The organism is Streptomyces sp. NPDC051909 (assembly GCF_040681095.1).
Taxonomy (GTDB): domain Bacteria; phylum Actinomycetota; class Actinomycetes; order Streptomycetales; family Streptomycetaceae; genus Streptomyces.
The window spans coordinates 1-111,847 of sequence record NZ_JBFAYA010000013.1 but is presented as its reverse complement, the minus strand read 5'-3'; the positions used below and the strand labels follow the sequence as shown (position 1 = coordinate 111,847).

102 protein-coding genes, 1 tRNA gene and 2 riboswitches (1 of these 105 cut by a window edge) are annotated in these 111,847 nt (G+C 71.6%); of the genes, 46 read left to right on the top strand and 57 right to left on the bottom strand.

Going from position 1 to position 111,847, the window contains the following annotated elements:
* A protein-coding gene (locus tag AB0M18_RS21725) for a recombinase family protein (RefSeq protein WP_365760391.1) crosses the window boundary here: on the top strand, window positions 1-891 show its 3' portion. It extends 675 nt beyond the left edge of the window; 891 of the gene's 1,566 nt are visible here — the last part of the coding sequence; its start codon lies off the left edge, out of view; its stop codon occupies window positions 889-891.
* Between the two features lie 163 nt (window positions 892-1,054).
* A complete protein-coding gene (locus AB0M18_RS21720; RefSeq protein WP_365760389.1) occupies window positions 1,055-2,863 on the top strand; it encodes an NHL domain-containing thioredoxin family protein in 1,809 nt (602 codons plus the stop codon).
* 74 nt (window positions 2,864-2,937) lie between these two features.
* Here AB0M18_RS21720 and AB0M18_RS21715 read toward each other — a convergent pair whose 3' ends face one another.
* Window positions 2,938-4,230 carry a M18 family aminopeptidase gene (locus tag AB0M18_RS21715; protein WP_365760387.1) on the bottom strand — a complete coding sequence of 431 codons (1,293 nt, stop codon included), beginning with the start codon at window positions 4,228-4,230 and terminating at the stop codon, window positions 2,938-2,940.
* A gap of 189 nt (window positions 4,231-4,419) precedes the next feature.
* Window positions 4,420-6,249, bottom strand: a complete 1,830-nt coding sequence (locus AB0M18_RS21710) for an acyl-CoA dehydrogenase (protein ID WP_365760385.1) — start codon at window positions 6,247-6,249, stop codon at window positions 4,420-4,422.
* Between the two features lie 175 nt (window positions 6,250-6,424).
* Between AB0M18_RS21710 and AB0M18_RS21705 the strand changes: the two genes are divergently transcribed.
* The 3 genes from AB0M18_RS21705 to AB0M18_RS21695 all read left to right on the top strand — a co-directional run bounded on the left by AB0M18_RS21705 (window position 6,425) and on the right by AB0M18_RS21695 (window position 9,252).
* Complete coding sequence (locus AB0M18_RS21705; RefSeq protein WP_365760383.1) at window positions 6,425-6,931, top strand: SseB family protein; 507 nt, start codon at window positions 6,425-6,427, stop codon at window positions 6,929-6,931.
* Window positions 6,932-7,093: 162 nt separating this feature from the next.
* Window positions 7,094-8,056 (top strand): pirin family protein, encoded by a 963-nt coding sequence (locus tag AB0M18_RS21700; RefSeq protein WP_365760381.1) that lies wholly within the window; start codon window positions 7,094-7,096, stop codon window positions 8,054-8,056.
* A gap of 137 nt (window positions 8,057-8,193) precedes the next feature.
* Window positions 8,194-9,252: an AI-2E family transporter gene (locus AB0M18_RS21695; RefSeq protein ID WP_365760379.1), complete on the top strand. Its 1,059-nt coding sequence runs from the start codon at window positions 8,194-8,196 to the stop codon at window positions 9,250-9,252.
* A 28-nt stretch (window positions 9,253-9,280) separates the two neighbouring features.
* Here the strand turns inward: AB0M18_RS21695 and AB0M18_RS21690 are convergent, their stop codons facing one another.
* Together AB0M18_RS21690 and AB0M18_RS21685 are read right to left on the bottom strand one after the other, a co-directional pair.
* Window positions 9,281-10,102, bottom strand: a complete 822-nt coding sequence (locus AB0M18_RS21690) for an MBL fold metallo-hydrolase (protein ID WP_365760377.1) — start codon at window positions 10,100-10,102, stop codon at window positions 9,281-9,283.
* Window positions 10,103-10,245: 143 nt separating this feature from the next.
* A complete protein-coding gene (locus tag AB0M18_RS21685; RefSeq protein WP_365760375.1) occupies window positions 10,246-12,417 on the bottom strand; it encodes a SpoIIE family protein phosphatase in 2,172 nt (723 codons plus the stop codon).
* A 155-nt stretch (window positions 12,418-12,572) separates the two neighbouring features.
* Here AB0M18_RS21685 and aspS point away from each other — a divergent pair, with 155 nt between their 5' ends.
* The gene (gene aspS, locus AB0M18_RS21680; RefSeq protein WP_365760373.1) at window positions 12,573-14,396 is read left to right on the top strand and encodes an aspartate--tRNA ligase; all 1,824 of its coding nucleotides are present in this window, start codon (window positions 12,573-12,575) and stop codon (window positions 14,394-14,396) included.
* Window positions 14,397-14,471: 75 nt separating this feature from the next.
* Here the strand turns inward: aspS and AB0M18_RS21675 are convergent, their stop codons facing one another.
* The 4 genes from AB0M18_RS21675 to AB0M18_RS21660 all read right to left on the bottom strand — a co-directional run bounded on the left by AB0M18_RS21675 (window position 14,472) and on the right by AB0M18_RS21660 (window position 17,313).
* On the bottom strand, window positions 14,472-15,380 hold the full coding sequence (locus AB0M18_RS21675) for a hypothetical protein (RefSeq protein WP_365760372.1): 909 nt from the start codon (window positions 15,378-15,380) through the stop codon (window positions 14,472-14,474).
* 51 nt (window positions 15,381-15,431) lie between these two features.
* Window positions 15,432-15,701 carry a hypothetical protein gene (locus AB0M18_RS21670; protein WP_365760370.1) on the bottom strand — a complete coding sequence of 90 codons (270 nt, stop codon included), beginning with the start codon at window positions 15,699-15,701 and terminating at the stop codon, window positions 15,432-15,434.
* A 90-nt stretch (window positions 15,702-15,791) separates the two neighbouring features.
* Window positions 15,792-16,646, bottom strand: a complete 855-nt coding sequence (locus AB0M18_RS21665; protein WP_365760368.1) for a helix-turn-helix domain-containing protein — start codon at window positions 16,644-16,646, stop codon at window positions 15,792-15,794.
* 199 nt (window positions 16,647-16,845) lie between these two features.
* Entirely contained in the window at window positions 16,846-17,313 is a 468-nt protein-coding gene (locus tag AB0M18_RS21660; RefSeq protein WP_365760366.1) for an ATP-binding protein, read from the bottom strand.
* A gap of 156 nt (window positions 17,314-17,469) precedes the next feature.
* On the opposite strand from AB0M18_RS21660, the gene AB0M18_RS21655 reads away from it, so the two are divergent.
* The 3 genes from AB0M18_RS21655 to AB0M18_RS21645 are packed head-to-tail and all read left to right on the top strand — an operon-like array spanning window position 17,470 to window position 19,088.
* Entirely contained in the window at window positions 17,470-18,345 is an 876-nt protein-coding gene (locus AB0M18_RS21655) for a helix-turn-helix transcriptional regulator (protein WP_365760364.1), read from the top strand.
* Window positions 18,342-18,557 (top strand): DUF397 domain-containing protein, encoded by a 216-nt coding sequence (locus AB0M18_RS21650; protein ID WP_365760362.1) that lies wholly within the window; start codon window positions 18,342-18,344, stop codon window positions 18,555-18,557. Before AB0M18_RS21655 ends, AB0M18_RS21650 begins: the two co-directional genes overlap by 4 nt.
* A 36-nt stretch (window positions 18,558-18,593) precedes the next feature.
* Window positions 18,594-19,088, top strand: a complete 495-nt coding sequence (locus tag AB0M18_RS21645; protein WP_365760360.1) for a hypothetical protein — start codon at window positions 18,594-18,596, stop codon at window positions 19,086-19,088.
* Here AB0M18_RS21645 and AB0M18_RS21640 read toward each other — a convergent pair.
* The 8 genes from AB0M18_RS21640 to AB0M18_RS21605 form a co-directional block, all read right to left on the bottom strand.
* Window positions 19,072-19,812, bottom strand: coding sequence for a hypothetical protein (locus tag AB0M18_RS21640; RefSeq protein ID WP_365760358.1), 741 nt, complete (start codon window positions 19,810-19,812; stop codon window positions 19,072-19,074). The genes AB0M18_RS21645 and AB0M18_RS21640 overlap by 17 nt on opposite strands.
* 38 nt (window positions 19,813-19,850) lie before the next feature.
* Window positions 19,851-24,398, bottom strand: coding sequence for a putative T7SS-secreted protein (locus AB0M18_RS21635; RefSeq protein ID WP_365760356.1), 4,548 nt, complete (start codon window positions 24,396-24,398; stop codon window positions 19,851-19,853).
* A gap of 13 nt (window positions 24,399-24,411) precedes the next feature.
* Complete coding sequence (locus tag AB0M18_RS21630; protein ID WP_365760353.1) at window positions 24,412-25,044, bottom strand: hypothetical protein; 633 nt, start codon at window positions 25,042-25,044, stop codon at window positions 24,412-24,414.
* Complete coding sequence (locus AB0M18_RS21625; protein WP_365760351.1) at window positions 25,041-25,553, bottom strand: SseB family protein; 513 nt, start codon at window positions 25,551-25,553, stop codon at window positions 25,041-25,043. The genes AB0M18_RS21630 and AB0M18_RS21625 overlap by 4 nt, the downstream gene beginning before the upstream one ends.
* An 87-nt stretch (window positions 25,554-25,640) precedes the next feature.
* A complete protein-coding gene (locus AB0M18_RS21620) occupies window positions 25,641-26,198 on the bottom strand; it encodes a Uma2 family endonuclease (RefSeq protein WP_365760602.1) in 558 nt (185 codons plus the stop codon).
* A 168-nt stretch (window positions 26,199-26,366) separates the two neighbouring features.
* Window positions 26,367-26,816, bottom strand: coding sequence for a hypothetical protein (locus tag AB0M18_RS21615; RefSeq protein WP_365760349.1), 450 nt, complete (start codon window positions 26,814-26,816; stop codon window positions 26,367-26,369).
* 260 nt (window positions 26,817-27,076) lie between these two features.
* Window positions 27,077-28,684, bottom strand: coding sequence for a methionine--tRNA ligase (gene metG / locus AB0M18_RS21610; RefSeq protein WP_365760347.1), 1,608 nt, complete (start codon window positions 28,682-28,684; stop codon window positions 27,077-27,079).
* A gap of 115 nt (window positions 28,685-28,799) precedes the next feature.
* Window positions 28,800-30,119: a VWA domain-containing protein gene (locus AB0M18_RS21605; RefSeq protein ID WP_365760345.1), complete on the bottom strand. Its 1,320-nt coding sequence runs from the start codon at window positions 30,117-30,119 to the stop codon at window positions 28,800-28,802.
* A gap of 229 nt (window positions 30,120-30,348) precedes the next feature.
* On the opposite strand from AB0M18_RS21605, the gene AB0M18_RS21600 reads away from it, so the two are divergent.
* Complete coding sequence (locus AB0M18_RS21600; protein WP_365760343.1) at window positions 30,349-32,415, top strand: PhoX family protein; 2,067 nt, start codon at window positions 30,349-30,351, stop codon at window positions 32,413-32,415.
* A 34-nt stretch (window positions 32,416-32,449) separates the two neighbouring features.
* Here the strand turns inward: AB0M18_RS21600 and AB0M18_RS21595 are convergent, their stop codons facing one another.
* From AB0M18_RS21595 to AB0M18_RS21570, 6 genes are all read right to left on the bottom strand, one after another.
* Window positions 32,450-33,508 carry a hypothetical protein gene (locus AB0M18_RS21595; RefSeq protein ID WP_365760341.1) on the bottom strand — a complete coding sequence of 353 codons (1,059 nt, stop codon included), beginning with the start codon at window positions 33,506-33,508 and terminating at the stop codon, window positions 32,450-32,452.
* Window positions 33,509-33,684: 176 nt separating this feature from the next.
* Window positions 33,685-35,220 carry an APC family permease gene (locus AB0M18_RS21590; protein ID WP_365760340.1) on the bottom strand — a complete coding sequence of 512 codons (1,536 nt, stop codon included), beginning with the start codon at window positions 35,218-35,220 and terminating at the stop codon, window positions 33,685-33,687.
* Window positions 35,221-35,488: 268 nt separating this feature from the next.
* On the bottom strand, window positions 35,489-37,510 hold the full coding sequence (locus AB0M18_RS21585; RefSeq protein ID WP_365760338.1) for an FUSC family protein: 2,022 nt from the start codon (window positions 37,508-37,510) through the stop codon (window positions 35,489-35,491).
* Window positions 37,511-37,592: 82 nt separating this feature from the next.
* On the bottom strand, window positions 37,593-37,829 hold the full coding sequence (locus tag AB0M18_RS21580; RefSeq protein ID WP_365760336.1) for a DUF2630 family protein: 237 nt from the start codon (window positions 37,827-37,829) through the stop codon (window positions 37,593-37,595).
* 120 nt (window positions 37,830-37,949) lie between these two features.
* Window positions 37,950-38,399, bottom strand: a complete 450-nt coding sequence (locus tag AB0M18_RS21575; RefSeq protein ID WP_365760334.1) for a hypothetical protein — start codon at window positions 38,397-38,399, stop codon at window positions 37,950-37,952.
* Window positions 38,396-38,818, bottom strand: a complete 423-nt coding sequence (locus tag AB0M18_RS21570; protein WP_365760332.1) for a hypothetical protein — start codon at window positions 38,816-38,818, stop codon at window positions 38,396-38,398. Before AB0M18_RS21570 ends, AB0M18_RS21575 begins: the two co-directional genes overlap by 4 nt.
* Window positions 38,819-38,943: 125 nt before the next feature.
* On the opposite strand from AB0M18_RS21570, the gene AB0M18_RS21565 reads away from it, so the two are divergent.
* From AB0M18_RS21565 to AB0M18_RS21555, 3 genes are all read left to right on the top strand, one after another.
* On the top strand, window positions 38,944-39,414 hold the full coding sequence (locus AB0M18_RS21565; RefSeq protein WP_365760600.1) for an Rrf2 family transcriptional regulator: 471 nt from the start codon (window positions 38,944-38,946) through the stop codon (window positions 39,412-39,414).
* Window positions 39,415-39,510: 96 nt separating this feature from the next.
* Complete coding sequence (locus AB0M18_RS21560) at window positions 39,511-39,924, top strand: RidA family protein (protein ID WP_365760330.1); 414 nt, start codon at window positions 39,511-39,513, stop codon at window positions 39,922-39,924.
* Between the two features lie 97 nt (window positions 39,925-40,021).
* Window positions 40,022-40,426 carry a hypothetical protein gene (locus AB0M18_RS21555; RefSeq protein WP_365760328.1) on the top strand — a complete coding sequence of 135 codons (405 nt, stop codon included), beginning with the start codon at window positions 40,022-40,024 and terminating at the stop codon, window positions 40,424-40,426.
* Here the strand turns inward: AB0M18_RS21555 and AB0M18_RS21550 are convergent.
* Together AB0M18_RS21550 and AB0M18_RS21545 are read right to left on the bottom strand one after the other, a co-directional pair.
* Window positions 40,420-40,920 carry a hypothetical protein gene (locus AB0M18_RS21550; RefSeq protein WP_365760326.1) on the bottom strand — a complete coding sequence of 167 codons (501 nt, stop codon included), beginning with the start codon at window positions 40,918-40,920 and terminating at the stop codon, window positions 40,420-40,422. The two genes, AB0M18_RS21555 and AB0M18_RS21550, sit on opposite strands and share 7 nt — an antisense overlap.
* A gap of 82 nt (window positions 40,921-41,002) precedes the next feature.
* A complete protein-coding gene (locus tag AB0M18_RS21545) occupies window positions 41,003-41,374 on the bottom strand; it encodes a VOC family protein (protein WP_365760324.1) in 372 nt (123 codons plus the stop codon).
* Window positions 41,375-41,485: 111 nt separating this feature from the next.
* On the opposite strand from AB0M18_RS21545, the gene AB0M18_RS21540 reads away from it, so the two are divergent.
* Complete coding sequence (locus AB0M18_RS21540) at window positions 41,486-42,565, top strand: MerR family transcriptional regulator (protein WP_365760322.1); 1,080 nt, start codon at window positions 41,486-41,488, stop codon at window positions 42,563-42,565.
* Between the two features lie 32 nt (window positions 42,566-42,597).
* Here AB0M18_RS21540 and AB0M18_RS21535 read toward each other — a convergent pair whose 3' ends face one another.
* From AB0M18_RS21535 to AB0M18_RS21520, 4 genes are all read right to left on the bottom strand, one after another.
* Window positions 42,598-42,843: a type II toxin-antitoxin system RelE/ParE family toxin gene (locus AB0M18_RS21535; protein ID WP_365760320.1), complete on the bottom strand. Its 246-nt coding sequence runs from the start codon at window positions 42,841-42,843 to the stop codon at window positions 42,598-42,600.
* Window positions 42,840-43,100 (bottom strand): type II toxin-antitoxin system Phd/YefM family antitoxin, encoded by a 261-nt coding sequence (locus AB0M18_RS21530; protein ID WP_365760318.1) that lies wholly within the window; start codon window positions 43,098-43,100, stop codon window positions 42,840-42,842. The genes AB0M18_RS21535 and AB0M18_RS21530 overlap by 4 nt, the downstream gene beginning before the upstream one ends.
* A 106-nt stretch (window positions 43,101-43,206) precedes the next feature.
* Window positions 43,207-43,839, bottom strand: coding sequence for an FMN reductase (locus tag AB0M18_RS21525; protein WP_365760316.1), 633 nt, complete (start codon window positions 43,837-43,839; stop codon window positions 43,207-43,209).
* Window positions 43,840-43,844: 5 nt separating this feature from the next.
* Window positions 43,845-44,924 carry an LLM class flavin-dependent oxidoreductase gene (locus AB0M18_RS21520; RefSeq protein ID WP_365760314.1) on the bottom strand — a complete coding sequence of 360 codons (1,080 nt, stop codon included), beginning with the start codon at window positions 44,922-44,924 and terminating at the stop codon, window positions 43,845-43,847.
* A 110-nt stretch (window positions 44,925-45,034) separates the two neighbouring features.
* Here AB0M18_RS21520 and AB0M18_RS21515 point away from each other — a divergent pair, with 110 nt between their 5' ends.
* The 4 genes from AB0M18_RS21515 (at window position 45,035) to AB0M18_RS21500 (ending at window position 48,280) form a co-directional block, all read left to right on the top strand.
* Complete coding sequence (locus AB0M18_RS21515; protein ID WP_365760312.1) at window positions 45,035-45,169, top strand: DUF6126 family protein; 135 nt, start codon at window positions 45,035-45,037, stop codon at window positions 45,167-45,169.
* A gap of 119 nt (window positions 45,170-45,288) precedes the next feature.
* Window positions 45,289-46,545 (top strand): precorrin-6y C5,15-methyltransferase (decarboxylating) subunit CbiE, encoded by a 1,257-nt coding sequence (cbiE, locus tag AB0M18_RS21510; protein WP_365760310.1) that lies wholly within the window; start codon window positions 45,289-45,291, stop codon window positions 46,543-46,545.
* Window positions 46,542-47,291, top strand: a complete 750-nt coding sequence (gene cobM / locus AB0M18_RS21505; RefSeq protein ID WP_365760308.1) for a precorrin-4 C(11)-methyltransferase — start codon at window positions 46,542-46,544, stop codon at window positions 47,289-47,291. The genes cbiE and cobM overlap by 4 nt, the downstream gene beginning before the upstream one ends.
* Before the next feature lie 212 nt (window positions 47,292-47,503).
* A complete protein-coding gene (locus tag AB0M18_RS21500) occupies window positions 47,504-48,280 on the top strand; it encodes a hypothetical protein (RefSeq protein ID WP_365760306.1) in 777 nt (258 codons plus the stop codon).
* Here the strand turns inward: AB0M18_RS21500 and AB0M18_RS21495 are convergent.
* Window positions 48,267-48,824, bottom strand: coding sequence for a GNAT family protein (locus AB0M18_RS21495; protein WP_365760304.1), 558 nt, complete (start codon window positions 48,822-48,824; stop codon window positions 48,267-48,269). The two genes, AB0M18_RS21500 and AB0M18_RS21495, sit on opposite strands and share 14 nt — an antisense overlap.
* Window positions 48,825-48,885: 61 nt before the next feature.
* Window positions 48,886-50,019 (bottom strand): cobalt-precorrin-5B (C(1))-methyltransferase, encoded by a 1,134-nt coding sequence (locus tag AB0M18_RS21490; RefSeq protein WP_365760302.1) that lies wholly within the window; start codon window positions 50,017-50,019, stop codon window positions 48,886-48,888.
* Window positions 50,020-50,052: 33 nt separating this feature from the next.
* Here AB0M18_RS21490 and AB0M18_RS21485 point away from each other — a divergent pair, with 33 nt between their 5' ends.
* Window positions 50,053-50,796 (top strand): cobalt-precorrin-6A reductase, encoded by a 744-nt coding sequence (locus AB0M18_RS21485; protein WP_365760598.1) that lies wholly within the window; start codon window positions 50,053-50,055, stop codon window positions 50,794-50,796.
* Window positions 50,797-50,833: 37 nt separating this feature from the next.
* Window positions 50,834-52,405, top strand: a complete 1,572-nt coding sequence (locus AB0M18_RS21480) for a serine hydrolase (RefSeq protein ID WP_365760300.1) — start codon at window positions 50,834-50,836, stop codon at window positions 52,403-52,405.
* A gap of 55 nt (window positions 52,406-52,460) precedes the next feature.
* Here the strand turns inward: AB0M18_RS21480 and AB0M18_RS21475 are convergent, their stop codons facing one another.
* The 5 genes from AB0M18_RS21475 to AB0M18_RS21455 form a co-directional block, all read right to left on the bottom strand.
* The gene (locus AB0M18_RS21475) at window positions 52,461-54,506 is read right to left on the bottom strand and encodes a PA14 domain-containing protein (RefSeq protein WP_365760298.1); all 2,046 of its coding nucleotides are present in this window, start codon (window positions 54,504-54,506) and stop codon (window positions 52,461-52,463) included.
* Window positions 54,507-54,814: 308 nt separating this feature from the next.
* Window positions 54,815-56,314 carry a precorrin-2 C(20)-methyltransferase gene (locus AB0M18_RS21470; RefSeq protein WP_365760296.1) on the bottom strand — a complete coding sequence of 500 codons (1,500 nt, stop codon included), beginning with the start codon at window positions 56,312-56,314 and terminating at the stop codon, window positions 54,815-54,817.
* On the bottom strand, window positions 56,311-56,964 hold the full coding sequence (locus tag AB0M18_RS21465) for a precorrin-8X methylmutase (RefSeq protein ID WP_365760294.1): 654 nt from the start codon (window positions 56,962-56,964) through the stop codon (window positions 56,311-56,313). Before AB0M18_RS21465 ends, AB0M18_RS21470 begins: the two co-directional genes overlap by 4 nt.
* Window positions 56,961-58,259 carry a cobalamin biosynthesis protein CobG gene (locus tag AB0M18_RS21460; RefSeq protein WP_365760292.1) on the bottom strand — a complete coding sequence of 433 codons (1,299 nt, stop codon included), beginning with the start codon at window positions 58,257-58,259 and terminating at the stop codon, window positions 56,961-56,963. The genes AB0M18_RS21465 and AB0M18_RS21460 overlap by 4 nt, the downstream gene beginning before the upstream one ends.
* A complete protein-coding gene (locus tag AB0M18_RS21455; protein ID WP_365760290.1) occupies window positions 58,186-59,856 on the bottom strand; it encodes a hypothetical protein in 1,671 nt (556 codons plus the stop codon). The genes AB0M18_RS21460 and AB0M18_RS21455 overlap by 74 nt, the downstream gene beginning before the upstream one ends.
* Window positions 59,857-60,157: 301 nt before the next feature.
* Window positions 60,158-60,297: riboswitch (cobalamin riboswitch) on the top strand.
* Window positions 60,298-60,336: 39 nt separating this feature from the next.
* Here AB0M18_RS21455 and cobN point away from each other — a divergent pair.
* From cobN to AB0M18_RS21435, 4 genes are all read left to right on the top strand, one after another.
* Window positions 60,337-63,999, top strand: coding sequence for a cobaltochelatase subunit CobN (gene cobN / locus AB0M18_RS21450; RefSeq protein WP_365760288.1), 3,663 nt, complete (start codon window positions 60,337-60,339; stop codon window positions 63,997-63,999).
* 71 nt (window positions 64,000-64,070) lie between these two features.
* Complete coding sequence (locus AB0M18_RS21445; RefSeq protein ID WP_365760286.1) at window positions 64,071-64,526, top strand: hypothetical protein; 456 nt, start codon at window positions 64,071-64,073, stop codon at window positions 64,524-64,526.
* 100 nt (window positions 64,527-64,626) lie between these two features.
* Entirely contained in the window at window positions 64,627-65,622 is a 996-nt protein-coding gene (locus AB0M18_RS21440; protein WP_365760284.1) for a hypothetical protein, read from the top strand.
* Window positions 65,623-65,624: 2 nt separating this feature from the next.
* Window positions 65,625-65,981 (top strand): GntR family transcriptional regulator, encoded by a 357-nt coding sequence (locus tag AB0M18_RS21435; protein ID WP_365760282.1) that lies wholly within the window; start codon window positions 65,625-65,627, stop codon window positions 65,979-65,981.
* Here AB0M18_RS21435 and AB0M18_RS21430 read toward each other — a convergent pair.
* Entirely contained in the window at window positions 65,974-66,528 is a 555-nt protein-coding gene (locus AB0M18_RS21430; protein ID WP_365760280.1) for a histidine phosphatase family protein, read from the bottom strand. The genes AB0M18_RS21435 and AB0M18_RS21430 overlap by 8 nt on opposite strands.
* Window positions 66,529-66,636: 108 nt before the next feature.
* Window positions 66,637-66,731, top strand: a riboswitch (cobalamin riboswitch).
* A 58-nt stretch (window positions 66,732-66,789) separates the two neighbouring features.
* Here AB0M18_RS21430 and AB0M18_RS21425 point away from each other — a divergent pair.
* Together AB0M18_RS21425 and AB0M18_RS21420 are read left to right on the top strand one after the other, a co-directional pair.
* The gene (locus AB0M18_RS21425; RefSeq protein WP_356063526.1) at window positions 66,790-67,017 is read left to right on the top strand and encodes a CbtB-domain containing protein; all 228 of its coding nucleotides are present in this window, start codon (window positions 66,790-66,792) and stop codon (window positions 67,015-67,017) included.
* A 20-nt stretch (window positions 67,018-67,037) separates the two neighbouring features.
* Window positions 67,038-67,898 (top strand): CbtA family protein, encoded by an 861-nt coding sequence (locus tag AB0M18_RS21420; protein ID WP_365760277.1) that lies wholly within the window; start codon window positions 67,038-67,040, stop codon window positions 67,896-67,898.
* A gap of 73 nt (window positions 67,899-67,971) precedes the next feature.
* Here AB0M18_RS21420 and AB0M18_RS21415 read toward each other — a convergent pair whose 3' ends face one another.
* Entirely contained in the window at window positions 67,972-68,958 is a 987-nt protein-coding gene (locus AB0M18_RS21415) for a D-2-hydroxyacid dehydrogenase family protein (protein ID WP_365760275.1), read from the bottom strand.
* Between the two features lie 293 nt (window positions 68,959-69,251).
* Between AB0M18_RS21415 and AB0M18_RS21410 the strand changes: the two genes are divergently transcribed.
* Entirely contained in the window at window positions 69,252-70,616 is a 1,365-nt protein-coding gene (locus AB0M18_RS21410) for a hypothetical protein (RefSeq protein WP_365760273.1), read from the top strand.
* Between the two features lie 12 nt (window positions 70,617-70,628).
* Here the strand turns inward: AB0M18_RS21410 and AB0M18_RS21405 are convergent, their stop codons facing one another.
* Together AB0M18_RS21405 and sigJ are read right to left on the bottom strand one after the other, a co-directional pair.
* The gene (locus AB0M18_RS21405) at window positions 70,629-71,840 is read right to left on the bottom strand and encodes an FAD-dependent oxidoreductase (RefSeq protein ID WP_365760271.1); all 1,212 of its coding nucleotides are present in this window, start codon (window positions 71,838-71,840) and stop codon (window positions 70,629-70,631) included.
* 122 nt (window positions 71,841-71,962) lie between these two features.
* Complete coding sequence (gene sigJ, locus AB0M18_RS21400) at window positions 71,963-72,907, bottom strand: RNA polymerase sigma factor SigJ (protein ID WP_365760269.1); 945 nt, start codon at window positions 72,905-72,907, stop codon at window positions 71,963-71,965.
* A gap of 509 nt (window positions 72,908-73,416) precedes the next feature.
* Between sigJ and AB0M18_RS21395 the strand changes: the two genes are divergently transcribed.
* From AB0M18_RS21395 to AB0M18_RS21370, 6 genes are all read left to right on the top strand, one after another.
* Entirely contained in the window at window positions 73,417-73,869 is a 453-nt protein-coding gene (locus AB0M18_RS21395; protein WP_365760267.1) for a hypothetical protein, read from the top strand.
* Window positions 73,870-74,040: 171 nt separating this feature from the next.
* Window positions 74,041-74,628, top strand: coding sequence for a toxin (locus tag AB0M18_RS21390; protein WP_365760596.1), 588 nt, complete (start codon window positions 74,041-74,043; stop codon window positions 74,626-74,628).
* 61 nt (window positions 74,629-74,689) lie between these two features.
* Window positions 74,690-75,940, top strand: coding sequence for an MAB_1171c family putative transporter (locus AB0M18_RS21385; protein ID WP_365760265.1), 1,251 nt, complete (start codon window positions 74,690-74,692; stop codon window positions 75,938-75,940).
* 59 nt (window positions 75,941-75,999) lie between these two features.
* Entirely contained in the window at window positions 76,000-76,506 is a 507-nt protein-coding gene (locus AB0M18_RS21380; RefSeq protein ID WP_365760594.1) for a hypothetical protein, read from the top strand.
* A gap of 237 nt (window positions 76,507-76,743) precedes the next feature.
* Window positions 76,744-79,137, top strand: a complete 2,394-nt coding sequence (locus AB0M18_RS21375) for an endonuclease/exonuclease/phosphatase family protein (RefSeq protein WP_365760592.1) — start codon at window positions 76,744-76,746, stop codon at window positions 79,135-79,137.
* A 138-nt stretch (window positions 79,138-79,275) separates the two neighbouring features.
* On the top strand, window positions 79,276-80,031 hold the full coding sequence (locus AB0M18_RS21370) for a GNAT family N-acetyltransferase (protein WP_365760263.1): 756 nt from the start codon (window positions 79,276-79,278) through the stop codon (window positions 80,029-80,031).
* A gap of 30 nt (window positions 80,032-80,061) precedes the next feature.
* Here AB0M18_RS21370 and AB0M18_RS21365 read toward each other — a convergent pair whose 3' ends face one another.
* Window positions 80,062-80,694, bottom strand: a complete 633-nt coding sequence (locus tag AB0M18_RS21365; RefSeq protein ID WP_365760261.1) for a TetR family transcriptional regulator — start codon at window positions 80,692-80,694, stop codon at window positions 80,062-80,064.
* Between the two features lie 291 nt (window positions 80,695-80,985).
* On the opposite strand from AB0M18_RS21365, the gene AB0M18_RS21360 reads away from it, so the two are divergent.
* The gene (locus tag AB0M18_RS21360) at window positions 80,986-82,461 is read left to right on the top strand and encodes a hypothetical protein (protein ID WP_365760259.1); all 1,476 of its coding nucleotides are present in this window, start codon (window positions 80,986-80,988) and stop codon (window positions 82,459-82,461) included.
* 41 nt (window positions 82,462-82,502) lie between these two features.
* Here the strand turns inward: AB0M18_RS21360 and AB0M18_RS21355 are convergent, their stop codons facing one another.
* Both AB0M18_RS21355 and AB0M18_RS21350 read right to left on the bottom strand, forming a co-directional pair.
* Window positions 82,503-83,522 carry a BBE domain-containing protein gene (locus AB0M18_RS21355; RefSeq protein WP_365760257.1) on the bottom strand — a complete coding sequence of 340 codons (1,020 nt, stop codon included), beginning with the start codon at window positions 83,520-83,522 and terminating at the stop codon, window positions 82,503-82,505.
* A gap of 253 nt (window positions 83,523-83,775) precedes the next feature.
* The gene (locus AB0M18_RS21350; RefSeq protein WP_365760255.1) at window positions 83,776-84,219 is read right to left on the bottom strand and encodes an arsenate reductase ArsC; all 444 of its coding nucleotides are present in this window, start codon (window positions 84,217-84,219) and stop codon (window positions 83,776-83,778) included.
* 221 nt (window positions 84,220-84,440) lie between these two features.
* Between AB0M18_RS21350 and AB0M18_RS21345 the strand changes: the two genes are divergently transcribed.
* Together AB0M18_RS21345 and arsB are read left to right on the top strand one after the other, a co-directional pair.
* Window positions 84,441-84,749, top strand: a complete 309-nt coding sequence (locus tag AB0M18_RS21345) for a metalloregulator ArsR/SmtB family transcription factor (protein WP_365760253.1) — start codon at window positions 84,441-84,443, stop codon at window positions 84,747-84,749.
* On the top strand, window positions 84,746-85,852 hold the full coding sequence (arsB, locus tag AB0M18_RS21340; RefSeq protein WP_365760251.1) for an ACR3 family arsenite efflux transporter: 1,107 nt from the start codon (window positions 84,746-84,748) through the stop codon (window positions 85,850-85,852). The genes AB0M18_RS21345 and arsB overlap by 4 nt, the downstream gene beginning before the upstream one ends.
* Window positions 85,853-85,864: 12 nt before the next feature.
* On the opposite strand, the gene AB0M18_RS21335 is transcribed toward arsB, so the two are convergent.
* Window positions 85,865-86,344, bottom strand: coding sequence for an N-acetyltransferase family protein (locus AB0M18_RS21335; RefSeq protein WP_365760590.1), 480 nt, complete (start codon window positions 86,342-86,344; stop codon window positions 85,865-85,867).
* Between the two features lie 65 nt (window positions 86,345-86,409).
* Window positions 86,410-86,772: a metalloregulator ArsR/SmtB family transcription factor gene (locus AB0M18_RS21330; RefSeq protein ID WP_365760249.1), complete on the bottom strand. Its 363-nt coding sequence runs from the start codon at window positions 86,770-86,772 to the stop codon at window positions 86,410-86,412.
* Between the two features lie 154 nt (window positions 86,773-86,926).
* Here AB0M18_RS21330 and AB0M18_RS21325 point away from each other — a divergent pair, with 154 nt between their 5' ends.
* Window positions 86,927-88,300, top strand: a complete 1,374-nt coding sequence (locus AB0M18_RS21325) for an NAD(P)-binding domain-containing protein (protein ID WP_365760246.1) — start codon at window positions 86,927-86,929, stop codon at window positions 88,298-88,300.
* A 386-nt stretch (window positions 88,301-88,686) separates the two neighbouring features.
* On the opposite strand, the gene AB0M18_RS21320 is transcribed toward AB0M18_RS21325, so the two are convergent.
* Window positions 88,687-89,367, bottom strand: a complete 681-nt coding sequence (locus AB0M18_RS21320; RefSeq protein WP_365760244.1) for a triacylglycerol lipase — start codon at window positions 89,365-89,367, stop codon at window positions 88,687-88,689.
* Window positions 89,368-89,560: 193 nt separating this feature from the next.
* Here AB0M18_RS21320 and AB0M18_RS21315 point away from each other — a divergent pair, with 193 nt between their 5' ends.
* Window positions 89,561-91,816, top strand: coding sequence for a LuxR C-terminal-related transcriptional regulator (locus AB0M18_RS21315; protein ID WP_365760242.1), 2,256 nt, complete (start codon window positions 89,561-89,563; stop codon window positions 91,814-91,816).
* A 99-nt stretch (window positions 91,817-91,915) separates the two neighbouring features.
* Here AB0M18_RS21315 and AB0M18_RS21310 read toward each other — a convergent pair whose 3' ends face one another.
* From AB0M18_RS21310 to AB0M18_RS21285, 6 genes are all read right to left on the bottom strand, one after another.
* A complete protein-coding gene (locus AB0M18_RS21310; RefSeq protein WP_219664784.1) occupies window positions 91,916-92,254 on the bottom strand; it encodes a MerR family transcriptional regulator in 339 nt (112 codons plus the stop codon).
* Window positions 92,255-92,670: 416 nt separating this feature from the next.
* Complete coding sequence (locus AB0M18_RS21305; protein ID WP_365760240.1) at window positions 92,671-92,967, bottom strand: SCO5918 family protein; 297 nt, start codon at window positions 92,965-92,967, stop codon at window positions 92,671-92,673.
* An 88-nt stretch (window positions 92,968-93,055) separates the two neighbouring features.
* On the bottom strand, window positions 93,056-93,247 hold the full coding sequence (locus AB0M18_RS21300) for a CBS domain-containing protein (RefSeq protein ID WP_365760589.1): 192 nt from the start codon (window positions 93,245-93,247) through the stop codon (window positions 93,056-93,058).
* 446 nt (window positions 93,248-93,693) lie between these two features.
* Window positions 93,694-93,897: a cold-shock protein gene (locus AB0M18_RS21295; protein ID WP_362526763.1), complete on the bottom strand. Its 204-nt coding sequence runs from the start codon at window positions 93,895-93,897 to the stop codon at window positions 93,694-93,696.
* A 323-nt stretch (window positions 93,898-94,220) separates the two neighbouring features.
* Window positions 94,221-94,754, bottom strand: coding sequence for a DUF5994 family protein (locus tag AB0M18_RS21290; protein WP_365760587.1), 534 nt, complete (start codon window positions 94,752-94,754; stop codon window positions 94,221-94,223).
* A gap of 165 nt (window positions 94,755-94,919) precedes the next feature.
* Window positions 94,920-95,192 carry a hypothetical protein gene (locus tag AB0M18_RS21285; protein WP_365760238.1) on the bottom strand — a complete coding sequence of 91 codons (273 nt, stop codon included), beginning with the start codon at window positions 95,190-95,192 and terminating at the stop codon, window positions 94,920-94,922.
* Between the two features lie 243 nt (window positions 95,193-95,435).
* Here AB0M18_RS21285 and AB0M18_RS21280 point away from each other — a divergent pair, with 243 nt between their 5' ends.
* Window positions 95,436-95,972 (top strand): DUF5994 family protein, encoded by a 537-nt coding sequence (locus AB0M18_RS21280; RefSeq protein WP_365760236.1) that lies wholly within the window; start codon window positions 95,436-95,438, stop codon window positions 95,970-95,972.
* A gap of 318 nt (window positions 95,973-96,290) precedes the next feature.
* Here the strand turns inward: AB0M18_RS21280 and AB0M18_RS21275 are convergent, their stop codons facing one another.
* Together AB0M18_RS21275 and AB0M18_RS21270 are read right to left on the bottom strand one after the other, a co-directional pair.
* A complete protein-coding gene (locus tag AB0M18_RS21275) occupies window positions 96,291-96,950 on the bottom strand; it encodes an excalibur calcium-binding domain-containing protein (protein ID WP_365760233.1) in 660 nt (219 codons plus the stop codon).
* 278 nt (window positions 96,951-97,228) lie between these two features.
* A complete protein-coding gene (locus AB0M18_RS21270; protein ID WP_365760231.1) occupies window positions 97,229-98,515 on the bottom strand; it encodes an SMI1/KNR4 family protein in 1,287 nt (428 codons plus the stop codon).
* A gap of 505 nt (window positions 98,516-99,020) precedes the next feature.
* Between AB0M18_RS21270 and AB0M18_RS21265 the strand changes: the two genes are divergently transcribed.
* Genes AB0M18_RS21265 through AB0M18_RS21250 form a run of 4 tightly spaced genes read left to right on the top strand, consistent with a single transcriptional unit; the run spans window position 99,021 to window position 104,866 of the window.
* Window positions 99,021-99,398 (top strand): SseB family protein, encoded by a 378-nt coding sequence (locus AB0M18_RS21265; RefSeq protein WP_365760229.1) that lies wholly within the window; start codon window positions 99,021-99,023, stop codon window positions 99,396-99,398.
* Window positions 99,358-99,906, top strand: a complete 549-nt coding sequence (locus AB0M18_RS21260; RefSeq protein ID WP_365760227.1) for a hypothetical protein — start codon at window positions 99,358-99,360, stop codon at window positions 99,904-99,906. Before AB0M18_RS21265 ends, AB0M18_RS21260 begins: the two co-directional genes overlap by 41 nt.
* Window positions 99,903-104,435: a DUF6531 domain-containing protein gene (locus AB0M18_RS21255; protein ID WP_365760224.1), complete on the top strand. Its 4,533-nt coding sequence runs from the start codon at window positions 99,903-99,905 to the stop codon at window positions 104,433-104,435. The genes AB0M18_RS21260 and AB0M18_RS21255 overlap by 4 nt, the downstream gene beginning before the upstream one ends.
* Window positions 104,432-104,866 (top strand): hypothetical protein, encoded by a 435-nt coding sequence (locus tag AB0M18_RS21250; protein ID WP_365760222.1) that lies wholly within the window; start codon window positions 104,432-104,434, stop codon window positions 104,864-104,866. The genes AB0M18_RS21255 and AB0M18_RS21250 overlap by 4 nt, the downstream gene beginning before the upstream one ends.
* Before the next feature lie 40 nt (window positions 104,867-104,906).
* Here AB0M18_RS21250 and AB0M18_RS21245 read toward each other — a convergent pair.
* A tRNA-Gly gene (locus tag AB0M18_RS21245) sits at window positions 104,907-104,977 on the bottom strand.
* Between the two features lie 389 nt (window positions 104,978-105,366).
* Between AB0M18_RS21245 and dcd the strand changes: the two genes are divergently transcribed.
* On the top strand, window positions 105,367-105,942 hold the full coding sequence (gene dcd / locus AB0M18_RS21240; RefSeq protein WP_365760220.1) for a dCTP deaminase: 576 nt from the start codon (window positions 105,367-105,369) through the stop codon (window positions 105,940-105,942).
* A gap of 13 nt (window positions 105,943-105,955) precedes the next feature.
* Complete coding sequence (locus tag AB0M18_RS21235) at window positions 105,956-106,453, top strand: phosphoribosyltransferase (RefSeq protein ID WP_365760218.1); 498 nt, start codon at window positions 105,956-105,958, stop codon at window positions 106,451-106,453.
* A 60-nt stretch (window positions 106,454-106,513) separates the two neighbouring features.
* Here AB0M18_RS21235 and AB0M18_RS21230 read toward each other — a convergent pair whose 3' ends face one another.
* The 3 genes from AB0M18_RS21230 to AB0M18_RS21220 all read right to left on the bottom strand — a co-directional run bounded on the left by AB0M18_RS21230 (window position 106,514) and on the right by AB0M18_RS21220 (window position 110,480).
* Window positions 106,514-107,404, bottom strand: a complete 891-nt coding sequence (locus AB0M18_RS21230) for a Yip1 family protein (protein ID WP_365760216.1) — start codon at window positions 107,402-107,404, stop codon at window positions 106,514-106,516.
* 181 nt (window positions 107,405-107,585) lie between these two features.
* Window positions 107,586-109,841 (bottom strand): (Fe-S)-binding protein, encoded by a 2,256-nt coding sequence (locus AB0M18_RS21225; protein ID WP_365760213.1) that lies wholly within the window; start codon window positions 109,839-109,841, stop codon window positions 107,586-107,588.
* A 120-nt stretch (window positions 109,842-109,961) separates the two neighbouring features.
* Window positions 109,962-110,480: a sugar transferase gene (locus AB0M18_RS21220; RefSeq protein WP_365760211.1), complete on the bottom strand. Its 519-nt coding sequence runs from the start codon at window positions 110,478-110,480 to the stop codon at window positions 109,962-109,964.
* Window positions 110,481-110,708: 228 nt separating this feature from the next.
* Here AB0M18_RS21220 and dnaK point away from each other — a divergent pair.
* On the top strand, window positions 110,709-111,847 hold a 1,139-nt coding region (gene dnaK, locus AB0M18_RS21215; RefSeq protein ID WP_365760209.1), incomplete at its 3' end, for a molecular chaperone DnaK.

Genomic DNA, 111,847 nt, shown 5'->3' with positions numbered 1-111,847 from the left:
CGCTCCCCGGCCTTCGCCGGTCTCATGCCGCAGACCGAGTACGAGGAGCAGCCGGACGGGACGCGTAAGTACAAGAACCGGGTATCTCTCTACCGGGATCCGGAGACGCTCGAAACCGTGAGCGTCGGCGAGGGGATCATTACGATCACGGAGCGGGAGCTGATCCTTCGTCTGCTTGAGGCACGCGTGTTCCCTCTGGCCGGCAAACGGCAGAGCCACGAGCAGGGAAGATCCCTGCTCACCGGCATGGCGCGGTGCGGGCTCTGCGGGGCCCGGATGAGCAAGGCCGGTACGTCGTACCAGTGTTCCGGCCACCGGATGGGGCGTGGATGCTCCGGTGTCTCAGCTCGGGTGGAGAGCCTCGACAGTTACGTGACCTGCGCGTTCCTGTCACGCGTACCGTCCTTGAACTCTCGTGATCCGTTGCTTGCTGTGATCACGGAGCGCCGCATGCGCAAGGAGAACGCGGACGTGTTTGCGAAGCGCGACGCCATCGAGGCGGAGCTCGCGGATGAGGAGGTCCGTTTGGCGGATCTGGAGGAGGCGAGGTATCTCCGTGGTGAGTTCGACGGCGTGGATGCAGTCGACCGGTACGACCGGATCGCCGGACGGCTGCGCAACCGGATCGCGGGCTTGCGCGCGGATCTGCTGCTGATGCCGACTCCTTCCACCGATCTCTCCTCGCTCCGGGACACCGGACTCCTGTGGGAAGCCTGGGAAGCCGACGATGTGGCCGGCAGGCGCGAGCGTCTTGGTCTCGCCATCGATCGGGTGGAAGTCCGGCGAGGAAGGGTGGGTGTCAGGTTCGACGGCGACGAGCGCTGCCGGATCGTCTGGGCTATGAGTGCCGCTGGCGAGGCGGGATCAGCATGTGACGAAGCGACGGAGTGAGGTCGCCACCGATGACGTTCCAAGGCCGCGTTGTGGTGGAACCTGGCCAGGCCTCCGGTGCCGTCGCACCGGCGGTCGTCTCGTCCCCGTCCGCAGCCATCCGTCGCGCCCGCTGCCGTACGTGTGTGATCCGACATTCCTACCAGGATGGCAAGCTTGAACCATGAACGATGCCGCCCCGGCGCCCACCCCCGCGCCTGCGCCCCGCCGTCCCCGTGTCCGTGCCCCCGAGCTGATCGGCAAGGGCGGCTGGCTGAACACCGGCGGAAAGGACCTGAAGCTCGCCGACCTCCGAGGTCGCGTATTGATCTTGGATTTTTGGACCTTCTGCTGCATCAACTGCCTGCACGTCCTCGACGAGCTGCGCGAGCTGGAGGAGAAGCACCGCGACACGCTCGTGATCGTCGGCGTGCACTCGCCGAAGTTCGTGCACGAGGCCGAGCACCAGGCGGTCGTCGACGCCGTCGAGCGGTACGAGGTGCATCACCCGGTGCTGGACGACCCGGAGCTGGCGACCTGGAAGCAGTACGCGGTACGGGCCTGGCCGACGCTCGTCGTCATCGACCCCGAGGGGTATGTCGTCGCCCAGCACGCGGGCGAGGGGCACGCCAACGCGCTTCGGACGCTCGTCGAGGAGCTGGAGGCGGAGCACGAGGCGAAGGGGACGCTGCGGCGCGGGGACGGGCCGTACGTGCCGCCGGAGCCGGTCGCGACCGATCTGCGCTTCCCCGGCAAGGCGGTGCTCCTGGAGTCGGGGAACTTCCTGGTCTCCGACACCACCCGGCACCAGCTCGTCGAGCTCGCCGAGGACGGCGAGACCGTCGTGCGGCGGATCGGCGGTGAGGGGGAGTTCCGGGAGCCGCAGGGGCTCGCGCTGCTGCCGGACGGGAAGGTCGTCGTCGCCGACACCGTGAACCACGCCCTCAAGACCTTCGACCCCGAGAGCGGGGTGATCGAGCGGATCGCGGGCACCGGCCGTCAGTGGTGGCAGGGCTCCCCCACCTCGGGCCCGGCCCTCGACGTCGACCTGTCCTCGCCGTGGGACGTCGCCTGGTGGCAGGGCAAGGTGTGGATCGCCATGGCCGGCGTGCACCAGATCTGGACGTACGACCCCGAGACGGGGACCGTCGAGGTCGCGGCCGGGACGACGAACGAGGGCCTGGTCGACGGGCCCGCCGCCGAGGCCTGGTTCGCGCAGCCCTCCGGGCTCGCCGCCACCGCCGACCGGCTGTGGATCGCCGACTCCGAGACCAGCGCCCTGCGCTACATCGACACCGACCATGTCGTTCACACCGCCGTCGGCACCGGCCTCTTCGACTTCGGGCACCGCGACGGCGCCGCCGACCAGGCGCTCTTCCAGCACCCGCTGGGCGTGACGGCGCTCCCCGACGGCTCGGTCGCCGTCTCCGACACGTACAACCACGCCCTGCGCCGCTTCGACCCGGCGAGCGGCGAGGTCACCACCCTCGCCACCGATCTGCGCGAGCCGAGCGACGCGGTCGTGGTCGGCGAGGACGTCGTGGTCGTCGAGTCCGCCCGGCACCGGCTGACCCGCCTCCGGCTGCCGGAGGAGGCCGTCCAGGTCGAGTCGGTCGCCCACCGCACCCAGCGCGAGGCCACCGACGTCGCCCCGGGCCGGCTCCGCCTCGACGTGGTCTTCCAGGCCCCGAAGGGCCAGAAGCTCGACACCCGCTACGGCCCCTCGACCCGCCTCCTGGTCTCCTCGACCCCGCCGGAGCTGCTGCTCGGCGGCGAGGGCACGGGAACGGACCTCTTCCGCGAGCTGGAGCTGAACCCGGAGGTGACGGAGGGCGTGCTGCACGTGTCCGCCATGGCCGCGTCCTGCGACGACGACCCGGAGAACGAGTACCCGGCCTGCCACGTGCACCAGCAGGACTGGGGCGTGCCGGTGAAGGTCACGGAGGACGGCGCGGCCCGGCTCCCGCTGATCCTCGCGGGCATGGACGCCTGAGGCCTGGACGTCTGACGAGCGGTGGCCCCGGCCGAACCGGCCGGGGCCACCTCACGTCTGGGGCCGGACAGGCCCTAGCCCTCCAGGAACGCCACCAGCGCGTTCGCCAGGTGGTGCGGGTCCTCCGCGCCGCAGAGCTCGCGGGCGCTGTGCATCGACAGGCAGGCCACGCCGATGTCGACGGTCGTGATGCCGTGGCGGGCGGCGGTGATCGGGCCGATCGTGGTGCCGCACGGCATGTCGTTGTTGGAGACGAAGGACTGCCAGGGCACGCCCGCCTTCTCGCAGGCGGCGGCGAACACGGCCCGGCCGCTGCCGTCGGTCGCGTAGCGCTGGTTGACGTTCACCTTGAGGATCGGGCCGCCGTTGGGGCGCGGGTGGTGCGTCGGGTCGTGGCGCTCGCTGTAGTTGGGGTGCACGGCGTGGCCGACGTCGGAGGAGAGGCAGACCGAGCCGGCGAGGGCCCGCGCCTTGTCCTCGTAACCGCCGCCCCGCGCGTACACCGAACGCTCCAGGACGTTCCCGAGGAGCGGGCCGTGGGCGCCGGTGTCGGCCTCCGAGCCGTTCTCCTCGTGGTCGAAGGCGGCGAGGACCGGGATGTACGGAAGGTCGGGGCGGCTCGCGGCGGCGGTGAGCGCGGCGACGCAGGCGTGCACCGAGATGAGGTTGTCCATGCGCGGGCCGGCGAGCAGCTCGCGGTCGCGGCCCAGGTAGGCGGGGGCCTCCAGGGCGTGCACCATCAGGTCCCAGCCCGCCACGTCCTCGGCGTCGACGCCCGCCTCCCCGGCGACGAACTCGATCAGGTCTCCCTCGTGGACCTCGCCCAGGCCCCAGATGGGCTGCATGTGGCGCTGGCGCTCCAGCTTCATGCCCTCGTTGACCTGGCGGTCCAGGTGGATGGCGAGCTGCGGCACGCGCAGCAGCGGCCGGTCCACGTTCACCAGGTGCTGGGATCCGTCCCGGAGCGTGAGCCGGCCGGCCACGCCCAGGTCGCGGTCGAGCCAGCTGTTGAGCAGCGGTCCGCCGTAGATCTCGACGGCGATCTGGCGCCAGCCCTCGCGGCCGAAGTCGGGCTGCGGCTTGACCCGCAGGTTCGGCGAGTCGGTGTGGGCGCCGACGATCCGGAAGGGGGTGTGCGGGGCGGCGCCCTCCGGCACGTACCACGCGATGATCGCCCCGCCGCGGAGCACGTACTTCCCGCCGGTCGTCCCCTCCCAGGCGGCGGTCTCCTCGACCTTGCGGAAGCCGGCCTCCTCCAGGCGCTCGGCCGCGTTGGCCACCACGTGGTACGGCGACGGCGAGGCCGCCAGGAAGGTCATGAGGTCATCTGTGTGGCCGCGGTCGAAGCGGGAAGGCGCGCTACTCATGACGTTCACCTTACGCATGTCTCGGAATGCGGACTGGGGGTACCGGACCGCTCCACGGCGCGAAGTACGTACACGGCGCGAATACGTACACGGCGCGAAGGCGTATACGGCGAAAGGCGGAACGGCCCGCCCCCCTCCCCGGGAGCGAGCCGTTCCTGTACGGAGCGAGGTCGCGTACCTGTGCGGTACTTAGAACGCGGCCTCGTCCAGGTCCATCAGGCCGCGGTCCACGGCCTCGGCGAGCGCGCGCTCGGCGGAGACGCCGGGCAGGACGTTGGCGGCGAAGAACTTCGCGGCCGCGATCTTGCCCTGGTAGAACGCGACGTCCTTGCCGGAGGCGCCGGCGGCCAGCTTCTCGGCGGCCACGGCCGCGCCCTTGAGCAGCAGGTAGCCGACGACCACGTCGCCGGAGGCGAGCAGCAGGCGGGTGGTGTTGAGGCCGACCTTGTAGATGTTCTTGAGGTCCTCGCCGGTGGCGGTGAGGTCGGTCAGCATGACGCCGACGATGCCCTCCAGGTCCACGGCCGCCTTGGCGAGCGCGTCGCGGGCGCCGGCCAGCTCCTCGCCGCCGGTGCCGACCGCGAGGAACTTCTTGATCTCCTCGGCCAGCGCGTTCAGGGAGGCACCCTGGTCGCGGACGATCTTCCGGAAGAAGAAGTCCTGGCCCTGGATGGCGGTGGTGCCCTCGTAGAGGGTGTCGATCTTGGAGTCCCGGATGTACTGCTCGATCGGGTACTCCTGCAGGAAGCCGGAGCCGCCGAAGGTCTGCAGCGACTGCGCCAGCTGCTCGTAGCCCTTCTCGGAGCCGTAGCCCTTGACGATCGGGAGCAGCAGGTCGTTCAGGCCGATCAGGGCCTTCGCGTCCTCGCCGGCCGCCTCCTTGAGCTGGATCTCGTCCTGCACGGTGGCCGTGTAGAGGACGAGGGAGCGCATGCCCTCGGCGTACGCCTTCTGCGTCATCAGCGAGCGGCGCACGTCCGGGTGGTGCGTGATGGTGACCTTGGGGGCGCTCTTGTCCATGAACTGCGCCAGGTCGGTGCCCTGGACGCGCTCCTTGGCGTACTCCAGGGCGTTGAGGTAGCCCGTGGAGAGGGTGGAGATCGCCTTCGTACCGACCATCATGCGGGCGAACTCGATGATGAGGAACATCTGGCGGATGCCGTCGTGCTTGTCGCCGATCAGCCAGCCCTTGGCGGGGTGCTTGTCGCCGAAGGTCATCTCGCACGTGTTGGAGGCCTTGAGGCCCATCTTGTGCTCGACGTTGGTGGCGTAGACGCCGTTGCGGGCGCCGAGCTCGCCGGTCTCCCAGTCGAACTCGTACTTCGGGACGAGGAAGAGCGACAGGCCCTTGGTGCCGGGGCCGGCACCCTCGGGGCGGGCGAGGACGTAGTGGAGGATGTTCTCCTCCATGTCGTGCTCACCGGAGGTGATGAAGCGCTTCACGCCCTCGATGTGCCAGGAGCCGTCCTCCTGCTGGATCGCCTTGGTGCGGCCGGCGCCGACGTCCGAGCCCGCGTCGGGCTCGGTGAGCACCATGGTGGAGCCCCAGCGCTTCTCGACCGCGATCTTCGCGACCTTCTTCTGCGCCTCGTTGCCCTCGTTGTAGAGGATGCCGGCGAACGCCGGGCCGGAGGAGTACATCCAGATGGCCGGGTTCGAGCCGAGCAGCAGCTCCGCGTAGGCCCAGATCAGCGAGCGCGGGGAGACGGTGCCGCCGATCTCCTCCGGGATGCCCAGACGCCAGTACTCGGACTCCATGAAGGCGTTGTACGAGTTCTTGAAGGAGGCCGGGACCGGGGCCGTGTTGGTCTCCGGGTCGAAGACCGGCGGGTTGCGGTCGGCGTCGGCGAAGGACTCGGCCAGCTCGTTCTCGGCGAGGCGGCGGATCTCGTCGAGGATGCTCTTCGCGGTCTCGACGTCCATCTCCTCGAACGGACCGGTGCCGTACACCTTGTCGCGGCCGAGCACCTCGAAGAGGTTGAACTCGATGTCGCGGAGATTCGACTTGTAGTGCCCCATGGCGACGGCTCCGTAAAGGCTCGGGGAGGGAAGGACCTCGTGCACGCACTGCTACTACTCATGAGTAGCTCACGCTCTTCTCCATGATGCTACCCACCAGTAATAAGGGCAACCCCTTTCCGGACATCTGTGACGCGGGCCGCACCCCGCCCCGCGGGCTCGATACCCTCTGACCATGTACGGCTACGAGCAGAACCCGGGTGCCCAGCAGCAGTACGCGCCGCCTCCGCAGGGGCAGTACGCCCAGCCCGGCATGCAGCAGGGGATGCAGCCCGGCATGCAGGGTGGTTACGCCCAGCAGCCCCCGCTCTACCCGGAGCCGTCGCCGCCGTCGCTCGCGGACGCGGTGCGCGCCTTCACGACCGGGCAACTGGCGGCCGAGGACTTCCAGCAGATCTTCGCGACCTCCAAGGTCTACTGCCCGCGCGGCGACAACCCCGGCTTCCTGGCGCTGCACAACACCCAGCAGCCGGTGATCCCGATGTTCACCACGCTGAAGGAGCTGCGGCGCTACGCGGGCAAGGAGTCGAAGTACTTCGTGATCACCGGCGCCGAGGTGATCGACCTGCTGCCGACCGGCTACGGCTTCGTCCTCGACATGGAGGGCGACCACCGGATGGTCTTCGACGCCAAGGCCGTGGAGCAGATGGTCGACTACGCGATGCGCCGGATGTATGGCTGAAGCCATGGCTGCGCAGACGGCTGACCGACGCTGGACGTGCGAGCGGCGCCCGGGAGGAATTCCTCCCGGGCGTTTCGCGTTCCGGGTGGCAGGAAGTTCAGCATTCAACTAAAGTGGGCGTACAACGTACCCACGAAGGTGCGTGCCCAAGGAGGTCCCGCCATGCCCGCCGTGACTGTCGAGAACCCGCTCACCCTGCCCCGCGTCAGCGCCGCCGCCGACGCCGTCGCCCGCCCGGTGCTCGCCGTGACCACGGCCCCGCAGGGCTTCGAGGGCGAGGGCTTCCCCGTGCGCCGCGCCTTCGCCGGCATCAACTACCAGTACCTCGACCCGTTCATCATGATGGACCAGATGGGCGAGGTGGAGTACGCGCCCGGCGAGCCCAAGGGCACGCCCTGGCACCCGCACCGCGGCTTCGAGACCGTCACCTACATCATCGACGGGATCTTCGACCACAAGGACTCGCAGGGCGGTGGCGGCACCATCACCAACGGCGACACCCAGTGGATGACCGCCGGCTCGGGCCTGCTGCACATCGAGGCCCCGCCGGAGCACCTCGTGGTCAGCGGCGGCCTCTTCCACGGCCTCCAGCTGTGGGTGAACCTGCCGGCGAGCGACAAGATGATGACCCCCCGCTACCAGGACATCCGCGGCGGCCAGGTCCAGCTGCTCACCTCTCCCGACGGCGGCGCGCTGCTCCGCGTCATCGCCGGCGAGCTCGACGGGCACCAGGGCCCGGGCATCACCCACACCCCGATCTCGATGATCCACGCCACCCTCCGCCCCGGCGCCGAGATCAACCTGCCGTGGCGCGAGGACTTCAACGGCCTCGCGTACGTCCTCGCCGGCCGCGGCACCGTCGGCGCCGAGCGGCGCCCGGTCCACATGGGCCAGACCGCCGTCTTCGGCAAGGGGGGCGCCCTGACCGTGCGCGCCGACGAGAAGCAGGACGGGAACACCCCGGACCTGGAGGTCGTGCTCCTCGGCGGGCAGCCGATCCGCGAGCCGATGGCGCACTACGGCCCGTTCGTCATGAACACCCAGGCCGAACTCCGCCAGGCCTTCGAGGACTTCCAGGCGGGCCGGCTCGGCACGATCCCGGCGGTGCACGGGATGGGCGAGTAAGGGCCTTCACGGAGGCAGCGGTACGGGGACGAGGGCGCCGCCCCCGTCCCCGTACCGTCTCCGCTCCCTGACACGGCGTCACTCGTACGGCCCGGCAGCGCGCGACGACACGCCGACGCACGTGCTCTGGTGGGTCCATGCCCGCCGAAGCCCGCCCGCTGCTGCCCGAAGGCGCCCGCCGCACCGGCGCCTGGTGCGCCGTCGCGCTGCTCGTGGCCGGAGTCGCGGCCGTCTTCGTCTGGCTGTGCGTGGTCTTCAAGACGGCCGTGACCCCCGCGCTGCTCGCCCTGCTCGGCACCGCGCTCCTCGGCCCGCTCCACCGGCGGCTGCTGCGCATGAAGGTGCGGAAGTCGCCGGCCGCCGGGCTGACCGTGCTCGCCGTGCTCGCGGTGGTCGGCGGCGCCACGTACGTCGTCGTCGCCGCCCTCGTCGACACCGGCGCCCAGATCGTCGACTCGCTGCGGCAGGCCGCCCAGGACATCGCGAAGCACTTCGGCGCGGCCGGCACCTCGCTCGACGACATCGCCGAGAACGCCAGGCAGCTCCTCGCGAAGTTCGGCGGGACGGCCGCCTCGGGGGTGATCTCCGGGCTCAGCGTGGTCGGCGAGATGCTCGCCACCGCCGCCCTCGCCCTCGTCCTCATCTTCTTCTTCCTGCGCGACTCCGACCGGGCGGTGGACGTGCTCCGGTCGGTCGCCCCCCGCTCCACCGGCGACCTCGTGGAGGCGATGGGGCGGCGCGCCTTCGAGGCCGTCGAGGGCTTCATGCGCGGGACGACCTTCGTGGCGCTCGTCGACGCGATCCTGATCGGGATCGGCCTGATCGTGCTGCGGGTGCCGGGCGCGGTCGGGCTCGCCGCGCTCGTCTTCATCACCGCCTACATCCCCTACCTCGGCGCCTTCCTCTCCGGTGCCATCGCCGTCCTCGTCGCGCTCGCCGACCGGGGCTTCGTCATCGCGCTGTGGGTGCTCGGCGTCGTCCTCGCCGTCCAGATGATCGAGGGCTATCTGCTCCAGCCCCTGGTCCAGTCCCGCACCGTGCAGATGCACCCGGCGGTCGTCATGCTGGCGATCACCGCCGGGGCCTCCGTCGCCGGCATCCTCGGCATGCTCCTCGCCGTACCCCTGACCGCCGCCTTCTTCGGCATCGTCGGGGAGCTGCGCAGCCGGTACGGGGCGCCGGCGGGCCCGTCCTAGGCGGCCGCGGACCCAGGCGGCCGCCGGTCTAGGTGGCCGCGGCCGGGGTGCTCCCGGGCTCGAAGGCCTTCAGCATCTCCTCCAGGGCCGCCTGGTCCGGGCCGACGAACGGGTCGGCGTCCGGGGCCATCATGATCGTGTCGATCATCTGCGAGGTCATCCGGACGGCCGGCGGCAGATGCGTGCACAGCACGATCTCCGGGTTCATCGACCGCAGCGGCTGGAGCGTCGCCCGGTACTTCGCCGGGTCGACGACGTGCACCCAGGGGCTGTCCAGCGTCGCCCACATCAGCTGTGCGCCCCGCAGCTCCTCCGGCTTGAGGTCGTTGGCGTGGCCGCTCTCGGCCAGTTCGGCGGTCGGCATGGGGCCGCCGAAGCAGTCGGAGCTGAAGCAGATGCGGGTGCGGTCGTCGTAGAAGCCGACCGTCGCCGGACTGTCGAACAGCGGCGGACGGAAGGCGCGCAGCATCCGGTCGCCGACGTCCAGGGACTGCCCCGGGTTGAGGAAGTACACCCGGTCCATCGGCAGCGGCCGCTCGGTGGTCATGATCCCGGCGCCGAGGAACGTCGTCACCACCCGGGCCTCGGGGGCCGCCACCAGCAGGTCGAAGATCCCGCCGGTGTGGTCGCGGTCGGGGTGGGTGAGCCAGATCCAGCGGACGTCGGCCGGGTCGATCACCTCGCGGAGCGCGGCCACGAAGTCCCGGTCCGAGACCGACAGACCCGTGTCGACGACGACCGGCTCACGGGCCGTGAGCACGTACGCGTTGACGGGGATGTGCCCGATCCCCGGGATCTCCAGGCTGTCCGCGATGACGGTGGTGTCGCTGCCGACCTTGTGTGTGTCCATGACGGTGCTCCGTGGGGGTCCCCCCGGCGGCCGTACGACACCAGTCTCCGCCGCCCGGCAGGTACGCGCCCGTCAGCCGGGGGTTCCGGTCACGCGGGTCGCGCGGGTCACGCGGGTCACGAAGGTCACGAAGGTCACGCGGGTCACGTGCAGCAGCCGTCCCCCGACGCCGGCTCGTCCAGCTCGAACCAGATCGCCTTGCCCTCGCCGCGCGGGTCCACGCCCCACGCCTGGGCAAGGATCTCCATGAGGATCAGACCGCGTCCGCTGGAGGCCATCTCGCCCGGGTGGCGCTTGTGCGGCAGCTCGTCACTGGCGTCGGCGACCTCGACGCGCAGCCGGCGGGCCTTCTCGCGGCAGGCCACCTCGGCGACCAGCAGCGCGTCGCCGTCGGTGTGCACGAGGACGTTGGTGAGCATCTCGGAGACCATCAGGACGGCCGAGTCGACCTGGTCCTCGTCGTTCCAGTCGTGCAGCAGCTGCCGCATCTGCTCGCGGGCGGCGGCGACGCGTTCCGGCTCGGCCTGGGCGACGGTCATCATCGTGCGGCGCGGGGCCTCCCGCAGCGCCGCGGCGCCCCGGCCGCCGGCCTGGCGGGAGAGGAGCAGCACGGCGATGTCGTCCTCGCGGCGGTCGGCGAGCGGGCCGGTGGTGTGGTGCGAGCCGGGCCCGTGGACGGCCTCGACGAGCCGGTCGGCGAGGGCTTCCAGGTCCTCGCCGCCGTCGGCCTCCAGGAGCCGGCGGATGCGGTCCCAGCCGGTGTCGAGGTCGTGGCCGCCGGTCTCCAGGAGCCCGTCGGTGCAGATCATCAGGGTCTCGCCGGGCTCCAGCGTGAGCCGGGTGGTGGGGTAGTCGGAGTCCGGGTCGATGCCGAGCGGCAGACCGCCGGCGGTGGGGCGCAGAAGAACCGTTCCGTCGGTCATCCGCACCGCCGGGTCGGGGTGCCCGGCCCGCGCGATGTCGACCGTGCCCGTCTCCAGGTCCACCTCCAGGTAGAGGCAGGTCGCGAAGCGGGCCCCGCCGCTCGGCCGGGTCGCGAAGCGGGCCCCGCCGCTCGGCCGCTCGTCCTCCGCGGCTCCGTCGGCCCCGTCGGTGCCGTCGTTGATCCCGGAGAGGAAGCGCGAGGCGCGCGAGAGCACGGCGTCGGGGCGGTGCCCCTCGGAGGCGTAGGCGCGCAGGGCGATCCGCAGCTGGCCCATGAGGCCCGCGGCCCGCACGTCGTGGCCCTGCACATCGCCGATGACCAGCGCGATCCGCCCGGCGCCGGAGCCGCCGGGCAGCCGGATCACGTCGTACCAGTCGCCGCCGACCTGGAGCCCGCCTCCGGTGGGCACGTACCGCGCGGCCACCTGGACGCCGGGAATGCCGGGTCCGAGGACCGGCATCATCGCCCGCTGGAGGCCGAGGGACAGCTCGCGCTCGGACTCGGCGACCCCGGCCCTGGCCAGCGCCTGCGCGAGCATCCGGGCGACGGTGGTGAGGACGGAGCGCTCGTCGGGGGTGAAGGCCACCGGGTGCTTGAACGCCGCCATCCACGCGCCCATGGTGCGCCCGGCGACGATCAGCGGCACGAAGGCCCAGGAGCGCCGCCCGAAGCGCTGGGCGAGCGGCCAGGTCATGGGGTAGCGGCGGGCGTACTCCGCCGGGGTCGGCAGATAGATCGCCCGCCCCGTCCGTACCACCTCGGCCGCCGGGTAGTCGGTGTCGAGGGTCATCGAGGTGAAGGGGCCCTCGTCGCCGTCGCCGTGCCCGTGGTGGCCGATGACCGTGAGCCACTCGCCCGCCATCCCGAAGACGGCGAGCCCGTCCGGCGAGAAGCCGGGCATGGAGAGCGAGGCCGCCACCCGCAGCACCTCGGCCGTGGACCGGGCCTCCGCGAGCGCCCGGCCCGCGTCGAGCAGGAAGGCCTCGCGGGAGCGGCGCCAGTCGCCGGTGATGGGGGTATGCGGGCCGGAGGCGCCCGGCTGCGGGTCGGCGACCTCCTGGAGCGTGCCGACCAGCCGGTAGTCGTTGCCCTCGACCAGCGGCTTCGACCTGCTCCGTACCGTACGGATCACCCGGCCGTGCTCGTCCATGATCCGCAGCCGGGACTCGGCGAGGGTGCCCTCGGCGACGGCGAGGTTCACCACCCCGTCGATCTCGTTCCAGTCGACCGGGTGGAAGCGGGCGCGCACCTGGGCCTCGGTGAGCCGGGCGGGTGCGGAGGGCAGCCCGAGCAGCCGGGCCGCCTCGGCGTCGAGTGTGACGAACCCGGAGGCGTTGTCCCAGCTCCACAGGCCGGTCGCGATGGCGGCCAGCACGTCCTCGGTGCGCATTGACCCACTTTATGAATATCGGACAGCAGGTCGCCACAGGTCGCCACAGGCCACCACCGACCGTATTCGAATCGCGATCTCGGGTGTCCCGGTACCCTGGGTGGGCTTGACATATCAAGCGGACCCACGGATCCCGAAGAACTGGATGAACGACGATGCATCGGTACAGGTCCCACACCTGCGGCGAGCTCCGCGCCTCTGACGTCGGCACCGACGTCCGGCTGAGCGGCTGGCTGCACAATCGGCGCGACCTGGGCGGCATCCTCTTCATCGATCTGCGCGACCACTACGGCATCACGCAGCTGGTCGCCCGTCCCGGCACCGCCGCGGCCGAGGCCCTCGACAAGCTGACCAAGGAGACCGTCGTCCGCGTCGACGGCAAGGTCGTCTCCCGTGGCGCCGAGAACGTCAACCCGGAGCTCGCGACCGGTGAGATCGAGATCGAGGCCGCCGAGGTCGAGGTGCTCGGCGCCGCCCAGCAGGTCCCCTTCACCATCAACACCGACGACGGTGTGAACGAGGAGCGGCGCCTGGAGTACCGCTTCCTCGACCTGCGCCGCGAGCGCATGCACAAGAACATCATGCTGCGCTCGGCCGTCATCGCCGCGATCCGCTCCAAGATGGTGGCGCTCGGCTTCAACGAGATGGCGACCCCGATCCTCACCGCGACCTCCCCCGAGGGCGCCCGTGACTTCGTCGTCCCGTCCCGCCTGAACCCCGGCAAGTTCTACGCGCTGCCGCAGGCGCCGCAGCAGTTCAAGCAGCTGCTGATGATCTCCGGCTTCGACCGCTACTTCCAGATCGCGCCCTGCTTCCGCGACGAGGACGCCCGCGCCGACCGTTCGCCGGGCGAGTTCTACCAGCTCGACGTCGAGATGAGCTTCGTCGAGCAGGAGGACGTCTTCCAGCCGATCGAGAAGCTGATGACCGAGCTCTTCGAGGAGTTCGGCAACGGCCGCCACGTCACCTCCCCGTTCCCGCGGATCCCGTTCCGCGAGTCGATGCTGAAGTACGGCAACGACAAGCCGGACCTGCGGACCTCGCTGGAGCTCGTCGACATCACCGACGTCTTCGAGAACTCGGAGTTCAAGGCCTTCGCCGGCAGGCACGTCCGCGCGCTCGCCGTCCCGGACACCGGCGACCAGCCGCGCAAGTTCTTCGACGGCCTCGGCGACTACGCCGTCTCGCTCGGCGCCAAGGGCCTGGCCTGGGTGCGCGTCGGCGAGGAGGGCGCCCTCACCGGCCCCATCGCCAAGTTCCTCACCGAGGAGAACGTCAAGGTCCTCACCGAGCGCCTGGGCCTGGCCGCCGGCCACGCCGTGTTCTTCGGCGCGGGCGAGTTCGACGAGGTCTCCAAGATCATGGGCCCGGTCCGGGTCGAGGCCGCGAAGCGCGCCGGCCAGTTCGAGGAGGACGTCTTCCGCTTCGCCTGGATCGTCGACTTCCCGATGTACGAGAAGGACGAGGAGACCGGCAAGATCGACTTCTCGCACAACCCCTTCTCGATGCCGCAGGGCGGCCTGGAGGCCCTGGAGACCCAGGACCCGCTGGACGTCCTCGGCTGGCAGTACGACATCGTCTGCAACGGCATCGAGCTGTCCTCCGGCGCGATCCGGAACCACGAGCCCGCCATCATGTTCAAGGCCTTCGAGATCGCCGGCTACCCGCGCGAGGTCGTCGAGACGGAGTTCGCGGGCATGCTCCGCGCCTTCCAGTTCGGCGCCCCGCCGCACGGCGGCATCGCCCCGGGCGTCGACCGCATCGTGATGCTCCTCGCGGACGAGCCGAACATCCGCGAGACCATCGCCTTCCCGCTCAACGGCAACGCCCAGGACCTGATGATGGGCGCCCCGACGGAGCTCGACGAGTCCCGCCTGCGCGAACTGAACATCCAGCTCCGCAAGCCGGCCGAGCCGAAGGTCGTCGACGGCGGCCGCCCGATCACGGAGTCGGTCCACCCGGACGCGGCGCGCGGCTGACGCGCTTGAGCCTTCGGCTGTGAAGGGAGCCCGCACCGTCGTGGACGGTGCGGGCCCTTTTCGTACGCGCTGGTACTACGCGTCCTCGTCGCCGTCCGCGAAGATCTCCTCGGCGGAGGGGGCGGTGACGGCGCGCCGGAGCCAGCGGCTCAGGGTCTCGGGGTCGCCGCAGCCGGTGATCCGCGCACGGGCCTCCTCGGGGACGTCGATGCCCCGTTCCGAGAGGACGGTGAGGATGTCCTGGGCGCGGCTTTCGGCGCGGCCCTCTGCCCGGACTTCGGCGCCGACTTCGTCTCGGATCTCTTCGGCGAGGTACGACTTGTAGAAAGACAGGTCCACGGCCACCAGTTTCCTCCAGAGTGCTGCGACCGGGTGCTTGCCCAGGCCCTGCGAGATGAGTTCGATGATCGGGTTGGCGACTTCTGCCGGCGTGTCCGGCAGCACATGTGTCATTGCTTTGAGTATGGCCCCGATGTCCGGACTCGTGGCGTGGGTGATCGCGGACAGGGCGGCGAGCGCGAGGTCCTTCCGGACTTCGGCGGGATCGGTGACCACCGGCATGTTGTGCGGCCCCGCGACCAGCGGGCACAGGGTGAGCAGCGGCCACTGGGGCGGGCCGAAGCGGACCGGGCGGGCAGCCCATTGGGCGGTCGCGCGGTCCTGGCAGACGACCAGCAGCATCGGCTGTAACCGGTACTTCGTGAGCAGGTACGAGGCGTAGTACGCCCAACTGGCGGGCTTGTCCGGGTCCTTCTTGCCCTGGGCCTCGACAGCGAGGAGGAAGCACCCGCCGTCCTCCGTCTCAAGTCGCAGCAGAGTGTCGACGCGGCGTTCGAGGGGTCGGGTCTCGGTGAGGTCGTTGGGCAGGACGGTGACCGAGACAGGCGGGGCGAAGTCGACGCCGAGCACCTCCGAGACCCGGGAGAAGAGCCCCGGGTGTTCCTGGAAGATGCGGTGCATCGCCTCATGGGGCGAACTGACCATGGGGTTCCTTGTGGTGCGGGTCGTGACGGGACGGTGGCCGGGGCCGGGTGCTCAGAGCGGCAGGACGCCACGCGCCTTCAGCTCGTCCAGGGCGGCGGCGATCGTGGCGACGCCACCGTCCTCGGGGAATCGCTCGGCAAGACTCTCGGCGTCACAAGGCGTGCCGGCGGGCAGCGACAGGATGTGCGCCGCAAGGCCGAGAGCGAGCGAGGACAGCGTCCGGTCGTGGATGAGCTCGTTGTCGAGCAGGATGAAGCCGCCGGTCAGGTCGTCGTTCTGGTGGGTGAGGACGGAGTCGACGTCGAGGTCGTCGTCGTGCACGGGAAGGTCCTTCTTCCGGCTTCCGATGGTCTTCGGTCGCGACGAGCGTAGGGAGGACAACCCACCGCGTGGCCCATGCGTTTGGCATATTCACTCGGGTGGGTGATCGGTACCCGGCCCGGTGCGGCGGCAGGCTCCGCAGCGGCCCGGCGCGGGGCCCCGGAAGGCGTGGTCGCAGGCGTCGCAGTTCTGGAGCGGGTGCTGTCGGGGCGCCCGGAACGGGGGCGGGGCCGGGAGCCGGTCGGCGAGGCGGTGGGCCAGGAGGGCGGCGGGGCGGTACAGCGGCTCGCGGGGGAGATCGGAGGTCAGGGCGTGGTGGACGGCCTCGGAGGACACGTCCCGTTCCAGCCAGGCCACGACGCCCGGCACGAGGTGTTCGGTCTCGGCGGCGGAGAGCAGGAGTCGGCGGTCTTCGAGGCGGAGGCAGGCGAGTACGGCGTGCGCGGTCTCCACCAGGTCGGGCGCGGGCCACGCCGGCTGCGGCACGGCGGGCAGGGCGCGTCGACGCGGCTCGGGCCGGGCGGGCTTCGGCTTCGGCTGCGCGGTAGGGGGTTCGGCCCCACTGCGGCCCGGCTGGTTGCAGAACACCGTCCGCGTCACGATCCGCCCGTTCGGCAGGCGTTCGCGCGTCCGCCGCAGATAGCCGTGCTTCTCCAACTCGCGCATGGCGGCGGCGGTCCGAGTGGTGCCCTCGCGCATCTTCGCGGCGATGGTCTTGATATCGACGGGCGAACCGGTGGGCAGCGACTGGATGTGCGCGCCGATTCCGATGGCCAGCCCCGACAACTCGGGGTGCTGGACAAGGTGGTTGCCGATGACGGTGAAGCGCTCGGTGTGGCGCGTGTGCTCGTGAATGACCCCGCCACGCGTACGCCGGTGAGGGTGGTTCTTCCCGCCGTTACGGGACGGGGCGTACGGGCGCACGCTAGTGTTCTGGGTACCCATCGGGAAGCTCCTACTTCCTGGATGGTCAGGCCCTCGCACTGGGATTGCAGTCCCGGCGGGGGCCGACGCATGTCTGCGGTTGTTGTCGGTCGCGCTGAGCGTAGATCAAGCAACCAGTCCCGGCGCCAGCCCGGTTGGCATATTTCACCTGCAAGGGTGACGGAACCGCTCCGGGAGGGAAAGGGTGGGCTTGGTGGGGTCATTTCCTCTCTCGTACTTGGCACTTGGGGCCACCCGAGCCACCGGAGATCGGTTCCCCGGACTCCGGTGAACCGACGAGATCCAGCTCCGCCCACACCGTCTTCCGGGGCACGGGCCCGAGCTCGACGCCCCACCGGTCGGCCAGCGCCTCGACGAGCAGCAGCCCGAGCCCCGGTCCCCGCCCCCGGCCCGCGTCGGGGAGGCGGTCGCCCCGGGTGTCCGTGACCTCGATACGGAGCGTGCCCCCGTCCACCGCCAGCGCGGCCAGGAAGTCCCGGCCGGTCACCCGCCCGTGGGTGACGGCGTTGGTGGCGAGCTCGGCGACGATCTGCGTGGCCGCCTCGCCGATGCCGTACGGCACCTCACGGGTCCGCAGCCACTCGACGGCGAGCAGCCGGGCGAGCCGGGCTCCGCGCGGAGTTGGCGACAACTGGACACGGAAGTCGATGGAGTTCTTCTGATTCACGTCACCGAGCGTCGCCGCCCCCGGCTAGCGTGAACAGTGACTCCACCACTACGTAGGGTCACTGTCCGGGGCTTGTCCACTGCTGTCCGGGCTGTCGGAAGCCCTGCGGCGGGTAGTGCCGTTTGCGGCACGCAGGACCGAGGGGAAGGGCGCGGCATGTCGGTGGACGAGAGCGCGGGGCGGCTCAAGAGTGAGGCGGACGAGCCGGGTTGGGAGGTGGACCCGGACGACGACTGGGGAGTGGCCGTCGTCGCCACCGTGGGACGGCAGTTGAGGCTGCGGCGGGAGGCGGTGGGGATGCGGGCCGCCGACTTCGGGGTGGCGGTCGGCTACGGCGAGGACATGGTCTACAAGATCGAGGGCGGGAAACGGATCCCGAGGCCCGAGTACCTGGACAAGGCGGACATGGTGCTGGGGGCGGGCGGTCAGGTCTCGGCCATGAAGGAGGACGTGGCGAAGGTCCGGTACCCGAAGAAGGTCCGGGAGCTGGGGAAGCTGGAGGCCAGGGCGGTCGAGATCGGGGTGTACGAGTGCAACAGCGTCAATGGGCTGTTGCAGACGCCGGAACATGCCCGCGCCTTGATCGGGGCCGCGCAGCCTCCGTACGCGCCGGACGATGTGGAGCGTATGGTTGCCGCTCGCCTCGCCCGCCAGTCGGTCTTCGAACGGGATCCGGCCCCGTCGATCCACTTCGTGCTGGAAGAGGCATCGCTGCGCCGACAGGTTGGGGGCACAATGGTGTGGCGACGGCAGCTCGAACATCTGCTGGAGGTGGGGCAATTGCGCAACGTCACACTCCAGGTCATGCCGACGAACACCGATGCCCACCCGGGGCTGGACGGCAGGATCGAGTTGCTGAAGTTCCCGGACGGCACGGCGGTGGGGCGCTCCGACGGCGCGTTCAGCGGCCGCCCAGTCTCCGATCTGAGGCAGCTCCGCATCCTTGAGCTGCGGTATGGCACCATCCGGGCGCAGGCTCTCCCTCCACGGGAGTCGTTGGCCCTTATCGAGCAACTGCTGGGAGAAACATGATCCGCAAGGCCTCCGCCGGGGACGCCTCCGAACTGGCGTGGTTCAAGAGCAGCTACAGCAGTGGCACCGACGGTGAGTCCTGCGTCGAGGTCGCCACCACCCCCGGCACGGTCCACGTCCGCGACTCCAAGTGCTTCGACGGCCCCCAACTCGCCCTCGCCCCGTTCGCCTGGACGAACTTCGTCTCGTACGCCTCGGGCTCGGGCCGCTGAATCACGACGCAGCCCGGCATTCGTACGATCGTGCGCATGGACGCTTCAGTGAGCTACGGCTGGCAGGCGCCCAGCGCTGTCGAGCGCGGGCTGTACGAGGCGCGGCAGCGTGGTGACTGGCCCGCGTACTACGACCTGGTCGCGCAGGCGGACCTCTTCATGGCTCAGTCGCGTGTCCAGGCCGACACGCAACCAGACAAGATCCGCTTCCACCCCTACTGGAATCCGCAGACCCGCTCCATGTGCGTGGCCGCCTACACCGCCGGCATGCTGTCCGCGCCCGTCCCCGACCCGGTCTTCTTCGGCTGCAGCCTCGGCTGGTTCGCCGACGTGTGGGAGCCGCATGACACCACTTTGCCGTTGGGACGGTGGCCGAGGGTTGAACCTCTCAATGAGCAACACTCCGCAGCGCCTCGGGGACTGAAGGTGCGTTCTTGGGTGCGGAGTCGTGTGAGACCGCCAGACTGGTGGTGGCGATGTGCCAGCTTCTTCCCGCGCTCTTTGCCAACCCATGTCAATCCCCCTTCATGATCTCACGTACCACTGCTTGGAGTTCCGCATCAGAGAGGTCGCCGGGTTCCCTCAGATCGGGCTCGATCGCAAAGTCTTCCAAGCTCATGAAGACCCGGTTGAACAGATCAGCGAGTGGGCCCCGAATGCGTTCCCCGATTGCCTGGGATTCTCGACGGGCTTCCCACCATCCGCGTGCGAACTCCTGCGCGCTACAAGCGCCGATGATGAACTCGTGCAGCAGCGTCAGCTGTCGCGCCGCCGCGCTACCAGGTTCGACGTCGGTCGGTCGGGACCATGCCCGGTGCGCGGAGGGGTAGGCGTCCGCTACCGCGGTCAGGTCGGGGTGGCGATGCGCGAGATTGTGGGCATAGCGGGCGAAGCGGGTGCGCGCTTCGTCGATGCCTTCGCCGACAGCGGCCGCCATGAAGTGGGCTGTTCCACCGACGAGTGCGTAGCCCTCCTCGGGAAGCAGGACGGCACCTTGCAGGTCGGGGGTGTAGACGAGGCCCGGTGGGCGCATCTGTCCACGGCTGGAGTCCAGGGGAAGTGCGGCAACCACGGAGTCCGCTCCGTCGGCGCCGTTCGAAAGGTCAGTCCACAGCGCATGTGGTGCCCCGACGGCACGGCAGCCGGCCACGATGCGACGAGCCAGGGCCGCGTCCAGCTGCCGCCCCACAGGGACAGGGACGATGTTCTTGCCGCGTAGCCAAACGGGGTTGAAGGCCCCATCCTCGCCAAGCATGATGGTGAAGTCTGGGGATTGCCCGTATGCCGAATGTGTCACCACAGGAATCCCTTGTCGACGATGCCCTGAAACTGCTTGTCTCCGAGTTTCCATGCTGACCAGAATGTCCCGTCAGTGTGCAGCATGACCATTTTCTGGGTCGCAGGATCGATGAATCCGACCGCTTGTCCCTGATTTCGGTAATTGTAGCGGTATATTTTCGTTCCATCTGCTGTCATGTGCTCACGCATCGCTTCTTCGAATCTCTGCAGATTGACCTTGTTGAGGTTTCCTGGCGCGTCCAGGAAGTCTCCGGCGTGGGCATGGAACTTCTTGCTCATGACCTTCTGGCTGGAGAAGTCTGCCTTGTTCTCCCAGGCCCCCTTGGCATCCGTCGGACACGGGCCGAGCCCCAGCGGGTCGCTCCACGTGTGCGGGTTGTGGACGTAGGTCGCCGGGTTCGGGGCCGGGGCGAGGCCCAGGGGGTCCGGCGTGAGGTAGCGGGCGGGTTCGGGGTCGTAGTAGCGGAAGTGGTTGTAGTGGAGGCCTGATTCCGGGTCGAAGTACTGGCCCGGGAAGCGGAGGGGGGTGTAGGCCGTCGCCGACTTCGTCCAGGAGGTGGTGCCCCAGAGGGTGGTGCGGGAGCGCCAGGCCAGGGTTCCCGACTCGTCGACGAGTTCGGTCGGGGTGCCGATCAGGTCGGTGACGATGGCGAAGAAGCGGGTCTCGTCGGTGTCCTGGCGACGTTCCGTCTGGGCGAGGGGGCGCAGGCCGGCATGGTCCCAGGTCAGGGTGACGGTTTCGGTGGACTGCTCGCACAGCGTCGTGCCGTCCCAGGTGAAGTGGACGGTCTCCGTGGGGGAGTGCTTGGCGATGCGGCGGCCCAGGGGGTCGTAGACATAGCGCCATTCCGTGCCGTCGGGGGTGATGACGGAGGTCAGGCGGTCTTCCGCGTCCCACATGTAGCGCCAGGTGTCCGGCTTCCGCGACAGGCGGGTCTTCTGGCGCAGGATCGTCCGGCCCTGCGCGTCGTGCTCGTAGCGGACGCCGCCCGCGCGGGTGATGCGGGCACCGGTGTAGGTGCGCGGGCCCGTCGCCTCCGTATCGCGGGGCCACACGGCCTCCGTCTGGTTGCCGGCCTCGTCGTACGCGTACCGCTCCGTCCACTGGTCTGCGCGTACCGCCGTCACCCGGCCCGCCGCGTCCAGGTCGAAGCGGCGCGGGCCGGCGAGGTGGTCGTCGATGCCGACCAGGTTTCCGTCCGGCCGGTAGTGGTACGCCCGGCGCTGGAGACGACGGCCCCGGCTTGTCACCTCGTGCGCGGTCAGTCGGCCCGACTCGTCGAAGGCTGAGGTCAGGGTCGCGAAGTCGCCTATTGTGCGGGTCAGTTCGCGGCCCACCGCATCGTGAGCGAAGGACATCGTGCGGCCCGACGTGGTCAGTTCCGTGCGGCGGCCCGCCGCGTCGTACGCCCACGAGCTCTCCGCCCCGCCCGGGGTGGTGCGACCTGTTCGGCGGCCGACCTCGTCGTAAGCGAACTTCAGCGTGCGACCGTTGACCGTCTCCGATATCAGGTGGCCGTACCGGTCCCGCAGCCGCGTCAGCGTCGCGTCCGGGCTCACCGCCATCGCCAGCTCGTCGAACACGTCGTACTCGTACGTCGTGACCGCGCCGCCCGCGTCCTTGCGGAGCACCTGGCCGAGAGGGTTCCGCTCGAAGCGGATCGTTTCACCGGCGCCGTTGGTCCGGGACTCCAAGCGTCCCGCCGCGTCGTACGCGTACGTCAGGGTCCGGCCGTCGAAGTCCGTCTCGGACGTCGTTCGGCCCGCCGCGTCGTAGGCGTATGACCAGGTGAGGCCCTGCGGGTTGGTGACTCCCGTCAGCTGGAGCGCCGCGTCGTGGGCGAAGGAGTAGCGCGTCCCGTCCGGGGTGGTGCGGGTCGCGAGGACGTCGAAGTCTCCGTAGGTGAAGACTGTCGTGCCGCCGATGGCGTCCGTGTGCGTCAGGCAGTTGCCCTCGCCGTCGTAGGTCCAGGACTCGACGGCACCGTCCGGGTTCACCCGGCTGCTGAGCCGGCCCTCGGGTGTCCATTCCAGCCGGGTCTCCGCGCCCAGCGGGTCGGTGACCCGGACCGTACGGCCGAAGACGTCGTAGCCGTACGAGGTCGTCGCACCGAGCGGGTCGGTGACCGCGACCGGAAGCCCCACATCGTCGGTGCGGACCCGGGCGACTGCACCGAGCGAGTCCGTGACGGTCGTGAGCCGTCCCCGGTCGTCGTACCCGAACTCCGTGCGCGCGCCGGAGGCGCCCGTGACCGACGTGCGATTGCCGCGCTCGTCGTACGTCTGCCGGACCGTCGTGCCGTCCGGGCGCCGCACCTTGACCGGCAGCCCACGGGCGTCGTACTCGGCCGTCGTCGTCCGCCCGTCCGGGCGGGTGACGGTCGTGAGCCGACCCTCCCCGTCGTAGGCGAAGAGGGTCGTGTGGCCCAGGGGGTCCGTACGGGACAGCAGACGGCCCCGAGCGTCGTACGTGGACCGGGTGACCCCACCGTCGGGCTCTGTCTGGGCGGTGATCCTGGCTTGGTCGTTCACCTCGAAGCGGGTCGTGCGGCCGAGGGCGTCCGTGTAGGTCGACTCGCCGTCGCCCCAGGTGAAGCGTCCGGCCATGACGCCGTCACGTCCGGACTGGGACACACAGCGGTCGCGGTCGTCGTAGACGTACTCGTAACGGTGGCCGTTGCTGTCGGTCCAGGACGTCATCCGGCCCCGCTCGTCGTAGCCGAAGCACAGCGGGCGGCCCGCGGAGTCGGCGACGGAGGTCAGATGACCGTCGGTGTAGCCGTAACGCCGGATCACCTGGTCGCCCAGGCGCAGGGCGGTGACCCGGGATCCGTCCGTGGTCAGCCGGAGCCGGTACCCGCCGTGGTGGGCGACTTCCGTGGGCGAGCCCTCGGCGTCGTAGCCGAAGGCGATCCAGTTGCCGTTGCGGTCGTCGATCTGGACGAGGACGGCCTCGTGCCCTTCGCCGACCGTGCCGAAGCGGCGCATGACGCCCGTCTCCGGGTCCGTCACCGTGTACGACTCGTCCGAGGCGTCCCGGTCCAGTGACCAGCGGCGGGTGCCGTGGGTCGGCAGCACCGGAACACCGGGTGCCGGATGCGGGTAGGCGAGGATGCTGCCGTCCTCGCAGAGCAGCAGCACCCCCTCCGCGTCGATCTCCAGGCGCTGGTCGATCGTGCTCGCCCACGACGGGCCGAACCAGCGGCCTGCGCGGTACGAGGACTCGTAGTGCCGGGTGAGAACCACCGGCAGGGCGCCTGCCAGGGCGAGGTCCGTCTGCGGCAGGGTGACCCGGCCCGTGGCCATGTCCACGGGGTCGCCGCACCCGCACTTCTCCTCCGGCGTCCGGCCGGCGCCGTGCGGGTCCTCTGCCTGGGCGCCACGGGCCGGGCCCTGGGCGCCACCCGGCTTCGTGGGGACGTCGTCGAGGTGCTTGAGGCGGTTGAGGGTCTTCAGCCCGCCCGCGCCCTTCGTGCCGAGCGCTTCCGGTACGAGCCGGCCGAAGAACTCATCCGGGTCGTCCTTCAACGCTTCCCAGGCGTTCTTCAGCGCCCTGTCCGGGTTGGCCGCCGTGGCTACCAGGCCGGCGAGCGTCATGTTGACGCCCTTCTGGTACTCGGCCGGGTGGGTCAGGTTGTACGGGTCGTTCGGGTTGAGCGAGCGGACGAAGTTGACCAGCCCGGCCGTGCCCTTGACGAGGCCGCCGCCGAAGTGGGCCAGCTCGAACCCCTCGCCTGCGCTGTAGTCCACCAGCTCCAGCTTGGCCTTCTCCAGGCCTGTCGGTTCCTTGGGCGCGTGCGCGAGCGCGGCTCGGACCGCTGTCTTCGTTCTCTCGCCCGCCTCGTTGCGGGCGTTCCGGGCGTTCTGCAGGATCTCCCGTGCGCGCTGCCGCTTGGTCTCGCCGGGGTCGGAGAAGTCCCCGGGGTCCGGCAGCGGGTGGTCTCCGGTGCGGGCCGCCTCGTAGGCGGCGACCTTCTCCTTGTGCGCGTCGTCCGCCGCCTTGGTGTCCTTCTCGCCCTCCTTGTAGAGCGCGATCGCCTCACGGGCCTTGCCCTGAGCGCTGACGACCGCGTGGGAGTACGCCTCCAGCGCCTTGGCCGCGTTCTCCATCGCGTCCGCCGCGTGCAGCCAGTCCGTAGGCAGGGTCTGGAACTTCTCCCGGAAGGTGTTGGCCGCCGCCCCCTTCCAATGGCTGGAGTCCAGCTTCCGCATACCGCCGCCGACCAGGTCGAACGCCTTTTGGAAGTCCCGCAGGTTCTTCACGGTGGCGGCGATCATGTCCGGCTTGCCGTGGATCAGCTCGTCCGCCTGCTCGGTCTGCCCGAGCTGCTGCTCCCCGACCTCGGCGCCAAGCGAGGAAGCGGTCTCGTCACCCCAGTCCTCGACCGCGTCCGCCCAGTCATGGGCACCCGCCTTGTCCAGGGCCTGGCCGGTCTTGTCCGTCACGTAGTCGACGGTCTCGCCGACCAGTTCCTTGCCTCTGTCGATGCGCCGGTCGACCCCGTCGACGATCCGGTCGCCCCAGTCCCGCCAGTTGACCATCAGCGGCTCTCCCCTATCGCGGCTGCTCGGCCTGGTCGATCGTCGCCTGGTCAGGGTCGTAGACGTCCTTGAACTGCTCGTCCAGAACCTTGCGGTCCTCTGGGTCGATCAATCCTGACCGCTCCATCGAGTCCATCTGCGCGTCCAGGACGTCGTAACCGGTGTTCTTCCAGGTCTGCTTGATCTCCTTGTCGGCCTCCGCGAACGACTCCTCACTCCAGTCCGCGTCGTCCCACGTCTGCTGGTCGCGAATGGTCTCCCAGCGCATCTGCTTGACCTCGTCCTCCGACAGATGCGGGTTTCCGTTCAGGGAGTTCAAGCCGATCTTGAACGTGTCCTTGACGTACTGCTCCTGCTCCGCGAACGAGCCCGCCGACAGGCCGACCCCCTGCGCGAACCCGTTCCCCCGCAGGGTCAGCGCCCGCACACCCCACTCCCACCGGTTACAGAACGTCTCGAACTCCGACGTCAGCCCACCGTGACCCAGCTCCAGCCCTGACAGCGCCAGCCCGGAGAACCCCCGGCCCACCGATGCCTGACCGATCATCCCGAGATCCTTCAGCTCGGAATGTGCCAGATCGATGCCCTTCGCGATCTCCGCCAGCGCCGCCGCCGGAGCCACCAGCTCAGGCTCGTTCCCACTCACTTCGTCCCCGTTCCCCCGAGTTCCACTGCCACTTCGTCCGGGACGACCCCCGCCACCGGCGGGAACACCACCCCGTCAGCACTGCCCGCATCCAGCGCCACACCCCCGGGACCGGGCAGCAACGGCACCATCACGTCAAGCAGCCGTGCACCCAGAACCGTCCGGTACGTCCACTCCCGCCCCGCATCCCCTCGCGCCACCGCGAACCGGGCCAGCGCCTCCTCGTCGGAGAACGCACAGATCCACCGCACCCCGCCGAAATCCGCCGTCCACGGACTCTCGAACCCGTCGAACGGCACCAGCACGGCGGTACGCCGGAATTCGCCGAGCAAACGAGCGAACTCCCGCCGTGCCGCCAGGGTTTCGTCCGCAGGGTCCGGCTTCGGAACTACCCTCGATTCCGGTTCAGATCGTGGGAGCGGACGCGGCGAAGGAGTCGAGGCGGTCGCCAACTCGACCAGTTTCGAGACCCGTTGAGGCTTTGGTATGTCGTCCCCGTTGTCACTCACTCACGCATGGTGGCATGCGAATATTTCCATGCGCAACGAACATACGGCCGACATACGGTCGATGGCGGCTGGAATGGGCCGGTCGGTTCAGTCGACCCAGGCCTTCAGCGGTTCGGTGTCCAGCTCCATGCCCACCGGCTCCGGCAGCGTCACGGTCTTGCCGAGCGTGACCGTGACGACCATGTCGTAGCGTCCCTCGCCCGGCTGGGAGTGGACGAGCACCTCGCCGGCCGCGCGGTCGATCAGGAGGTAGACCGGGATGCCGCTCTCCGCGTAGGCGCGGGGCTTCTCGACGCGGTCGCGGCGGTCGGTGTCCGAGTCGCGGGAGGTCACCTCCACCGCCATGAGGACGCCGTCGGGGGAGGCCCACTCGCCCTGGCCGGCGAAGGTGCCGCTGGGCGCGAGGCAACCGTCGGGGCGGGCGTTGCCCTTGCGGTATGTCTCGACGCGCAGCCCTTGGTCCGGGTACAGCCACCACTCGGTGTTCGTCTGGATGCACAGGCGGGTCAGCCATTCGATGATCTGCCCGTGGTCGCCGTCCGGCAAAGCCTTCTCCCCGATCTTCCCGTCGATGAATTCCAGGCGCAGGGCATCGCTCAGCCGGTCGCCCACGCGCGCGAGCTCCTCGAAGAGCTCCTGGGTCATGGCGCGGGTTCGCTGCTCGACTGCCTCCACGGCGGCCTCCTCCGGGATCGGTGGTGCCTTCCACGGTACGTGTTCGTCCGTCCGCGAGGACGGTTTCGTCGCTGTCGCCATGCCAGGACGCCGGCATATGCCGATGGTCTGGTGGGTGGATGCGGGGCCCTGTCACCCTCACGTGTGACAGGGCAGGTCCACCCCGCCCCATGGATTCGTCCGCGTTGGCCGAGAGGCGGTGTCGTGTTTCGTCGGTTCAGGGGACGGCGGGTCTCGGTGCGGATCGCGAGGGTCGTGCGGGCGGCCTTCGTGAGGTCGAGGGATTCCGGGGCGGCGGACACGGTCCCGGCCGACATCTCCGCGACGGCCGCGCTGGTGTTGTCGTCCGCCCACGCGCACACGGGGTAGGTGAACCGGCCGCCGCCGTCGGACCAGCGGGCCGAGGCCGGCGTCCTCGGCGAGCGCGTAGCGGCCGTCGAGCAGCGTCTTCGGCAGCACCAGCCGGTGCGTCGCGGCCGGATACGCCGAGTCCGAGCCCGATCCGGAGCCCGATCGCAGGCCGCCGTTGCCGATCCACGAGAGCAGCAGGATCCCGGCGATGCCCGCGGCGGTGATGCCGAGAATCATGCCGGTCCGGTTCTTCTTCGCCGGTGGGGGCGGGGGCGGCGGCCCCCAGCCGGCCGGAGGCGGAACCTGATACGGGCCCGGCTGCTGGTACGGGCCCTGCGGCGGGTGGCCGTACCCGGGGTGGGGCTGCGGCGGTGGTGTCGACATGGGGAGAGACCGCAGGGCGGCGCCGCGCGACGAAGCGCGGTTCGGCCAGTTACGGCGAAGGCCGCCGGCCCCGGAGTCCCGGGAGCGGCGGCCTTCGGCCGTATACGGAAGGCTCAGGCCTTCTTCGGGTCCTCCAGGCGCGGGAAGAGGACCGCGCCCTTCGTGATCGTCGCGCCGGCCGGGAGCTGGCCCCAGGTGGCCGCGGACTGGACCGGCTGGGTGGCCAGGGCGCCCAGGGAGGGCTCCGCGCCGAGGGACTCCCAGAGGGCCTGGGAGGTCTCCGGCATGATCGGGTTCAGCAGGACCGCGACCGCGCGCAGGGACTCGGCGGCCGTGTAGAGGATCGTCGCCAGGCGGGCCCGGCCCTCCTCCGATTCGTCCTTCGCGACCTTCCAGGGCTCCTGCTCGGTGATGTAGCCGTTGACCTGCTTCACGAAGTCGAAGATCGCCAGGATGCCGGCCTGGAAGTCCAGCTCCTCGCCGATCTTCAGGTCCGCCGTCTCGACCGCCTTCGCCAGGCCGTCGTGCAGCGCCTTCTCCGCGTCTCCCTCGGCCGTCGCCGCCGGCAGCTCGCCGTCGAAGTACTTGCCCACCATCGCCGCCACGCGCGAGGCGAGGTTGCCGTAGTCGTTCGCCAGCTCGGACGTGTAGCGGGCGGAGAAGTCCTCCCACGAGAACGAACCGTCCTGGCCGAACGCGATCGCCCGCAGGAAGTACCAGCGGTACGCGTCCACGCCGAAGTGCGAGGTCAGGTCCTGCGGCTTGATGCCGGTCAGGTTCGACTTCGACATCTTCTCGCCGCCGACCATCAGCCAGCCGTTCGCCGCGACCCGGCCCGGGACCGGCAGGCCCTGCGCCATCAGCATGGCCGGCCAGATGATCGCGTGGAAGCGGAGGATGTCCTTGCCGATGAGGTGGACGTTCGCCGGGAAGGTCGCCTCGAACTTCTCCGGGTTCTCGTTGTAGCCGACCGCCGTCGCGTAGTTCAGGAGCGCGTCGATCCAGACATAGATCACGTGCTCCCTGTCCCACGGCACCGGGATGCCCCAGTCGAAGGTCGAGCGCGAGATGGAGAGGTCCTCAAGGCCCTGCTTGACGAAGTTCAGCACCTCGTTGCGGGCGGACTCCGGCTGCACGAAGCCCGGGTTCGCCTCGTAGAACTCGAGCAGCTTCGGGCCGTACTCGCTCAGCTTGAAGAAGTAGTTCTCCTCCTTGAGGATCTCCACCGGCTTCTTGTGGACGGCGCACAGCTTCGTGCCGTCCTCCGCCTCGATGAGGTCGCCGGGGAGCTTGAACTCCTCGCAGCCCACGCAGTACGGGCCCTCGTAGCCGCCCTTGTAGATCTCGCCCTTGTCGTACAGGTCCTGCACGAACTCCTGGACGCGGTCGGTGTGACGCTTCTGGGTGGTGCGGATGAAGTCGTCGTTCGCGATGTTCAGGTGCTCCCAGAGGGGCTTCCAGGCCTCCTCGACGAGCTTGTCGCACCACTCCTGCGGGCTGACGCCGTTCGCCTCCGCGGTGCGCATGATCTTCTGACCGTGCTCGTCCGTGCCGGTGAGGTACCACACCTTCTCACCGCGCTGGCGGTGCCAGCGGGTGAGCACGTCGCCTGCGACGGTCGTATAGGCGTGGCCCAGGTGAGGAGCGTCGTTGACGTAGTAGATGGGGGTCGTGACGTAGAACGCCTTCGAGCCCTGCTTCTCGGATCCAGTGGCCGCCATGGTCCGAATTTTAACGGCCGGGAGGAGTCCCTCTCACACGGATAAACCCGGGGCCGGAGGGCGACCGCCCCCCGGCCCCGGGTTCATCCATGATCAGCGCTCGACCAGGGTCCGGTCAGAGCGACCAGTCCGCCAGCACGCCCCGGTAGAACTCCGCGTGCGCCGTCTCGACCGGCGTCGTACCCGCGAAGTGGACGGCCGTACGGGGGGTGGCCAGCTTGCGCAGGTAGTCGAAGGCCTTGCCGTCCTCCTCGCCCCACACCGTGAAGCGCCAGTGGATCTCCCGGTCCGGGCGCTCCGCCGCCTCCGTCAGGGCCTGCGTCGCGGCCGTCTTCGACTCCGGCGCGCCGTCCGTCTGGAAGATCACCAGGGCGGGGCGGGCCGGGTCCGCGGACTTGTCGTGGAGGGCGAGGACCTCCTCGACCGCGCGGTGGTAGTTCGTCCGGCCGAGGCGGCCGAGCGTCGCGTTGATCTCCTCCAGGCGGGTCGGGGAGAGCTCGGCGGGGGTCAGCTCGGCCGTGCCGTCGATGTCCGTCGAGAAGAAGACGGTCGTCACGGCCGCGTCCTCGGAGAGGTGCGCGGCGAGCGCCACCGTCTGCTCGGCGAGGCGCTGGACCGAGCCGTCCTTGAAGTACGGGCGCATCGAACCCGACCGGTCCACCACCAGGTACACCGCCGCCCGCGCCCCGGTCAGCTCCTGCTTCTTCAGGACGGTGCCGGCCGCCTTGTACGCGTCGGCGAGGTGCGGCGCGGCGGCCTTCACCTTGGCGAGGGAGAGTGCGGGCCTGCCCGCGACGGCCGGAACCGGCTCCTCGGCCGGGGTCGGCTCCTCCTCCTGTACGGGGGCGGGCTCGGGCTCCGGCGCCTCCTGTACGGGCGCGGGCTCGGGCTCCGCCGGGGCCTCGGGCTCGGCGGCTGCGGCCACCGGCTCGGCGGGCGCCTCCTCCGCGACGGCCTCGGGCTCTGCCTCCGGCTCGGGCACGGTTTCGGCCACCGTCTCCGGCTCCACCACGGCCTCGGCCTCGGCCACCGTCTCCGGCTCCACCACGGCCTCGACCTCGGCCACCGTCTCCGCCACGGGCTCAGCCGCCTCCGGCTCGGCCTCCGCCTCGTCCCCCGCTCGCCGCGCCTGCGGGATCTGCGGGTTGTCGAACGAGGCCGCCACCAGGTCCGCCGCCGCCCGCTGCGCGGGCGTCTCCGGCTTCGTCTCCGGCTCCGCCGGCGCCTCGGCCACCGGAGCCACGGCCACGGCCTCTGCCTCCGCCTTCGTCACAGCCTCGGGCGCCGTCACGACCTCCGTCACGACCTCCGGCGCCGGCTCCGTCTCGGGGGACGTCGCCTGGGCGGGGACGACGGAGGATGCCGGGGCCTCGACGTCCGCGCTGTTCGCGCGGTCGCGGCCGAATACCTTGCGCAGCAAGCTCCGAATACCCATGGGCGAACCCCTTCGCATGAGTTGGGTGCGGTATGCGTCCTATGTCCCTGGCTCAACGGCGATTCCTGGCCAGGGCGGACACGTAAGGTTAGCGGCCGCCCTCCCCGGCCCCTACGACCCGGGCGCCCTCAGTCGCCGTGGATTCATCGCGCGTTCACTCTCCCGCCGCCGTCGTGCAGACGTGCGCACATAACGTCACGGCCGACCGCGCCCAATCATGGAGGACGACGTGCGCAAACTGCTGCCGCTGCTGAGCAACCACGCCCACGGAGGCGGCCGTTCCGCCCTGACCTGCCGCTACCGCTGTGGTGACGCCTGTTTCCAGGAGGTCCCCAACACCAGCGAGAACGAGTACGTCGGTGATGTCATAGCCGGTGCGCTTTCGCGCCGTTCGCTCATGCGCGCCGCGGCCGTCGTGACCGTCGCCTCCGCCGCCGGCTCCGCGATCGCGCTCGGGAACGCGCCCGCCGCCGAGGCGCACGAGCCCGGGAAGGGCCAGGGCGGCGCCAAGGCCGACGGCGCCCGGGGCCTGCGCTTCGCGCCCGTCGCGCCCAACACCGCCGACCAGGTCACCGTCCCCGCCGGGTACGCCCAGAACGTGGTCATCCGCTGGGGCGAGCCCATCCTCCGCGGCGCCCCGGCCTTCGACTCCGAGAAGCAGACGGCGAAGGCGCAGGCCGGTCAGTTCGGCTACAACAACGACTTCCTCTCCCTGCTCCCGCTGCGCGGCCAGAACCACCGCCAGGTGCTCGTGGCCAACCACGAGTACACCGACGAGAACCTGATGTTCCGCGGCTACGACCCCGCGAACCCGACCCGCGAGCAGGTCGAGATCGCCTGGGCCGCGCACGGCCTGTCCGTGGTCGTCGTGCAGGAGGAGCACCGCACCGGCCGGCTGACCCCGGTCACCCGCCACCACCTCAACCGGCGCCTCACCGCCACCAGCGAGTTCGAGCTGACCGGCCCGGCGGCGGGCGGCGACCTGGTGAAGACCTCCGCGGACCCGGCCGGCCGCACCGTCCTCGGCACGCTCAACAACTGCGCCGGCGGCACCACCCCGTGGGGCACCACGCTGCACGGCGAGGAGAACTTCAACCAGTACTTCGCCAACGGCTCCTCCGCCACCGACAAGCGGTACGGCATGGTCGCCGGCGCCTCCGAGCGCAAGTGGGAGCAGTTCGACAAGCGCTTCGACCTCGCGCAGGAGCCCAACGAGGCGCACCGCTTCGGCTGGGTCGTCGAGCTCGACCCGTACGACCCGGAGTCCACGCCGCGCAAGCGCACCGCGCTCGGCCGCTTCAAGCACGAGGCCGCGCAGCCGCGCCTGACCGCCGACGGGCGCCCCGTCGTCTACATGGGCGACGACGAGCGCTTCGACTACTTCTACAAGTTCGTCTCCTCGAAGCGGATGAAGAAGGGCGGCTCGCGCTCCGCCCACGCGCACAACCTCACCCTGCTCGACGAGGGCACCCTCTACGTCGCCAAGCTGACCGGCGACTCCCCGGCCGCCGAGATCGACGGCACCGGCAAGCTGCCCTCCGACGGCGAGTTCGACGGCTCGGGCGTGTGGATCCCGCTGGCCACGGCCGGCCCGGACGGCGCCGAGTCGCACGTGCCCGGCATGACCGCCGAGGAGGTGTTCGTCTTCACCCGCCTCGCCGGTGACAAGGTCGGCGCCACCAAGATGGACCGCCCCGAGGACGTCGAGCCGTCGCCGCGCACCGGCCGCGTCTACGTCGCGCTGACCAACAACAAGGACCGCGGCAAGGCCGGCAAGGCCGCCGCCGACGAGGCCAACCCGCGCAACGCCAACAAGCACGGGCACATCCTGGAGCTCGCCGAGCACTGGGACGACCCGGCCTCCGACGGCTTCGCCTGGCGCCTCTTCCTGGTCGCCGGCGACCCGAACGACCCGGCCACCTACTTCTCCGGCTTCCCGAAGGAGAAGGTCAGCCCGATCTCCTGCCCGGACAACGTGGCCTTCGACCCGCACGGCAACCTGTGGATCTCCACCGACGGCAACCAGCTCGGCTCCCACGACGGCCTGTTCGGCGTCGCCACGCGGGGTGAGCGGCGCGGTGAGCTCAAGCAGTTCCTGACCGTGCCGGCCGGTGCCGAGACCTGCGGCCCGCTGGTCCAGGACCGCCGGGTCCTGGTCTCCGTGCAGCACCCGGGCGAGCTCGACGGCGCGTCCGTCGAGAAGCCGGCCTCCGTCTGGCCCGACGGCCCCGGCAAGATCGTCCGCCCGTCGGTCGTCGCCGTGTGGCGCACCGACGGCCGCGACATCGGCGTCTGAGGAGACGAAGAGGGCTGAGTGAGGGGGGCGGGCGTCAGCCCGCCCCCTGCTCTGGGCCACCCGGGCCACTCGGGCCACCCGGGCCACCCGCGCCGCCTGTGCCGCCCGCGCCGCCGATCCCGACGCCCTCCCGGAACCGGACGAACTGCTCCTCCGGCTCCCCCGTGTACACCCACGGCACCCACGCCGCCCGCGCCCCGAGCAGCGTGAGCAGCTCCCGCGCCATGTCCACCTGGCCCGCGTAACACGCAGCGTGCGCCAGGTAGTTGAGGTCGGCGACCTCCTCCGGAGCCACCGGGCGGCCCGGCTCCCGGCCGCCGAGCCAGCGGGCGTGCGTGCGGCGCAGCTCGGTCACCGCGAGCTCGTGCTTCCAGTGCTGGTCGAAGCCGCGCACCGGCCCGCGGCCGAGCGCCCCGTCCACCACGTACCGGTACTCCTCGACCCGGGCGATCTGCACCAGGATCGGCAGCGGCGAGCCGGGCGGCGCGACGCCCGCCGCGTCCCGCGCGAAGTCGTACATCGCGCCGTGCGTCCCGTGCCAGCGCGCCGACCAGTAGCGCATCACCTGCGCGTGGCCCTCGGTGTTGTACGGGTCGCGGCGCCGCAACTCGTCGAACCAGTGGCGCAGTTGGCGTCGCGGCACCCCGCCCTCGTACAGCCGCGCCACCGAGAGCAGCGACACCCACGGCATCGGGTCGTCCGGTGCCGCGTCCGCCGCCGTCAGGCACGCGTCGACGGAGGCGTCGATCCGGCCCCGTTCGACGACGCTGCCCCGCCCGGCGGCGATGGCCGCGTCGAAGACCCGTACCACCTCCGTGGCCGCCCGCAGCACCGCCGCGTCCGGGTTGCCCGGCTCGGCGCCCCGCCAGGCCTCGACGGTCGAACTGCCGGCCGCGGCGTGCGAGAGCAGCCGCAGCCGGTGCGTACGGCGCGGCCAGTCCGCCCCGGTGGCCCGCAGCAGGTCCCGTACGCCCTGCCAGCGTCCGATCACCATGTCCTGCCGGGCCTCGGTGAGCGCCCGGTCGCCGAAGTCCGGGTCGAAGTCGGGCACGAACCGGCCCTGTCGGGCCGAACGGCGGCGCAGTGCGGCCATCGGGTACCTCCCTCGCGAGGACGACTACAGCTACAGCTACGAGTACTGCGGGCTCGGGTACTGCGGACACGGGTTCGGCGTATCCGAAGAGGGTGTTCGGGCGCTGTCGGTGCCATCGCCCGTAGGACCAGGAACCGGGGACGGCGTCGGCGTCGGCGTCGGCGTCGGCGACCGCGTCAGAAGTCCGTCGCCAGCGACTTGTCCTCCCGGCGCGCCCGCGGCGAGTCCGGTGCGGCGAAGGGCTCGGCGGCGGCCAGCACACGGGCCGCGTCGAGGCGCGCCGGCCGGTAGTAGGCGCTGCCCTTCCTCCAGTACACGAGCATCGGGACGAGGCCGAGGGCGAGGCCGCCGAGGCCGATGACCAGGGAGGTGGTGGACAGTTCGCCGAGCGACTCGACGAAGACCCACAGCATGAACGCCGAGCCGAGCAGCGGCCAGGCCCCGCCGAGCACGAACTCCTTCACGGAGCTCAGCAGCAGACCCTTGTACGCGACGACGGCGGCGATGCCGGCAAGCGCGTAGTAGAACGCGATCAGCAGGCCGATCGCGCTCACCGCGTCGCCGAGGACCTGCCCGACCGAGCCGGCGGCGGCCGCGGCGGCGAACATCACGAGCGCGGCGGCGCCGACGGCGGCGATGGCCACCCACGGGGTGTTCCAGCGGCGGTGGACGGTGCCGAGGGCGGCGGGCAGGGTGCGGTCGCGGCCCATCGCGAACAGCGAGCGGGTGACCTGGATGAGGGTGGTCTCCAGGGTGGCCACGGTCGACAGGAGCACCGCCAGGATCAGCAGCTTGCCGCCGACACCGGGCCAGATCTCCTGCCCGAGGACGGCGAGGACGTTGGCGCCGCCGTGCTCGATCCGGTCCGCGCTCAGCAGCACGTTGACGGCGACGGTGAAGGCCTCGAAGAGCAGGAAGACCACGCCGACGCCGACGAGCGCGGCGAGCCCGGCGGTGCGCCGGCTGTCGCGGGTCTCCTCGCTGAGGTTGCTGGTGACGTCCCAGCCCCAGTAGTAGAACGCGGCGATCAGCGCGCCCGCCGCGAAGCCGGAGGGCCCGCGGAAGTGGTCCAGGCCGAACCACGACCAGTCGAAGGCGGTGGCGTGCCCGTGGTGCGCGAGGGCGGCGAGCAGGAAGACCAGCAGGAGCAGCAGTTCCATGCCGGAGAGCAGGAGTTGGGCGCGGACGGTGAGCCGGACGCCGCCGAGGACGACGAGCAGCATCATCAGGAACCAGCCGGCGCCGACCAGCGACGCGGGCACGGTGTCGTCGGCGAGTCCGGCGTCGAACAGCGACAGCGTGAGGGACCCGGCGGGCAGCGAACCCGCCACCATGAAGACCACCGTGGCGAGGACGAGCGCCCAGCCGGAGAGGAAGCCGAGGAAGGGGTGGAGCGTGCGGCCGACCCAGGAGTATCCGGCGCCCGCGTTGACGTCGATCCGGCCGAGCCTGGCGTACGCGAGGACGATGCCGAACATCGGTATCGCGCAGTAGAGCAGCGAGGCCGGGCCGGCGAGCCCGACCGCGCCGAACAGCACGGCGGTCGTCGCGGCGAGCGAGTACGCGGGGGCGCTGCCCGCCACGGCCATCACGATGGTGTCGAACGTGCCGAGGGCGTTGGGCTGCAGGCCCCTGCCGGAGGACCGGCCGGATCCTCTGCCGGAACTGCCGGAACTGCCGGAACTGCCGGTACTGCCGGAAGCTGTGCGCATGGCGGTGTCCTCGGGGACGCGGGGGGAGGGGGAGTACGGGAGCGGGAGCGGGGGTGCGCGAGTGGGGGGAATGGGGGGTGGACAGGCGGGGACGTACAGGCGGGGACGGCGTGATCGTGCCACCAGAGCTCGCTCGTGGCCGAAAGGTGCGCGGATCACGGTGAATTCGAGCGCATCGTAGTCGTACCCGTGAGTTCCGGTAACGGCGGTGGGAGGGTTCGATTCCGCAACCGCCGGTAACCGCATCCGTACGCCCCTTTGGCCAGGTTTACGGCGCGGGCGGCGCGGAAGAGATGGCGCGTGCCGCGCGGACCTCCTGCCGGAGCGGGGCGAGCACGCTCTCCTCGTCGCCGCCGAGGTCGGCCCGTACCTCCACGAGCACGTCGCTGGAGCGAAGCCCCTCCGCGAGCTCCCCCAACTGCTTCTCCACGGCGGCCACCTCGGCCGGTTCGGGCGGTGGCGCGCCGTGGTCGACGCGGATCCGGGCGGCGGTGGTGGCGTCCACGATCCGTTCGACGGCGATGGCGAGCGGCCACCACGCGGCGGCGAGGTCCCCGGCGGGCGGCGGCTCGGTCAGGGCGCGCTGGAACTCCGAGCGTACGGCGGACATGTCGCGGTACAGCTTGCGGCGGGCGCGGTGCCGGGCGGCGGTCGGGTCGTCCCGGCCCGGTCCCGAAGGAGCCGCGGCGAAGGCCAGGGCGACGTACGCGGCGGTGTCCGTGACCGCGTCGGCGAGCCGGTCCGCGACCCGGGTGTGCCAGGACTCCGGCCACAGCAGATAGCCCGCGACCAGCGCGATGCCGCAGCCGATGAGCGAGTCGTAGAGCCGTGGCAGGACCAGGTCGAAGCCCTGGTGGTTGAGCAGGTCGGACAGGAGCAGGATGACCGGGGTGATGGCGGCGGTCTGGAAGGCGTACCCCTTCGCGGAGAAGGCGGGGATCAGCGCGGCGAGCACCGCCATCACCGGCACGTCCCACCATCCGCGCGGCACCGAGGCGAGCAGCGGCGCGGCGATGACGAGCCCGCCGGCGGTGCCGAGGGCGCGCAGCACGGCGCGCGAGAACACCGAGCCGAAGTCCGGCTTCAGGACGAACGTCACGGTGAGCGCGACCCAGTACGAGCGGGGCACGGCGATCAGCGACACCAGCGCCTGCGCGAGGCCGATGCAGAGCGCGAGCCGCAGGCCGTAGCGCCAGGAGGCGCCGGACAGCAGCACGTTGCGGGTGGTGCGCCGGATCCGTACGCGCAGGGCGGCGGGCCGGCCGAGCCGGTCGTCCACGTTGCTCGGGTCCGGCTCCGTGCGGTGGACGACGCTCGCCGCGTGCCGCAGCGCCGCGTCGACGGCCTTCTCGGAGGGCCTGCGGGCCGCGGGCAGGCGCAGCTCGTACGGGCGTCCGGCGCGCCCCGGCTTCTTCTCCTTCCCCACCGTGTCGGCGAGTTCGTGCACCGCGGCCGGGATCTCCGGCGGCAGCGGCCGGTGGAAGCGGCGGGCCGCGAGGTGGGCCGCGGGCGCGGCCTCCAGGAGCGGGATGATCACGTTGAGCTCGGCGAGCAGCCGCACCAGTGTGGGCGCCCGGCCGTGCTGCCGGGCACGGCGGGCGAGCACCAGGTCGTACGACTGGTTGAGGGAGCCCGTGACGGCCTGCCGTCTCTCGTCGTACGCGTCGGTGCCGGCGGCCTCGAGGAGTTCGGCGACCGCCCGGTAGGTCCCGGCGACCGCCGTCCGTTCCGGGGCGCCGCCGCGCAGCGGCCAGCCGAGCAGGGTGAGGGCGAGGACGACGACCCCGCCGAGTCCGAGCAGCAGCGGCGCCTTCCACCACGGGTCGGGCATCGGCAGACCGGCGCCGACCACCGCGTTGAGCAGGAGCAGCAGGCCGGAGACGGAGGCGACGGCGCCGATCGACGAGATCATCCCGGAGACCAGCGCGACCAGGGTGAGCACGCCGACGGCGAGCCAGCCCTGGCCGTACACCAGGGTGCCGAGGGTGACGCCGACGGCGCCGAAGAGCTGCGGTACGGCGATGTTGAAGAACCGCATCCGGTAGGCGTCGGCGGTGTCGCCGATGACCCCGGACAGGGCGCCCATCGACACCAGCGCCCCGTACGCGGGCTGTCCCGCGGCGAGTCCGGCGGCGAGCGGCGCGGCGAGCGCGATCGACGCGCGGCCGACGGCCGGCCAGGGCACGGGCGTCGGCTGCGGGCGCAGACCGGCGGTCAGCCAGGCGGGCGGGGAGAGCCGTGCGGACCGTTCCGACTGCGCCGATGTCGCCGATTGCGCCGATTTCGCCATGGTCAAACGTTACGGCGGGGACGCGCCGGGTGGCCCCGGGGCCCGGTCGGGTGCGCTGTCGGGAGCTCCGTCGGGTACCCGGTCAGCTGCGGTAGCCCTCGACCTCGGCCGCCGGGCGGACGGCGGCGGTGTCCGGGTCCTCGCCGAACTCGGCCTTGGCACGGCGCTGCCGCAGCAGGTCCCAGCACTGGTCGAGCTGGACCTCCAGCTCGATGAGCCGGGCGCGCTCCTCGTCGCGGAGGCCGCCGACGCGCTGGCGCAGGGAGCGTTCCTCCTCGACGAGAGAGCCGATGTTCTCGAGGATCTCGTCGTTCTCCATGTCTTCCAGCGTGGCCGATCGGCGCCCGCTCCGCGAGGCGGGCGGGCGCCGATCGGTGCCATTCCGGGGCGGGGCCCGGGGCCCGGGGCCGAGGCCGGGGACGGGCCGGGGCCGCCGCGCTCAGTGGCGCAGGGCCTGGGCGACCTGGGCCTGGGTGGCGCCGGACAGGGTCCGGTTGCTGCGGGCGGTGCCGGTCTTGGACCCGCCGGCCGCCACGTCGTCGATGGTGAGGACAACGGCGTCGAGGAGGTTCCCGTCCGCGTCCCGGAAGTCGACCATGACCGTGTAGTCGGCGGTCTTGTCCTCGGGGTTGGTCGCGGTGATCTCGGCGACGGTGCGGTCCCCGTCCGTGGACGTCGCTCCGGCCTTCACGTCGCCGGTCGCGTTGACCCCGTCCTTGACCTCGTCCATCTTCTGCTGCGCGGCCGAGGCCACGGCGGCGGTGGCGGAGGAGACGATCTCGCCCGCCTTGTCCGCGGCCTCGTCGCAGCCGGTCAGGGCGACCGGACCGAACACGGCCAGGGCCAGGGCCAGGAGCGCGGCGGTGGAGGCCGTGCGGCGACGGCTCACCAGGAGTCACTCCCGTACGACTTGTCCGCCGCCAGCGCCCAGATGACGAAGACGGACACCGCCATGGAGAACAGCGCCCACCACGGCTGGTACGGCAGGAACAGGAACTGCGCCACGATGTTCAGCGAGGCGAGGGCGATGCCGGCGATACGGCCCCACTCGGCGCCCTTGAGGATGGCGGCGCCGACGATGGCGACGATCACGCCGAGGCAGAGGTGGATCCAGCCCCAGGACGTCAGGTCGAACTTGAAGACGTAGTCGCCGACGCGCGTGTAGATGTCGTCCTCGGCGATGCCGGCGATGCCCTGGAGGATGTCGATGACGCCGATGACCAGCATGAGGACGCCGGCGAACATGGTGCCGCTGGACGCCCAGGCGCCGGAGGTCGACGGCCGCGGAGATTCGGTGTTCTTGCTCATGGGCTCATCGTGGGAGCGTCTGTTCGGTTCCGAATCTTCTGCTGGGCCGTACGGGTGAGGTGCCGTCCCGGACAGGCCCTCCTGGACACGCCTATCCTGGATATGTAGCATCCAGGATCATGAGGATGAACGAGGGTGTGGAGTGGGCGATGCACAGCTGCCTCAACCTCGCCTGGATCGGCGAGGAGCGGGCGGTCACCGCGGCCCGGCTCGCGGCGTACCACGAACTGCCCGCGCCCTACCTCAACAAGCAGCTCCAGGCCCTGGTCCGGGCCGGGATCCTGACCTCCGTCTCCGGGCCCCGGGGCGGCTTCCGGCTGGCCCGGGCGCTCGACCGGATCACGCTGATGGACGTCGTCGTGGCGATCGAGGGCCCGGACGAGGCCTTCCGCTGCACCGAGATCCGCGGCCAGGGACCCGGTGCGGGCACGGGCCGTCCGACCGCCGAGTGCGCCATCGCCGACGCGATGGGCCGCGCGGAGCTGGCCTGGCGGCGCGAACTGGCCGCCCAGAACCTGGCCGACGTGCGCGCCAGGGCGGAACGGCAGGCGCCGGGCGCGCCGGACCGGATCCGCCGCTGGTTCGCGACGACCTGACGGCGTTCCGGTGGACGGGGCCATGGCCTCCCCGGTTTCCTCAGGCCCTGATTCTGGACATCCAATGTCGTGTTCATGGAAGGAAGTACGTACGTCATGAGCGTTCCGCACACCGACCAGCGCACCATCACCAACCCCGCGACCCTGCACGACCCGACGCCCTTCGGCTACAGCCACGCCGTCTCCGCGCCCGGCGAACTCGTCTTCATCGGGGGCCAGTACGCCTCCGACGCCACCGGCGCGCCCGTCCCCGGCGACTTCGCCGCCCAGGTCGAGCTGTCCCTCGCCAACCTGCGGCACGCCCTGGCGGGCGCGGGCCTCGGCTTCGAGCACGTGGTCCGGCTCGGCTCGTACATCGTCGAGCACGACCTCGCCAAGCTGGAGGTCCTCGGCAAGGCCCTGCACGCCGCGTTCGGCGACCGCCTCCCGGCCCAGACCCTCAGCGGGGTCGCGGCCCTGGCGCTGCCCGGGATGCTCTTCGAGATCGACGCGGTCGCCGTCCGTCCGTAGACGGACGGGCCCTGATCCACTTGCGGCGGGCGGGGCGGGGGTGTGCCCTGGAGGGTGCACCCTCAGGTGCGCACCGTGCGGGAAAGGAGCATCCGCCATGGCAGCACACGCAGCCGTCCCCGCCCGCAGGCAGTTCAGCACCCACGGCTGGGCACTGCCCGTGATCGTCGGCATCAGCTACGGCCTGTACGCCCCGGTCATCCTCCGGGACGGCGGCCCGCTGGCCTGGAGCCAGTTCTGGGTCGGTCTGATCAGCGCCGTCGTGCTGGCCGTCGCCATCCACAGCCTGCACCGTTACGGCCGGCGGCTGCGGCGCGAGTTGCGCGCGGTCGCCTGGGGCGCCCTCGCCGGCATCGCGATCGGCTTCCTGGTGGGCCTCTCCGGCCACAGTGTCCTGTATTCGTCGACAGTCGGCCTGATCGTCGCCGGGGTGACGACCGCCTTCGCCTACTACAGCTTCTACACCCACGAGGACGCGGCCGGCCGCCCCGCGCCCTACTGACCGGCGAGCGTCCGCCGCCGGTGGTAGGCGACCGCCACCGCCGCAAGCAGCACCGGCCAGGCGGCGAGCGGCAGATAACAGCCGAGGAACAGGGCCTGTTGGGCCGGGGTGAGCACGGTGAGATCCCCGGCCGCCAGGCCCGCCACCTCGGCGTACACGGACCAGCCGACCGCCAGGAACAGCCCGGCGCTCCCGACGAGGGCCGCGCCCGTCGCCAGCCGCGCGTCGACCCGCCGCCCGAGGAACACCTCGCCCCAGGGCCGGACCAGACCGAGGGTGAGGTAGGCGAGCAGCTCGCCGAGCACGGTCAGCCCGATCATGTACGCGAGCGTGGCCGGCTCGGCGTTCAGGTACGGCGAACTCTCGGCGACCGGCAGTCCGAACCCGAGCGCCAGCCGCCACAGCCCGGCGGGCAGCACGAGCAGCGGCACGGCGTGCGCGGCGATCACGGCCCAGCGGGGCGGGGCGGGGACGACCTCTGGTGTCTTCGACATGCCCCCAGGCTCCCGCCCGGCCTGCGCCCACCGCGTCGCCCCGCGGTCCGTTCCCTCTCCGCCGCGCGGCGGAGCCGTACTCCTACCCGTTACGGGGAACGGTCTGCTGCACCGCCCAGCGGTTGCCGTCGGGGTCGGCGAAGTAGACGAAGGAGCCCCAGGGCTGGTCGTCGATCGCGCTCACGTCGATGCCGCGGCCGGTGAGGTCGGCGTGGGCCTCCTCGATGTCGGTGACGACGACCTGCATGTTGTCCAGGGAGCCCGGGGTCATCTCGGTGATGCCCTTGCCGAAGGCGATCGAGCAGGCCGACCCGGGCGGGGTCATCTGCACGAAGCGGATCTCCTCGCTGACCGTCACGTCGTGGTCGGCGTGGAAGCCGACCCGCTCGTAGAAGGCCTTGGCCCGGTCGATGTCGGTGACGGGAACGCCGATCAGCTCCAGCTTGATGTCCATGCCCGCCATCATGCGGCGGGTGATGGCCGCCCGCCCGTTGACATTCCCCCGCGGGGAAGGCCCACCGTGGCGCGTGCCGGGCCACGGGGCCCGGTCAGGGAGGCTGGGACCATGGACGCGATGCTCACGATCGGCGACTTCGCCCGCGCGACGGGCCTCACGCCCAAGGCCCTGCGCCGCTACGACGAGCTCGGCCTGCTGCGGCCGGCCCGCGTCGACCCGTTCTCCGGCTACCGGTACTACGCCGGCGAGCAGGCGGAACGGGCGCGGCTCGTGGGCTGGCTGCGGCGGATCGGCATGCCGCTGGCCGAGATCGGGCGGGTCTGCGCCCTGTACGAGACGGACGCGGCGGGCGCGGCCCGGGCGATCCGCGCGTACTGGGCGCGCGTCGAGCACGAGACGGCGACGCGGCGGGACCTCGCGGCCTCCCTGGTGGACCGCATGAAAGGCACCACCGGCATGAACAGCATGAACGACAGGAACCCGCGTACGCCCGACCTCACGTTCCGGGCGGCGCTGCTGCTCGACCCGGGCCTGACACGCCCGTCCCAGCAGGACGCGGCCCACGCGGGCGCCCGCCTGCTGGCCGTCGCCGACGGTTACGGCCCCGAAGGCGGGGCCGCCGCGACTGGCGCCGTCGCCGCGCTCGGGGCCGTACCGACGCCCACGCGGGCCGGGGATCTGCTCAACGCCCTTGAGGCAGGGCTGCGGGAGGCGAACGAGGCAGTCGCCCGGTGCGCCGAGTCCGGCACGACCCTGACCGCCGCCCTCCTCGCCGGGAACCGGCTCGCGCTCGCCCATGTGGGCGACTCCCGCGCGTACCTGCTGCGGGACGGCGCCCTGCGTCGGCTCACCCGGGACCACACCGTGGTCCAGGAGCTCGTCGACGCGGGCGAGCTCTCACCGGCGGAGGCGGCCGCCCGCCCGGACCGGGCGCTTCTCCTGAAGGCTCTCGACGGCGGGGACGTGCCGCCGGAACCGGAGCTGGCGCTCCACGAACTCCGCGCGGGCGACCGCCTGCTGCTCTGCACGGACGGCCTGTCGGCCGTGGTGCCCGCCGAGGAGATCGCCCCGGCCCTCACACGGGGTGCGGACCCGGCGGCCACCGCCCGCGAGCTGATCGGCCGGGCCCGGGACCGGGGCGCCCCGGACAATGTGGCGTGCGTCCTCGCCGATGTCGTGGACCAGTAGGGGGCTCTCGCCACCCACCCCGTGCCGCCTGCTCAGCGCAGGCGACCGAGGTGGATCACACTGACCCGGACCTGCATGTCGCTGATCTCGTACAGGACGCGGTAGATCCCGACGTGGATGCGCAGGATCTCGGAACTTCCGAACGAGCCGTCGGGGCGGGGATCGTCTGCCAGGCGGTCGACGGCAGTGAAGACCTGGCGCACCCCGTCGGGGTCGTCCTTGGCGAACCGCTCCGCCTGGACGAGGGCCTCGGGCTCCCAGATGACCTGGTACGTCACGCCTCGTCTCCGCCGAAGACGCGGCGAAGTGCTTCGTCGTGCGGGATGCCGGCGGACTCGCCGCGCTCTCGCCGTGCCCGGTAGGCGGCCAGCGCCCGCATCTCCTGGAGCTCAAGAGCGTCGGCGGGGCTGATCAGTATGGCGATGGTGTGTCCGTGGTCGGTGATGGCGACCGGTTCGCGGGTGGCGCTGACCTCGCGGGCGATGGCACCGAGCCGGGCGCGGGCCTCGACGATCGAGTAGGTGGTCTCCGTCATGCTCACGACCTTACAGAAGTGTGCACATTCCTGCGATCGGATTGCGAGGTCTGGGCCTGGTCGACCAGGCCTAGGGCCTGTCCGACCCTGATCCGCCGGACAGGCCCTAGTCGAGGCGCAGGTCGGCCAGACCGGCCAGCTGCTGCTCGAACGGCACGACCTCGTCCTCCGTCTCCGCCCGCTCCGGCCGGGCCGCGACGAGTTCGGCGAACTCGGCGCCCGCACGGTTGATGCGGTGGGGCAGGCCCTCGGTGTATTCGTCGCCGCCCGTGCCCCAGTCCTCCGAGGCCGCGTAGACGGCGGTCGGGGCGACCATGGCCCGCAGATAGGCGAAGAGCGGGCGCAGCGCGTGGTCGAGGACCAGCGAGTGGCGGGCGGTGCCGCCGGTCGCGCCGATCAGGACCGGGGTGCCGGTCAGCGCGGCCGGGTCGATCAGGTCGAAGAAGGACTTGAACAGACCGCTGTACGAGGCCGTGAAGACCGGCGTGACGGTGATGACCCCGTCGGCGCCCGTGACCTTGTCGATGGTCTCCTGGAGCTTCTCGGAGGGGAAGCCCGTCACGAGGTTCTTCGCGATGTCGACGGCCAGGTCGCGCAGTTCGACCACCTCGACGTCGACCGCGTACTCCTGCTCGGCGAGCCGGTAGCGGGCGGCCTGGAGCAGCCGGTCGGCGAGCAGCCGGGTGGAGGAGGGGCTGCTGAGGCCTGCCGACACGGCGACCAGCTTGAGCGTACGCATGAGGGTTACGCCTCCTTCTTCGTGGCTACGGCGGGGTGGAGCGGGGCGGTCGCCGGGACGCCGGCCGGGCGCAGGTTCTCGAACTCCTTGCGCAGCACCGGCACGACCTCCTCGCCGAGGATGTCGAGCTGCTCCAGGACGGTCTTCAGGGGGAGTCCTGCGTGGTCGATCAGGAACAGCTGGCGCTGGTAGTCGCCGACGTAGTCGCGGAAGGACAGGGTGCGTTCGATGACCTCCTGCGGCGAGCCGACGGTCAGCGGGGTCTCGCGGCTGAACTCCTCCAGGGACGGCCCGTGGCCGTAGACCGGCGCGTTGTCGAAGTACGGGCGGAACTCCCGTACCGCGTCCTGCGAGTTCTTCCGCATGAAGACCTGGCCGCCGAGGCCGACGATCGCCTGCTCGGGGGTGCCGTGCCCGTAGTGGGCGTAGCGCTGGCGGTAGAGCCGGACCATCTTCTCGGTGTGCTGCTTCGGCCAGAAGATGTGGTTGGCGAAGAAGCCGTCACCGTAGTAGGCGGCCTGCTCGGCGATCTCGGGCGAGCGGATGGAGCCGTGCCAGACGAACGGCGGGACGCCGTCGAGCGGGCGCGGGGTGGCCGTGAAGCCCTGGAGCGCGGAGCGGAACCTGCCCTCCCAGTCGACCACGTCCTCCCTCCACAGCCTGTGGAGCAGCGCGTAGTTCTCGATGGCGAGCGGGATGCCCTGGCGGATGTCCTGCCCGAACCACGGATAGACCGGGCCGGTGTTGCCGCGGCCCATCATCAGGTCGACGCGGCCGTCGGCGAGGTGCTGCAGGGTCGCGTAATCCTCGGCGATCTTCACCGGGTCGTTGGTGGTGATCAGGGTCGTGGACGTGGACAGGATCAGGTTCTCCGTGCGGGCCGCGATGTGCCCGAGGAGCGTCGTCGGGGAGGACGGTACGAACGGCGGGTTGTGGTGCTCGCCGGTCGCGAAGACGTCGAGCCCGACCTCCTCGGCCTTGAGCGCGATGGCGACGGTGTTCTTGATCCGCTCGTGCTCGGTGGGGGTCCGGCCGGTGGTGGGGTCGGCCGTCACGTCGCCGACGGTGAAGATCCCGAACTGCATCGTGCTCACCTCTCGCCTTTCGATGCCCTGAAGCTGTTGGTTGAATGTTAAACCATCGCGTCCAACGGCGCACACTCGCGCCGTATTCCCGGGCCCGTACCCTGGTGGGCATGGCGGACTTCGATATGGAACGGTGGAAAGAGCGGGGCGTGATGCTCCGTGTCTTCATCTACGTCTTCGTGACCCATGCCCTCGCGGGCTTCATCTGGCTGCTCTTCTACGTGGGCGAGCACGCCCCGAAGTGACCTGCGCGATGTGACCTGCCCGATGCGAGCTGCGCGAAGTGACCTGCGCGAAGTGACCTGCGCGAAGTGACCCGCACCGCATAGCGGCGGACCTGTGGGCCTCACGTAGAGTCGCCGACGTGAACGCTGCGATATCGGTGCCCGCGGTATCGGTCGTCGGAATCGGCGCCGACGGCTGGGACGGGCTCCCCGAGGCCTCCCGCCGCACCCTCCGCGCCGCCGACGTCCTGATCGGCGGCCCCCGCCAGCTCGACCTGCTCCCCGCCGCCGAGTGCCCCGGCGAGCGGATCCCCTGGCCGAGCCCGCTGCGCCCCGCCGTGCCCGGCCTCCTTGCCGCCCACGAGGGCCGCGCCGTCGCCGTCCTGGCCAGCGGCGACCCCTCCTTCTACGGGATCGCCCGCACCCTCACCGAGCTGCTCGGCCCCGACCGGCTCGACGTCCGCCCGCACCCGTCCTCCGTCTCGTACGCCTGCGCCCGGCTCGGCTGGGCCCTGGAGCACACCGAGACGGTCTCCCTGGTCGCCCGCCCGCTCGACGCGCTCACCGCCGCCCTGTACGACGGGCGCCGCCTGCTCGTCCTCGGCGAGGGGCCCGAGAGCCCCGCGCGGGTCGCCGCGCTGCTGCGCGAGCGCGGCTGGGGCGGCACCCGGATCCGGGTCCTGGAGCAGCTCGGCGGCCCGCGCGAGCGGGTCCTCGACGGCACCGCCGCCGACTGGCCGTACGAGCGGACCGACGCCCTCCACGTCCTCGCGCTCGACTGCGTGCGCGACCCGGCCGCCACGACCCCGCGGCTCGGGACGACGCCCGGCCTGCCCGACGAGGCGTACGAACACGACGGACAGCTCACCAAGCGGTACGTGCGCGCCGCGACCCTCGCCGCGCTCGCGCCCGCGCCCGGCGAACTCCTCTGGGACGTCGGCGGCGGCTCCGGCTCCATCGGCATCGAATGGATGCGGGCGCACCGCGGCCCGGTCCCCTGCCGCGCCGTCGCGGTGGAGAAGTCGGAGGAGCGGGCGGCGCGGATCACCCGTAACGCGGCCGCCCTCGGCGTACCGGCACTGAAGGTCGTCACCGGCCCCGCGCCCGCCGCCCTCGCGGATCTTCCGGTCCCCGACGCGATCTTCGTCGGCGGTGGACTCACCGCCCCCGGCCTCCTCGACACCTGCTGGGACGCGCTCCCGGCCGGCGGCCGGCTCGTCGCCAACACCGTGACCCTGGAGTCCGAGGCGCTGCTCGCCCAGTGGTACGGCCGCCACGGCGGCGAGCTGATCCGGCTCGCGGTCGCCGCCGCCGTGCCGGTCGGCGGCTTCACCGGCTGGCGCCAGGCCATGCCGGTCACCCAGTGGTCCGTAACGAAGGGTTCTACACAGGAATGACCGTCTACTTCATCGGCGCGGGCCCCGGCGCGGCCGACCTCATCACCCTGCGCGGCGCGCGGACCCTCGCGAAGTGCGGCGTCTGCCTCTACGCCGGCTCGCTCGTGCCGCGCGAGCTGCTCGCCGAGTGCCCGCCGGACGCGAGGCTCGTCGACACGGCGAACCTGGACCTCGACCGGATCGTCGCCGAGATCGCCGCCGCGCACGAGGCCGGCCAGGACGTGGCGCGGCTGCACTCCGGCGACCCGTCCGTGTTCAGCGCGATGGCCGAGCAGATGCGGCGCCTGGACGCGGCCGGCATCCCGTACGAGGTCGTGCCGGGCGTCCCGGCCTTCGCCGCCGCCGCGGCGGCGCTGAAGCGTGAGCTGACCGTCCCGACCGTCGGCCAGACCGTCATCCTCACCCGCATCGCCCAGCAGGCCACCCCCATGCCGGAGGGCGAGGACCTGGCGACCCTGGGCCGCAGCGGCGCGCTGCTCGTGCTGCACCTGGGCGCGCGGTACGTGGACCGGATCGTCGCCGAACTCGTCCCGCACTACGGCACCGACTGCCCGGCCGCCGTCGTCGCCATGGCCAGCCGCCCCGACGAGGTCGTGCTGCGCGGCACCCTGGAGGACATCGCGGACCAGGTGAAGGCGGCCGGCATCACCAGGACCGCCGTGATCGTGGTGGGCCGCACCCTGGCCGCCGCCGAGTTCCGCGACAGCCACCTCTACGACCCGGCCCGGGACCGCCACACCTGCTGACGGTCCCGCCCGCGGTCCGACCCTTACGCGTTGGGCCGCTTGCCGTGGTTCGCCTTCTTCTTCTTGCGGGCCCGCTTCTTGTTGCCGCGCTTCGCCATGGGACTCCCTTTCGATGACGCGTTGGGGACTGCCGTGGCGCCAGCCTAGGGTCGGGGGCAGGGCCGCGCATGCGGAACGGGCCGACTGTCAGTGCCGTGTGCTCCCATGTCCCCGTGACCGTCTACGACGTCGCCCGCGCGCTGCCGGGCATCGGGGAACTGCGCGACCACTGCCGGGGGCTCGCGATGCTGGAGGCCGTGCTGAGCCCGGAGTGGGACGGCAGGTACTACTCGTTCGACGCCCACTGGGCGGAGGGTGAGGAGCGGGCCTCCATGCGGGACGGTCAGGGCGACGAGTTCCGGATCGTCTTCTCGGCGGCGGGCGCCTACGTGGAGGGCTTCGCGCACGAGGCGCCGATGAGCCCCTGGGCGCGCATGGACGACCCGGAGGTCTGGCCGGGCGTCCTGGACTCCGTACCGGAGGCCTTTCGGCCGTACGTCTCCGAGGCCGAGGACGGTGAGGCGGCCCCGGCCGTCACCGCCTGCCTCTGGCGCGCCCCCGCCGACCCCGCCTGGCGCACCGGCACCATCGATTTCCCCGCCCGGGGCGACGGCGAGCCGGACGGCGCCGACCACCTCTTCGAGCTGCTCGTCGACCGCTCGGCCGAGGCGTACGCGGAGTGGGCCGCCGACTACTACGAGACGGAGGTCGACGTCGCGGCCGTCCGCCACGTGCTGGCGCTGGAGCCTCTGACGGCGGAGGTCGTCGCGGCGCTCAACCCGGAGCTGGAGCTCGCCGACCTGGCCGAGGACATACGGGAGATCGGCTACCCACAGGACGAGGATGTGCCGTTCCCGCCGGTCACGGAGGCCGAACGGGCTGCGGCCCGCGCAGAGCTCGCGGAGCTCGACGCCGAGCACGAGCGCCGCAGGGCGCTCAAGCCCGAGTAATCCCCCACTCCGGCGCCAGCGCCGCCATCACCGTCGCGTCCACCCGATCCCCCTCCCACAGCAGCGCCCCGCGCAGCACACCCTCCGCGCGGAAGCCGGCCTTCTCGTAGGCGCGGCGCGCCCGCGGGTTGAAGGCGTACACCTCCAGCCACACCCGGTAGAGGCCCACCGCCTCGAAGCCGTATCCGACGATCAGACGGGTCGCCTCGGTGCCGAGGCCGCGGCCGAGGGCGTCGGGGGAGAGGCTGATGCGGAAGGCGCAGCTCTCGTTCGGCGCGTCCCACTCGTTCAGCACGGCCTCGCCGACCACCCGCCCCGTCGCCCGCTCCACCACCGCCAGGTCGAGCCGGTTGGTCTGGGCGCCCCGGGTCGCGTACCACTGCCGCAGCGCGGCCTCGGTGAAGTCGGCGTGGGAGCCGGTCAGGCGCCCGATCTCGGGGTCCTGGAGCATCGGGAGGAGCGCGGGGAGGTCGTCCTCGGTGACGGGGCGGAGCACGACGAGTTCGCCGGTGAGCGTGGGCTTGTGCGAGAAGTCGGTCGTCATGCGGGCATTGTCCGGGGCGCCCGGGTGCGAAGTCCCCCGGTTTTCCGCCTCGGACCGGGCATCAGGCCGGGAGGGCGCCCGGCCCCGCCGTCGCCGACCGGCCCACGACCACGCCCGCCCGGTCGATGCAGACGACGTCGACCGCGACCGGCGCGCCGCGCAGCACCGCGAGGGCCTCGTCGCGGGCGCGGGCGGCGACGAGATCGCCCAGGGGGACCCCGGCCGCCTCGCAGAGGCGGAGCGCGGCGAGGCCGGTGTTCGCGGCGGCGATCTCGGCGACGAGGGCCTCGGACGCGCCGCCCGTGCGGGCCAGGCCGGCGAGGAAGGACTTGTCGACCTGGGAGCGGGCCGAGTGCAGGTCGAGGTGGCCGGCGGCCAGTTTGGACAGCTTGGCGAAGCCGCCGCAGACGGTCAGCCGGTCCACCGGGTGGCGGCGCACGTACTTGAGGACGGCGCCCGCGAAGTCCCCCATGTCGAGCAGGGCGATCTCCGGCAGGTCGTACAGCTCGGTCACCGTGCGCTCGGAGGTGGAGCCGGTGCAGCCGGCGACGTGCGTGAGACCGCCCGCGCGGGCCACGTCCACGCCGCGCCGGATCGAGTCGATCCAGGCGGAGCAGGAGTAGGGCACGACGATGCCGGTGGTGCCGAGGATGGACAGGCCGCCGAGGATCCCGATCCGCGGGTTCCAGGTGGAGCGGGCGATCTCGGCGCCGTCGTCGACGGAGAGGGTGATCTCGACGTCGCCGGTGCCGCCGTGCGCCGCCGCGACCTCGGCCACGTGCGCGCGCATCATCTGCCGGGGCACCGGGTTGATCGCCGGTTCGCCGACCTCCAGGGGCAGGCCGGGGAGGGTGACGGTACCGACCCCGGGACCGGCCCGGAAGACTACCCCCGAGCCGGGCGGCAGGAGCCGTACCGTCGAGCGGATCAACGCGCCGTGGGTGACGTCCGGGTCGTCGCCCGCGTCCTTCACCACGCCGGCGGTCGCCGATTCGGTGCCGTCCAGCGACTCCACCGCCAGTGCGAAGGCCGGCGTCTGCCCCTTCGGCAGGGTGATCGTCACCGGGTCCGGGAACTCCCCGGTGAGCAGCGCCGTGTACGCGGCGGTCGTCGCCGCCGTCGCACAGGCACCGGTCGTCCAGCCGGGCCGCAGACCGGTGTGCTTGAGTTGGGCCGCACGCCCGCCGGCACTCACGAACGGACCCCCAGGATTCCCATGCGGCTTCCCCTGCACGTACTCGTCCTCGGCGGGACGACCGAGGCCCGCGCCCTGGCCGGGCTGCTCGATCCGTCCATGAAGGTCACCAGCTCCCTCGCCGGGCGGGTCGCCGCGCCCCGGCTGCCGGCCGGGCAGGTCCGGATCGGCGGCTTCGGCGGCGCGGACGGGCTCGCCGCGTGGCTGCGCGAGCACTCCGTGGACGCGGTCATCGACGCCACCCATCCCTTCGCCGAACGGATCAGTTTCAACGCGGCCGAGGCGGCCGCCACCGCCCATGTTCCCCTGCTGGCGCTGCGCCGTCCCGGCTGGGTCCCGGTGGCGGGGGACGACTGGCACGAGGTGGCCTCGCTCGCGGAGGCGGCCCGGGCCCTCGACGGGCTCGGCGACCGGGGCGGCCGGGTCGACCGGGTCTTCCTCACCACCGGCCGGATGGGCCTCGCGGCCTTCGCCGCCCGCCCCGAGTGGTTCCTCGTCCGCTCCGTCGACGCCCCCGAGGACCCGATGCCGGCCCGCACCGAGGTCCTCCTGGACCGCGGCCCGTTCACCCTCGACGGCGAGCGCTACCTGATCCGGCATCACCGGATCGACGTCCTCGTCACGAAGGACAGCGGCGGCGCCGCCACCGCCCCCAAGCTCCAGGCCGCCCGCGAGGCCGGCATCCCGGTCGTCGTGGTCCGCCGCCCGCCCGTACCGGAGGGGATCCGTACGGCGGCGACCCCCGAGGAGGCCGCCGCCTGGGCCCTGCGCGTTTGAGCGCGACAGGGGCCGACCGCGGCCGTTCAATGGAGGAATGAGCACCGTTCGACGGCTGGCCGCGGTCGGTCTCGCGGCCCTCCTCGGCGCCACTGCCCCCACTCTCGCCACCGCCGCGCCCGGGCCCTCGCCACCCCCGCCCCAGCCGCCGCCCCAGCTCGACGACGCGGACGTGCAGCGCGCGGTCGACCGGCTCGACGGAGTGGTCGAGGCGGCCATGAAGCGCACCGGGGTGCCGGGCGCGGCGGTCGCCGTCGTGCACGACGGCAAGGTCCTCGCTCTCAAGGGCTACGGGGTGCGCAAGGCGGGCGAGCAGGCCGCCGTCGACGCCGACACCGTCTTCCAGCTCGCGTCCGTCTCGAAGCCGATCGCCTCGACGATCGTCGCCGGCGCCGTCGGCACGGACGGCTGGACCGAGCCTGTCGCCCCGCACGTACCGGGTTTCGTCCTCAAGGACCCCTGGGTCACCTCCCACGTGACGGTCGCCGACCTCTTCTCGCACCGCAGCGGGCTGCCCGACCACGCCGGCGACCTCCTCGAAGACCTCGGCTACGACCGGGCGTACATCCTGTCCCACCTGCGTTACGAGCCCCTCGCGCCGTTCCGCGCGAGCTACGCGTACACCAACTTCGGCCTGACGGCGGCCGCCCAGGCCGTCGCCGACGAGAAGGGCGTGCCCTGGGAGAAGCTGGCCGACGACGTCCTCTACAAGCCGGCCGGCATGGACTCCACCAGCTCCCGGTTCGCCGACTACGCCGACTCCCCCGACCGGGCCTGGGGCCATGTCCAGGTCGACGGCGTCTGGAAACCGGAGTTCGTCCGCGACCCCGACGCCCAGTCCCCGGCCGGCGGCGTCAGCTCCTCCGCGCGCGACATGGCGACCTGGCTGCGCCTCCAGCTCGCGAACGGCGAACTCGACGGCCGGCGGATCGTCGACGCCGAAGCCCTGGAACGCACCCACTGGCCCGAGTCGGTCTCCAACCCGCCGCACGCCCCGGCCGGCCGCACCGGCTTCTACGGCCTCGGCTGGAACGTGAGTTACGACGACGAGGGCCGGCTTCGCCTCTCGCACACCGGCGCGTTCGCCGAGGGTGCGCACACCAACGTGACGATGCTGCCCGGCGAACAGCTCGGCATCGTCGTTCTCACCAACACCTCACCGGTCGGCGTCGCCGACGCCGTCGCCCTCGACTTCTTCGACATCGCGCAGACCGGGAGGATCAGCCGCGACTGGATCCCGCTCGTCGACGCGCTCTACCAGCAGGAGGCGGACGCGGGCCGGTCGAAGACCGACTACGCCCACCCGCCCACCGACGCGGCCCCGGCGCAGGCCGCGGACACCTACACCGGCCGCTTCGACAACGCGTACTACGGGCGCGCCGAGGTCGTCGCCGATGCGGACGGCGTGCTGACCCTCCGCCTGGGGCCGAAGCCCCAGTCCTACCCGCTGACCCACTACTCCGGCGACACCTTCAGCTTCGAGACCCGCGGCGAGAACGCCGTGGGCCGCACCGGTGTCACCTTCTCCCCGGACGGCCGGTCGTTCACCGTCGAGTATTTGAACAGCGAGGGCCTGGGCACCTTCACCCGTGGCGCGCCGCAGTCGTGAGAGTGCTCGGCCGTGGAAGTGCCCGGTCGTGACGGGGTCGGCCTCCCGGCCTTCCTCAGACGTGGCCGACGTAGACGCAGCCCCAGGCCTTCCTCATGACCGCGCTCCCGTCCGCACGCAGCGCCTCGAAGAGGTAGAAGTACGTCATGCCGGGCTCGGCCGTCCCGTCCTCGTGCCAGTACTCGGTGACGGCGGCGGACTGGGTCTGCTCGTCCAGCGTCTCGTACGCCTGAGTCGCCGGGTTCCACCTGCTGATGCGGTAGCGGTCGACCTGAGAGCACAGCGCAGGGTCGCTGCAGTACCAGCGGACGTGCGGCGCGGAGAAGGTGAGCGTCGACCCGCTCACCCCGTTGAGGTGGCCTTCCTGAACGACCTCGACGGACGGCCGCAGATCGAGCTCCGTCGCGGTGACGGTCGGGGCCTCGGGCGAGGACGGTGGCAGGCTGTTGCCCCAGCGGTCCACGGCGACGACCGTGTAGACATAGGTCTCCCCGTCCGCGATGTGCGCGCAGAGGCTCACACGTGCCTGGGCCGATTCGGTTGCGCAGCCACCCAGCCAGCGGACCGTGCCGTCGTCCAGGCGCACTCCCCGATAGGCGCGGTACTGGTGGATGTCGTCGTCGGCCGGGGCGGACCAGCCGAGGACGATGCCGTCGCCGCGCGGGGTGGCCAGCAGGCCGGTGACCGGCGCGGGGGCCACCCGGTCGCCCGTGCGGACAGTCACCGGGGCGGAGAGCGCCGACTCGTTACCGGTGGGGTCCACCGTCGCGACGGCGTACGTGTAATACGTGCCGGCGGCCATGTCCCGGTCCTGGCAGTCGCTCTGGTAGTTGGTGAAATGGCTGTCCTCGCCACAGGTCACGCGGGTGAGCGCGGCGGGGTCGAGCGTCGTGCCGGGCGAGCGGTAGACGTGGTAGGTCCCGCCGTTGGAGAAGTCCTGCGAGAAGGCGGCGGGTGCCGTCCAGTAGACCCCGGTCGTGTCCACGCGGACGTAGGTGTCAAGGACCGTCGGGGACTGCGGCGGTGTCCGGTCGACACCGTCCCCCGTGATCGTGGACGAGTACGCCGAGGGATTGCCGAGCGCGTCGAAGGCCTGAAGACGGTAGTAGCGCAGGGTGTTCTCGGGCGCGGAGGTCCAGTAGGACGTCGCGGTCGTCCGCCCCACCAACTCGAACGGGCCGGTGGGCGCGGATGAGACGGACACCTCGTAGCGGGCGGCGTCGACGACCGCCGGCCAGGACACGCGAGTGAGAGTCGAGTCGCTGGTCACCGTGACGCCGGTCGGGGCGGCGGGACCGGTGCGGTCCACGGTGGTGACCGACACGTCCGCGCTGCCGGTGGACTCGTGGCCGGCCTTGTCGACGGCTCGGGCCTCATAGAGGAAGCTCTGGCCGGTGGCCGGCGGGATGTCGGTGAACCGAGGAGCGCTCAGGAGTGCCGTGCCGCTGACCTTCGCCCAGCCGGCTGTGCCCGTGCGCCGGTAGAGGCGGTAACCGGCGAGGTCCATCTCCTTGTTGGCGGCCCAGCTCACGTAGAACCGGTTCCCGGCCCGGTCGTACCAGGAGGAGAGACCGGTCGGCGCGAGGGGGCGGACCGTGTCGACGGTGGCCGACGTACGGGGGGCGTAGGTGAACTTCACGTTCGCCGTGCCCGTCCAGGCCACGTAGTCCACGCGGATCGTGTGCCGGCCGGCCGGGACGGTCAGGTTGACGGTCTTGTACTGCGTGGTGGAGACGTTCCGCCACAGGTCGATCTTGCGCACACCGTCGAGGTACACGCGGATGCCGTCCTGCGTCGCGGCGGAGAACGCGAACGGTCCGCCGGAGCCGAAGTCGCGGGTGACGGACCAGCGGACGGAGAAGTTGTCCGCCGGCAGCGTGACGCCCGCCGGGTCGCCGTAGCCGTAGTTCTCGTTGACGGCGGCGTCGCAGGCCGTGAGCCTGGGTGTGCCGGAGAGCGTGCTGTTGGCGAAGAACTCCGCCTTCCACACCGGGGAGGTGCAGGTGACGGCCGCGGAGGCCGGGGTGGCGGTGAGGAGACCGCCTGCGGCGGCGAGGGTGGCCGTCGTGGCCAGCGCTCTCAGCCGGGTACGAGTGATCACGTGGAACTGGGCCCTTTCCGGACCACGCGGCGATGCGCCGCGGCAGTGTGCACTGGCGAGGCGTGGGGCCTTGATGTGGGCGGCGGTGCGGGTGGGGCCGGTGTCCCGCCGGAGGGCGGACTCTACCGCCCCACCTGGCTCCTGACCAGTGGTTTCGGCGTTGGGGGCCTTGGCGCCCTGGCCGCTCACCTCTCGGTCCCGTTCGAGTTCGCCGGCCCGGACAACCCGGAGTGATCCGGGGAGCCCTGCCTCCTGCCGCCCGGTGTCGAGCAGCAGGAGCCTGACGCCTTCGGCCCCGGGGCCCCGGCTCAGCCGTAACGCCGGGGCGTCCAGGTGATCGTGCGGCCGTCCGCGCGTTCCGTGACCCGGGTCTGGGTGGAGCCGATGAGCAGCAGCGTGCGCATGTCGACCTCGGAGGGGTCCAGGGTCTTGAGGGTCAGCACGCGCACCGACTGCTCCGGGCCGCCGACGTCGCGCGCGACGACCACCGGGGTCTCCGGGGCGCGGAGTTCGAGCAGGAGCTCGCGGGCCGCGGCGACCTGGTGGGTGCGGGACCTGGAGCCCGGGTTGTAGATCGCGAGGACCAGGTCGGCCTCGGCGGCGGCGCGCAGGCGGCCGGCGATGACGTTCCAGGGCTTGAGGCGGTCGGAGAGGGAGATGGTCGCGTAGTCGTGGCCGAGGGGGGCGCCCGCGGCGGCGGCCGCGGCGTTCGCGGCGGTCACCCCCGGGAGGACCCGTACGGGCACGTCGGCGTAGCGCTCCTCCGCCGCGATCTCCAGGACGGCCGTGGCCATCGCGAAGACGCCCGGGTCGCCGCCCGACACGACGGCGACGCGCCGCCCGCGCCGGGCCAGGTCGAGGGCGAACTCGGCGCGCTCCGACTCGACCTTGTTGTCGGAGCCGTGCCGGCGCTGCGAGGCGCGCAGGACCGGGACGCGGTCGAGGTAGGTGGTGTAGCCGACGAGGTCGTCGGCGTTGACCAGCGCGCCGCGCGACTCGGGGGTCAGCCAGGGGGCCCCGGCCGGGCCGGTGCCGACCACGACGACCTCGCCCTGTTCGCGTACGGGCGGCTGCTCGTCGATACGGGACGGGAGCACGGCCACCGAGAAGTACGGGACCGACTCCGGGTCGATGTCGGTGAGCCGCCCGGTGCGCTCGCCCGCCATGAACGCCCGCTCCACGTACCGCGCGTCGTCGATCCGCCCGGCCCGCTCCAGGGCCCGCTTCACGGTCGGGAAGGTGCGGCCGAGCTTCATCACGACGGCAGAGTCGGTGCCCGCGAGCCGGGCGGTCAGCTCGTCCTCCGGCAGCGTGCCGGGGACGATCGTCAGGACCTCCTCGGCTTCGCACAGCGGCTCGCCGAGCCGCGCCGCGGCGGCGCTGACCGACGTGACGCCGGGGATGACGGTGGTGTCGTAACGGTCCGCGAGCCGCTTGTGCATGTGCTGGTACGAGCCGTAGAACAGCGGGTCGCCCTCGGCGAGGACGGCGATGGTGCGGCCGGCGTCGAGGTGCGCGGCGAGCCGGGCCGCGGCCTCCTCGTAGAAGTCGTCGAGCGCGCCCCGGTAGCCGCCGGGGTGGTCGGTGGTCTCCACGGTGAGCGGGTACATCAGCCGCTCCTCGACGTGGTCCTCGCGGATGTGCTCGGCGGCGATGGAGCGCGCGATGGACCGGCCGTGGCGGGCCGAGTGGTAGGCGATGACGTCGGCTTCGGCGATGGCCTTCACCGCGGCCACCGTCATCAGGTTCGGGTCGCCGGGGCCGAGGCCCACGCCGTACAGCCTGCCCGTGTTCGTACGCGTGCTCATGCCTGGATCTCCGCTTCGTGCGCGAGGGCGTTGAGCGCGGCCGCCGTCATGGCGCTGCCGCCGCGCCGGCCGCGTACCACCAGGTACTCCAGGCCGAGGGTGTTCGCGGCGAGCGCGTCCTTGGACTCGGCGGCGCCGATGAAGCCGACCGGGATGCCGAGCACGGCCGCCGGCTTCCCGGCGCCCTTCGCGATCATCTCCAGGAGGTGGAAGAGCGCGGTCGGCGCGTTGCCGACGGCGACGACCGAGCCCTCCAGGCGGTCCCGCCACAGCTCCATGGCGGCGGCCGAGCGGGTGGTGCCGAGCTCGGCGGCGAGCCCCGGCACGGCCGGGTCGGAGAGGGTGCACAGCACCTCGTTGTCGGCGGGCAGCCGCTTGCGGGTGACGCCGCTGGCGACCATCTGCGCGTCGCACAGGATCGGCGCGCCGGCGCGCAGCGCGGCGCGGGCGGCGGCGACCACGCCGGGGGAGTACGCGAGGTCCCGGACGAGGTCGGTCATGCCGCACGCGTGGATCATGCGCACGGCGACGGTGGCGACGTCGTCGGTCAGACCCGCGAGGTCCGCCTCGGCGCGGATCGTGGCAAAGGACCGGCGGTAGATCTCCGCCCCGTCCTTCTCGTACTCGAACATCGTGTCGCTCTCGCTCATCTCGTGGTGGTGCGGGCCGTGGATACAGCGTCGATCAGGGAGGTACGGGGGGTGGGCGCGCCGTCCACCAGGTAGGCGCCGTCGCCGGCGGCGACGACGTCGACCCAGGCGCCGTGCGGGTGGCCGCAGCGGCGCTCGCACCCGGAGAAGTGCACGGGCAGCGGGCCGGCGGGGGCGCGGACGGCCTCCGCCCGTACGTCGTCGAGGGACTTGGCGCAGCCGGGCCGCCCGGTGCAGGCGGTGACGCCGACGGCGGGGGCGTCGGGGGTGGTGACGAGCCCGTGCGCGGCGAGGTCGGCCAGTCCGGCCGCGGGCGCGACGACGACCACTCCGCGCCACGGCGTGAACCGGACCTCGGCGGCCGGGAGCAGGGCGCGCGCCTGGGCGGCGGTGAGCCGCCCGAGCGGCGCGAGCACATGCAGGGCGCCGGCGCCGAGCGGCCCGGGGGCGAGCGGCGCGGCCCGCGGAAGACGTACGGGGTCGGGTCCGAGGTCGGGTTCGGGTACGGGTTCGGGTGCGGGTTCCGCGGCTGTCCCGGTCTGCGCGGGTTCGGGTGCGGGTTCTGCGGCCGTCCCGGCCTGCGCGAGGGCGGCGGTGAGATCCGGCGCGTACCCCTCGGGCAGCTCGCGCACCCGCCAGGCGCCGTTGCCGGCCGAGTCGGCGGCGTCGAGGAAGGCCAGCGCGGCGGCGAGCGCGGCGCGCGGCGCGTCGGCGCCGGGGACCCGGAAGGTCTGTCCGGCGCACCGCAGCAGCGCGCTCCCGCCCTCCGCTGCGATCAAGGTCACATCCCCGCCGAGCCCGGCGACGTCCCCGCGCCCGTCGTCCAGGACGAACAGGAACCGCCCCGAGAGCGCCGCGGCGCGGGGCGTCCCGCACAGCAGCCCGTCGAGCTCCCGCACCCACAACTGCACGTCACCGTGGCCGAGTCCGTCGAGCCCGGCGGCCGGCGAGGCGACCAGGTTCCGCACCCGCTCATGCGTCTCGGACGGCAACAGCCCGCCCTGCCGCAGCCGCGCGGCCAGCTCCCCGCCGCACCCGTCCCCGAGCCCCCGCAGCTCGGCGTTCCCCCGCGAGGTGATCCCGATCCCCCCGTCGCCCAGCTCCTCGGCGGCCGAGGCCAGAACGCGCACCTGATCCTCCGTCAACCGCCCTCCGGGCAGCCGGAGTCGGGCGAGGAACCCGTCATCGGCGCGATGCAGACGCAACGCCCCGGGGCAGGCGTCACCGCGGTCCCGTATGAGAGGTTCGCCCAGGTCGGAGGAGGTTGGTGGGGTGGCCGGCATGGCGGCGAGCATACCGCTCCTCCTGGCGCTGACCAGGGCTGGTCAAATCGCCATGAACCGGCCTGAGCCGGTGTCCCTCCGAGCGGTCCTGAGGAACAGGGAACAGCGCGAGTTGGCCATCTCGGCGCGGTCGGGTCTTGTCGCCTCTGCGTGGCGTGCCTGCCGTCCTGGATGGGTTCGCGGTCCCGCGCGGCTCGGGAAGGAGTCCGGTCTGGCCGGTAGCTCTCCTCGCGCTCATCCTCTGGTGAGCGGAGGTCACACCTGGCCGACGCCGGATTCCGTAACCCAGGCCACGCCTGCCGATCGCCACGGCGGCACCATGGTGTCGCGTGACAGTGGTTCTCGTTTGCTGTTGGATCGGGGTCTGCCAGTGCCGGGCGCCCCAGCGGGAGGTGTAGGCGGGATCGACGGCGATGACGACCAAGCCTTGATGGAAGGCCATGGCGCGCAGCCGCTCGCGAAAGCGTGCGGTGGGAATTCCTGCGACGGTGCGACGGAACATCTTGCCGCGCCTGCCCCGGCCCATCGTCTCGCGGCCGGTGGCACGTGCGTCGTCGAAGCCCAGATTCTCCACGGCGATCCCGGCGCAGCCGTGTTGCCGGGCCGTGACGATCAACTCGCCGATGGCGGCCCGAAGGCGCCCATCGCGGGTCTCGGTCGATCCGGTCATCTCCAACGGCAAGGTGATGGGGGCGGACACGGGGTTGCCGTGTGAGTCGAGGACGTAAGCGGCAAGATGGTCGGCGTTCAGGTCGACACCGAGCAGTCGCTTCCCGACCGCACGGATCTCCCCGGGGGTGGGGAGGACGGATCGGTCGGTGGACCACGAGGCGTCCAGGTACCAGCGGTCGCGTACCGGATCGAGGACGATGTCGTACCGAACGGCTCGGTTCGCGGTCACGCGATCAAGCCACTCCTGGCGGCGGTGGTGAAACCGTACGGCGCATGCCAGTCGATAGCGGCCGCGTGGGGCGTTGGCCAGGTGTCGTAGGGGCTCGGGGAGCGCGATGCTCACGGAGCCGCCGTCCGGCTCGACAGTGATCGTGTAGTTGCCGTGGGGCGCGCCGGACTCGCCGTCAGCCGTAAGGAACAGTCGCGAGGCGTCCCACCGCCGACGCCACTGCTGCTCGGTGAGCTGCGCGGCGGCAAGGCCGTGGCGTACCTTGACGAATCGCTTCCCACCCACGACGACTGCCGGACGGCCGGCCTCGATGCGCTGCTCGACCCGGTTGAGCCGTGCCTGGAGGACCTGAAGGCGACGCTGTTTCTGGAAGCGTTCTGCCTGGTCGGTGTATCCCCGCGTTGTGGCCTTGCGCCGACCGCACGGAACGGACAACCGCCGGGTGATCGCCGCGATGGCGCTGCACAACGACGCGCGCTCGCTGTGCAGGCAGCGGAGAGAAAGCTGGTACTGGTCCTCGGTCGTCCTTGTCATCGCTCCCGCCCAGCGGGAGGAGGAAACCTTCGTGAGCCTGTTCTTTCGCCCGGCGCGCTGTGTGTCCTTCGGCCGCACATTTCCCAGGGCGAGGCGGGCGGTCAGATCGGCGCGCTGATGATGCCCGTTGTGCCTTCCGACAGCGGTGAGGACTTCGCTGTCGGCCTCGGTCATCCGTAACCGGTCCCGGATGCGTGCACCCACAGGCGCGGCGACGGTGAAGGAGTCCGTGATCGTACGCAGTCCGCTTCGCTTGTTGCGTGCTGCACTCGCCACTGAACACCCCCTTCCGTCGAGTTCTCCGAACGGCTGTCAACGATGCCAACCGCTGGGGGCAGCCGCCGGTGAACGGCAGGCGCTTCACTCGAACGAGTATCTGGGTGATCGAAAGCGCCGAGAACCGGTTGGAAAGTCGCAATGCCTGATTGTCACGTCATGAACCTGGGTGGCTGCACAGGCGGTACGGACACGACCTACTATGCAGATCGGCATGGGGTCCCAGGACCCCGGGGAGGAAGCCCGGTGAGAATCCGGCGCGGTCCCGCCACTGTGAGCCGGCCTCGGGGGAATCCCGGGGGCCGGTGAGTCAGGAACTCCCGCCGTCCAACGACCACCCGGGGCGCGGACACCCCGAGGAAGGGCCTGAGCCTCGCCATGCTCCTGCTGCTGTCGCATTCCGACACCGACCTGCTCAGTGCCCGTGCGGCGAACACCGCCGTGACCGAGGGCGCGTCCGACGGCGCGTCCGCGTCCGAGGGCGTGGAGTGGCGGTACGCCAACCCCGCCCGGCTTCCCCAGCACGATCTGCCCGGACTTCTCTCCGGCCTTCTCGACGGCGTCGAGCTGGTCGTCGTACGTCTCCTCGGCGGTGTCCGGTCCTGGCAGGAGGGCCTGGACGCGGTGCTCGCCGCCGGGAAGCCGGTGGTCGTGCTGAGCGGTGAACAGGCGCCGGACGCGCAGCTCATGGGCGTCTCCACGGTCCCGGTCGGCGTCGCCACCGAGGCGCACGCCTATCTCGCGCACGGCGGACCGGCGAACCTCGGGCAGCTCGCCCGGTTCCTGTCCGACACCGTGCTGCTCACGGGCCACGGCTTCGAGGCCCCGGCGCCCGCCCCCACCTGGGGCGCGCTCGACCGCACGCCCGGGCGCACCGAGGGCCCGACGGTCGCCGTGCTCTACTACCGGGCCCACCACATGAGCGGCAACACCGCCTTCGTCGGCGCCCTCTGCGAGGCCATCGAGGCGCAGGGCGCCCAGGCCAGGCCGCTGTACGTGACCTCGCTGCGGGCTCCCGAGGACGAACTGCTCGACACCCTCCGTACCGCCGACGCGATCGTCACCACCGTGCTCGCCGCGGGCGGCACCAAGCCGGCCGAGGCGCAGGCGGGCGGCGACGAGGAGGCGTGGGACGCGGGCGCGCTGGCCGCGCTGGACGTGCCGATCCTGCAGGCCCTGTGCCTCACCGGGTCCCGGTCGGCCTGGGAGGAGAACGACGAGGGCCTCTCCCCGCTGGACGCCGCCAGCCAGGTCGCCGTGCCGGAGTTCGACGGACGGCTGATCACCGTCCCCTTCTCCTTCAAGGAGATCGACGAGGACGGTCTTCCGGCGTACGTGGCCGACCCCGAGCGCGCCGCCCGGGTCGCGGGCATCGCCGTCCGGCACGCCCGCCTGCGCCACATCCCGAACGCCGAGAAGAAGCTCGCGCTGGTCCTCTCCGCGTACCCGACCAAGCACTCGCGGATCGGCAACGCGGTCGGCCTGGACACCCCCGCCTCCGCCGTGGAGCTGCTGCGCAGGCTCCGTGAGGAGGGCTACGACTTCGGGCCGGTCGAGGACGTCCCCGGCCTGGTCTCCGGGGACGGCGACGAGCTGATCTACGCCCTCATCGAGGCCGGCGGCCACGACCAGGACTGGCTGACCGAGGAGCAGCTGGCCCGCAACCCGGTCCGCATCCCGGCCGCCGACTACAAGCGCTGGTACGCCGAACTCCCGGCGGAGCTGCGTGAGCAGGTCGAGGAGCACTGGGGTCCGGCGCCGGGCGAGATGTTCCTCGACCGGTCCCGCAACCCCGAGGGCGACATCGTCCTCGCCGCCCTGCGGCGCGGGAACCTGCTCGTCCTCATCCAGCCGCCGCGCGGCTTCGGCGAGAACCCGATCGCGATCTACCACGACCCCGACCTGCCGCCCTCGCACCACTACCTGGCGGCCTACCGCTGGATCGCCGCCCGCGCGGAGGACGGCGGTTTCGGCGCCGACGCCATGGTGCACCTCGGCAAGCACGGCAACCTGGAGTGGCTGCCGGGCAAGAACGCCGGTCTGTCCGCCGCCTGCGGCCCGGACGCGGCCCTCGGCGACCTGCCGCTCGTCTACCCGTTCCTGGTGAACGACCCGGGCGAGGGCACCCAGGCCAAGCGCCGGGTGCACGCGACCCTCGTCGACCACCTGGTGCCGCCGATGGCGCGTGCCGACAGTTACGGCGACATCGCGCGCCTGGAGCAGCTGCTCGACGAGTACGCGCAGATCAGCAGCATGGACCCGGCGAAGCTGCCCGCGATCCGCGCGCAGATCTGGACGCTGATCCAGGCCGCGAAGCTCGACCACGACCTGGGCCTCGACGACCGGCCGGACGACGACGGCTTCGACGACTTCCTGCTGCACGTCGACGGCTGGCTGTGCGAGGTCAAGGACGCCCAGATCCGTGACGGTCTGCATGTCCTCGGCGGCGCCCCGACCGGCGAGGCCCGCGTCAACCTGGTCCTCTCCATCCTGCGCGCCCGCCAGATCTGGGGCGGCACCCAGGCCCTGCCGGGTCTGCGCGAGGCCCTCGGTCTGGACGAGTCGGCCGCCACCCGCACCACCGCCGACGCGGCGGAGGCCAAGGCCCGTGAGCTGGTCGAGGCGATGGAGGCGGCGGACTGGGACCCGGCCGCCGTCGCGGCGGTCGCCGCCGGTCAGGTCCAGGCCGTCGCCGACGTCCTGGAGTTCGCCGCCACCCAGGTCGTGCCGCGCCTCGCCGCCACCACCGACGAACTCGCCCACGCCGTGCACGCCCTGAACGGCGGCTTCGTCCCGGCTGGCCCCTCCGGCTCGCCGCTGCGCGGTCTGGTCAACGTGCTGCCGACCGGCCGCAACTTCTACTCCGTCGACCCCAAGGCCGTGCCCTCCCGGCTCGCCTGGGAGACCGGTCAGGCGCTCGCCGACTCGCTCCTCACCCGCTACCGCGACGACAACGGCGAGTGGCCCACCTCCGTCGGCCTCTCCCTGTGGGGTACGAGCGCGATGCGCACCGCGGGCGACGACGTCGCCGAGGCGCTCGCCCTGCTCGGCGTCCGCCCGCTGTGGGACGACGCCTCGCGCCGCGTGAACGGCCTGGAGCCCATCCCGCTCGCCGAACTCGGCCGCCCGCGCATCGACGTGACGCTGCGCATCTCCGGCTTCTTCCGCGACGCGTTCCCGCACGTCATCGGGCTCCTCGACGATGCCGTGCGGCTGGTCGCCGGTCTGGAGGGCGAGTCCGCCGAGGACAACTTCGTGCGCGCCCACGCCCAGGCCGACCTGGCCGAGCACGGCGACGAACGCCGCGCCACCACCCGTATCTTCGGCTCCCGGCCGGGCACCTACGGCGCCGGTCTGCTCCAGCTGATCGACTCGCGGGACTGGCGGACCGACGCCGACCTCGCCGAGGTGTACACGGTGTGGGGCGGCTACGCGTACGGCCGCGGGCTCGAAGGGCGCCCGGCGCGCGCCGAGATGGAGTCGGCGTACAAGCGGATCGCGGTGGCGGCGAAGAACACCGACACCCGCGAGCACGACATCGCCGACTCGGACGACTACTTCCAGTACCACGGCGGCATGGTGGCGACCGTGCGCGCGCTGCGCGGCACCGCCCCGGAGGCGTACATCGGCGACTCCACCCGCCCCGAGACCGTCCGCACCCGCACCCTCGTCGAGGAGACCTCCCGGGTCTTCCGCGCCCGCGTGGTCAACCCGCGCTGGATCGAGGCCATGCGCCGGCACGGCTACAAGGGCGCGTTCGAGCTCGCGGCGACCGTCGACTACCTCTTCGGCTACGACGCCACGACCGGCGTCGTCGCCGACTGGATGTACGACAAGCTGACGCAGGAGTACGTCCTCGACCCGGCGAACCAGGCCTTCCTGAAGGAGGCCAACCCCTGGGCCCTGCACGGCATCGCCGAACGCCTGCTGGAGGCCGAGTCCCGCGGCATGTGGGAGAAGCCGGACCCGGGGACCCTGGCCGCGCTGCGCCAGGTGTTCCTGGAGACGGAGGGCGACCTGGAGGGCGACGACGACGCCTGAGCGGCCCGAGTTACGATCCCGGCCGCACGTCTGTGCGGATCGAGAACGTGACCAGGGGTGGGGTGGTGGGCATGCGTGCCCGCGGAGCGGTGGCGGTGACGGTGGTGCTCGGCCTGAGCCTGGCCCTGGGGGCCTGCTCGGGCCCGGGGACGGGATCCGGCGACGGTACGAGCGGTGGTACGGGCAAGAAGCCGGGCGCCACCGGGTCGGCGACGCCGACCACCGCCACCCCCTCCGTCGAGCCCTCGGCGAAGCCCACCAGCGCGCCGCCCTCGCCCGCCCGCACCACGTCGTCGGGCCCCGACCGCTCGGCCGAGCCGTCCCCGACGGGCAGGCCGAAGGTGGCGAAGAAGGCGGCGACGGCGGAGCCGCAGAACCCCTACGCGGGCCCGAACCCGCCGCCGGCACCGCCCCGGCCGACGCCCCCGCCGTACACGGTGCCCCCGTACACGCCGGGCCCCGACGTCACCGTCATCCCCATGCCCACCTTCGAACAGCCCCCCTTCACACCGGACACGGTGCGCTGACCTCCCGGACCTCGCTGCCCCATGGCGTCTGCCCCGGGAGGAGTGCGCCCTGAAAGTTGTTCTAGTAGAGTGCGAATAACTAGAACCGAGGGAGGGTCCCGTGATCCGTCTCCGCGCGCTCGCCGCCGCGCCGTTCGTCCTCGCACTCGCCGTCCATCTGCTGCTCTTCGCGCTCTGGTACGACCGACTCCCCGACCCGCTCGCCACCCACTTCTCCGCCACCGACGGCGGCCGCGCCGACGGCTTCACCGGCCTCCCCGTCTACGCCGCCATCAGCTCCGGGCTGCTCCTCCTGCTCGGCGCCGGCTGGGTCGCGTTCGTCCGCCGCTCCGCGCTCTGGGGGGCCTGGGCCACCGCCGGCTTCACCGGCGGTCTGCTCGACCTGCTGCTCCGCGACAACCTCGACGCCGCCGACGCGGCCGAGGTCGCCACCCCGCTCGCCGTGTTCACCGTCGCCGCCGCCATCGGCGCCCTCGCCGGGCTCACCGGCCTGGCCCTCACCCGCTTCACCCGCCTCGTCCCGCCGGAGCCCGTCGCCCCCGCCGCCCCGGTCCGCGAACCCCGCCTCGAACTCGGCGCGCACGAGGTCGCCGGCTGGTCGCGCGCCGCCACCTCGACGCCCGGCACCGCGCTCGGCGCCGCCTTCACGGTCGCCGGCGCGGGCGCGCTGTTCCCCGCGGTCCTCGTCACGCCCTGGCCGTACGCCCTGATCGCCGCCGTCGGCCTGGTCGTCGGCGTGCCCGGGGTGGCGCTCTCCCGGGTCCGCGTCGGCGTCGACCGGCGCGGCCTGACGGTCACCCCCGCGCTGTTCCCCCGCCCCCGGATCCGCATCCCGCTCGACGAGGTCGCCTCGGCGACCGTCCGCGACGTGCACGCCGTCGCCGAGTTCGGCGGCTGGGGCTACCGCACCCGGCCGCGCCGCTCCGCCCTGCTCCTGCGCTCCGGCGAGGCCCTGTCCGTACGCCGCAGAGGCGGCTTCGAGTTCCTGGTCACCGTCGCCGACGCCGAGACCGCGGCAGCGCTGCTCAACACGCTCGCGGCGCGCGAGGCCACGGCGGCCGGCCCCGGGGGCGAGGCCCCGGGTGAGAGGATCTGACCGTGCTCTTCCGGGTCGACCCCGCCTCCGCTGTACCGCTCGGCGACCAGATCGCCGCCTGCGTCCGCGGCGCCCTCGCCGACGGCAGCGCCGCCCCCGGCGAACGCCTCCCCGCCGCCCGCGAGTTGGCCGACTCCCTCGGCGTCAACGTGCACACCGTGCTGCGCGGCTACCAGCGCCTGCGCGAGGAGGGCCTGATCGAGCTGCGCCGGGGCCGCGGCGCCGTCATCGTCCCCGGCGCCCAGGCCCCCGACCGCGCCCAGTTCGTCGAGCGGCTTCGCGCCCTCGTCGCCGAGGCCCGACAACTGGGCGTGACCGATGAGGAGTTCCTCGACCTGGCGCGTACGAGCCTCAGCTGATCCGGCCGTCGAGGAGCAGGTTCCACCGTCCGGCGCGCCCGCTCAGCGTCGTACGGGACAGCGGGCGCACGTCGAGCCGCCAGAAGACCTCCTCCGGCGCGCCGAGCGCGTGCGCCACGGCCGCACGGATCACATCCGGTTCGGCGACCGCACAGAGCGTCCCCGACCCCAGCCCCTCCATCCACTCCGCGACCCGGGCCCGCAGCTCCCGCAGCGACTCGCCGCCGTGCGGGGCCGCCCCCGGGTCGGTGAGCCAGGCGGCCACCGACGCCGGCTCCTCCACGGTGAGTTCGTCGAGCCGCCGCCCCCGCCACCGCCCCGTCGCGCAGCCCGCGAGCGCCGGCTCCACCGCGTACGACGGCAGGCGCAGCGCCTCCGCCGTCGCCCGGCACCGCCCGGACGGCGAGCTCACCACCCGTACCCGGGGCGCGAGACACAGCGGATCCAGGCCCGTCGGCGGCAGCTCCACCGGCCCCGCGTCGTCGAACCTGGCCTCGCGCAGGGCCGCGTTCATGGCGGGCGCGATCAGGGAGACCCGTACGGTCATGGGTGATTCATCCCTCACTTCACCGCCCCGGGAACCATGCGCTCTTGGCGCGGAGTGGTCGGCGCGGTACGGTCAGTCGACATTTCCACAGAACGACGACGGCGAGACGGAAGTCCGGTGCAAGTCCGGCACGGTCGCGCCACTGTGAGCCGCCTCCGAGGCACAGGCCCCAGGCCCCCGGCCCCGGGAGCGGTGAGTCAGACCCGACGACCGTCGTCGCGCACCACCGTATGGGACGCGAGTTCCCGAGGAGGTACCACCATGGCCGAGGCCATCGCGTCGCCCGTCGTCACGTCCACCCCTGCCGTCGCCCCGGTCTCGCTGCCGGTCCGCGCCGTCCTGCCGTGGGCACTGTTCGCCGGCGTCCTGATGCTCGTCGCGCTCTACTTCGTCGGTGCCGAGCAGGGGGCGACCTCCCTGTTCGCGGGCAGCGACGTGCACGAGTGGGTTCACGACGGGCGTCACCTGCTCGGTTTCCCCTGCCACTGATCCGAGGGGCTTCCGGGCACATGTCAGTCACCACCCCCACCACCCCTGCCGCGCCCACGGGTTCGCTCGTGGGCCGGCTCCTGCTCCGCGGCATGCTCGCGGGCCTGATCGCCGGACTGTTCGCCTTCGGCGTCGCGTACGTCGCGGGTGAACCGTCCGTCAACGCCTCGATCGCGGTCGAGGAGGCGACTGCCGCGAAGGCGGAGCACGCCGAGCACGCGGCTTCGGCGCACAGCCACGGCGCGAACGGTGCGGCCACCCAGGCCGATGCCGAGGACGCCGAGGAGGAGATCGTCAGCCGGGACCTCCAGTCCACGGCGGGTCTCGCCACCGGCGTCCTCGTCTACGGGGTCGCGCTCGGCGGCATCGCGTCGCTCGCGTTCTGCTTCGTCCTGGGACGGGTCGGCAGGTTCACCGCGAAGGCCACGGCCGCGCTCGTCGCGGCGGCGGCCTTCACCACGGTCTACCTGGTGCCGTTCCTCAAGTACCCGGCGACCCCGCCGGCCGTCGGCAACCCGGACACCATCGGGAAGCGCACCACGCTCTTCTTCCTGATGATCCTGCTGAGCGTGCTGCTCGGCGTCGCCGCGGTCATCGCGGGCCGCCGGCTCGCGCCGCGCCTCGGCAACTGGAACGCGACGGTCGTCGCGGGCGCGGGCTTCGCCGTCGCGGTCGCGATCGCCTGCGCGGTCCTGCCCGGCAACACGGACGCGGTGGCCCCGGAGTTCCCGGCCGCCGTGCTGTGGGACTTCCGGCTCGCGACCCTCGGCATCCAGGCGGGCCTGTGGGCGGTCTTCGGACTCGCCTTCGGGCTCCTCGCCGAGCGCCTGCTCGCCCCGAAGCCAGCCACGGTGCCGGTCGCGGCGGCGACCGCCGGCTGATCTCCCGTACGCGCAAGGCCCCGGCCCCGTACACCGCGCCAGGTGTACGGGGCCGAGGCCTTGTCCGTACGCGTCAGCCCAGCTCACGCACCGGCTTCCCCGCCAGCCACGCCTCGATGTCCGCCACCGCCTGCCCAAAGTAGCGGCCGTAGTTGCCGCGGGTCACGTACCCCAGGTGCGGCAGCGCGAGCACGTTCGGCAGGCCACGGACGGGGTCGTCGGCGGGCAGCGGCTCCGTCTCGTACACGTCCAGACCGGCCCCCGCGATCCATCCCTCGCGCAGCGCGCGGAGCAGCGCGGCCCGGTCGACGAGCCCGGCGCGCGAGGTGTTCACGAGATACGCGTCGGGGCGCATCGCGCGCAGTTCCGGTTCGCCGATCAGCCCGCGGGTGCGGTCGGAGAGCACCAGGTGGAGCGAGGCGATGTCGGCGGCGCCGAGCAGTTCGGTGAGGCTCGCGGCGCGCCGTACGCCGTGCGCGGCGGCCCGCTCGTCGTCGAGGTGCGGGCTCCAGGCGACCACGTCCATGCCGAAGGCGAGGCCGATCCTGGCCACCCGGCCGCCGATCCTGCCGAGGCCGACCAGGCCGAGGGTGCGGCCCGCGAGGTCGAGGCCGACGGTGGACTGCCAGGGCCCGCCGGCCCGCATCGCGGCGCTCTCCGTGTGCACCTGCCGGGCCAGGCCCAGGATGAGCGCCCAGGTCAGCTCGGTGGGCGGCTCGGAGGCGCTGGCCGTGCCGCAGACGGTGATCCCGCGGGCGCGGGCGGCGGTCAGGTCTATCGAGGCGTTGCGCATCCCCGAGGTGACGATCAGCCGCAGCCGGGGGAGCCGGGCGAGGAGGGCGGCGTCGAGCGGGGTCCGCTCGCGCATCACGACGAGGATCTCGCAGTCCTCGACGGCGGCGACGAGCGCGTCGGGGTCGGCGAGCGGATCGATGTGCTCGCGCAGCGCGCGGACCTCGACCCGTCCGTCGAGCGGGCTCCAGTCGGCGGAGCCGAGGGCGACGCCCTGGAAGTCGTCGAGGATCGCGCAGCGGGGCAGTGGCGGAGTGGCGGCGTTCATGCACGGCATGATCGCGCACCCGGTACGGAGGGCGGCGGGGTACGGAGGGAGCCGGGCGTCGATCGTAGGGCGTGCGCGGGCCCCGCGCGCGCCGGGCTGCGGCAGGCGAGTGAGCGTACCCCCGAAGGAAGTTGCCGAAGCGACAAACCAACATGCTCCCCACAGAATCGGGATGATCCGCCGGTACCGGCAGGGCGAGAGGGAGCCGCGCAGATGAGTTCCATGGAGGTACCCGCAGAGGTGCCGCGCCGGGTGGCGGGCGAGGACCTCACGACGGAGGAGACGGTACGCCGATGAGCACGCCCGACACGCCCTCGAACGGGGCCTCCTCGAACGGAGCCTCCTCGAACGGGGCCGACGAAGTCGCGGAGCTGCGGGCGCGCATCGCGTCGCTGGAGGCCGCCGCCGCGGCGGCGGCCCCGCGCCCGCCCCACCACCGGGTCCGCGCGTTCTTCGCGGCGCTGCTGATCGTCATCGGCTGCGTGCTCGCGCCGCTCGGTCTCGTCGCGGCGTGGACGGCGGACGAGATCGGCGACACCGACCGCTACGTCGCCACGGTTGCGCCGCTCGCCTCCGACGCCGACGTCCAGGCCGCGGTCGCCAACCGCGTCACCGACGCCGTCATGGAGCACATCGACCTCCAGTCCCTCCTCGAAGACGTCGCCCCGGCCGATCGCCCGCGGCTCACCAAGGCCCTGGGGAAGCTGGGCGATTCGCTGGAAGGCGCGGTGAAGAGCTTCGTCCACGAGAAGGCGCAGGACGTCGTCGCCTCCGACGCCTTCGAGACGGTCTGGACGGACGCCAACCGGGCCGTCCACACCGCCCTCGACCGGGCGCTGACCGGCAGCGACGAGGGCGCGGTGAAGATCAACGAGAACACCGTCACCCTCGACCTCGCGCCGATCGTGGAGCGCGTGAAGCAGCGCCTGGTGGACGCCGGGATGGGCGTCGCGGCGAAGATCCCCGAGGTCCACACCAACTTCACCATCGTCAAGGCGGACGACATCGGGAAGGTGCGGACGCTCTTCAACCTGCTGCAGAAGATGGGCTTCTGGCTGCCGGTCCTCTCCGTCCTCTTCGTCGCCGGCGGCGTCCTGCTCGCCGTCCACCGGCGCCGCACCCTGATCGCCGCGGCCCTCGGCTTCGCGGTGGCCTCGCTGCTCCTCGGCATCGGCCTGACCGTCTTCCGCACGGTCTACCTCAACGCCCTCCCCTCCGGCGTCAACGCGGCCGCCGCGGGCTCCGTCTACGACATCCTGGTCCGCTACCTCCGCACCTCGGTCCGGGTCTTCGTGGCCGTCGGCCTGATCGTCGCCCTCGCCGCCTGGCTCTCCGGCCCCGGTCGCGCCGCCCGCCTGGTCCGCGGCCTCTGGCGCTCGGGCATCACGGCCACCCGCACCACCGCCGACCGCGCGGGCATGCGGCTCGGCCCGGTCACCCCCTTCGTCCACCGCCACTCCACCCTCCTCACCTGGATCCTGGTCGCGGCCGCCGTCGTCACCTACGTCCTCTGGTCCCACCCCACGGGCCTGGTGGTCGTGGCCCTCGCCCTGGCCTTCGTCTTCGCCCTGGCGGTGAAGGACTTCCTGGCGGAGGAGACGGGAGAGGCGAAGGAGCCGGAGGAGCCGGAGGAGCCGGGGAAGGCCGCATCCGCCTGATCCGCTCCTCCCTCAGGCCGTCGCCTCCGCCCCCGTCAGGGTGCGGACGTCCTGGTGGAGGATGTGGCGGCGGCGGGTCGGGAGGCCGGCGGTCGGGTTGGCGACGCCCCAGGCGGCGCCCTTGCAGATCAGTTCCTTGTAGACGGCGGCCAGGCGGCCGGTGAGGGCCCGGTCGACGGCGCGGTCGTCGGCGGTGACGAACTGGATCAGACCCTCCTTGCGGCCGAGCGAGATGCACTGCTGGAAGTAGCGGATGGCGACCCGCGGGACCTTGGTGCCGGCGAGGCGGGCGGCGATGGCGTCGGCGGCCTGCCAGGCCATGGGGACGCCCGAGGCGCAGGACATGCGCAGCGGCTTGCCGTTGGGGCCGATCGCCATGGCCGCGTCGCCCACCGCGTACACGTCCGGGTGGGAGACCGAGCGCATGGTGCCGTCGACCACGATCCGGCCGCGGTCGGTGAGCCGCAGGGCGGTCGCCTCGGCGAGCGGGCGGACGGCGAAGCCGGTGGTCCAGACGGTGACGTCGGCGGGGACGGTGGTGCCGTCGGACGTGGTCACCCGGTCGGCCGCCACCTCGGCGACCGCCGTGTGCTCGTGGACCGTGATGCCGAGCCCGTCGACCACCTTCCGCAGGTGGGCGCGGCCCTTGGCGGAGAGCCAGTCGCCGAGGACGCCGCGGGCGGCCAGGGAGACGTCGAGGTCCGGGCGGGCCTCGGCGATCTCGGTCGCGGCCTCCAGGCCGGTCAGGCCGCCGCCGACGACGACCACGGTCCGGCCGGCGTCCAGGGCGGCCAGGCGCTCCCGGAGGCGCAGCGCGCCCGGGCGGCTGGAGACCTCGTGGGCGTGGGTGGCGGCGCCGGGGACGCCGCCGTCGTTCCAGCCGCTGCCGAGGGCGTAGACGAGGGTGTCGTACGGCAGCTCCGCCGGTCGCCCGTCCTCGCCGGCGACGGAGACCGTCTTGCGCTCCACGTCCACCGCGGTGACGTGTCCGAGCCGCAGCTCGACGCCCGTACCCGCGAACATCTCGGCGAACGGCCGCGGCTTCAGGTCCTGCCCGGCCGCGACCTGGTGCAGCCGGACGCGCTCGACGAAGTCGGGCTCGGGGTTGACGAGGGTGATGCCGACGTCCTCGCGGTGCAGCCGCCTGGCGATGCGGCCGGCGGCGACGGCGCCGGTGTAGCCGGCGCCGAGGACGACGATGCGGTGCTGCTGCGTGGGCTGCATGTCCGTGCTCCTGTCTGGGCGGTTCCGCCGTGGTCCGGCGTGGTGTCGCCCCTTGAACCGGGCAGCCCCGCGTTTCCTGACAGGATCCGGATGTGACCCGCGTCACACCCTCGACGGGTGCGTCAGATGGTGTGCAGCGGCGCCTCTCCGCGCCCCTCCGCAGCCCACCGCTCCGTCGCGCGGACCAGCTTGTCGGGGTTGACCTGGCTCTGCACCGCGACGATCCCGTCCGCCGTGACGTCCAGGCAGGTGATCCCCACGACCCGCCCGTCCACGACCGCCAGGACGGCGGGCCCGCCGTTGGCGATCGCGATGTGGATCTCGGCCGTGCCGCCGACGATCGCCCGCTTGGCCGGGCCCGGCTTGAACAGACCCCGCAGGAACGTGGCCACCGCGACCGCGCCCTCGAACGCCTTCGCCCGCGCCGGCACCTTGCCGCCGCCGTCGCCGACCGAGATCGCGTCCTGGGTGAGCAGCCGTACGAGCGGCTCGGTGCGGCCGCTGGTCGCCGCGGCCAGGAACTCCTCCACGATCCGCCGGGCCGCGGCCTCGTCGATCTCGGTGCGCGCCCTGCCGTCCGCGATGTGCTTCTTCGCGCGGTGGTACGTCTGCTGGCTCGCGGCCTCGGTGATGTCGAGGATCTCGGCGATCTCCCGGTGCGGGTAGTCGAACGCCTCCCGCAGCACGTACACGGCCCGCTCGCCCGGCGAGAGCCGCTCCATGAGGACGAGCACGGCGTACGACACCGACTCGCGCTGCTCGGCCGTGTCGGCCGGCCCGAGCATCGGGTCCCCGGCGAGCAGCGGCTCGGGCAGCCACCGCCCGACATACGTCTCGCGCCGGGCGCGCGCCGAAGTCAGCTGGTTGAGGCAGTAGTTGGTGAGAACCTTGGTCAGCCACGCCTCGGGCACCTCGATCCGCCCGACCTCGGCCGCCTGCCACCGCAGGAACGTCTCCTGTACGGCGTCCTCGGCCTCGCTCGACGAGCCGAGCAGCCGGTAGGCGATGGCCTCCAACCGGGGCCGCGCGGCCTCGAACCGGTCCACGTCACTCATGATCAGGGCCATGCGCCCCATCCTAGGCGGGCCGGGGGCCTCCGGGCCGGGGGTCGCGGGCGCCGTGGCGGGGGTCACCCGCCGGGTCACCCGGTGGCGCCCGTTGTGCAAGCCCGTCGCATCAGCGACGGGTAGTTGACATGTCCTGGAGTCGGCTCTTCGGCTGGGTGGCGTTCGGCCCCGGTGTCGGGTCGGGCGCCGTTCGCACGCATGATTCGGCGTGCGGATGTTCACTTCAGCAACATTGCTCACGATCCGTCAGGGGTGCCCTGTGGAGCGGCCCCTGACGGACTGGCATACTGCACGGGTAGCCCTTCGTGCATCCCCCGTCGCGAAGGGCTACACCTGTGAATACGGGTTCGCGCGGGGCGGTCCTCGCGGATCCGCCCACGGTGATTCACACGGCCAGGGGACTCCCCTGTGGTCCCCTGGCCGTGTTTTTTGTAGTTAACAGTGACGTAGAGTGTTTACGCAAGCCCGGTACTTGCACCGGTGCGTGATGCGAACAGTAGGTAAACAGGATGGGCATCGACGAGGAACGCGCGCCTGAACTGCAGTCGTTGCAGCAGAAGGTCGAGTACATGCTGGAGAAGACCTTCCCGGGCCAGAAGGTGTCCGGGCGGACCTTCGCCGAGCTGGTGAAGGAGCGCGGCGGCTCCCTCTCCCACAGCTACTTCTCGAACATCCTGGCCGGGAAGGTCACCCAGCCCTCCGAGGAGATCCTCAAGGCGCTCGGTCTCGGCTTCGGCGTGGACTGGCGGTTCTTCAAGGAGGAGTCGGAGGTCGTCGGTGACGTGGTCGCCGGGCTCCAGTTCCTGGCGAAGCGGCGCACCGGCGAGATCAGCGGCGTCGCGGGCCGGGGGGTCGACGACGACGGACTGCCCGCGGAACTGCTCGAGTTCGCGCTCTCCCTCCTCGCGGACACCAAGGCCAGGCAGCGGCCCGACGACACGGCGGAGGGCGACAGGCCGTAGGGCGACGGGGCGGAGGACGCCGTGCCGGAGGACGCCGAGCCGTAGGACGACAGGCCGTGGGACGGATCCGCCGGACGGGCTCCGGCGTACGCCGCTCCGCGTGTTCGAACGGCGTTGGCTAGACTCGTCGAGCGCATGTCACACACGCGTGACGACGACCAAGAGGCCCCCATGTCCCTGCGCGAACTGCGCAAAGAGTGTGAAGCCGGACTGGCCGACCTTCCGATACCGGCTCCCTTCACCATCGACGGCCTGGTGGCCAACATGGAGGCGGCCCGCGGCCGGACCATCGTCCTCCAGGAGCTGCCCGAACGGCTCGCCCGCGTCAACGCGGCCTGCGGGCTGCGGCTGAAGTCCGGTACGACCAGTTACGTGCTCTACCGGCGCCGCCCCACCGCGTACCAGACCCAGCACGTGATCCTGCACGAGCTGTGCCACGAGTGGTTCGACCACGGCACCAGCCTGGACGCGGACCAGCTGCGGGCGCTGCTGCCGGTGTTCGACACTTCGCTGATCAAGCGGGTGCTCTCGTCCGACACCGTCCAGGCCCGTGCCCAGTACGACACGCACGACGAGCGGGTCGCCGAGTTCGGCGCCTCCCTGATTCCGCGCATGGCGCGGGACGTGACCAGCGACGACATGGTCGGGCGGCTTGCCAACTCGCTCTCCCGGCCGGTCGCCCACCGGCGCCGCTCGTTCTTCCGCGGCTCGTTCTTCCGCGGCTCGTTCCTGCGCGACACGTTCTTCCGCCGCTCGTAGACCCCTCGTTCGTAGACCCCGCCCTACAGCCCCCACACACAGAACACCCCGAGGAACCCACGTGACCGGACTCGACCTCGCCGGCTACCTCATCGCCGGTCTGATGACCGCCGTCGCCCTGTGGCGGATGCCGGCCGCCCTCTGGGGCGACGAGGAGGACAAGCGCCGCCGCGCCCTGTGGGGCTGCTACGCGGGCTTCGCCGTCGCCCTGTGGACCAAGACCCAGGTGGTCCGCATCGGACTCAACAACAGCCCGGTCGTGGACCTCGCGGTGCTGATCAAGCACTACACGTCGACCATCGCCATCCTGGCGATCCTGAGCTACATCGTCGCCATCTACGGTCACTTCCCGGAGGGCGGGGAGATCCCCCGCCACGTACGGTTCGCGCGGATCGTCCAGCGGGTCGCGGCCAAGGCCTCCGTGGCCACCCTGATCCTCCTCACCGTGCTCTTCTTCACGGTGGTGGACCGCTCGGTGCCCGCGGACCGGTTCGTCGCCGAGCACGCCGGCCAGTGGGGCGCCACGCTCTACATGAGCGTCTTCTACCTGTACCTGGGCGCCGCGTCCGCCGTCTGCGCGTACCAGTGGGCCCTGGCCACGGCCGACGCCCGGGCGCTCCATCTCCGGGTGGGCCTCGGCATGATGACCTTCGCGATGTTCATCGGGGTCGGCTACACGCTCAGCCGGACCCTGTTCCTGTGGATCAGCGTCGTCGACCGGCCCAGCGAGGGCTTCGCGCTGGCCTTCGACGAGGTCACCGAGGCCGCGCAGGTGGTCCTCTTCGCCTTCTTCGCGCTCGGCGCGTCCATCCCCGCCTTCAGCAAGGGCTGGCGGCGGGCCCGGCTGTGGCGGGCGCAGGCGGATCTGCATCCGCTGTGGCGCGAGCTGATGACGGCCTTCCCCGACCAGCCCTTCGCCCCGCCGGCCTCGCTCGCCCGGGAGCTGACCCGCTTCGGCACCCCCGCGGACCTGCGTGTCGACCGCTGGGCGGCCGACATCGCGGACGCCGTCGAGAAGCTGCGTCACTACGTGCCCGACAGCCTGCTGACCGCCGCCAAGGAGGCCGCCGAGCGCGAGGCCGCCGACCCCGCGAAGGCGGGCTCGCTCGCCGACGCCTACTGGATCAAGGCGGCCCTGGCCGCCAAGGCGGAGGGCGCGCCGGCCGGGAAGGCCGCCGCCTTCGAGACCAAGCACGCCACCGACCAGGACGACGAGGTCGCCTGGCTGGTACGGGTGGCCGCCGCCTACAAGGACATCCCCGAGCAGCGGACCCGCCTCGTCCTGCGGTCCGGCCTGGAGGCCGGCGCGTGAACCGGACCGCCCGCACCGTCACCGACGTCCTGCAGCCCCGCAACGTCCTGCTCGTGGGCATGCTCGGGATCGGCCTGGCCGCCGCCTCCGGGCAGTGGACCGGCCTGCTGTGGGGGCTGCTCGGCGCCCTGTGCGCCGGGCTGATCCCGGCCGGCTACATCGAGTGGGAGCGCAAGCGGGGCACCTGGGGCGACCGCCACGTGGTCGACCGCACCCAGCGGGCACCGATCTTCTTCGTCATCCTCGGTTCCATCGGCACCGGTTCGCTGGTCATGGTCCTCGGCGGGGCGCCCGTCGCCATCCTGGTCGCGATGCTCGCCCTGTGGGTGATGACCGTCGGGCTGCTCGCGGTGAACACCGTCTGGAAGATCTCGGTGGACTCGGCCGTGGCCTCGGCCGTGGTCGCCCTCCTCGCCGCGGTGCACTCCCCGTGGTGGCTGCTCGCCTACGGGCTCACGGCCGCCGTGTGCTGGTCCCGGGTCGCGCTGACGTACCACACGGTGGCCCAGACCCTCGCCGGAGCCGCCCTCGGCGCGTCCACCGCCGCCGCGTTCCTCCTCGTGTAGCGCCGCGCGCCCGCATCCTCGTAAGTTCACGTCCGAAGCCTTGTTACGCCACGTTCTACGCGCGTATCTTCGCCCCTGGATCCGCGTGAGACGCCCGACGGCGTCCTCCGCCGACACCTTGACGACCCCTCATCGACCCTGGGCGCCGGCGCGGCGACCGGGCCGGCCTCGTCCCACCCGTCACGAAGGAGCTCCGCAACGGTGCCCAGCCACATATCCACCCGCCGTCCCCACCGCCTGCTGCTGCGTGCCGCCCTGCCCGCCGCGGTCACCGCGTCCCTGGTGCTCGTCCCGCTGCCCGGCGCCCTCGCCGCCCCGTCCACGGGCGCGGTCATCGCGGAGGTGTACGGCGGTGGCGGCAACTCCGGCGCGACGCTGAAGAACGACTTCATCGAGCTCGCCAACCCGTCCGCGGCCGCCTTCGGCCTGGCCGGCCACAGCGTGCAGTACCTGCCGGGCAACCCGAGCGCCACCAGCAAGTGGGGGGTCACCCCGCTGAGCGGCTCGGTCGCCCCCGGCGGCCGCTACCTGGTCGCCGAGGCGCCCGGCGCCGGCGGCACCGTGGACCTGCCGGCCGCCGACGCCGCCGGCAACCTGGCCCTGTCCGCCACGACGGGCACCATCGCGCTCGTCACCGGCACCGACCCGCTGACCTGCAAGACCGCCGCGGACTGCGCCGTCGACCCGCGGGTCGTCGACCTCGTCGGCTTCGGCACCGCCGTGGTCCACGAGGGCTCCGCCGCCGCCCCGGGCGCCTCCAACACCGCCTCGGTGGCCCGCGCCGCGTCCCTCGCCGACACCGACGACAACGCCGCCGACCTCCGGGCCGGCGCGCCCACGCCGGTCAACGGCAAGGGCGAGTCGACCCCGGGCGGCGGTGACGGCTCCGGCGGCGGCCCGACCGAGCCCGGTACGGTCCGCATCCACGACATCCAGGGCGCCACCCGCCTCTCGCCGCTGGCCGGCAAGACGGTCGCGGGCGTCCCCGGCACCGTCACCGGCGTGCGGACGTACGGCTCCAAGGGCTTCTGGATCCAGGACCCGGACGCGGACGCCGACCCGGCCACCAGCGAGGGCGTCTTCGTCTTCACCGGCAGTGCCGCCCCGGCCGTCAAGACCGGCGACTCGGTGCTCGTCACGGCCAAGGTCAGCGAGTACTACCCGAACAGCTCGGGCGGCTCGCAGTCCGTCACCGAGCTGACCAGCCCCAAGGTCACCGTGGTCTCCTCGGGCAACCCGGTGCCCGCGCCGGTCGTGCTCGACGGCACGCGCATCCCGGCGGCGTACACCCCGGAGGCGGCGGGCGGCTCGATCGAGTCGCTGCCGCTGCGGCCCGGCAGCTACGCGCTCGACCTGTTCGAGTCGCTGGAGGGCATGGACGTCGAGGTCCGCGACGTGCCGGTGACGCAGGCCAGCAACAAGTACCACGAGCTGTGGGTGGACGCCCGCGAGCAGGACCCGCGTTCGTCCCGCGGCGGTGTCGTCTACCTCGGCTACGACCGGCCCAACTCCGGCCGTCTCATGGTCCAGTCGCTGGGCGCGGCGGCCGACTTCCCGGTCGCCGACGTCGGCGACCGGCTCACCGGCGCCACCGGGGGCCCGCTGGACTACACCTCGTTCGGCGGCTACGCGGTGGCGGCCACCCGGGTCGGCGCCGTCCGGTCGGGCGGCCTGGAGCGGGAGGTCACCGAGTCCGGTCTGCCGAGCGAGCTGAAGATCGGCACGTACAACGTCGAGAACCTCGACCCGGGCGACTCCGACGAGAAGTTCGCCGCGCTGGCGGCGGGCGTGGTCACCAACCTGCGCTCGCCCGACATCCTGGCCCTGGAGGAGATCCAGGACGACAACGGCCCGGTCAACGACGGCACGGTCTCGTCCGACGCCACCGTCGCCAAGTTCGTCGAGGCGATCAGGGCGGCCGGCGGCCCGGCCTACGACTGGCGCTCCGTCGACCCGGTGAACGGCAAGGACGGCGGCGAGCCCGGCGGCAACATCCGGCAGGTCTTCCTGTTCAACCCGGACCGTGTCTCCTTCACCGACATCCCCGGCGGCGACGCCACCACCCCGGTGGACGTGGTGGGCACCGGCAACCACACCTCGCTGACCGCCTCCCCGGGCCGGATCGACCCGGGCAACGAGGCCTGGAACAGCAGCCGCAAGCCGCTGATCGGCCAGTTCGAGTTCCACGGCAAGGCGGTCTTCGTGATCGCCAACCACTTCAACAGCAAGGGCGGCGACCAGGGCCTCGACAGCCGCTTCCAGGCCCCGACCCGCGGCTCCGAGGTCCAGCGCGCCAAGCAGGCCGCGGCCGAGCAGGCCTTCGTCGCCAAGCTCCTGGCCGCCGACCCGCGCGCCCGCGTGGTCTCCCTCGGCGACTTCAACGACTACCAGTTCTCGCCCGCGCTCCAGACCCTCACCCAGGGCGGCGTCCTGCGCGACCTGGTGAACGAACTCCCCGAGTCCGAGCGCTACTCGTACGTCTACCAGGGCAACTCGCAGGTCCTCGACCACATCCTGGTCAGCCCCGGCCTGAAGCCGCAGCACGTCCACTACGACGTCGTCCACATCAACAGCGAGTTCGCCGCCCAGGCGTCCGACCACGACCCGCAGGTGGTCCGCATCAAGCCCTGACCCGGCAGCGGGCTCTCCCGAAGCTCCTTCGCCCGGTCCATCCGACCGGGCGGGGGAGCTTCGCCCGTCGAGGTGGCCCAGTCGGCGCGTACGGAATTGGCCCGTGTGGCAGGGCAATTGCGCACTACCGTGGGTGCGATGACAGACAGAGCCACGTCGGCGCCGACGCTTCAGGCCCGTAACTCCGCCGCCTTCTGGACCGCGACCGGCCGAAGCCGGGGACATGAGGTCGTCCGACGCCGCGGATTCCTCGCGGTGGACGGCGACGAGCGGGCCGGCCTGCGGATCCTGATCCAGGAGCCCGACCTCGACCCGGGCGAGCTGGCCGAGTTGAGCGAGCTGGCGCGCGGGGCCGCGGGCCCGGTGAACGCCGAGGACCCGTTCAGCTCGACCGACCTGAGCCACCTGGGCATGCGCGACTGGCAGATGCCGGTCATGCTGCGCCCGCCCGGGCAGCCCGTCGGCGAGCCGGCCCTCGACGTGATCCGGGTACGGCGGCCCGAGGACCTCCGGGCGGCCGAGCGGATCGTGATCGAGGGTTTCGAGCTGGACGGATTCAAGCCCCACCGCCCCGGCGAGCTGTTCCCCGCCGCACTGATCGAGCAGCCGGGCGTGGACGTGTTCCTCGCCTCGTACGAGGGAGTGCCCGCCGGCGCCTGCGTCAGCGTCGTGGACGACGGCGTCGGCAGCCACTACTGGGTCGGCACGTCGCCGGCCTTCCGGTCCCGTGGCGTGGGCCGGGCCGTCATGCTCGGCGCCCTCGCCCCCCTGGCCGGCCTGCCGGTCACGCTCACCGCTTCGAAGCTGGGCAGACCGCTGTACGAGTCCCTGGGCTACACGGCGGCGGCGCCCTCCACGTGGTGGGCCTCCACTCCGGCGACCCCGTCGAGGTAGCCCGCAGCGAGCAGGCGTGTGATCCGGTGCTCACCGGTCGGTGGCGGACCGGAGGGTGTCGAGGGTGGCCTGGAAGCCGCGGACGAGGGCGGACAGGCCCGCGTCGAACGCGATGTCGCGGTAGTCGGGCGGCGCGTTCAGGACCGGGTCCAGGCCGGGTGGGAGCTCCTCCTCCGGCAGCGGCAGCGGGAGCGCGGTCGGTGCGTCGACCAGGGCGAGGGCGGAGCCGGCGAGGAAGTACTCGAAGGACTGCACGAGGGGCATCAGGTGCTCTTCCGGCCATCCGGCGGCGCGCAGCACGTCGAAGGCCGCCGCATAGCCGCGCAGTGCCAGGAGCGAGCGCACGGGCCGTCCGGCCATCAGCGGGATCGCGTTCGGGTGGGCGGCGATCGCGGCCCGGTAGGCGCGGGCCCAGCTGCTCACCGCCGCGGTCCATGGGCGGATGCTCGTGTCGATGTCCATTTCGCGCCCGATGAGCTCGCGGATGCCGTCGATGATCTCGTCCCGGCCGGAGACATGGTTGTAGAGGGAGGGGCCCTTGACGCCCAGTCGGGCGGCGAGACGGGGCGTCGACAGCGCGGCGGCGCCTTCCTCGTCCACCAGCTCCAGGGCGGCCCGCAGGATGTCCTCCCGGGTCAGAGGGGGGCGTGACGGCCTGCCCATCTCTCCGGTCCTCTCCTCGCCTTCTCGCCCGGTGCCGCGCGTGGCCTGATGTCGTCGGTCCGGCAGGGGCTTCGGCCGCCCGGTTTTCGGGCGTGATCACCGGCTAGTGTACGGTCCCCCCAAGAAACTAGAGCCTGTAGTTCCGGCAGTCGGCGGGGGTGTCATGGGCCTGACATCAATGCATGTCAGGCCCATGACCGTGCCCTCGCCCATGACCTCGCCCATGACCTCGCGTTCCGCCTCTCCCACGCATCGAACCTGACCAACTCGACGTCGAAGGTGACCCTCCGCATGTCCATACGCACCCGAGCACTGACCACGCTCACGGTGACCGTCGCGCTCGCCCTCAGCGGCTGCGGCACGAAGACGACACCGGCGGCCCGCTCCGCCGATGACAACGCCCCCGTTGTCCAGGCCACCGTCGCTCCGAGCGCCGACTCCCCGTCGGGCGACCCGGCCGTCGCGTCCACCCCCACACCGAAGGCACCGGCACCCCGGCACACGCCCGGCCCCGGGAGCCTGCCGGTCACCGTCGTGCCGAGGGGAAAGCCGGCGAAGCTGGCCCTCGTCACCCCTCCCGCGAAGTCCGGCAGGCCGGCCGGGGCCGACACCCCGGGCCTCGAGCTCGCCTCGTACGACCAGCGGACCGGCGAGGCCGTCCTGGCTCCCGCCGACGGCGCTCCGCGGAACGCCCGGACCGCGGCCGACGCGGAGGTCCGGCCCGGTCGGCTGATCGACAGCCCACCGACCCCGGCCGCCCCGCGCGGCGCCCTGGTCGCGATCACCCGGGTCAAGCAGACCGAGGCCGGCAAGACCACCGTCGACACCCGCCCGGCCACCGTCTCGGAGCTCCTCGGCGACAGCTCCGCCAGCCTGCGCACCGCCCTCGACCCGCGCGACATCACCGTCGAGCCGCAGGTCAAGGACCTCAAGGTCTCCTTCACGCAGCGCGCCGACGGCGGCAACGGCTCCGTCTCGGCCGGCCTGAAGCTGGACGCGGACACCACGATCCCGCTGCCTCACGGGGCCTCGGTCGCCCTCGCCGGTTCGGTTCAGCTCGACCCGTCCCTCGACTTCTCCTACGAGGGCCGCGCGCTCAGCCCCCGGCAGGCGGGCGTCGGCTTCGAGATCGACGCCCGCGCCGACTGGCGCGTCCGCGCCGGGATCTCCGGCTCCGCCGAGCCGATGCGGATCCCGCTCGCCAAGCTCCACGCCACCCCCACGGTGATGGCCGGCCCCGTGCCGATCGTGATCACCCTGGACCTGACCGTCTACGCCACCCTCGGAGCCGACGGCCAGGTCACCATCGAGGCCGAGCAGGAGCTCGCCGGCCACTGGGGCATCCGCTCCGACTACACCAAGGGCGGCGGCTGGAAGACGGCCACCGACCCCGGCACCCTGAACATCTCCCCGGTCCGCGCCACGCTCGACGGCCGGGCGTCCGTCCGCACCGGCCTGACCGTCGAGGGCTCGGTCGCCCTGTACGACGCGGTGGGCCTGAAGGCGTCGATCAAGCCGTACCTCCGGACGGCGGTCGAGGGGTCGGTCACCATCGACTCCACCGGCGCCGCCCCGGTCGTCAACGGCAAGGCCGGCGTCTACGGCGGGCTCGACATCGACGGAGCCCTGACGGCCCGTATCGCGATCTTCGGCACCCCGCTCTTCGAGAAGGAACTGCCGATCCCGGTCTACCGGCGCGAATGGCCCCTCGCGGCGTACGGCACTCCCGCACCGGCCACGGCATCGCCCGAGCCGACCCGTCGGTGACGGCTGCCTGACAGACCATCCCGTCGGCGCGTCGCGGCGCGTCAGGCGAGTGACGGCACGATGTTGGCGTTGCGGTGGAAGACGTTCTCCGGGTCGTACTCGGCCTTGATCTGCGCCAGCCGCTGGTACTTCTCCGGCCCGTAGGACGCCCGGACGCGGTCCTCCTCGATCTCGGCCATGAAGTTGACGTAGCCACCGGGGCCGACCGCGTGCGGGAGCAGCTCGGTCCACAGTCCCCGGACCCAGGCGGTGTCCGCCACGAGCTCCTCGGGATCGAAGGAGAGGGCGGTGAGGGCCAGCATGTAGCCGGGTTCGCGCGAGCCCCCGTAGGCCGTGGCGTCCTCGTCGACCTCGGTGAAGGCGCCGTCCAGCCGGAAGGTCGGGCAGAAGGTCAGCGGCGAGGTCTTGCGCCGCACGGAGTCGTTCATCAGCGCGATCACGTCGTCGGTGAACTCCGCGAGGGGCAGCCCCTTCTCGTAGTCGAGGATCCCGTACGGAGAGGAGTCGTCGAGCATGCTCTGCAACTGGGTGTAGGGCAGCGGGGTCCGCATCTCGAAGAGCCTCGGCGGCCCGCCGTCCAGCAGGGCGGCCGCGGCGGCGTGCTCCTCCGCGCTGCCGAAGCCCCCGATGATCAGTGCGTGACCGAGCCTGCCCTGGTGCTCGGCCGGCACGAAGGGTTCCGGCGGAGCGCTCAGCCCGACACCGATCAGCGCGCTGTGCCTGGGCGGGAGCGCCGGCACCACCTCGCGGATCAGTTCCAGCGCCTCGCGGCCCACCGACATGTCCCAGAAGAAGACACCGACGTGCACCTCGGGCCCCACGGGGTGCAGCGCGAAGTCGAAGGCCGTGACCACCCCGAAGTTGCCGCCGCCTCCGCGCAGCGCCCAGAACAGATCGGGGTTCTCGTCCGCCGACGCGTGCACCAGAGCGCCGTTGGCCAGCACCACCTCGGCGCCCAGGAGGTTGTCGACGGTCAGCCCGTGGTGGCGGGTGAGCCAGCCCATGCCACCGCCCAGGGTCAGGCCGCCGACACCCGTGTGGCTGATGGTCCCGGCCGGCACGGCGAGGCGACATCTCCCCTGACGCGGTCACTGAGCGCGCTGACTACCTGATCGGCGAGTCGCACCATGGCGGCCTCCGCGGAACTCCCGAGGCTTCCCCTTCCACGCTAGCCCCGGGCGCGCGGGACGACACCTCGTGGAAGCGGGCTGTGCCGCCGGTCGATCTGCCGCCGGTCGATGCCGCCGTCGATCTGCCGCCCGCGGTGCGTCAGACGGCGGCGACCGACGCAGTGGTGGTGATCGGCACGGGGAGTCAGCTCGCCAGCTTCTCCGCGTGCTGCTCCGTGTGCTTCTTCGCGTCGATGTCGGCGACGAGGCCCTCGATGAGGGTCTTGATCTCGTCGCGGATGGGGCGGACCGCCTCGACGTCCTGGCCGGCGGGGTCGTCCAGCTGCCAGTCGAGGTAGGTCTTGCCGGGGAAGTACGGGCAGGTGTCGCCGCAGCCCATGGTGACGATGTAGTCGGACGCCTGGGCGGCCTCGGGGGTGAGGACCTTGGGCGTCTGGTCGGATATGTCGATGCCCAGCTCCGCCATCGCGGTCACCGCGGCGGGGTTGATCCGGTCGCCGGGAAGGGAGCCGGCGGAGCGGACCTCGACGCGGTCGCCGGCGAGGTGGCGCAGGAACCCGGCTGCCATCTGGGAGCGGCCGGCGTTGTGGACGCAGACGAAGAGGACGGAGGCGAGGGGAGCAGTCATCGGTGTTTCCTTGGTGCGGAGGTGGTGCGGAGGTGGTGCGGAGGTGGTGCGGAGGTGGTGCGGAGGTGGTGCGGGGGGCGGTACGAGGGAGGCGAGGGGGGAGGCTCAGGAGCCGGACGGCGTGTCGTCCGGCAGGGCCGTGACCCGGCCGTCGAGCGCCCTGGTTCAAAGAGGTCAGCCCAGGCTGGTATCAGCATCGGATGATGTGAGAGTATCAGTCCATGATGACGTCAGTCGATACTGATCTGATTCGGGTGCTGGGAGACCCCCTGCGCCTCCAGATCGTGACCCTGCTCGCCCGCGAGACGCTCTGCACCACCCACCTCGTGGAGGAGACCGGTGCCAGGCAGACCAACCTCTCCAACCACCTGAGAGTCCTGCGCGAGGCCGGGGTCGTCGAGACCGAGCCCTGCGGCCGGTTCACCTACTACCGGCTCAAGCCGGACGTCATCGAGCAGCTCGCCGGCCAGTTCGCCGAGCTGGCCGAGTCCGCCCGTAACGCCGCCGAGAACAAGAGGGCCTGTCCGTGACTCCAACCGCTTCCGTGGCCGCCCCCGAAGAACAGTCGGTGGTCGCGAAGCTGTCGACGCTCGACCGCTTCCTCGCCGTCTGGATCCTGCTCGCCATGGCGCTCGGCCTGGGCCTCGGCCGGCTGATCCCGGGTCTGAACGACGCCCTCGCGAAGGTCGAGATCGGCGGTGTCTCGCTGCCGATCGCCGTCGGCCTGCTGATCATGATGTACCCGGTGCTCGCGAAGGTCCGCTACGACAGGCTCGACGCCGTCACCGGCGACCGCAGGCTCATGGTCTCGTCGCTGGTGATCAACTGGGTCCTCGGGCCCGCGGTCATGTTCGCCCTTGCCTGGATCTTCCTGGCGGACCTGCCCGAGTACCGCACCGGCCTGGTCATCGTCGGGCTGGCCCGCTGCATCGCCATGGTGATCATCTGGAACGACCTCGCCTGCGGCGACCGCGAGGCCGCCGCCGTCCTCGTCGCCCTCAACAGCGTCTTCCAGGTCCTGGCCTTCGGCCTGCTGGGCTGGTTCTACCTCGACATCCTCCCCGGCTGGCTGGGCCTCGGGGAGGGCGAGACCCTGGACATCTCCATGGGGAAGATCGCCCTCAACGTCGTCGTCTTCCTCGGCATCCCGCTGCTCGCCGGCTTCCTCACCCGCCGCATCGGCGAGAAGAAGATGGGCCGCGCGTCGTACGAGCAGAAGTTCCTGCCGAAGATCGGGCCGTGGGCCCTGTACGGGCTGCTGTTCACGATCGTCGTCCTCTTCGCCCTGCAGGGGAAGACCATCACCTCGCAGCCCCTCGACGTGGCCCGGATCGCGGTCCCGCTCCTCGTGTACTTCGCGGTGATGTGGTTCGGCACCTTCGCCCTCGGCAAGGCGATCGGCCTGCGCTACGACCGCACCGCCACCCTCGCCTTCACCGCCGCCGGCAACAACTTCGAGCTGGCCATCGCCGTCGCCATCGCCACCTTCGGCGTCACCAGCGGTCAGGCTCTGTCCGGCGTCGTCGGCCCGCTCATCGAGGTCCCGGTCCTGGTCGCGCTGGTGTACGTGTCGCTGGCCTGGCGCAGGAGGTTCGCGGCCCCGGCCCCGGCCCAGGTGCCCTCACGGCGATAGACCGTGAGGCCGTCAGGCGATGTGAGGACTGCGGCGTTCGACGAGCACGGTGTCGCGCCAGCGGCCCTGGTGCAGTGCGATGCGTTCGCGGGTGCCGATGATCCGGAAGCCGGCCCGCTCGTGGACGGCGAGGCTGGCGGCGTTCTCGGGGAAGATCCCGGACTGGATCGTCCAGATCCCGGCCGCCTCCGTCGAGTCGATCAGCGCCTTGAGCAGGGACGCGGCGACGCCCCGCCCGCGCGCGTCGGGGTGTACGTAGACGGAGTGCTCGACCACACCCGCGTACGCGGCCCGCTCGGAGACCTTGCTCGCGGCGACCCAGCCGAGCACGCGGCCGGTCCCGTCGACGGCGGCGAAGCGGTGCCCGGGCAGCCTGGTGGCGTCGAACCGCTCCCAGGTGGGGGCGGCGGTCTCGAAGGTGGCGTTGCCCTCGTCGATCCCGGCCTGGTAGATCGCCAGGGCCTGCTCGGCGTGCTCCGCCGTGAGCGGCACGACGGCCGTGGTGGAGGCGTCGGCCGTGGTGGAGGCGTCGGAGGCTGCGAAGGTGGCGGAGTCGGTCACGCGGCGGCTGCCTTGGCGAGCAGCTGCCCCATCGCCGCGAGAACGGCGGGCTCGACCCGGTAGTAGACCCAGGTGCCGCGCCGCTCGGAGGAGAGCAGGCCGGCCTCCTTGAGCTTCTTCAGGTGGTGGGACACGGTCGGCTGAGACACGCCCACGTCGGAGATGTCGCACACGCACGCCTCGCCGCCCTCGTGGGAGGCGACCGCCGAGAACAGGCGCAGCCGGACCGGGTTGCCCAGCGCGTCGAACATCTTCGCGGTCCGCTCGGCCTCCTCGGAGGTCAGCGGGCGCTCGTTCAGCGGCGGGCAGCAGGGGGCGGCCTCGGGCTGGATCAGCGGCAACACAGTGGCATTCGACATACATCTATGTTGACACATGTCGAACCAATTGGGTGAGTCTCGTGGCCTCGTGGACCTCGCAGTTTCGATGAATGTCTATGTTGACGCACGTCGATTCAGGTGTCATGCTTGCCGGGCAAGACATCGACAGACGTCGAAGTAAAGGGGAATCGTCGTGAACGCCACCGTCACCGACCAGCTGCCCGTCCTCGTGATCGGCGCCGGGCCCGCGGGCCTCGCGGCCGCCGCCCACCTCGTCGAGCGCGGCATCGAACCGCTGGTCCTGGAGGCCGGGCCCGTCGCCGGCGCGGCGGTGCGCGAGTGGTCGCACGTCCGGCTGTTCTCCACCTGGGGCGAGATCACGGACCAGGCCGCCGAGAAGCTCCTGGCCCCCACCGGCTGGGTGAAGCCCGACGTGAAGACGTACCCGACCGGCGGCGACTGGGCCGAGCAGTACCTCCGTCCGCTGGCCGACGTCCTCGGTGACAAGGTCCGCTTCGGCGCCCGCGTCACCGGCGTCTCCCGCTCCGGCCGCGACCGGATCGTCGACGCCGACCGCGAGTCCCAGCCCTTCACCGTCCACGTGCGGTATGCCGACGGCCGTGAGGAGAAGATCCTCGCCCGTGCCGTCATCGACGCCTCCGGCACCTGGGCCCTCCCGAGCCCGGCCGGGGGCGACGGCCTCCCCGCCCTCGGCGAGCGCGCCGCCTCCGACCGCGTCTCCTACCGCGTCCCCGACCTCGACGACCCCGCGGTTCGGGTCCGTTACGCGGGCAAGCGCACCGCCGTCATCGGCTCCGGCGCCTCCGCCTTCACCGCCCTCGCCACCCTCGCCGACCTCGCGCAGTCGGCGGACGGCACCGGCACGCACGCCACGTGGATCCTGCGGCGCGGCATCTCCGGCTCCACCTTCGGCGGCGGCACCGCGGACCAGCTCCCCGCCCGCGGCGCCCTCGGCCTCGCCGCCAAGGCCGCCGTCGACGAGGGCCACGCCGACGCCGTCACCGGCTTCCGTACGGAGGCGATCGAGCGCGCGGGCGAACAGCTCGTCCTCGTAGCCGAGGACGGCCGCCGCCTCGACCCGGTCGACGAGGTCATCGTCCTCACCGGCTTCCGCCCCGACCTCTCCTTCCTCGACGAACTCCGCCTCGGCCTCGACGAGCGCCTCCAGGCCCCCGTCGCGCTCGCCCCGCTCATCGACCCCAACCAGCACTCCTGCGGCACCGTCTACCCGCACGGCGTGAAGGAGCTCTCCCACCCGGAGGAAGACGTCTACCTCGTCGGCATGAAGTCCTACGGCCGCGCCCCGACCTTCCTCGCCCTCACCGGCTACGAGCAGGTCCGCTCCGTGGTCGCCGCCATCGCCGGCGACCACGAGTCCGCCGAGCGCGTCGAACTCGTCCTGCCCGAAACCGGAGTCTGCGGCGGCGCCGGCCTCTTCGACCAGCCGAACACGGACGACGCGGCCGAGGCCGGCGGTTGCTGCGCGCCCACCCCGCAGCTGATCCAGCTCGGCACCACGACCCCGGCGTCCTCCTGCGGTTCGTGACCGACCTCGCCATCGGCGTGGACGGGCCGCAGAGGTCGTGGCGGGCGCGACCGAGGTGAGTACACGTACTCATGTGTCGTCCGTCGGGCTTTCCCATGCTGGGGAGCGAAGCCGGACTGCCTTACCGGACCGCCTCGCCGGACCGCCTCGCCGGACTGCCTCAGGGGGACGCTCATGGACCACGCCGTACAGCTGCGCGCAGCCACGCCCGATGATCACGACTGGATCCATGAGCTGCGGCATCGGGTGTACGCGGAGGACCTGGGCCAGCATCCGGTGCATCCGTCCGGACGGTTGAGCGACGCGCTCGACGGCCACAACGTGTACCTCGTGGCCGCGCGACGACCGCCCCCCGCCTTTGGGGGCTCAGCCGGTGAGGGCTCGCGTCATCTGACGAAGTTCCGCGTCAGCTGCGAGACGTTCTCGCTGACCAGCAGCCACGCGTGCTCCACACACCCCACGCTGGTGTTGCTCGCGCCGGACAGGATCGTGCTCGTGTCCGGGTTGATCATCTCGTCGCACGTGGACCAGAAGGTCCCGTAGTTGACGGCCCCGGGCGTCTCGTCGCCGCTGTTGAGCGCGGTGAGGAAGGTGCTGCCCGTCGCCATCTCCTTGCACGACGCGATCGCCCAGTCGCAGACCTGCGCCGCGTTCGTGCCGTGGTTCGGGCCGCCCAGGGACACCCAGTCGTCGACGTACGAGGTGCCGCCGAGGAACTTCAGGTACCAGCGCGAGCCCAGGCCGCCCATCGAGTGGGTGACGATGTCCACCTTCGCCGCGCCGGTGCGGGCGCGCAGCGCGTTGACCTGATCGCGGATCTGCGCGGCGGTCGTCTCGTTCGACTGGAACGGGTTGTACGACATCGCGTACAGCCGGTCGGCCGGCCAGCCGGACGCCTTGAAGTCGGAGACCATCTCGTTGAAGTTCCACGCGCCGCCCTTGTATCCATGGACGAACAGGACCGGATCGGGCACCGCCGCCTGGGCCGGAGCAGCCGGCAGCAGGAAGGCCGCCACCGCGGCGCAGGCCGCGGCGGCGGCGGAGAGCGCACGGGTGAATCGTCGCATCGGGGTTCCTCTCACTCGTTGGGGGAGCCACAGAGTGAGGGCCTCGCGATGCCGTCGCCATCGGCTGTTTCACCGGTCTTTACACGTCGGTAACTTAGCTCTAGCGTTACGAGACATGCCAGTTGGGCCACGCGGCGCGGGTGCGCTGGGACCACAGCCGGGTGACCGCACCCCCGGGCTGTCGCAGGACGGCGTGAGCGTGCGCGTCCGGCTCGCGGTGTACGGCGACGCGCGCGCGGCGGCCGAGTTCACCGCCGCACTCACCGCGCGTGAACGCGCCGGCCTCGACCCGCTGCCGGATCCGCTGACCCGCCGGCTGCCGGCCACGGAACAGCACCGCGCCCGCCTCGCCCGGCTGCCGACCGCCACGCGCCGGCTGCTGCTGCTCGCCGCCGCCGACCAACACCCCGTGGAGAGCCGGGCGTTCGACCGCGCGGTGGTCGCCGCCGGGCACCGGCCCGCGGACCTCGAACCTGCCGAGGAGGCCGGCCTCATCCGCTCCACCGCCGCCGGTCTCGTCTTCGCCGACCCGCTCGTACGGGACGTGGTGTACGACAGCGCAGGACCCGAGGAGCGGCGCCTCGCCCACCGGTCGCTGGCGCTCGTCCTCGACCCGAGGACCGAGCCGGGCCCGTGGAACTGGCATCGCGCCTGCGCCTCTCTCGGCCCGAGCAGCCGCCTCGCCCGCGCGCTGGCCGGCGCACCCGCCCCCGACCCGGCGACCGCCGCCCACCACGCGGAACGCTCCGCGCTCCTCACCCCCGACACCGCCGTCCGCCACGCCGCCCTCGCCCGTGCCGCCCTCCACGCCTGGCACGGCGGCCGGCCCGACCGGGCACGCTGCCTCCTCGCCGCCGCGGAACGCACGGCTCCCGGCACGGACCCCCGCGTGCGGCTGCTGCGCGGCCTGGTCACCTTGCGCTCCGGGCACGTCCCCGATGCCTACGACGACCTTGCCGCGGCCGCGACCTCGGCTTTCGCCGGCGCGCGGGGGGCGTACGCCGCGCCCGGCGCGGGGCCTTCGGCGGCCGGCGGTACGCCTGCCGGGTACGCCTTCGCCGCCCCCGCGACCGCCGCGTACGCCCTCGCGTACGCCGCCGAGGTCGGCCACTACACCGGCGACCTGCACCGCTGCCACCAGGCCGCGGCCCTCGCCGCCGGCCTCGCCCGGAAGAGCCCGCCACCGTCCGCTCCCGCCGGCCGCGCCCTGCTCGCCGGACTCACCGGGATCGCCTCCGCCGTACGCGGCCGTTACGCCGAGGCCGCCGTCCGGCTCCGTGAAGCCGTGTCCCTCGCCCGGCACGGCGACGACCCCACCGTGCTGGTGCACGCGGCGCTGGCCGCGCTCTACCTCGGCGACGACGACCTGGCCCTGGCCGTGGCGCACCAGGCCGAGTCCGCCGCCCGCGCCCAGGGCGAACTCGCCGTCCTGCCCCGGCCGTTGGAGTTCCGCGCGTACGCCGAGGCCTGGAACGGGCGCCTCGACGCCGCGACGGCGACCGCGCTCGACGCGCACCGCCTCGCCCGCGAAACCGGCCAGGACAACGTCGCCTGCCACATCCTGGCCGGCCTCGCCCTGCTGGCCGCGGTCCAGGGCGACACCACCACCTGCCGGGACCGCGCCCGGCAGGCCCGGACGTACGCGGCGGAGCACGGCATCGGGCTCGCCACGGCGCTCAGCCTCTGGGCGCTCGCCTACCTCGACCTCACGCAGGGCCGCCCCGCCGAGGCCGCCTCCCAGCTGCGCGCCCTGGCCCGCCTCGGCCCCGGGCACGGGCATCCGGCGATTCGGCTGCTCTCCACCCCGCACTATGTGGAGGCCGCCGTCCGCGCCGGCGAACCGGCCGCCGCGGCCGCGGCGGCCGTCGGCTACACACGCTGGGCGGACACCGTCGCCAGCCCGGGCCATCTGGCCCTCGCGGCCCGCTGCCGGGCGCTGCTCGCCTCCGGCGACGAGGTCCTCGCCCACTACCGCGACGCCCTGGACCTGCACGACGCGGACGGCCGTCACCTCGAACGCGCGCGGACCGAGTTGCTGTACGGCATCGCGCTCCGGCGGATGCGGCGTACCGCGGAGGCGCGGGACCGGCTGCGTGCGGCGCTCCAGGCGTTCGAGCAGTTCGGAGCCCTGCCCAGCGCGCGGCACGCGGAGGCGGAACTGCGCGCACTCGGCGACACGGCCCGGTGCGCCCGCCCCCCGGCCACCGCCGCCCTGGGCGCACTCACCGCGCAACAGACCCTGATCGCCCGGATGGTGGCGGACGGAGCGACGAATCGCGAGATCGCGATCCGGATGTCTCTCAGCCCCCGCACCATCGACCACCACCTGCGCGGCATCTACGCCCGCCTCGGCATCTCGTCACGCGTGGAACTCGCGCGCCTCGTCGACGCGCAGGGCCCGGCAGGCCCCCTCAGGGGTCGAGACAACGACGTAGCCCCAGGTCGCTGACCTGGGGCTACGTGGTCGACGGCGGCGGACGGCGGGTCCGGCCACGGTGCAGCATGGTCCACTGGGCAGAAGGAGAGTCGCCGCGGGCGCCGGTGCCGCTCAGCCCTCGGCCGGAGGCTCTCCCTCGGCCGCCGCGCGGCGGTATTCGGCGTTGATGCGCTGGGCTTCTTCGAGCTGGTCCTCGAGGATGATGATGCGGCAGGCGGCCTCGATGGGCGTGCCCTGGTCGACGAGTTCCCGGGCGCGGGCGGCGATGCGCAGCTGGTAGCGGGAGTAGCGCCGGTGGCCGCCCTCGGAACGCAGCGGCGTGATCAGGCGGGCTTCCCCGAGAGCGCGGAGGAACCCGGGGGTCGTGCCGATCATGTCGGCGGCCCGGCCCATGGTGTAGGCGGGGTAGTCGTCATCGTCGAGACGGCCGAGGGCATCGTCTGCTGTCATTCTCACCTCTCTGGGGGAGGGGCCGAGGAGACCTGCGCTCTGGCGCCGTCGGACACCAGAGCGCCCGAGGAGGACCGCGCTCCGGTGGTGGTCCGCACGCGGAGCCACACGTCGGCACGCTCCTCGTGGTGCCGTGTCCGCTCGGGCACGGATGCTCTCCGCCCAACCCTTCCGACGGGCGTCGGGGGTCCGACGCCTTCACCGAGGGTAATGCTCCCATCCGCACCGCCGGTACCACGGAGTCGTGCCGTGATCCCGGGCGTGCCCGCAGCACGGCTGACGTCCGCCGGTCCTCTGCCGCGCGACTCCGCCGGGAGGTGTCCCCCACTCGCGAGGACCGGCCGAACGACAGCCGGAGGCCGGCGTGAGCGCAGTCGGTTCCCGCGTCTCGTACAGGATGTGCGCCCGCCGCAGGGTCAGACCACCGTGGACGTGCCGGGCAGGGCGGACGCCTGCTGGACCGGGCCGTCCGTGGCCGCGGAGCGGGTGCGGCAGGTGAAGCCGAGCCGGGTCATGGCACGGACGACCTCGCGGGCGCTGAAGTCGCGGCGGTCCTGGCGGGTGATGACGGCGCCGACCTGCATGGCGGGGTACTCACGGCGCCCGATGATCACGAACTCGCCGGTGACGGGTTCGGGCCGGACGCCCTTCATCGTCTCCAGGACACCGTCCTTCGTCAGCTCGAACGGGAAGCGGGCGATGACGCAGCGCATGGGACCTCGCAGAAGCTCGTAGAAGAAGGGGGACGTGATCGGCCGGTACGCCGGTGGGGGTGGGTGCGCTCGGCCTCGGCCCGCGTCGTCAAGGACGGGACGGAGAGCCCGCGGGGCGCAGGTCACGCAGCTGAACCCGGTCGGTGTAGGCGGAGGTGGCACGGAAGCCGTTGAGCTGGGCCCGGGTGACGAGGCCGGTGGGCCGGCCGTCGTCGTCCCGGACGACGAGGCGCCCGGTGCGTGCGCCGCTCATGACCGCCAGAGCCACCTCGACGGTCATGTCGGCCCAGACATGGGGCTCCGCCTCGCCGGTCGGCGGCGCGGGCGGACTGCCGGCGGCGGTGTGCGCGGGGTCGAGCTCTGCCTGAGTCGATGTCACATGTGGCTCCTGAGGGGGAGAGAGGAGTGTCGGACCCGGATGCGAGGGTGCGAAATTCGTCACGGTGGGGGATCGGCGGAGCCGGCGTGAATCCACCCGGCCTCGGTCCGCCATTTCCGTCACGGACGTCCGGGGAAACGGTGCGTCGTGGCCGTGCCGTTTATGCGGGTTCCTCGGCGCGGCGTGCGTCTGTGAATTCTCCGACGCACTGGATTGGCGAGGAGAATTCCGAGGCGGATTCGAACGGACATGAAAGACGTGTCGGTGGACAGGAGAATGCGGCTGGGGCCCGCACCCCGAGGGATGCGGGCCCCAGCCGCGTCGTGCGCGTCAGCGTCACGTCAGCGTCAGGCGGGAACGATGTTCTCGGCCGTCGGGCCCTTCTGGCCCTGCGCGATGTCGAAGGTGACCTTCTGGCCTTCCTGCAGCTCGCGGAAGCCCTGGGCGGCGATGTTCGAGTAGTGGGCGAACACGTCGGGGCCACCACCGTCCTGCGCGATGAAGCCGAAGCCCTTTTCTGCGTTGAACCACTTCACGGTGCCACTGCTCATGTCATATCTCTTTCTGGGGGCTCATCGGCATCCGCACTGCGCGGATGCTGTGTCGCCGTGATGATTACCCCGCCGGAGAGACCGGAGACGAAAAAGCACTCCCAGTGGCCGGTGGGCCTGACCGGGGGCACTTGAAGTTTCGGGAACCACAACTGCAACTGAAATCGAGACTAGCATGCGGACTCGGTCGTTTCCGGTTCGATCACGTCACTATTTCTGGACGCCAATAAGCCTGACTGCGCCACCCCTCGCATTCTCATCCCGCCGGCGTAGATACTCGTTCGCGGCGTGGAGAGGTCGGGGAGACGACGGACCGGCAGCCGTCACCTCCGCATGTTCCGCGGCAGGTAGATCATGCGTGCCCCGACGACGGGGCGGGGGTGGGAAGGGGGCGGCGGGGAGGCCCCGCCCTCCGTCTCCCAGGCGTCCTCGCCGGCCAGGGCCTCCCGCAGGCGGTGACCGGTGGCGTCCTCGTCGGACATGAGGGTGTCCGTGGTGTGGAGGTTGCCCGGAGCGGAGGCGACGGCCATCAGCAGTGCGGCGGAGGCGGGTTCGGTCTCCGGGGGGATCACCAGCAGGTCGCAGCGGGCGAGGTTGTACGAGAGCAGGATCATCGTGTCGGGAGCCTGGTCGGTGAACCAGCCGACGTGCACGGCGTGTTCGCCGACGGGGACCCGGTACGGGGCGACGGGCCAGGGTGCCGGATTCGCCGTGATGCGCGTGATCCGCCCCCAGCGGTCCCGCAGCGCGTCCACCAGGGGCGGCAGCTCGGCGGCGAGATCGCGTGAGTACGGCCACCAGGCGCCGTCCAGCAGTCCGGCCAGGGAGGTGCGCGGTGTGAGTGCCAGGCGTGCCAGGCGTGCCTGGCGGGTGGCCGGGGCGCCCGCTGCCTCCAGACGGGCGGCGGGGCGGGTGCCGGGGTTGGTGACGACGAGCCGGATCCGACGGCATCGCGGTGCGGCTTCCAGGATGCTCCGCGGCGGCACGGGCCGCCACGCGCGCCCGTCGGCTCCGCTGCCTCGTCAGGGTTCTTCGGAGTGGGGCCCGGTGCCGCTCGGGGGCCTGCTGGTGGCCAGCCAGGACCGGGCCGGTTCGGCGGTGTGGGCGGTGTCGACGGTGAGGTGGAGGCGGGTGCCCCCGCCAGGGGTGGGGTAGCTGCGCTGCTCGCCGCCGGCGAAGCAGTGGCGCAGGACGTCGGCCACCAGCCGGGCGGCGTCCGGGGTGGCGGAGACGATGCGTACCTCGGCGTACCCCGGCGGCGGCAGGGCTTCGACTACTGGCTCGTTGCGGTCCAAGGCGGCACCGTCCCTTCCCACCGGAGGCCCGCCCGCGAGCGCCCGGAGCGGGTCGGGCAGGGCCCGTACTTCCACCGTACGTCCGAAGCCGCAGTGCCGATCGGCTCCGCGGCGAGGAGCGGCGCGTCCGCGCGGCCTCCCGGAGTACGGTGAAACAACGGGGCCGTCGCCCCGCCCGCCGGCCCGGCGTCCGCAGTGGTACCGGTCCGGGCGGCAGCGGCACCACCTGTGGACGGACCGATCATGACCGATGCAGACGCCTCCCCCCACCACACCCCCACGCAGCCACGCCTCCTGCCGGACGAGGTCCACAGGGCCGTGGGGCCGGGCACCGCGCTGCTCCGGCTGGAGACGACGGGGACCCGGCAGAGCCTCCTGGACGGCGCGTGGTGGCCGCGCTCGCGTGACGTCGAGCGGGAGCTACCGCCGCTGATCACCGCCCTGACCGAGCACCTCGGCCCCATCACCCGGGTCGGCCTGGACGCCTCCGCCTGGAACGGCATCCCGCCCCGTCTGGTCGTCGACGACCAGGTCGTGCACCTCGACTCCTTCCCCGTCGGCGACGACACCGTCCTGATCACCCGCGGCGACAACGACCACTTCTCCCTCATGGTCGTCCCGCCCGCCACCACGCCCGAGGCCGCCCGCACGGCCATGGCCCGTGCCGTCCAGGCCGACAACGTCACCCAGGCCGCCGAGATCCTCCTCGCCGAACTCCCCCACCCCGCGGCCCCGTCGGCCGGCACCGCCCTGGACAACGACGAAGCCCCAGGTCTCTGACCTGGGGCTTTGCTATGGAGCGGATGACGGGAATCGAACCCGCGCCATAAGCTTGGGAATCGCCGACGCTCAGCTCGATCCTCTAGCATCTGACCTGCGAAAACGGTCCTCAGCCTAGTGTTTCTCGCGGGCTTGGGACACCAGTGTCGACCGTCGTTCACCGCCCCCAAGGGCACGGCTGGGGCACGGCCGGTTGCCTCGGAGGCGCGGCGCTCCCTGACCGCGCACGGTACCCGGCGATCAATCGTCCGGTGGGGTCGAAGGCGTCGCGGGCGTGGCGGCGCCCGAGTGGGGGTTGCGGGCGGCGAGATCCTGGGCTCAGGGCGGCGGTTCGCAGGCCACTCCGTCGCGGTCCCGGTCGAGATGCTCCGCGTAGCCGGGCTGGCCCGCGAGGAGGGGCGCGGCGCCTGCGGCTCGTACCTCGTCGCAGTCTTCGTAGGGAGGACCGACACCGTCAGGGTGTTGCTCCGGGGGTGTCACCTCGCGTATGTCCGCCCCGACGATCGTGCCACCGTTCACGGTGTAGGTGCCTTCGAAGATCCGCAGCGAGCCGTCGGTCTGTGTGGCCTCCAGCCTGATGGAGACGGTGCCGCCCTCCGCGCGCAGGATGTGGACGACGTCGCGGGCGGTGGTGGCGAACCCGTCGGCGAAGGCCGTGTAGGAGCCGGAGAGGTTCTTGCCCCCGAGGTTCCAGGCCCGTCGGTAGTCCTGAGCGTTGATGGCGGCGAAGTACTGGAGGACGACGGACGACGCGTCGGCTGCCTTCGGCGGAGGCGTCGGCCGGGGTGACACGGGTGCTGGTTGTGTCGGCTCGGGCGCGGAAGGCGTCGGCTCGGCAGGTGCCGGCGGCTCGGTGACGGTCCTGGTCACCGTGGGCGGGTTCTGCGGGGGCGTCGAACCGTCGCTCCCGCAGCTGCTCACACCTGTCATCGCGGCCACCAGTAGCGGCAGGGCTCCCGCGTGTACGAAGCGTTTCATGGGTGTCACCTCACGCGTGAGGCTTCTTCCCTTCGGCTGCGCCGCCGTCTGCGGCGCGAGCAGGATGCCCTTCCATCATTGGCCGGAAACGGCCTTCGAGGCGAGTGCTCGGTCCAGCTCCGCGGGGAGCGGGACCTTCGTGGTCGAACGAGCAAGGCAAGCGGAGCCGGTCTGGGCCATGCCGAAGCACCAGGTCTGGCCGAGGAGAATGGCTGGCGCATCGTCTGCGAGCGGCAGGGCGCAGTGGTGGTCCTGCGGATTGCCTCGGGTTCGGTGCATCAGGCTGCCGGGCCAAGGTCGCCCTCGATGAGGGTTTGTACGATCTGGGGCCTGCCCCAGAGCGCCAGGATCTCGTTGGCGAGGGTCACGACGGGGAGGTGGTCCTGGTCACGCACCTTGATGGCTGCGGCTTTCAGGGTGCGCGGGACGGCTCCGGCGTCGAGGAGGGCGCGCCATTCCCGCGCGCCGAGTTCCAGAAACTCCAGTGCGGGGAGCCCGGTGACCTCCAGAGGGTCGGCCAGCGTGCCGGGGAAGGCGGTGAGGGTGCGCAGGCGAGGCAGACCGGCGACAGGAGCGAGGCTGAACGGTGCGCCGTCCCAGGTGCCGATGGACAGGACTTCCAGGGCGGGATGGGCGGCGGCCTGGATCGTCTCAAGGCATCCGGTGCCGACCTTGGCCGCGGCAGCAAGGTGATCTCCGCGGCGGTCACGGTGCTCTTCCCGTACGCGGCCCAGAACGAAGTCGGTGAGGGAGTCGGCCACGAGTTCAGCGCCGAGGCTCTGTTCGTGATCGACCAGGATGACCTGCCCGAAGTGTCCGCCCGGGCCGGGAGTCAGGTCGATCGCGAACTCGTCGCCGCCGTTGCTTCCGAAGCCGATCCAGCCAGGTGAGCCGGCCAGGCCCTGCACCGCGGCATCGGGTGCGGTGCTGACCGCATGCGTCGCGCCCACATCCCAGCCGGGGTGACGGACCGCCCCGTCGACGGCGTACAGGTCGTCCAGGCCGGAGAGCTCGCAGCCGACGGCATGACAGGCGCGGTCCGCCTCCTCGAAGTCGTCGCGCCAGTCCACCCGTGTCACCCGGTAGAGCACCTTGAGCTCCTCGGACAGCGCGACACCGAGGCGTGCTTCGGCGGCAGCGATCTCCTCCTCCGTCGCGCCGACGGCATCCGGCAGCCGTTCGCGGAGCGTCCGTTCCAGCAACTCCAGATCCGCTGACGGTGCCGGCACAGCCCCAGACACCGGGTCGGGACGGCGGAGCCAGGGCTCGGGAAGGTGGCCATCGGCCAGGATGAGCACTCCAAGGTCCGGATAGCCGACAGCGCGTTCCACGACCGGGCTCGGCCAGACCAGGCCGAGCGTGGTCCTTCCATCCGGTCGGACCTCCGCCCTGAAGGCGACCTCTTCGACTCCGCCGCGCGCGAGTGCCCTCTGGATGTCCTCCACCGCACCCTGCGCTGTCGACGACATGGGTCCCCGATGAGCGAGGCTCCAACCGTGCCGGCTGATGCGTCCTGCCACGCGGGCCGACCGGGCGGCACGCCGCTCCGCGTCGTCGCCCAGCATGAGTCGAAGGACGGGCACCCAGGCCGCGAATCCGTATACCGATGACAAGGGGGGTCTCTGATCAACCATGCGCAGACCGTACGCGGAGCCAATGACAGTCGGCACTCGGCAGCCTGACCGCCACGAGAACGGTGCGCGAGTCCCTGGAGGTCTGGACAACAACGTAGGCCCAGGTCTCTGACCTGGGCCTACGTGCAAGAGCGGATGACGGGAATCGAACCCGCGCCATAAGCATGCGTCGTACGAATCGGCGCTTGGGGGGAGAGGGGGGCGGCGGTCCGCCGCGCGCGAGCGCCACTATGTCGTCGACAGCGCAGGCCATGTTCCAGAGGTTGAGCGCCGTTCTGCACCGCCCTGCGGTCCTGCTCGTACCGTCATCCGTGACCTGTCCACACGTCGCCGCCGGCACCGTCATCGATGCCAACCGCGAACAAAACCAAGGGATGTGGCACACCTGTGCGATAGCTTCTCCTGGGTGATAGCGCGAGCAAACCGAGGAGGAGACATGTCGCTGCGTGACCTGCTGCGCGACGAGAGACTCGCGTCGATGTCTCGTGCCGATCGACTGGAGGCGCTGCGCTCTTCGCGCCTGTACTTCCAACGTCCCGACGAGCCCGGCTTCTTCGTCTGTGAGACGGAAGAGGGCCCGGTCGTGCCGGTCTTCACCTCCTGCGCGGCGCTCGGGTTGTTCGCAGGGCCCTGCGGGTGGGCGTCCACGACCGTCGCGGATCTGGTCGAGTTGCTGCCCGAGGGGGTGCGCGCGCTGGTGGATCCACTGGGGCCACGGACGTACGTGCTGGACGCGAAGGCACTTGAGATCACGGTTGAACAGGGGGAGCACGATGGCGGAGGACGCGGGACAGCCGGGCCTGAGCCCAGGTGAGGGCTACAAGATCGAGATAGCCTCGGTGCGCAAGGTGCTGACTCCGCTGGAGGAGTCCGTGGAGGCCGCGCGCCAGATCAAGCGCGAGTGGAGCGCGTTGTCCGCGCAGATCGCGAACTCGGCCGACTTCGACATCTACTCGCCGACCCAGAAGATGCTCTCGGCGTGGGGATTCGGCATGGGGCGGGTGGCCGAGCACACGGACACGGTGGTGGAGACGCTCCGGCAGGTCCTCGCCGCCTACGTGCTGGCTGATCTTCTGCGCATCAAGGACTTCTCGCCGACCGCGGCCAACATCGCCAAGCTGCCGTTCGGCGAGGAAGGCATGAAGGCGTGGCAGGAGGGCTCCAGGCCGAAGTTCGACCCGCCGCCTCAGATCTATCAGGAGCCGTGGCTGGACGACGGTGACACCGGCAGTTATCAGGACGTGCCCCAGCGGCCCCGCCTGCGGGTCGACGGGGGCTGGGAGGTCGACGGCGGTTCGAACGGGAAGGGACCGGTCATATGACGAGCCGCGATGCGATGGAGGGCGGCGGGGCCGAGCGCATACCTCCCCACGCCAAGCCCAGCGACGTCATTTACGGCAATGCGGAGGACGTCGATGAGCTCGCCCTCAAGCTCCTCGCCTACGCGGGTGCGTTCAAGGACGGAATGGACAAGCTGGTCGACCTGTCCTTGATGGACTGGACCGGGGCCGGCGCGGAGGGGTTCAAGGACGCGACCAACAAGCTTCCCCAGGAACTGGAGTCCGCACAGAAGTACTTCGAGAGCTCCGGGAAGGCGCTGGATTCCTACGCCTACAAGCTGCGCTCGGTCCACACCCGCGTCAGGCCGATCATCGACGACGCGGACGAGGCACGGGCGGCCTCCAAGAACCACTGGAAGCGCGTCACGGACTACAACGCCGCCTTGGACCGCAAAGACGATCCGCTGCCGGAGCGGCCGCCGGACACCGATCCGGGCCTTGCCGCGCTGCAGGACTGCTACGACCGCTTGGACAAGCTGGAGAGCGAGCTGCAGACCGTCATCGACGCGGCCAAGCGGCAACTCGACACCGCGGCGGAGAAGGCTCCTGACAAGCCCCCGCCCCGCAAGGGATGGGACAAGTTCGAGAAGGGGCTCGGCGACTTCTTCGGCGGCGCGGGCGACACCCTGCGCGGCTGGTACGACGGGATCGACGACCTCGTCAACGACGGGCCCGACGGCGTCGGTCTGCACCTGGCGGGGATGGTGGACGGGGCCACCTACGCTGCCCAGCACCCGAAGGAGTTCGCCAAGGCCGTCGTCAACTGGGACGAATGGCAGCGAAACCCGGCCCGCGCGGCCGGCCAGCTCACCCCCGAACTCCTCCTCGCCCTGGCCAGCGGCGGCACCGGTGCGGTGAGGCGCGGGGCCTCCGTGGCCAAGAACGCCGCGCAGCGTCTGCGCGGGCGGGTGGACGGTCTGCGCCGGGACGGCAGCGCTCGCGCGCGGACGGACAGTGATCCGGACAGGAACACCACGCCCAACGAGGAGCGACCCGAGGCCGGCGATCCGATCGACGTCGCGACCGGCGAGATGGTGATGTCCGCTGTCGACGTCACCCTGCCCGCCGCCCTGCCGTTGGTCCTGGATCGGCACTACGTGTCGGGGCACCCGTGCGGAGGGTGGTTCGGCCCCACCTGGGCGGGCACGCTCGACCAGCGCCTGGAGATCGACGGGGCGGGCGTCGTCTTCGTCACGGACGACGGCATGCTGCTGACGTATCCGGTACCGACGCCGGGTGCGGCGACGCTCCCCACCTCCGGTCCCCGTTGGCCGCTGCACTGGGACGGCAACCCCGACAGCGCCATCCGCATCGTCATCCCGGACCGCAATCGCACACTCCACTTCACCCCGCTACCCGTGAGCGGCCGTGAGCTGGCCCTGACGGCGATCACCGACCGGACGGGCGACGGTGACCGGATCGACATCTCGTACGACGCCCAGGGCGCGCCGAAGGAGATCGCACACTCCGGCGGCTACCGCATCGCCGTCGACACCGACCCCCGACTGCTGCGGGTCACCGCCCTGCGCCTCCTGCACGGAGCGCAGCGCGAGCACAGCACCACGCTCGTCTCCTACGCCTACGATGCCGCCGGCAACCTGGCCGAGGTCTTCAACTCGACCGGAAAGCCGCTGCGCTACCGGTATGACGCGGACCACCGTGTGACGTCATGGACGGACCGCAACGGCACGACGTACGGCTATGTCTACGACGCGCAGGGCCGTGTTCTGCGCGGCATCGGCCCGGACGGCATCCTGTCGGGCCGGATGCACTACGACACGGCCGCACGCACCTCCCGCTACACCGACTCGCTGGGCCGTACAAGCGTGTACGTCTGCAACGAGGCGTACAAGATCGTCGCGTACACGGATCCGCTGGGAAACACCACCCGCACGGAATGGGACGAGAACAACCGGCATCCCGTCGCGGTCACCGACCCCCTGGGCCGCACCACACGCTACCGCTACGACGCCCACGGTCGGCTGATCGCGGTCGAGCGGCCCGACGGCACGGTGGCCGAGACCGTCTACGACGACCGCGGCCTGCCGTTGGAGACGCGCGAGCCGGGCGGCGCGGTGTGGCGCCACACCTATGACGACCGCGGCTCCCACACCTCCACCACCGACCCCAACGGCGCCGTCACGCACTACGGCTACAACAGCTCGGGCCACCTCACCTCCGTCACGGACCCGCTGGGGCACACCACCCGCATCGTCACGGACGCGGCGGGCCTTCCGGTCGAGACGACGGATCCGCTGGGCCGCACCGTCAGGATGCGCCGGGGCCCGCACGGCCAGGTCACCGCCGTCACCGACGCCCTGGGCCGGACCACACGCCACGGCTGGACGATCGAGGGCATGCCGGCCTGGCGCGAGGGGCCGGACGGCGGCCGCGAGGAGTGGCAGTGGGACACCGAGGGGAATCTCGTCCTCCACACCGACGAGGCCGGGCACACCACCACCTACACGTACACCCACTACGACCAGCCCGCCACGAGGACCGACCCCGACGGCGCGCACTACGCCTTCGCCTACGACACCGAGCTGCGCCTGATCAGAGTCACCAACCCGCAGGGCAAGGAGTGGCACTACACCTACGATGCGGCAGGCCACCTGGTCGCGGAAACCGACTTCGACGGCGCCACGCGCACGTACGAACGCGATCCGGCCGGCCGTCTCACGGCACAGACGAACGCACTGGGTCAGACGCTGCGCTTCACTCTCGACCTGGCCGGGCGCATGGTCGCCCAGCACGACGAGTCCACCGGTGACGTCACGACCTACGCTTACGACGCGAGCGGCGCCCTGCTCCACGCGGCCAACGCGGACGCGGTACTGAGCCGGGAACACGACGCGGCCGGGCGCGTCATCGCCGAGACGGTCAACGGCGGTACCAGCGCCTACCGGTATGACGCCATGGGCCGCCGTACCCGGCGCACCACCCCCTCCGGCGCGCGGTCGGAGTGGACATACGATCCCGCGGGCCGTCCCACCGCACTGAGGAGGGGCGACGCGACCCTTGACTTCGCCTATGACGCCGCTGGCCGCGAGACCGAACGCCGCATCGGCGCCGACACCTCCCTCACCCAAGCCTGGGACAACGGCGACCGCCTCACCAACCAGACCCTCACCACCCGCGACCAGACCGAATCCGCCCGGATACTCCAGCAGCGCATCTACGCGTACCGCCCCGACGGCTACCTCACGGAGATCCGTGAACTGACCACCGGAACACGGCGCTTCACCCTGGACCCCATGGGCCGGGTGACGGGCGTCCAGGCACACGGCTGGAGCGAGAAGTACGCGTACGACCGGACGGGCAACCAGACTCACGCCGACGCGCCGCACCACCCCGCGGCGGGAGAACGGAGCTATGAGGGCGCCGTCATCCGCCGGGCGGGCCGTACCACCTACGAGCACGACGCCGCTGGTCGGCTGATCCGCAAGACCCGCAGGCTCCTCAACGGCCAGACCCGCACCTGGACGTACACATGGAGCGCGGAGAATCGGCTCACCAAAGCCACCACCCCCGACGGCGGGGAGTGGACCTACGCCTACGACCCCCTGGGCCGCCGCATCTCCAAAACGGCTCCGGACGGAACCGCTCTCACCTTCACATGGGACGGCACCTGCCTGGCTGAGCAGATCGACCTGGAGGGCACGGCGACGACCTGGGACTTCGCGCCCGGCACTCACCGCCCGATATCCCAGTCCACACGCCGGGCGACCGAGGCGGAACCCGCGGCCGGCAACTCGCTCCTCGGCCTCGCCGACACCACCCCCCAGTCCGAGTTCGACTCCCGCTTCCTCGCGATCGTGACCGACCTGGTCGGAACGCCCGTCGAACTGGTCACGTCCGACGGCACTCTTGCCTGGCAGTCCCGCACCACCCTCTGGGGCACCCCCCTTCCCGCCGCGGATGGAGAGGTGGACTGCCCGCTTCGCTTCCCCGGCCAGTACGCGGACGAGGAAACCGGCCTCCACTACAACTACTTCCGGCACTACGACCCGGAAACCGCCCGCTACACCACACCGGACCCGCTTGGGTTGGTTCCAGCGCCCAACGCGACGACGTATGTTCGTAACCCCCACAGCTGGGCCGACCACCTGGGGCTCGCCGGTGAGCCGGAATGGGCCAATCCGGAAGACATCAACTTCTCCCAGCGCACCGTGTCCCCGAACGACTACGTGGAGAAGATGCGCTCCGGGGAGTGGGACTGGCGACGCCCCGGTACGGCGTTGAAGGTCATGGAAGTGGACGGACAGCTGGTGTCGTACGACAACCGAAGGCTGGATGCGGCACGCGAAGTGGGGAGGCCGGTCATCATCGAGCGTGTCGACCCGAACGCGGTTCACCCTGATTCGACGACCGGACGGACCTGGGCACAGCAATTCCAAAGGCGCATGAATTCCGCGCGGAACAGAAATGAACTGGGTGAGCCGGTTCCCCCGACCGGACTCCAGGAGAGGCCACAGCACGTGCGCAACGGGAAGTGTAAGAACAAGAAATGACCACGATCGAACACCTGTGGGAAGATTTCGAGCTTCCCATCAAGGATGCACTCCACTACGCCGACGGGCACTCCTACGATGTCGCCCTCGACTCCACCGTGCCGAGTGGCTTCGCGCTGCTCTCCCCGTTCGAGCTCGATGAGATGCTGGAAGCCGATCCTTCCTGGGTGTCTTCGGTCGATGGGCTTGCCGCAGTGGACCTGGGAGAGAAGGGGTTTTTGTGGGGCGGAGAGGGTTCGTACGGTTCGGAGGGATTCATCGCACGTCTGACCGCCGACCGTGCGCTGATCTGGGCGATGTTCTTCACTGAATCCAATCCGTTCGATCGAATTCAGCTGTCCGGCAACACCGCTACTTTCAGCTCGACCGCAGGGTTCGAGATCACAGTCGATATCGACGATCCGCGAACGCCGACTCTTCCGGAACGGTAACGGAGAAGGCCCAGGTCGCTGACCTGGGCCTTCGTTCACGAGCGGATGACGGGAATCGAACCCGCGCTATAAGCTTGGGAAGCTCATGTTCTACCATTAAACTACATCCGCAAACGCCGCCATGATCGATGCGGCATCGTTGCACACTGTACCCCATCCCGCACCCCGAGGCGAAGCGCGCTTCTGCGGAGTGCCCTCCGGGGAGGAGGGGTGGTGATCCCCTAATGTGGCTGTCTCGTCCACCACTTGTCGGGGAAGGGACTTGATGGGTTCGATGGAGCGCACCGTCGTCCGTTGTGCCGAGGGGCACGTGTTCAGTACCGCTTCGTTCCCGCTCGCGCACCTCGGTGCCGGGCGGATCGGGCCGGGGCGGCTGATTCGGTGTCCACGGTGTGCGCGGTTGCGGCATGCCGTGCCGGTGGAGCTTGAGCGGCGCTGACCTGGGCGGGCGCGGACGGTCCCGATTGGGGAGGTCCGCGCCCTCTGCGTATCGTGGGGGCGTGCTTCTCTCAGACAAGGACATCCGGGCCGAGATCGACGCCGGACGGGTGCGCATCGACCCGTACGACGAATCCATGGTGCAGCCCTCGAGCATCGACGTGCGGCTTGACCGCTTCTTCCGGGTGTTCGAGAACCACCGCTACCCCCACATCGACCCCGCAGTCGAGCAGCTCGACCTGACGCGGAAGGTCGAGCCGGAGGGTGACGAGGCGTTCATCCTGCACCCGGGCGAGTTCGTGCTCGCGTCGACCTACGAGGTCATCACCCTGCCGGACGACATCGCCTCCCGGCTGGAAGGGAAGAGCTCCCTCGGGCGGCTCGGCCTGGTCACGCACTCCACGGCCGGGTTCATCGACCCCGGCTTCTCCGGGCACGTGACCCTGGAGCTGTCCAACCTCGCGACCCTGCCGATCAAGCTCTGGCCGGGCATGAAGATCGGCCAGCTGTGCATGTTCCGGCTCAGCTCGCCGGCCGAGTTCCCGTACGGGAGCGAGCGCTACGGCTCCCGGTACCAGGGCCAGCGGGGGCCGACCGCCTCCCGCTCGTACATGAACTTCCATCGGACCCAGGTGTGAGGCGGTAGCACGCATGACTGAAGTACGCGAGAACCTGACCTACGAGGGCTTCGGGCGGGCGATCCGCGAGCTCGCCCAGACCATCGCCGACGACGGTTACGAGCCCGACATCGTGCTCTCCATCGCCCGCGGCGGCGTCTTCGTCGCCGGCGGCCTCGCCTACGCCCTCGACTGCAAGAACATCCACCTCGTGAACGTGGAGTTCTACACCGGGGTCGGGACGACTCTGGAAATGCCGGTCATGCTGGCCCCCGTACCCAACGCGATCGACTTCTCCGACAAGAAGGTCCTGATCGCCGACGACGTCGCCGACACCGGCAAGACCCTCAAGCTCGTGCACGACTTCTGCGTCGACCACGTCGCCGAGGTCCGCTCCGCCGTCATCTACGAGAAGTCGCACTCCCTCGTGAAGTGCGAGTACGTGTGGAAGAAGACCGACGAGTGGATCAACTTCCCCTGGTCGGTCGAACCGCCCGTCGTCAAGCGTGAAGGCCAGGTTCTCGACGCCTGAGCCCGGCGAGACGAATGCCCCCACCGCAGTGCGGTGGGGGCATTCTCCGTTTCGCGGTCCTTACAGGGTGCCCAGCTTGATCAGGCTCAGCAGCGCCACCAGCTGGATCGCCGACGCCCCCAGGGCCTTCGGCCACGGCAGGTCGTGCGAGCGGCTCACCATGACCGTGAGCAGGGCGCCGGCCGCCAGCCAGGTCAGCCAGCCGACGACCTGGACCAGGCCGTTCTCGCCGCCCAGGAAGAGGGCGAAGACCAGGCGCGGCGCGTCCGTGATCGACATGATCAGCATGGACAGGCCGACCGTGGGCTGCCAGGTGCCGTCGCCGCCCAGCTGGCGGGCCAGGGTGTGGGTGACGGCGCCGAGGACCAGGCCGCCGACGACGAAGCCGACGCCGGTCAGCAGGACGTACGGGACGGCCGTCGACAGCGTCGCGTTGATCGCGTCCTCGCGGGCCTGGTCGAAGCCGAACAGCGCCAGCAGGCCGTAGAGGAACGTGACGACCAGCGCCGGGCCCCACACCGCGTGGTCCCGCATCCGCAGGAAGGTGTCGGCCGGACGCAGCACGATGCCGCCGAGCAGCGCCTTCCAGGGCAGCCGCGGGCCCGTGGGTACGGGGGCGGGGGCGGCCTCGTACGGGGCGCCCGCGCCGTACGGGTCGTCGTGGATGCTGAACGCCTGGGTGTGGCCCGGGTTGTTGGCCGCGTAGTTCTGCTGCGGGTGCTGCTGCGGGGCGTAGGGGTCGCCGAAGTACTCCGGCTCGCCGTGCGCCGCCTGGCCGCCGCCCGGCCGCTGCCCCCACTGCTGTTGCTGCGGGTACTGGTGCTGCTGCTGCGGGCGCTGTTGTTGCGGGTAGCCCGGCGGGGGCGCGTTGTACCCGTACGGCGCCTGCTGCTGCGGTTGTTGCTGCGGGGGGTTGTTGGCCCGGCCGCGTCCGTTCCTGAATCCAGCCACGTCAAGAACGTACCCGCTCCGGCTGTGGGCTCGCGCATTCCGGGGATTGTGCGGCAGAGCTGTGACATCCCCTAGGGGATCCGGAGGGGGTTACGGGGGGCGGGGGGAGGAGGCGTGGCATACGGCGGAGGGCCGCCCCGCATCGCGCGGGACGGCCCTCCGTCACATGGCCCTTACGGCCCTACGCCTCCGCCGGCTCCGGCGCGGCCTCCTCGGCCTCAGGCTCCGCCGGGGTCTTCACCGAGTCGAGCAGCAGCTGCGCGACGTCGACGACCTGGACGGACTCCTTCGCCTTGCCGTCGTTCTTCTTGCCGTTCACGGAGTCCGTGAGCATGACCAGGCAGAACGGGCAGGCGGTCGAGACGATGTCGGGGTTGAGGGACAGCGCCTCGTCGACGCGCTCGTTGTTGATGCGCTTGCCGATCCGCTCCTCCATCCACATCCGGGCACCACCGGCGCCGCAGCAGAAGCCGCGCTCCTTGTGGCGGTGCATCTCCTGCTGGCGCAGGCCGGGGACGGCCGACATGATCTCGCGCGGCGGCGTGTAGACCTTGTTGTGGCGGCCCAGGTAGCACGGGTCGTGGTAGGTGATGAGGCCCTCGACCGGGGTCACCGGGATCAGCTTGCCCTCGTCGATGAGGTGCTGGAGCAGCTGGGTGTGGTGGATGACCTCGTACTCGCCGCCGAGCTGCGGGTACTCGTTGGCGATGGTGTTGAAGCAGTGCGGGCAGGTCGAGACGATCTTCTTCGCCGACTTCGGCTTCTTCGTCGACTCGTCCTCGTCGTCCTCGCCGAACGCCATGTTCAGCATCGCGACGTTCTCCTGGCCCAGCTGCTGGAACAGCGGCTCGTTGCCGAGGCGGCGCGGCGAGTCACCGGTGCACTTCTCCTCGCCGCCCATGATCGCGAACTTGACGCCCGCGATGTGCAGCAGCTCCGCGAAGGCCTTGGTGGTCTTCTTGGCGCGGTCCTCCAGGGCGCCGGCGCAGCCGACCCAGTAGAGGTAGTCGACCTCGGTGAGGTCCTCGACGTCCTTGCCGACGATCGGGACCTCGAAGTCGACCTCCTTGGTCCACTCGACGCGCTGCTTCTTGGCGAGACCCCAGGGGTTGCCCTTCTTCTCCAGGTTCTTCAGCATCGTGCCGGCCTCGCTGGGGAAGGCGGACTCGATCATGACCTGGTAGCGGCGCATGTCGACGATGTGGTCGATGTGCTCGATGTCGACCGGGCACTGCTCGACGCAGGCGCCGCAGGTGGTGCAGGACCACAGGACGTCCGGGTCGATGACGCCGTTCTCCTCGGCGGTGCCGATCAGCGGGCGCTCGGCCTCGGCCAGGGCGGCCGCCGGGACGTCCTTCAGCTGCTCCTCGGAGGCCTTCTCCTCGCCCTCCATGGTCTTGCCGCCACCCGCGAGCAGGTACGGCGCCTTGGCGTGCGCGTGGTCGCGCAGCGACATGATCAGGAGCTTCGGGGAGAGCGGCTTGCCGGTGTTCCAGGCGGGGCACTGCGACTGGCAGCGGCCGCACTCGGTGCAGGTGGAGAAGTCGAGGATGCCCTTCCAGGAGAACTGCTCGACCTGGGAGACGCCGTAGACGTCGTCCTCGCCCGGGTCCTCGAAGTCGATCGGCTGGCCGCCCGACGTCATCGGCTGGAGCGCGCCGAGCGCGGTCTCACCGGTCGCGTTCCGCTTGAACCAGATGTTCGGGAAGGCGAGGAAGCGGTGCCAGGCGACACCCATGTTGGTGTTGAGCGACACCACGATCATCCAGATGAACGAGGTGCTGATCTTCACCATGGCCGTGAAGTAGATCAGGTTCTGGAGGGTGGCGACGCTCAGGCCCTTGAAGGCCAGGACGAGGGGGTACGAGGCGAAGTACGCGGCCTCGTAGTGCTCCACGTGGTGGATCGCGCCCTCGAGACCGCGCAGCACGTAGATCGCGAGGCCGATGGTGAGGATGACGTACTCGACGAAGTAGGCCTGGCCGGCCTTGGAGCCGGCGAAGCGGGACTTGCGTCCGGCCCGGCCCGGCAGGCTGAGCAGGCGGATCACGATCAGTGCGGCGATGCCGAGGATCGTCATGACGCCGATGAACTCGATGTAGAGCTCGAACGGCAGGAAGCCGCCGACGATGGGCAGCGTCCAGTCGGCCTGGAAGAGCTGGCCGAAGGCCTGCGCGAGGGTCGGCGGCAGGGTCAGGAAGCCCACGGCGACGAACCAGTGGGCGAAGCCGATGATGCCCCAGCGGTTCATCCGGGTGTGGCCGAGGAACTCCCGGACCAGCGTCACGCTGCGCTGGTAGGGGTTGTCGGTCCGGGTGCCGGCCGGGACGGGCTGGCCGAGCTTGAAGTAGCGGACGAACTGACCGATGGCGCGAGCGAGCAGTGCAACGCCGACCACGGTCAGGGTCAGCGACACGATGATCGCGGCGAGTTGCATGACGGGCTCCTCGAGCGGGCCTCTGCGACGGGCCTACTAAGCGGTAACTTATTTAGTCCGTGCCGAGATTACCCGTTCGCGCCGCCGCACTGTAGCGGAGCTCACGGTGATCTGTGTCGCTCAGGCAACCCTTGCCGGTGCGAGTGGCGTCCGCGCGGCCGCGCGACGTTTACGGACTGCTGGAAGCGTACGCGCCAGGATCGCCAGATCCATCCCCAGCCAGTGGTGGTCCACGTAGTGGAGGTCGAGCAGCTCGCGCTCCTCCCACGGCAGCTCCGAACGCCCGCTGATCTGCCACAACCCGGTCATCCCCGGTCGTACGGAGAGCCGGCGCCGCCCGTCGCCGGTGGACTCGCGGTGGCCGGGCGCCAGCGGGCACGGGCCGACCAGCGACATCTGTCCCCGTACGACGTGCAGCAGCAGCGGCAGCGCGGCCAGCGGGCTCTTGGTGCGGAAGGTCAGCATCGTGAAGGTCCGGCCACCGAGGCCGCCGACCGGGCGGCGGCGCAGCGCGCCCGCTGTGCCCGCGCCCGTGCCCGTACCGGCGATGATCAGGAGGGCGACGGCGGCGATCAGCGGGGCGAACAGGATCAGCAGGGCGAGTCCGCCCATGAGGTCGACCGCGCGTTTCACCGTCATGCGCCCACACCTTCCGGCGAGAATCATGGGACATGTCCTGACTCCGTCCCCCCGGACTCTCTCATCTTCGTCTCGCCGGGCCTGGGAGCGACGCACGGGCGAGGCGCCCATTGAGCGGCTCGCGTGACGAAGAGTTGAGTCGCCTCCGCTCAGGTCTGTTGACTCGCGCCCGACCCTCATGCATCCTTGAGTCAGTTCCACTCAAGTCAGTCAGCTGGAGGAATTGAAATGGCACGTGCGGTCGGCATCGACCTGGGCACGACTAACTCCGTCGTCAGCGTTCTGGAAGGCGGCGAGCCCACCGTCATCACCAACGCCGAGGGCGCCAGGACCACGCCGTCCGTCGTCGCCTTCGCGAAGAACGGCGAGGTGCTCGTCGGCGAGGTCGCCAAGCGTCAGGCGGTCACCAACGTCGACCGGACCATCCGGTCCGTGAAGCGCCACATGGGCACCGACTGGAAGATCGAGCTGGACGGGAAGAACTTCAACCCGCAGCAGATGTCGGCGTTCATCCTCCAGAAGCTGAAGCGCGACGCCGAGGCGTACCTGGGCGAGAAGGTGACCGACGCGGTCATCACCGTCCCGGCGTACTTCAACGACTCCGAGCGTCAGGCGACGAAGGAGGCCGGCGAGATCGCGGGCCTCAACGTCCTGCGCATCGTCAACGAGCCGACCGCCGCCGCCCTGGCGTACGGCCTCGACAAGGACGACCAGACGATCCTCGTCTTCGACCTCGGTGGCGGCACCTTCGACGTGTCCCTCCTGGAGATCGGCGACGGCGTCGTCGAGGTGAAGGCCACCAACGGTGACAACCACCTCGGTGGTGACGACTGGGACCAGCGTGTCGTCGACTACCTGGTGAAGCAGTTCCAGTCCGGCCACGGCGTGGACCTGTCCAAGGACAAGATGGCCCTCCAGCGTCTGCGCGAGGCGGCCGAGAAGGCGAAGATCGAGCTGTCCTCCTCCACGGAGACCTCGATCAACCTGCCCTACATCACGGCCTCCGCCGAGGGCCCGCTGCACCTGGACGAGAAGCTCACCCGCGCCCAGTTCCAGCAGCTCACCGCCGACCTGCTCGAGCGCTGCAAGACCCCGTTCCACAACGTCATCAAGGACGCGGGCATCAACCTCTCCGAGATCGACCACGTCGTTCTCGTGGGTGGCTCCACCCGTATGCCGGCCGTCGCCGAGCTCGTCAAGGAGCTGACCGGCGGCAAGGAGGCCAACAAGGGTGTGAACCCGGACGAGGTCGTCGCCATCGGCGCGACCCTCCAGGCCGGTGTCCTCAAGGGCGAGGTCAAGGACGTCCTGCTGCTCGACGTCACCCCGCTGTCCCTCGGCATCGAGACCAAGGGCGGCATCATGAC

Bases quoted from the DNA above. Each gene is read 5' to 3' on its own strand.
- AB0M18_RS21720 (WP_365760389.1), top strand. From the start codon at position 1,055: ATGAACGATGCCGCCCCGGCGCCCACCCCCGCGCCTGCGCCCCGCCGT.
- AB0M18_RS21715 (WP_365760387.1), bottom strand. From the start codon at position 4,230: ATGAGTAGCGCGCCTTCCCGCTTCGACCGCGGCCACACAGATGACCTC.
- AB0M18_RS21710 (WP_365760385.1), bottom strand. From the start codon at position 6,249: ATGGGGCACTACAAGTCGAATCTCCGCGACATCGAGTTCAACCTCTTC.
- AB0M18_RS21705 (WP_365760383.1), top strand. From the start codon at position 6,425: ATGTACGGCTACGAGCAGAACCCGGGTGCCCAGCAGCAGTACGCGCCG.
- AB0M18_RS21700 (WP_365760381.1), top strand. From the start codon at position 7,094: ATGCCCGCCGTGACTGTCGAGAACCCGCTCACCCTGCCCCGCGTCAGC.
- AB0M18_RS21695 (WP_365760379.1), top strand. From the start codon at position 8,194: ATGCCCGCCGAAGCCCGCCCGCTGCTGCCCGAAGGCGCCCGCCGCACC.
- AB0M18_RS21690 (WP_365760377.1), bottom strand. From the start codon at position 10,102: ATGGACACACACAAGGTCGGCAGCGACACCACCGTCATCGCGGACAGC.
- AB0M18_RS21685 (WP_365760375.1), bottom strand. From the start codon at position 12,417: ATGCGCACCGAGGACGTGCTGGCCGCCATCGCGACCGGCCTGTGGAGC.
- aspS (WP_365760373.1), top strand. From the start codon at position 12,573: ATGCATCGGTACAGGTCCCACACCTGCGGCGAGCTCCGCGCCTCTGAC.
- AB0M18_RS21675 (WP_365760372.1), bottom strand. From the start codon at position 15,380: ATGGTCAGTTCGCCCCATGAGGCGATGCACCGCATCTTCCAGGAACAC.
- AB0M18_RS21665 (WP_365760368.1), bottom strand. From the start codon at position 16,646: ATGGGTACCCAGAACACTAGCGTGCGCCCGTACGCCCCGTCCCGTAAC.
- AB0M18_RS21655 (WP_365760364.1), top strand. From the start codon at position 17,470: ATGTCGGTGGACGAGAGCGCGGGGCGGCTCAAGAGTGAGGCGGACGAG.
- AB0M18_RS21650 (WP_365760362.1), top strand. From the start codon at position 18,342: ATGATCCGCAAGGCCTCCGCCGGGGACGCCTCCGAACTGGCGTGGTTC.
- AB0M18_RS21645 (WP_365760360.1), top strand. From the start codon at position 18,594: ATGGACGCTTCAGTGAGCTACGGCTGGCAGGCGCCCAGCGCTGTCGAG.
- AB0M18_RS21640 (WP_365760358.1), bottom strand. From the start codon at position 19,812: ATGCTTGGCGAGGATGGGGCCTTCAACCCCGTTTGGCTACGCGGCAAG.
- AB0M18_RS21635 (WP_365760356.1), bottom strand. From the start codon at position 24,398: ATGGTCAACTGGCGGGACTGGGGCGACCGGATCGTCGACGGGGTCGAC.
- AB0M18_RS21620 (WP_365760602.1), bottom strand. From the start codon at position 26,198: ATGACCCAGGAGCTCTTCGAGGAGCTCGCGCGCGTGGGCGACCGGCTG.
- AB0M18_RS21615 (WP_365760349.1), bottom strand. From the start codon at position 26,816: ATGATTCTCGGCATCACCGCCGCGGGCATCGCCGGGATCCTGCTGCTC.
- metG (WP_365760347.1), bottom strand. From the start codon at position 28,684: ATGGCGGCCACTGGATCCGAGAAGCAGGGCTCGAAGGCGTTCTACGTC.
- AB0M18_RS21605 (WP_365760345.1), bottom strand. From the start codon at position 30,119: ATGGGTATTCGGAGCTTGCTGCGCAAGGTATTCGGCCGCGACCGCGCG.
- AB0M18_RS21595 (WP_365760341.1), bottom strand. From the start codon at position 33,508: ATGGCCGCACTGCGCCGCCGTTCGGCCCGACAGGGCCGGTTCGTGCCC.
- AB0M18_RS21590 (WP_365760340.1), bottom strand. From the start codon at position 35,220: ATGCGCACAGCTTCCGGCAGTACCGGCAGTTCCGGCAGTTCCGGCAGT.
- AB0M18_RS21585 (WP_365760338.1), bottom strand. From the start codon at position 37,510: ATGGCGAAATCGGCGCAATCGGCGACATCGGCGCAGTCGGAACGGTCC.
- AB0M18_RS21580 (WP_365760336.1), bottom strand. From the start codon at position 37,829: ATGGAGAACGACGAGATCCTCGAGAACATCGGCTCTCTCGTCGAGGAG.
- AB0M18_RS21570 (WP_365760332.1), bottom strand. From the start codon at position 38,818: ATGAGCAAGAACACCGAATCTCCGCGGCCGTCGACCTCCGGCGCCTGG.
- AB0M18_RS21565 (WP_365760600.1), top strand. From the start codon at position 38,944: ATGAACGAGGGTGTGGAGTGGGCGATGCACAGCTGCCTCAACCTCGCC.
- AB0M18_RS21560 (WP_365760330.1), top strand. From the start codon at position 39,511: ATGAGCGTTCCGCACACCGACCAGCGCACCATCACCAACCCCGCGACC.
- AB0M18_RS21555 (WP_365760328.1), top strand. From the start codon at position 40,022: ATGGCAGCACACGCAGCCGTCCCCGCCCGCAGGCAGTTCAGCACCCAC.
- AB0M18_RS21550 (WP_365760326.1), bottom strand. From the start codon at position 40,920: ATGTCGAAGACACCAGAGGTCGTCCCCGCCCCGCCCCGCTGGGCCGTG.
- AB0M18_RS21545 (WP_365760324.1), bottom strand. From the start codon at position 41,374: ATGGACATCAAGCTGGAGCTGATCGGCGTTCCCGTCACCGACATCGAC.
- AB0M18_RS21540 (WP_365760322.1), top strand. From the start codon at position 41,486: ATGGACGCGATGCTCACGATCGGCGACTTCGCCCGCGCGACGGGCCTC.
- AB0M18_RS21530 (WP_365760318.1), bottom strand. From the start codon at position 43,100: ATGACGGAGACCACCTACTCGATCGTCGAGGCCCGCGCCCGGCTCGGT.
- AB0M18_RS21525 (WP_365760316.1), bottom strand. From the start codon at position 43,839: ATGCGTACGCTCAAGCTGGTCGCCGTGTCGGCAGGCCTCAGCAGCCCC.
- AB0M18_RS21520 (WP_365760314.1), bottom strand. From the start codon at position 44,924: ATGCAGTTCGGGATCTTCACCGTCGGCGACGTGACGGCCGACCCCACC.
- AB0M18_RS21515 (WP_365760312.1), top strand. From the start codon at position 45,035: ATGGCGGACTTCGATATGGAACGGTGGAAAGAGCGGGGCGTGATGCTC.
- cobM (WP_365760308.1), top strand. From the start codon at position 46,542: ATGACCGTCTACTTCATCGGCGCGGGCCCCGGCGCGGCCGACCTCATC.
- AB0M18_RS21495 (WP_365760304.1), bottom strand. From the start codon at position 48,824: ATGACGACCGACTTCTCGCACAAGCCCACGCTCACCGGCGAACTCGTC.
- AB0M18_RS21480 (WP_365760300.1), top strand. From the start codon at position 50,834: ATGAGCACCGTTCGACGGCTGGCCGCGGTCGGTCTCGCGGCCCTCCTC.
- AB0M18_RS21470 (WP_365760296.1), bottom strand. From the start codon at position 56,314: ATGAGCACGCGTACGAACACGGGCAGGCTGTACGGCGTGGGCCTCGGC.
- AB0M18_RS21465 (WP_365760294.1), bottom strand. From the start codon at position 56,964: ATGAGCGAGAGCGACACGATGTTCGAGTACGAGAAGGACGGGGCGGAG.
- AB0M18_RS21460 (WP_365760292.1), bottom strand. From the start codon at position 58,259: ATGCTCGCCGCCATGCCGGCCACCCCACCAACCTCCTCCGACCTGGGC.
- AB0M18_RS21455 (WP_365760290.1), bottom strand. From the start codon at position 59,856: ATGACCGAGGCCGACAGCGAAGTCCTCACCGCTGTCGGAAGGCACAAC.
- cobN (WP_365760288.1), top strand. From the start codon at position 60,337: ATGCTCCTGCTGCTGTCGCATTCCGACACCGACCTGCTCAGTGCCCGT.
- AB0M18_RS21445 (WP_365760286.1), top strand. From the start codon at position 64,071: ATGCGTGCCCGCGGAGCGGTGGCGGTGACGGTGGTGCTCGGCCTGAGC.
- AB0M18_RS21430 (WP_365760280.1), bottom strand. From the start codon at position 66,528: ATGACCGTACGGGTCTCCCTGATCGCGCCCGCCATGAACGCGGCCCTG.
- AB0M18_RS21425 (WP_356063526.1), top strand. From the start codon at position 66,790: ATGGCCGAGGCCATCGCGTCGCCCGTCGTCACGTCCACCCCTGCCGTC.
- AB0M18_RS21420 (WP_365760277.1), top strand. From the start codon at position 67,038: ATGTCAGTCACCACCCCCACCACCCCTGCCGCGCCCACGGGTTCGCTC.
- AB0M18_RS21415 (WP_365760275.1), bottom strand. From the start codon at position 68,958: ATGAACGCCGCCACTCCGCCACTGCCCCGCTGCGCGATCCTCGACGAC.
- AB0M18_RS21410 (WP_365760273.1), top strand. From the start codon at position 69,252: ATGAGCACGCCCGACACGCCCTCGAACGGGGCCTCCTCGAACGGAGCC.
- AB0M18_RS21405 (WP_365760271.1), bottom strand. From the start codon at position 71,840: ATGCAGCCCACGCAGCAGCACCGCATCGTCGTCCTCGGCGCCGGCTAC.
- sigJ (WP_365760269.1), bottom strand. From the start codon at position 72,907: ATGGCCCTGATCATGAGTGACGTGGACCGGTTCGAGGCCGCGCGGCCC.
- AB0M18_RS21395 (WP_365760267.1), top strand. From the start codon at position 73,417: ATGGGCATCGACGAGGAACGCGCGCCTGAACTGCAGTCGTTGCAGCAG.
- AB0M18_RS21390 (WP_365760596.1), top strand. From the start codon at position 74,041: ATGTCCCTGCGCGAACTGCGCAAAGAGTGTGAAGCCGGACTGGCCGAC.
- AB0M18_RS21380 (WP_365760594.1), top strand. From the start codon at position 76,000: ATGCTCGGGATCGGCCTGGCCGCCGCCTCCGGGCAGTGGACCGGCCTG.
- AB0M18_RS21370 (WP_365760263.1), top strand. From the start codon at position 79,276: ATGACAGACAGAGCCACGTCGGCGCCGACGCTTCAGGCCCGTAACTCC.
- AB0M18_RS21365 (WP_365760261.1), bottom strand. From the start codon at position 80,694: ATGGGCAGGCCGTCACGCCCCCCTCTGACCCGGGAGGACATCCTGCGG.
- AB0M18_RS21360 (WP_365760259.1), top strand. From the start codon at position 80,986: ATGTCCATACGCACCCGAGCACTGACCACGCTCACGGTGACCGTCGCG.
- AB0M18_RS21350 (WP_365760255.1), bottom strand. From the start codon at position 84,219: ATGACTGCTCCCCTCGCCTCCGTCCTCTTCGTCTGCGTCCACAACGCC.
- AB0M18_RS21345 (WP_365760253.1), top strand. From the start codon at position 84,441: ATGATGACGTCAGTCGATACTGATCTGATTCGGGTGCTGGGAGACCCC.
- AB0M18_RS21330 (WP_365760249.1), bottom strand. From the start codon at position 86,772: ATGTCGAATGCCACTGTGTTGCCGCTGATCCAGCCCGAGGCCGCCCCC.
- AB0M18_RS21320 (WP_365760244.1), bottom strand. From the start codon at position 89,367: ATGCGACGATTCACCCGTGCGCTCTCCGCCGCCGCCGCGGCCTGCGCC.
- AB0M18_RS21310 (WP_219664784.1), bottom strand. From the start codon at position 92,254: ATGACAGCAGACGATGCCCTCGGCCGTCTCGACGATGACGACTACCCC.
- AB0M18_RS21305 (WP_365760240.1), bottom strand. From the start codon at position 92,967: ATGCGCTGCGTCATCGCCCGCTTCCCGTTCGAGCTGACGAAGGACGGT.
- AB0M18_RS21300 (WP_365760589.1), bottom strand. From the start codon at position 93,247: ATGACCGTCGAGGTGGCTCTGGCGGTCATGAGCGGCGCACGCACCGGG.
- AB0M18_RS21295 (WP_362526763.1), bottom strand. From the start codon at position 93,897: ATGAGCAGTGGCACCGTGAAGTGGTTCAACGCAGAAAAGGGCTTCGGC.
- AB0M18_RS21280 (WP_365760236.1), top strand. From the start codon at position 95,436: ATGACCGATGCAGACGCCTCCCCCCACCACACCCCCACGCAGCCACGC.
- AB0M18_RS21275 (WP_365760233.1), bottom strand. From the start codon at position 96,950: ATGAAACGCTTCGTACACGCGGGAGCCCTGCCGCTACTGGTGGCCGCG.
- AB0M18_RS21270 (WP_365760231.1), bottom strand. From the start codon at position 98,515: ATGCTGGGCGACGACGCGGAGCGGCGTGCCGCCCGGTCGGCCCGCGTG.
- AB0M18_RS21265 (WP_365760229.1), top strand. From the start codon at position 99,021: ATGTCGCTGCGTGACCTGCTGCGCGACGAGAGACTCGCGTCGATGTCT.
- AB0M18_RS21260 (WP_365760227.1), top strand. From the start codon at position 99,358: ATGGCGGAGGACGCGGGACAGCCGGGCCTGAGCCCAGGTGAGGGCTAC.
- AB0M18_RS21255 (WP_365760224.1), top strand. From the start codon at position 99,903: ATGACGAGCCGCGATGCGATGGAGGGCGGCGGGGCCGAGCGCATACCT.
- AB0M18_RS21250 (WP_365760222.1), top strand. From the start codon at position 104,432: ATGACCACGATCGAACACCTGTGGGAAGATTTCGAGCTTCCCATCAAG.
- AB0M18_RS21235 (WP_365760218.1), top strand. From the start codon at position 105,956: ATGACTGAAGTACGCGAGAACCTGACCTACGAGGGCTTCGGGCGGGCG.
- AB0M18_RS21225 (WP_365760213.1), bottom strand. From the start codon at position 109,841: ATGCAACTCGCCGCGATCATCGTGTCGCTGACCCTGACCGTGGTCGGC.
- AB0M18_RS21220 (WP_365760211.1), bottom strand. From the start codon at position 110,480: ATGACGGTGAAACGCGCGGTCGACCTCATGGGCGGACTCGCCCTGCTG.